At 47.5% G+C, this 115,343-nt stretch carries 92 protein-coding genes, 3 tRNA genes, 4 rRNA genes, 1 pseudogene and 1 other annotated feature (2 of these 101 running past the window's edge); of the genes and pseudogenes, 22 read left to right on the top strand and 78 right to left on the bottom strand.

The window, feature by feature from the left end; all coding sequences use genetic code 11:
• From AYR61_RS00445 to pth, 13 genes are all read right to left on the bottom strand, one after another.
• Nucleotides 1-571, bottom strand: a 16S ribosomal RNA gene (locus AYR61_RS00445); it reaches 993 nt to the left of the window's first position.
• A 488-nt stretch (nt 572-1,059) separates the two neighbouring features.
• Nucleotides 1,060-2,532, bottom strand: coding sequence for a lysine--tRNA ligase (gene lysS / locus AYR61_RS00450; RefSeq protein ID WP_054712847.1), 1,473 nt, complete (start codon nt 2,530-2,532; stop codon nt 1,060-1,062).
• A 109-nt stretch (nt 2,533-2,641) separates the two neighbouring features.
• The gene (gene dusB, locus AYR61_RS00455; RefSeq protein WP_065900876.1) at nt 2,642-3,637 is read right to left on the bottom strand and encodes a tRNA dihydrouridine synthase DusB; all 996 of its coding nucleotides are present in this window, start codon (nt 3,635-3,637) and stop codon (nt 2,642-2,644) included.
• 93 nt (nt 3,638-3,730) lie between these two features.
• Entirely contained in the window at nt 3,731-4,618 is an 888-nt protein-coding gene (hslO, locus tag AYR61_RS00460) for an Hsp33 family molecular chaperone HslO (RefSeq protein ID WP_054712844.1), read from the bottom strand.
• 633 nt (nt 4,619-5,251) lie between these two features.
• Nucleotides 5,252-7,405, bottom strand: coding sequence for an ATP-dependent zinc metalloprotease FtsH (ftsH, locus tag AYR61_RS00465; RefSeq protein WP_056987553.1), 2,154 nt, complete (start codon nt 7,403-7,405; stop codon nt 5,252-5,254).
• 102 nt (nt 7,406-7,507) lie between these two features.
• Nucleotides 7,508-8,050 (bottom strand): hypoxanthine phosphoribosyltransferase, encoded by a 543-nt coding sequence (gene hpt / locus AYR61_RS00470; RefSeq protein WP_056987554.1) that lies wholly within the window; start codon nt 8,048-8,050, stop codon nt 7,508-7,510.
• Nucleotides 8,051-8,061: 11 nt separating this feature from the next.
• Nucleotides 8,062-9,423 carry a tRNA lysidine(34) synthetase TilS gene (gene tilS, locus AYR61_RS00475; RefSeq protein WP_065900878.1) on the bottom strand — a complete coding sequence of 454 codons (1,362 nt, stop codon included), beginning with the start codon at nt 9,421-9,423 and terminating at the stop codon, nt 8,062-8,064.
• 138 nt (nt 9,424-9,561) lie between these two features.
• Nucleotides 9,562-10,095, bottom strand: coding sequence for a S1 domain-containing RNA-binding protein (locus AYR61_RS00480; RefSeq protein ID WP_054711203.1), 534 nt, complete (start codon nt 10,093-10,095; stop codon nt 9,562-9,564).
• 313 nt (nt 10,096-10,408) lie between these two features.
• On the bottom strand, nt 10,409-10,801 hold the full coding sequence (locus AYR61_RS14765) for an FtsB family cell division protein (protein ID WP_056987555.1): 393 nt from the start codon (nt 10,799-10,801) through the stop codon (nt 10,409-10,411).
• A gap of 225 nt (nt 10,802-11,026) precedes the next feature.
• The gene (locus AYR61_RS00490) at nt 11,027-11,296 is read right to left on the bottom strand and encodes an RNA-binding S4 domain-containing protein (RefSeq protein ID WP_054711199.1); all 270 of its coding nucleotides are present in this window, start codon (nt 11,294-11,296) and stop codon (nt 11,027-11,029) included.
• 12 nt (nt 11,297-11,308) lie between these two features.
• Nucleotides 11,309-12,895 carry a putative polysaccharide biosynthesis protein gene (locus AYR61_RS00495; protein ID WP_056987556.1) on the bottom strand — a complete coding sequence of 529 codons (1,587 nt, stop codon included), beginning with the start codon at nt 12,893-12,895 and terminating at the stop codon, nt 11,309-11,311.
• Nucleotides 12,896-12,902: 7 nt separating this feature from the next.
• Nucleotides 12,903-16,418 carry a transcription-repair coupling factor gene (mfd, locus tag AYR61_RS00500; protein ID WP_404814634.1) on the bottom strand — a complete coding sequence of 1,172 codons (3,516 nt, stop codon included), beginning with the start codon at nt 16,416-16,418 and terminating at the stop codon, nt 12,903-12,905.
• Between the two features lie 64 nt (nt 16,419-16,482).
• Nucleotides 16,483-17,040, bottom strand: coding sequence for an aminoacyl-tRNA hydrolase (gene pth / locus AYR61_RS00505; protein ID WP_065900880.1), 558 nt, complete (start codon nt 17,038-17,040; stop codon nt 16,483-16,485).
• Between the two features lie 1,155 nt (nt 17,041-18,195).
• Between pth and AYR61_RS00510 the strand changes: the two genes are divergently transcribed.
• The 3 genes from AYR61_RS00510 (at nt 18,196) to cbpA (ending at nt 21,622) form a co-directional block, all read left to right on the top strand.
• Entirely contained in the window at nt 18,196-19,149 is a 954-nt protein-coding gene (locus AYR61_RS00510; RefSeq protein ID WP_054711194.1) for an L-lactate dehydrogenase, read from the top strand.
• Between the two features lie 269 nt (nt 19,150-19,418).
• A complete protein-coding gene (locus AYR61_RS00515) occupies nt 19,419-20,801 on the top strand; it encodes a L,D-transpeptidase family protein (RefSeq protein WP_065900882.1) in 1,383 nt (460 codons plus the stop codon).
• A gap of 179 nt (nt 20,802-20,980) precedes the next feature.
• Nucleotides 20,981-21,622: a cyclic di-AMP binding protein CbpA gene (gene cbpA, locus AYR61_RS00520; RefSeq protein WP_054711188.1), complete on the top strand. Its 642-nt coding sequence runs from the start codon at nt 20,981-20,983 to the stop codon at nt 21,620-21,622.
• Nucleotides 21,623-22,148: 526 nt separating this feature from the next.
• Here the strand turns inward: cbpA and AYR61_RS00525 are convergent.
• The 7 genes from AYR61_RS00525 to AYR61_RS00555 all read right to left on the bottom strand — a co-directional run bounded on the left by AYR61_RS00525 (nt 22,149) and on the right by AYR61_RS00555 (nt 28,704).
• Complete coding sequence (locus tag AYR61_RS00525; RefSeq protein ID WP_054711186.1) at nt 22,149-22,538, bottom strand: type II toxin-antitoxin system PemK/MazF family toxin; 390 nt, start codon at nt 22,536-22,538, stop codon at nt 22,149-22,151.
• 24 nt (nt 22,539-22,562) lie between these two features.
• Nucleotides 22,563-22,832, bottom strand: coding sequence for a hypothetical protein (locus tag AYR61_RS00530; RefSeq protein WP_054711184.1), 270 nt, complete (start codon nt 22,830-22,832; stop codon nt 22,563-22,565).
• Nucleotides 22,833-22,927: 95 nt separating this feature from the next.
• Nucleotides 22,928-24,049: an alanine racemase gene (gene alr, locus AYR61_RS00535; RefSeq protein WP_065900885.1), complete on the bottom strand. Its 1,122-nt coding sequence runs from the start codon at nt 24,047-24,049 to the stop codon at nt 22,928-22,930.
• On the bottom strand, nt 24,046-24,408 hold the full coding sequence (gene acpS / locus AYR61_RS00540; protein WP_065900887.1) for a holo-ACP synthase: 363 nt from the start codon (nt 24,406-24,408) through the stop codon (nt 24,046-24,048). The genes alr and acpS overlap by 4 nt, the downstream gene beginning before the upstream one ends.
• A gap of 311 nt (nt 24,409-24,719) precedes the next feature.
• Nucleotides 24,720-26,267 (bottom strand): DEAD/DEAH box helicase, encoded by a 1,548-nt coding sequence (locus AYR61_RS00545; RefSeq protein ID WP_054711179.1) that lies wholly within the window; start codon nt 26,265-26,267, stop codon nt 24,720-24,722.
• 170 nt (nt 26,268-26,437) lie between these two features.
• The gene (locus tag AYR61_RS00550; protein WP_065900890.1) at nt 26,438-27,817 is read right to left on the bottom strand and encodes a UDP-N-acetylmuramoyl-tripeptide--D-alanyl-D-alanine ligase; all 1,380 of its coding nucleotides are present in this window, start codon (nt 27,815-27,817) and stop codon (nt 26,438-26,440) included.
• An 89-nt stretch (nt 27,818-27,906) separates the two neighbouring features.
• Nucleotides 27,907-28,704: a hypothetical protein gene (locus AYR61_RS00555; protein WP_065900892.1), complete on the bottom strand. Its 798-nt coding sequence runs from the start codon at nt 28,702-28,704 to the stop codon at nt 27,907-27,909.
• Between the two features lie 951 nt (nt 28,705-29,655).
• Between AYR61_RS00555 and AYR61_RS00560 the strand changes: the two genes are divergently transcribed.
• Nucleotides 29,656-30,126 (top strand): low molecular weight protein-tyrosine-phosphatase, encoded by a 471-nt coding sequence (locus tag AYR61_RS00560; protein WP_054711173.1) that lies wholly within the window; start codon nt 29,656-29,658, stop codon nt 30,124-30,126.
• 51 nt (nt 30,127-30,177) lie between these two features.
• Here AYR61_RS00560 and AYR61_RS00565 read toward each other — a convergent pair whose 3' ends face one another.
• The 6 genes from AYR61_RS00565 to AYR61_RS00590 all read right to left on the bottom strand — a co-directional run bounded on the left by AYR61_RS00565 (nt 30,178) and on the right by AYR61_RS00590 (nt 36,506).
• Nucleotides 30,178-30,909 (bottom strand): class A sortase, encoded by a 732-nt coding sequence (locus tag AYR61_RS00565; RefSeq protein ID WP_054711171.1) that lies wholly within the window; start codon nt 30,907-30,909, stop codon nt 30,178-30,180.
• 174 nt (nt 30,910-31,083) lie between these two features.
• Nucleotides 31,084-31,335 carry a type B 50S ribosomal protein L31 gene (locus AYR61_RS00570; protein ID WP_054711169.1) on the bottom strand — a complete coding sequence of 84 codons (252 nt, stop codon included), beginning with the start codon at nt 31,333-31,335 and terminating at the stop codon, nt 31,084-31,086.
• 110 nt (nt 31,336-31,445) lie between these two features.
• Nucleotides 31,446-32,723, bottom strand: a complete 1,278-nt coding sequence (locus tag AYR61_RS00575; RefSeq protein ID WP_065900894.1) for a UDP-N-acetylglucosamine 1-carboxyvinyltransferase — start codon at nt 32,721-32,723, stop codon at nt 31,446-31,448.
• Nucleotides 32,724-33,575: 852 nt separating this feature from the next.
• Nucleotides 33,576-35,186: a CTP synthase gene (locus tag AYR61_RS00580; protein WP_054711166.1), complete on the bottom strand. Its 1,611-nt coding sequence runs from the start codon at nt 35,184-35,186 to the stop codon at nt 33,576-33,578.
• Between the two features lie 184 nt (nt 35,187-35,370).
• Nucleotides 35,371-36,018: a DNA-directed RNA polymerase subunit delta gene (rpoE, locus tag AYR61_RS00585; protein WP_065900896.1), complete on the bottom strand. Its 648-nt coding sequence runs from the start codon at nt 36,016-36,018 to the stop codon at nt 35,371-35,373.
• A 44-nt stretch (nt 36,019-36,062) separates the two neighbouring features.
• Entirely contained in the window at nt 36,063-36,506 is a 444-nt protein-coding gene (locus AYR61_RS00590) for a DUF1934 domain-containing protein (protein WP_054711162.1), read from the bottom strand.
• A gap of 643 nt (nt 36,507-37,149) precedes the next feature.
• Here AYR61_RS00590 and AYR61_RS00595 point away from each other — a divergent pair.
• From AYR61_RS00595 to yidA, 3 genes are read left to right on the top strand one after another with little or no spacing between them, the layout of a single operon-like run.
• Nucleotides 37,150-37,971 (top strand): lipoate--protein ligase family protein, encoded by an 822-nt coding sequence (locus tag AYR61_RS00595; protein WP_054711159.1) that lies wholly within the window; start codon nt 37,150-37,152, stop codon nt 37,969-37,971.
• A gap of 21 nt (nt 37,972-37,992) precedes the next feature.
• Nucleotides 37,993-39,345 carry an HD domain-containing protein gene (locus AYR61_RS00600; RefSeq protein WP_065900897.1) on the top strand — a complete coding sequence of 451 codons (1,353 nt, stop codon included), beginning with the start codon at nt 37,993-37,995 and terminating at the stop codon, nt 39,343-39,345.
• Nucleotides 39,346-39,361: 16 nt separating this feature from the next.
• A complete protein-coding gene (yidA, locus tag AYR61_RS00605) occupies nt 39,362-40,168 on the top strand; it encodes a sugar-phosphatase (RefSeq protein WP_065900901.1) in 807 nt (268 codons plus the stop codon).
• A gap of 209 nt (nt 40,169-40,377) precedes the next feature.
• Here the strand turns inward: yidA and AYR61_RS00610 are convergent, their stop codons facing one another.
• The gene (locus AYR61_RS00610; RefSeq protein ID WP_054711153.1) at nt 40,378-40,728 is read right to left on the bottom strand and encodes a DUF3899 domain-containing protein; all 351 of its coding nucleotides are present in this window, start codon (nt 40,726-40,728) and stop codon (nt 40,378-40,380) included.
• Nucleotides 40,729-41,119: 391 nt separating this feature from the next.
• Here AYR61_RS00610 and AYR61_RS00615 point away from each other — a divergent pair, with 391 nt between their 5' ends.
• The 3 genes from AYR61_RS00615 to tnpC (AYR61_RS00625) all read left to right on the top strand — a co-directional run bounded on the left by AYR61_RS00615 (nt 41,120) and on the right by tnpC (AYR61_RS00625) (nt 43,319).
• A complete protein-coding gene (locus AYR61_RS00615) occupies nt 41,120-41,311 on the top strand; it encodes a hypothetical protein (protein ID WP_054712986.1) in 192 nt (63 codons plus the stop codon).
• A complete protein-coding gene (gene tnpB / locus AYR61_RS00620) occupies nt 41,292-41,645 on the top strand; it encodes an IS66 family insertion sequence element accessory protein TnpB (RefSeq protein ID WP_054712984.1) in 354 nt (117 codons plus the stop codon). The genes AYR61_RS00615 and tnpB overlap by 20 nt, the downstream gene beginning before the upstream one ends.
• 69 nt (nt 41,646-41,714) lie before the next feature.
• Nucleotides 41,715-43,319 carry an IS66 family transposase gene (gene tnpC, locus AYR61_RS00625; protein ID WP_225356493.1) on the top strand — a complete coding sequence of 535 codons (1,605 nt, stop codon included), beginning with the start codon at nt 41,715-41,717 and terminating at the stop codon, nt 43,317-43,319.
• A 320-nt stretch (nt 43,320-43,639) separates the two neighbouring features.
• Here the strand turns inward: tnpC (AYR61_RS00625) and AYR61_RS00630 are convergent, their stop codons facing one another.
• The 21 genes and pseudogenes from AYR61_RS00630 to AYR61_RS00730 form a co-directional block, all read right to left on the bottom strand.
• On the bottom strand, nt 43,640-44,617 hold the full coding sequence (locus AYR61_RS00630) for a ribose-phosphate diphosphokinase (protein ID WP_065900908.1): 978 nt from the start codon (nt 44,615-44,617) through the stop codon (nt 43,640-43,642).
• A gap of 72 nt (nt 44,618-44,689) precedes the next feature.
• Complete coding sequence (glmU, locus tag AYR61_RS00635; protein WP_065900910.1) at nt 44,690-46,072, bottom strand: bifunctional UDP-N-acetylglucosamine diphosphorylase/glucosamine-1-phosphate N-acetyltransferase GlmU; 1,383 nt, start codon at nt 46,070-46,072, stop codon at nt 44,690-44,692.
• 18 nt (nt 46,073-46,090) lie between these two features.
• Complete coding sequence (gene purR, locus AYR61_RS00640) at nt 46,091-46,936, bottom strand: pur operon repressor (RefSeq protein WP_054711624.1); 846 nt, start codon at nt 46,934-46,936, stop codon at nt 46,091-46,093.
• A gap of 672 nt (nt 46,937-47,608) precedes the next feature.
• Nucleotides 47,609-48,400: a metal ABC transporter permease gene (locus AYR61_RS00645; protein ID WP_065900913.1), complete on the bottom strand. Its 792-nt coding sequence runs from the start codon at nt 48,398-48,400 to the stop codon at nt 47,609-47,611.
• Nucleotides 48,393-49,088, bottom strand: coding sequence for a metal ABC transporter ATP-binding protein (locus tag AYR61_RS00650; RefSeq protein ID WP_065900915.1), 696 nt, complete (start codon nt 49,086-49,088; stop codon nt 48,393-48,395). Before AYR61_RS00650 ends, AYR61_RS00645 begins: the two co-directional genes overlap by 8 nt.
• Nucleotides 49,089-49,228: 140 nt before the next feature.
• Nucleotides 49,229-50,161 (bottom strand): alpha/beta hydrolase, encoded by a 933-nt coding sequence (locus tag AYR61_RS00655; RefSeq protein ID WP_065900918.1) that lies wholly within the window; start codon nt 50,159-50,161, stop codon nt 49,229-49,231.
• A gap of 11 nt (nt 50,162-50,172) precedes the next feature.
• Nucleotides 50,173-51,024, bottom strand: coding sequence for a 4-(cytidine 5'-diphospho)-2-C-methyl-D-erythritol kinase (gene ispE / locus AYR61_RS00660; protein WP_056987490.1), 852 nt, complete (start codon nt 51,022-51,024; stop codon nt 50,173-50,175).
• A gap of 643 nt (nt 51,025-51,667) precedes the next feature.
• The gene (locus tag AYR61_RS00665; RefSeq protein WP_054711634.1) at nt 51,668-51,916 is read right to left on the bottom strand and encodes a Veg family protein; all 249 of its coding nucleotides are present in this window, start codon (nt 51,914-51,916) and stop codon (nt 51,668-51,670) included.
• 93 nt (nt 51,917-52,009) lie between these two features.
• Complete coding sequence (gene rsmA, locus AYR61_RS00670; protein WP_056987489.1) at nt 52,010-52,894, bottom strand: 16S rRNA (adenine(1518)-N(6)/adenine(1519)-N(6))-dimethyltransferase RsmA; 885 nt, start codon at nt 52,892-52,894, stop codon at nt 52,010-52,012.
• A gap of 1 nt (nt 52,895) precedes the next feature.
• A pseudogene (gene rnmV, locus AYR61_RS00675) lies at nt 52,896-53,455 on the bottom strand (ribonuclease M5).
• The gene (locus tag AYR61_RS00680) at nt 53,455-54,231 is read right to left on the bottom strand and encodes a TatD family hydrolase (protein WP_054711638.1); all 777 of its coding nucleotides are present in this window, start codon (nt 54,229-54,231) and stop codon (nt 53,455-53,457) included. The pseudogene rnmV and the gene AYR61_RS00680 overlap by 1 nt, the downstream one beginning before the upstream one ends.
• A 99-nt stretch (nt 54,232-54,330) precedes the next feature.
• The gene (metG, locus tag AYR61_RS00685; RefSeq protein ID WP_065900924.1) at nt 54,331-56,391 is read right to left on the bottom strand and encodes a methionine--tRNA ligase; all 2,061 of its coding nucleotides are present in this window, start codon (nt 56,389-56,391) and stop codon (nt 54,331-54,333) included.
• A gap of 488 nt (nt 56,392-56,879) precedes the next feature.
• The gene (locus tag AYR61_RS00690) at nt 56,880-57,725 is read right to left on the bottom strand and encodes a DUF72 domain-containing protein (protein WP_065900926.1); all 846 of its coding nucleotides are present in this window, start codon (nt 57,723-57,725) and stop codon (nt 56,880-56,882) included.
• 9 nt (nt 57,726-57,734) lie between these two features.
• On the bottom strand, nt 57,735-58,064 hold the full coding sequence (locus AYR61_RS00695) for a hypothetical protein (RefSeq protein ID WP_054711643.1): 330 nt from the start codon (nt 58,062-58,064) through the stop codon (nt 57,735-57,737).
• 121 nt (nt 58,065-58,185) lie between these two features.
• Entirely contained in the window at nt 58,186-58,884 is a 699-nt protein-coding gene (locus AYR61_RS00700; RefSeq protein WP_065900930.1) for an NAD-dependent protein deacylase, read from the bottom strand.
• An 11-nt stretch (nt 58,885-58,895) separates the two neighbouring features.
• Nucleotides 58,896-59,852: an IpaB/EvcA family protein gene (locus tag AYR61_RS00705; RefSeq protein ID WP_191982266.1), complete on the bottom strand. Its 957-nt coding sequence runs from the start codon at nt 59,850-59,852 to the stop codon at nt 58,896-58,898.
• Nucleotides 59,839-61,164: a hydroxymethylglutaryl-CoA reductase, degradative gene (locus AYR61_RS00710; RefSeq protein WP_404814639.1), complete on the bottom strand. Its 1,326-nt coding sequence runs from the start codon at nt 61,162-61,164 to the stop codon at nt 59,839-59,841. Before AYR61_RS00710 ends, AYR61_RS00705 begins: the two co-directional genes overlap by 14 nt.
• A 299-nt stretch (nt 61,165-61,463) precedes the next feature.
• A complete protein-coding gene (locus tag AYR61_RS00715) occupies nt 61,464-62,381 on the bottom strand; it encodes a Ppx/GppA family phosphatase (protein ID WP_065900936.1) in 918 nt (305 codons plus the stop codon).
• 21 nt (nt 62,382-62,402) lie between these two features.
• A complete protein-coding gene (trpS, locus tag AYR61_RS00720; protein WP_065900940.1) occupies nt 62,403-63,419 on the bottom strand; it encodes a tryptophan--tRNA ligase in 1,017 nt (338 codons plus the stop codon).
• 289 nt (nt 63,420-63,708) lie between these two features.
• On the bottom strand, nt 63,709-66,015 hold the full coding sequence (gene helD, locus AYR61_RS00725) for an RNA polymerase recycling motor HelD (RefSeq protein WP_065900947.1): 2,307 nt from the start codon (nt 66,013-66,015) through the stop codon (nt 63,709-63,711).
• A 224-nt stretch (nt 66,016-66,239) separates the two neighbouring features.
• Nucleotides 66,240-67,424 carry a cation:proton antiporter gene (locus tag AYR61_RS00730; RefSeq protein ID WP_056987485.1) on the bottom strand — a complete coding sequence of 395 codons (1,185 nt, stop codon included), beginning with the start codon at nt 67,422-67,424 and terminating at the stop codon, nt 66,240-66,242.
• A gap of 153 nt (nt 67,425-67,577) precedes the next feature.
• Here AYR61_RS00730 and AYR61_RS00735 point away from each other — a divergent pair, with 153 nt between their 5' ends.
• Nucleotides 67,578-68,132 (top strand): NUDIX hydrolase, encoded by a 555-nt coding sequence (locus AYR61_RS00735; protein ID WP_056987484.1) that lies wholly within the window; start codon nt 67,578-67,580, stop codon nt 68,130-68,132.
• A 124-nt stretch (nt 68,133-68,256) separates the two neighbouring features.
• Here AYR61_RS00735 and ltrA (AYR61_RS00740) read toward each other — a convergent pair whose 3' ends face one another.
• The 8 genes from ltrA (AYR61_RS00740) to tyrS form a co-directional block, all read right to left on the bottom strand.
• Nucleotides 68,257-69,639, bottom strand: coding sequence for a group II intron reverse transcriptase/maturase (gene ltrA, locus AYR61_RS00740; RefSeq protein ID WP_065900954.1), 1,383 nt, complete (start codon nt 69,637-69,639; stop codon nt 68,257-68,259).
• A gap of 479 nt (nt 69,640-70,118) precedes the next feature.
• Nucleotides 70,119-70,203: transfer RNA gene (locus tag AYR61_RS00745), tRNA-Leu, on the bottom strand.
• Nucleotides 70,204-70,217: 14 nt separating this feature from the next.
• Nucleotides 70,218-70,291 (bottom strand) — tRNA-Pro (locus tag AYR61_RS00750).
• 138 nt (nt 70,292-70,429) lie between these two features.
• Nucleotides 70,430-70,502: transfer RNA gene (locus AYR61_RS00755), tRNA-Thr, on the bottom strand.
• Between the two features lie 103 nt (nt 70,503-70,605).
• Nucleotides 70,606-70,722: ribosomal RNA gene (gene rrf / locus AYR61_RS00760) — 5S ribosomal RNA — on the bottom strand.
• 68 nt (nt 70,723-70,790) lie between these two features.
• Nucleotides 70,791-73,710, bottom strand: a 23S ribosomal RNA gene (locus AYR61_RS00765).
• Between the two features lie 221 nt (nt 73,711-73,931).
• Nucleotides 73,932-75,495: ribosomal RNA gene (locus AYR61_RS00770) — 16S ribosomal RNA — on the bottom strand.
• The 16S, 23S and 5S rRNA genes sit together here with 3 tRNA genes alongside, the layout of an rRNA operon.
• Nucleotides 75,496-76,185: 690 nt before the next feature.
• Nucleotides 76,186-77,442, bottom strand: coding sequence for a tyrosine--tRNA ligase (gene tyrS, locus AYR61_RS00775; RefSeq protein WP_065900957.1), 1,257 nt, complete (start codon nt 77,440-77,442; stop codon nt 76,186-76,188).
• 47 nt (nt 77,443-77,489) lie between these two features.
• Nucleotides 77,490-77,707 (bottom strand) — a binding site (T-box leader).
• An 89-nt stretch (nt 77,708-77,796) separates the two neighbouring features.
• Here tyrS and AYR61_RS00780 point away from each other — a divergent pair.
• Both AYR61_RS00780 and gnd read left to right on the top strand, forming a co-directional pair.
• A complete protein-coding gene (locus AYR61_RS00780) occupies nt 77,797-78,744 on the top strand; it encodes a YdcF family protein (protein ID WP_054711112.1) in 948 nt (315 codons plus the stop codon).
• Between the two features lie 200 nt (nt 78,745-78,944).
• Entirely contained in the window at nt 78,945-79,844 is a 900-nt protein-coding gene (gnd, locus tag AYR61_RS00785) for a phosphogluconate dehydrogenase (NAD(+)-dependent, decarboxylating) (RefSeq protein ID WP_054711110.1), read from the top strand.
• Between the two features lie 114 nt (nt 79,845-79,958).
• Here gnd and AYR61_RS00790 read toward each other — a convergent pair whose 3' ends face one another.
• Nucleotides 79,959-80,981, bottom strand: coding sequence for an acyltransferase family protein (locus AYR61_RS00790; protein ID WP_065900970.1), 1,023 nt, complete (start codon nt 80,979-80,981; stop codon nt 79,959-79,961).
• 573 nt (nt 80,982-81,554) lie between these two features.
• Between AYR61_RS00790 and AYR61_RS00795 the strand changes: the two genes are divergently transcribed.
• On the top strand, nt 81,555-84,635 hold the full coding sequence (locus AYR61_RS00795) for a YfhO family protein (protein ID WP_056987787.1): 3,081 nt from the start codon (nt 81,555-81,557) through the stop codon (nt 84,633-84,635).
• 58 nt (nt 84,636-84,693) lie between these two features.
• The gene (locus AYR61_RS00800) at nt 84,694-85,359 is read left to right on the top strand and encodes a histidine phosphatase family protein (protein ID WP_054711099.1); all 666 of its coding nucleotides are present in this window, start codon (nt 84,694-84,696) and stop codon (nt 85,357-85,359) included.
• A 75-nt stretch (nt 85,360-85,434) separates the two neighbouring features.
• Here AYR61_RS00800 and AYR61_RS00805 read toward each other — a convergent pair whose 3' ends face one another.
• The gene (locus tag AYR61_RS00805) at nt 85,435-85,647 is read right to left on the bottom strand and encodes a hypothetical protein (protein WP_056987788.1); all 213 of its coding nucleotides are present in this window, start codon (nt 85,645-85,647) and stop codon (nt 85,435-85,437) included.
• Nucleotides 85,648-85,715: 68 nt separating this feature from the next.
• Between AYR61_RS00805 and AYR61_RS00810 the strand changes: the two genes are divergently transcribed.
• Nucleotides 85,716-85,907, top strand: coding sequence for a hypothetical protein (locus AYR61_RS00810; RefSeq protein WP_156319336.1), 192 nt, complete (start codon nt 85,716-85,718; stop codon nt 85,905-85,907).
• A 615-nt stretch (nt 85,908-86,522) separates the two neighbouring features.
• Here AYR61_RS00810 and AYR61_RS00815 read toward each other — a convergent pair.
• The 7 genes from AYR61_RS00815 to AYR61_RS00850 all read right to left on the bottom strand — a co-directional run bounded on the left by AYR61_RS00815 (nt 86,523) and on the right by AYR61_RS00850 (nt 94,726).
• The gene (locus AYR61_RS00815; RefSeq protein WP_054711093.1) at nt 86,523-87,524 is read right to left on the bottom strand and encodes an SGNH/GDSL hydrolase family protein; all 1,002 of its coding nucleotides are present in this window, start codon (nt 87,522-87,524) and stop codon (nt 86,523-86,525) included.
• Nucleotides 87,525-87,622: 98 nt separating this feature from the next.
• Nucleotides 87,623-88,468: a PfkB family carbohydrate kinase gene (locus AYR61_RS00820; RefSeq protein WP_065900973.1), complete on the bottom strand. Its 846-nt coding sequence runs from the start codon at nt 88,466-88,468 to the stop codon at nt 87,623-87,625.
• Entirely contained in the window at nt 88,468-88,977 is a 510-nt protein-coding gene (locus AYR61_RS00825) for an ECF transporter S component (protein WP_054711089.1), read from the bottom strand. The genes AYR61_RS00820 and AYR61_RS00825 overlap by 1 nt, the downstream gene beginning before the upstream one ends.
• 382 nt (nt 88,978-89,359) lie before the next feature.
• On the bottom strand, nt 89,360-90,802 hold the full coding sequence (locus AYR61_RS00830; RefSeq protein WP_065900980.1) for a glycoside-pentoside-hexuronide (GPH):cation symporter: 1,443 nt from the start codon (nt 90,800-90,802) through the stop codon (nt 89,360-89,362).
• Between the two features lie 34 nt (nt 90,803-90,836).
• The gene (locus AYR61_RS00835; protein ID WP_054711087.1) at nt 90,837-91,079 is read right to left on the bottom strand and encodes a hypothetical protein; all 243 of its coding nucleotides are present in this window, start codon (nt 91,077-91,079) and stop codon (nt 90,837-90,839) included.
• Nucleotides 91,080-91,919: 840 nt separating this feature from the next.
• Nucleotides 91,920-93,257, bottom strand: coding sequence for an aspartate aminotransferase family protein (locus AYR61_RS00845; RefSeq protein WP_056987791.1), 1,338 nt, complete (start codon nt 93,255-93,257; stop codon nt 91,920-91,922).
• A 41-nt stretch (nt 93,258-93,298) separates the two neighbouring features.
• Nucleotides 93,299-94,726: an APC family permease gene (locus AYR61_RS00850; protein ID WP_056987792.1), complete on the bottom strand. Its 1,428-nt coding sequence runs from the start codon at nt 94,724-94,726 to the stop codon at nt 93,299-93,301.
• A gap of 203 nt (nt 94,727-94,929) precedes the next feature.
• On the opposite strand from AYR61_RS00850, the gene AYR61_RS00855 reads away from it, so the two are divergent.
• Nucleotides 94,930-95,394: an NUDIX hydrolase gene (locus AYR61_RS00855; RefSeq protein WP_056987793.1), complete on the top strand. Its 465-nt coding sequence runs from the start codon at nt 94,930-94,932 to the stop codon at nt 95,392-95,394.
• 22 nt (nt 95,395-95,416) lie between these two features.
• Entirely contained in the window at nt 95,417-96,262 is an 846-nt protein-coding gene (locus AYR61_RS00860) for an aldo/keto reductase (protein WP_065900982.1), read from the top strand.
• Between the two features lie 428 nt (nt 96,263-96,690).
• On the opposite strand, the gene AYR61_RS00865 is transcribed toward AYR61_RS00860, so the two are convergent.
• Entirely contained in the window at nt 96,691-97,545 is an 855-nt protein-coding gene (locus AYR61_RS00865) for an SPFH domain-containing protein (RefSeq protein WP_065900985.1), read from the bottom strand.
• Nucleotides 97,546-98,598: 1,053 nt separating this feature from the next.
• Between AYR61_RS00865 and AYR61_RS00870 the strand changes: the two genes are divergently transcribed.
• Nucleotides 98,599-98,832, top strand: a complete 234-nt coding sequence (locus AYR61_RS00870; RefSeq protein ID WP_056987794.1) for a cytochrome b5 domain-containing protein — start codon at nt 98,599-98,601, stop codon at nt 98,830-98,832.
• Nucleotides 98,833-98,968: 136 nt separating this feature from the next.
• The gene (locus AYR61_RS00875; RefSeq protein WP_056987795.1) at nt 98,969-99,868 is read left to right on the top strand and encodes a 3-hydroxyacyl-CoA dehydrogenase; all 900 of its coding nucleotides are present in this window, start codon (nt 98,969-98,971) and stop codon (nt 99,866-99,868) included.
• Between the two features lie 68 nt (nt 99,869-99,936).
• Here the strand turns inward: AYR61_RS00875 and AYR61_RS00880 are convergent, their stop codons facing one another.
• The 3 genes from AYR61_RS00880 to fabI form a co-directional block, all read right to left on the bottom strand.
• Complete coding sequence (locus AYR61_RS00880) at nt 99,937-100,620, bottom strand: ABC transporter ATP-binding protein (RefSeq protein ID WP_065900986.1); 684 nt, start codon at nt 100,618-100,620, stop codon at nt 99,937-99,939.
• Nucleotides 100,620-101,675: an ABC transporter permease gene (locus AYR61_RS00885; RefSeq protein ID WP_065900989.1), complete on the bottom strand. Its 1,056-nt coding sequence runs from the start codon at nt 101,673-101,675 to the stop codon at nt 100,620-100,622. The genes AYR61_RS00880 and AYR61_RS00885 overlap by 1 nt, the downstream gene beginning before the upstream one ends.
• A 214-nt stretch (nt 101,676-101,889) precedes the next feature.
• Nucleotides 101,890-102,648 carry an enoyl-ACP reductase FabI gene (fabI, locus tag AYR61_RS00890; RefSeq protein ID WP_083215439.1) on the bottom strand — a complete coding sequence of 253 codons (759 nt, stop codon included), beginning with the start codon at nt 102,646-102,648 and terminating at the stop codon, nt 101,890-101,892.
• Nucleotides 102,649-102,828: 180 nt separating this feature from the next.
• Here fabI and dhaS point away from each other — a divergent pair, with 180 nt between their 5' ends.
• The gene (gene dhaS / locus AYR61_RS00895; RefSeq protein WP_225353242.1) at nt 102,829-103,428 is read left to right on the top strand and encodes a dihydroxyacetone kinase transcriptional activator DhaS; all 600 of its coding nucleotides are present in this window, start codon (nt 102,829-102,831) and stop codon (nt 103,426-103,428) included.
• A gap of 535 nt (nt 103,429-103,963) precedes the next feature.
• Here the strand turns inward: dhaS and ltrA (AYR61_RS00900) are convergent.
• The gene (gene ltrA / locus AYR61_RS00900) at nt 103,964-105,346 is read right to left on the bottom strand and encodes a group II intron reverse transcriptase/maturase (protein WP_065900954.1); all 1,383 of its coding nucleotides are present in this window, start codon (nt 105,344-105,346) and stop codon (nt 103,964-103,966) included.
• 556 nt (nt 105,347-105,902) lie between these two features.
• Here ltrA (AYR61_RS00900) and AYR61_RS00905 point away from each other — a divergent pair.
• Nucleotides 105,903-106,541 carry an SDR family oxidoreductase gene (locus tag AYR61_RS00905; RefSeq protein ID WP_056987798.1) on the top strand — a complete coding sequence of 213 codons (639 nt, stop codon included), beginning with the start codon at nt 105,903-105,905 and terminating at the stop codon, nt 106,539-106,541.
• 104 nt (nt 106,542-106,645) lie between these two features.
• On the opposite strand, the gene AYR61_RS00910 is transcribed toward AYR61_RS00905, so the two are convergent.
• The 8 genes from AYR61_RS00910 to tnpC (AYR61_RS00945) all read right to left on the bottom strand — a co-directional run.
• Nucleotides 106,646-107,770, bottom strand: coding sequence for a VanZ family protein (locus AYR61_RS00910; RefSeq protein WP_065900991.1), 1,125 nt, complete (start codon nt 107,768-107,770; stop codon nt 106,646-106,648).
• 216 nt (nt 107,771-107,986) lie between these two features.
• Nucleotides 107,987-108,928, bottom strand: a complete 942-nt coding sequence (locus tag AYR61_RS00915; protein ID WP_065900994.1) for a Dyp-type peroxidase — start codon at nt 108,926-108,928, stop codon at nt 107,987-107,989.
• A gap of 838 nt (nt 108,929-109,766) precedes the next feature.
• A complete protein-coding gene (locus AYR61_RS00920) occupies nt 109,767-111,065 on the bottom strand; it encodes a pyrimidine-nucleoside phosphorylase (protein ID WP_065900999.1) in 1,299 nt (432 codons plus the stop codon).
• A gap of 14 nt (nt 111,066-111,079) precedes the next feature.
• A complete protein-coding gene (locus tag AYR61_RS00925; RefSeq protein WP_263850098.1) occupies nt 111,080-112,036 on the bottom strand; it encodes a sugar-binding transcriptional regulator in 957 nt (318 codons plus the stop codon).
• A gap of 83 nt (nt 112,037-112,119) precedes the next feature.
• On the bottom strand, nt 112,120-112,836 hold the full coding sequence (gene deoD / locus AYR61_RS00930) for a purine-nucleoside phosphorylase (RefSeq protein ID WP_065901003.1): 717 nt from the start codon (nt 112,834-112,836) through the stop codon (nt 112,120-112,122).
• 36 nt (nt 112,837-112,872) lie between these two features.
• Nucleotides 112,873-114,063 carry a phosphopentomutase gene (locus AYR61_RS00935; RefSeq protein ID WP_056987802.1) on the bottom strand — a complete coding sequence of 397 codons (1,191 nt, stop codon included), beginning with the start codon at nt 114,061-114,063 and terminating at the stop codon, nt 112,873-112,875.
• Nucleotides 114,064-114,093: 30 nt separating this feature from the next.
• Entirely contained in the window at nt 114,094-114,735 is a 642-nt protein-coding gene (gene deoC, locus AYR61_RS00940; RefSeq protein ID WP_065901011.1) for a deoxyribose-phosphate aldolase, read from the bottom strand.
• Between the two features lie 263 nt (nt 114,736-114,998).
• A protein-coding gene (gene tnpC / locus AYR61_RS00945; protein WP_225356495.1) for an IS66 family transposase crosses the window boundary here: on the bottom strand, nt 114,999-115,343 show its 3' portion. It continues 1,260 nt past the right edge of the window; only the last 345 of its 1,605 coding nucleotides appear in the window; its start codon lies off the right edge, out of view; it ends in the stop codon at nt 114,999-115,001.

A 115,343-nucleotide genomic window follows, 5' to 3' on the forward strand; every position in this document is an offset into this window, starting at 1 on the left:
GCTTGCCACCTACGTATTACCGCGGCTGCTGGCACGTAGTTAGCCGTGGCTTTCTGGTTGAATACCGTCAACGTCTGAACAGTTACTCTCAAACGTGTTCTTCTTCAACAACAGAGTTTTACGATCCGAAAACCTTCTTCACTCACGCGGCGTTGCTCCATCAGACTTTCGTCCATTGTGGAAGATTCCCTACTGCTGCCTCCCGTAGGAGTTTGGGCCGTGTCTCAGTCCCAATGTGGCCGATTACCCTCTCAGGTCGGCTACGTATCATTGCCTTGGTGAACCGTTACTCCACCAACTAGCTAATACGCCGCGGGTCCATCCAGAAGTGATAGCCGAAACCACCTTTCAAACAAAAACCATGCGGTTTTTGTTGTTATACGGTATTAGCACCTGTTTCCAAGTGTTATCCCCTGCTTCTGGGCAGGTTACCCACGTGTTACTCACCAGTTCGCCACTCATCCGATGTTAAAATCCGTGCAAGCACTTCATTTAACGGGATGCGTTCGACTTGCATGTATTAGGCACGCCGCCAGCGTTCATCCTGAGCCAGGATCAAACTCTCATTTTATGATTGTTTGTGACTCATTTGTTGTTACATTGTTAATAAGCGAATTGACGTTCGCAAATTACATTTGATCTCAACTTACAGTTGAGATGCCCTGCACTTTGTGAAACAAAACTTTGTTCAGTTTTCAAAGGTCTACTTAGCTGATTCCCTTTGAATCAGCTATTTAATTGTATCTCGCTGTCTTTAACGTGTCAACAACAAGTTTGAAAAACTTTCTCAACTCGTTGTCGACCTGCCGAAGCAACTTTATAAGAATAACATGTTGACGTATCGCCGTCAATGTTTTTTTATAAATTGTTTGAATGCTTATTCATATAAATCGGAACAACACATTCCTCTGCCTCTTTGACAACGATAATAACTATACCAGCTTTAAACACACTGGTCAATACAGTTTAGCAATTTATTTTAAAAAAGAGAATAAAAATAAGAGCCAGGCTAAAAACTTAACCTGACTCTTACTAAAATTGCTTATTTACTCATTTATGCTAATCTTCTGGTCGCATTGTTGGGAATAGCAAGACGTCACGGATTGAATCTGCATCCGTCAACAGCATGACTAGGCGATCGATACCGATTCCAAGACCACCTGTGGGCGGCATCCCGTATTCCAAAGCTTCGATAAAGTCTTCGTCGATACCTTCTGCCTCATCGTTGCCGGCTTCACGTTCGGCCACTTGGGCTTCAAACCGTTGGCGCTGGTCAATTGGATCATTCAACTCAGTAAAGGCGTTTGCAAACTCGTTACCCGTAATATAGAGCTCAAAACGGTCTGTAAACCGAGGATCATCAGGATTCTTCTTAGCTAATGGCGAGATTTCCACTGGGTGTCCGTAAATAAAGGTCGGCTGTTCCAGCTTATCTTGGACCTTCTCTTCAAAGAATGCGTTGATGATATGACCGACCTTCCAATAAGATTCATAGTGAATCCCATTGTCATCAGCTAATTTCTTAGCTTCATCGTCAGTCATTGCCGGCCAGAAATCGACACCTGTATACTCTTTGATTGCATCTACCATATGAACACGGGCAAAGTCTTTATTCAAATCGATCGTATGGCCTTGGAATGAAATAACGCCATCGTCAGTCACGGCTTTAGCTGCAGCCTTGATAATCCCTTCAGTCTCATCCATCACGTCGTGGAAATCGAAGTAGGCCACATAAGTTTCAAGCATGGTGAATTCAGGGTTATGCCGAGTATCCATCCCTTCATTACGGAAGACACGGCCAATTTCGTAAACGCGTTCCATACCACCAACGATCAACCGCTTGAGATGAAGTTCCAGCGCGATCCGCAGGTAAAGGTCAATGTTCAATGCATTATGGTGAGTAATAAATGGCCGTGCATTGGCACCACCAGCCTGGTTATGCAATACAGGAGTTTCGACTTCAGTAAAGTCTTCCCCATCTAAGTATGCCCGAATGGCTGTAATGATCTTACTGCGCTTCTTAAACCGGTCAAAACTTTCTGGATTTGAAATCAGATCCAAGTAACGTTGACGATAGATTTGCTCCTTATCCTGCAAGCCATGGTACTTTTCTGGCAATGGCCGAAGTGCCTTAGATAGGAAGGTCAATTTAGTTGCCCGAATCGTCAGTTCACCCATGTCGGTCTTGATAATGTCCCCTTCAATACCCAAATGGTCGCCAATATCTGACCGTTTAAAAATGTGGTAAACCTCATCACCTAAAATATCTTTACGAACGTAGATCTGGATCCGGCCAGTCCGGTCTTGCAAATCAGCAAAGCCAACCTTACCCTTACCACGCTTTGACACCATCCGACCAGCAATCACTGCGGTCTTACCAAGGTCGTTTAATTCATCCTTATCCATATCGCTAAACTCATCTTGCAACTGCTGTGCCAAATAAGTTCGTTCAAATCGGTGACCAAACGGATCAATACCGTTATCACGCAATTCGTCCATCTTTTCGCGACGAACGTGCATTTGGTCGTTCATTTCTTTATCTTTTCCAGCCACACTAATACCTCCATATTTCGTTCTACCTGTTTAATCATGCCAACCCTCAATAAAAAAAGCAAGCTCTTTTGCCTGCTTTTTAAGGATTTTATCGCTGACGTGCCGGTAAAGCAGCCAGTTTATCTAAAAATTGATCAAACAGATCGATCATTTCTTGTTCCGTTTCGGCATTGTTCAGTGCCGCCTTTGTTCTGGCTGAGTGTGAGATGCCCTTGAGATAGTACGCCGCTTGGCCGCGAAATTCCCGTGGGCCAACGTAATCGCCCTTGAGTTCAACTAACCGGTGAAGGTGTTTCTTAGCCGTTTGGATCTTCGTTGCAGGACTTGGCTCTTCAATCAGCTCACCCGTTTCCAAGTAGTGTTCAGTCTGTTTGAGCATCCATGGATTCCCCATGGCCGCCCGACCGATCATCACTGCATCAGCACCAACGTAATCGAGCATCTGCTTAGCATCCTCCGGCGTCTTCACGTCGCCGTTGCCCATAAACGGAATCGTCAGTTCACTGGCAACGTCTTTTAAAACGTCCCAGTTAGCGTGGCCCTCATACATTTGTTTCCGTGTCCGCCCATGCATGGCCAGAGCAGACGCTCCAGCACGTTCTGCGGCCAATGCATTTTCAACCGCGTAAACGTGATCCAGGTCCCAGCCAATTCGCATTTTAACCGAAACAGGCTTCTTAACAGCATCCGTGACATAGGAAACCATTTCGTAGACCTTGTTGGGATCAAGCAACCACTTAGCACCAGCATCTGTTTTAACTACTTTATTGACCGGACACCCCATGTTGATATCAATGATATCTGCGGCAGTGTGTTGATCAACAAACTTAGCGGCCTCTACAAGGGTCTCTTTGCTGCCGCCAAAGATCTGAATACTCATCGGGTGCTCAACAGCATCTACAAACATCATGTCTAACGTTTTTTGGTTATGGTACATGATGCCGCGATCAGAAATCATTTCGCAAACAACTAACCCTGCACCAAATTTTTTACAAATGACCCGAAAGGCCGAGTTCGTCACCCCAGCCATGGGCGCAACAACAACCTGGTTAGGAATCTTGACGTCACCAATTTGCCATTCCATAGGCTCACCTCTTAAATTAAATTTACTATCTATTTGCCGTTTTTAAGCTGCGCTAGTTATAATAGCACACTCTTACCTAAAATTATACCCGACTTATGACGCCGTTTTGCTGGCTAAAATAGCCTTGAGTTCTGCTTCACTAAAGTCGTACTTGTTCCGACAAAAATGACAAACGGTCTCTGCGTGGTGATCTTCGTTAATAATTGTTTCCAACTGGCTTGTCGGCAAACTACCTAAGGCCTTCGCAAATTCTGGCTTAGAACAATCACATTTAAACGCTACTGGCATTTTATCTAAGACATTGACGTTCTCTTCACCAAACAACAAATTCAGCATATCCTCAGGCTTCTGTCCTGCTAACAAGAGTTCAGAAACCATCGGCACTTCTTTTAACCGTTTCTCAAGGTGCGCAATCGCATCATCTGATGCATCTGGCATGACCTGAATCAGAAACCCACCGCCAACCTTGATCGAGTTATCTTCATTAACAAAGACTGAAACACCCACTGCGGACGGAATCTGTTCTGATTGCGCAAGGTAGAACGTAAAATCATCCCCTATTTCGCCGGAAGCAAGTGGTACCTGACCGGTGTAAGGTTGATCTAGTCCCAGATCCTTGGTCACTGACAAAAAGCCATTCACACCAACCGCTTTTGAAACGTCAATTTTATGATGATCGTTCAGCGGCAGATTGACGTGGGGCTCTTGTAAGTACCCCTTAACCGTCCCTTTTGCATTGCCATCGATGACGATACCGCCAACGGGACCGCCACCATTGATCCGAACCGTCATGGTCTCGTCACCCTTCAGCACGGAAGAAGAAAGCAGCAAAGTGGTCACTAACGATCGCCCAAGTGCGGCTGAAGAAGCGGCCCAGGTGTCGTGCCGGCGCTGTGCTTCACGAACAAGCTCAGTGGCATCAACAGCGTATGCCCGAAACTGGTTGTCGTCGACAAGACTTTTAATTAAATAATCTGACATGTTTTTGTTTCCTCCCTTGAATGCGTCTTGGATAGTATAACACAGAGTGCGGAAGAAGGCGGTTAAAGGGTGGAGCCTAGCTAGCTTTGAGGGTAAAGGCCCGCCCCTGGCCTTTACCCTCAAAGCTAGCTAGGTGCAACCCTTTGCCTTCTGGAGCACGTTTCGGCTAGATAAAATTAGGACCTCATGTAAAACGATTCTCTGGAAAGAATAGAATAGAAAACAGAGTGCGGAAGAAGGACGCTCAAGGAGTGGAGCCTAGTGGACTTTGACCGTAAAAGCCCGGGCCTGGCTTTTACGGTCAAAGTCCACTAGGTGCAACTCCTTGTCCTTCTGGAGCACGTTTCGACGCCAAAATAGCAAAACCGCAATGCTGCTCGGTTCTTTAACAAGATCGCTATGACTGCCTGTCAGCGTGATCATCTATTCACCACCTAAAATGCCCAACCCACATACCTGTATCCTCATATCCAAAATACGAACGCTCAACCCTACAAAACGAGTTCCAAAATAAAGACCACACCTTCAGCAAACGGCTTAAAACAAACGACGCCCCAACATCATGCCACCATCCGCTTCACAAAAAAAAGCCCACAAAAAAACCGCCAACAATCGTTAGCGATTTCTATGCCGTTAAGCCTCGTGATCAGAATCATCATCGTGTGGCTTGTCGGAGGTTGATCCATCATCCGTTGCCTTTGGCGTTTGATCATCAGAAGACTTTGGCGTCTCTGTCTGGTCATCCGCTTGATCATCGGTTGACTGATCAGTTTCAGTGTTTGTTTCCTGTTCTTGATGGCGAGCTGCTTCACGACGTTCAAGTTCAGCCTTGGACTGTTCGAAAGTAGCAGCCTTCTCACTCGGAAATTCAGAGTCATTATCCTTAGAAGGCATTTCACCCGTGTTAAACAAGCTGAGGATCTGCTTTTCGTCAAGTGTTTCGTACTTGAGCAAGGCTTGTGCGATCAACTTATGTTGTTCACGGTGTTCAGAAATGATCTTCTTAGCAGTTTCGTGACCTTCATTCAAGAGACGACGAACTTCTTCGTCAATGGCCGCAGCCGTTTCTCCTGAATAACTTGGACCGCCGTAAGGATTATTGCCCATTGGTTGGCCGCTAGAGCTTTCCAAGGCAACTGTTCCGACCTTATCACTCATCCCATATTGGGTCACCATGGCGCGGGCAATTTGCGTTGCCTGCTCAAAGTCGTTTGAGGCCCCGGATGATTCGGAGTTGAAGATAATCTCTTCAGCTGAACGACCACCCATTAACCCAGCGATTTGTTCCATAGCATCCTTCTTACTCATGAGCATTTGGTCTTCACGCGGCAGCATAATCGCGTACCCGCCAGCACGGCCACGTGGCACAATGGTCACCTTGTGAACGACCCGTGCATCATTAAGCACTAACCCGACAATGGTATGCCCAGCTTCATGGTAGGCCACTGTTTCACGTTCAGTCTTACTGATGACTCGGTTACGTTTAGCTGGCCCAGCAATAACCCGATCTTCAGCTTCGTCAATATCACCGGCATCGATCTCAGTCTTGTTACGACGAGCAGCCAAGAGCGCCCCTTCGTTCAACAGGTTTTCCAAGTCGGCACCCACGAACCCAGGTGTCTGCTTGGCGATTTCTTTCAAATCAACATCGTTAGCTAATGGCTTGTTACGAGAATGAACTTTCAGGATGGCTTCACGACCGTTAACGTCAGGACGGCCAACCAGGATCTTCCGGTCAAAACGACCCGGACGAAGCAGGGCTGGATCCAAAACATCAGAACGGTTGGTAGCGGCCATCACAATGACGCCTTCATTCCCAGTAAACCCGTCCATTTCGACCAACAACTGGTTCAGGGTTTGTTCACGTTCATCGTGACCGCCGCCCATGCCGTTACCACGTTGACGACCAACGGCATCAATTTCATCAATGAAGATGATCGATGGCGCGCTCTTTTTAGCCTGGTCGAATAAATCACGCACACGGCTAGCACCGACACCAACGAACATTTCAACGAAGTCAGACCCAGAAATTGAGAAGAATGGTACACCGGCTTCACCGGCAACCGCTTTAGCCAGCAATGTTTTACCAGTACCAGGAGGTCCCTCGAGTAACACACCCGATGGGATCCGGGCACCCAAGGATATGAACTTCCTTGGATCCTTCAAAAATTCAACAACTTCGACAAGTTCTTGCTTTTCCTCTTCCTCACCGGCAACATCTGAGAAACGAACCTTGTTCTCCTTGCTGTCAGCAGGCTTCGCTTTGGATTTCCCAAAGTTCATCACCCGGCCATTGCCGCCGCCTTGGCCAGCCTGGCCCATCATCATGTAGAAGAAGAAGATAAAGGCAAGCAGTGGTACCACATACACCAGCAGATTGATCCAGAAGCCACTGGACTCCTCAGCCTTCGTGTTCATCTTGACGTTATGATCCCGGGCATAACGTGTCATTTCTTGAACCGACGAATTGTTTTCCAAAATCGCGGTCGAGAAACTTGTTACCTTTGAACTTGTGCTCCCACCAAGCGTAAAGCCAGTCGTGGATTCTTTAGACTTTTGAGCTGTCCGATACTCACCGGTAACTTTGTACACGCCGCCGGACGGTTGAACGGAGAACTTTTTAATCTTGTTTTGCTTTAACTGTTGAATAAACTCACTGGATTGAATATCTTGGGATTGCGAGTTTGAGTTGTTGCCTTGGAAAAAGTAAACAACCCCCATGATCAACAGGAAGATCACAATGTAAAACAGACTATTTCTAAAGAGTCCATTTCTCTTATTGTTCATTTAGTGCCTCCTTACTCACGGTTCCCGTAGTTAGGAACGAAACTAGGGATATTCCCTTGCTTGATAGTCAATATATTATCACATTTGACCTTGTTTGACTAATTATTTATTCGCATAAACTTCGGGTTTTAAAATGCCCACGTACGGCAGGTTTCGATAGAATTCTTGATAGTCCAGACCATAACCCACGAGAAACTCATTTGGGACATTGAAACCAACGTAATCTGCCCTGGCTTCGACCACGCGTCCCTCGGGTTTATCCAGCAAGGTGCAGACCTTAAATGAACGCGGTTGGCGTGCTTCAAGGAAGTCCTTCAAGTAGGCCAGCGTTCGCCCGCTATCCAGAATATCTTCCACAATAATCACATCACGGTCTTTAATATCAGTACTGATATCTTGTTCCAACGTCACTTCACCAGTGGACGCGGTGCCACCGTGGTAGCTTGAAACATCAATGAAATCAAGATCTGCCATGAGATCCATTTCCCGCAGCAGATCCGTCATAAAGAAGATCACACCCTTCAGGACGCCAATGACTAGCGGTCTTTTACCGGCGTAGTCCTCGGTCAGCTGTGCGCCCAATCGTTGGCAGGCAGCCTTAATGTCATCCTGACTATATAACACGCGTTCGATATCGTTATTCATCTTTTTCTCCTTTAATTTAGCGGTTTAAGTTGAAGTTCAAACGTCTTGCCATCCGACCGTGGCGCTCTGAAACTACGCTGGATGCCAATGACCCACAGGACTTCCCCCGCAGCCGAGACCACCACTTGTTGCTGGTCTCGCACCGCGTTAGGCACCTTGTGGTCGATCATGATCCGACGCACCAACTTATGACCGCCTTGTTTCAACTGAATGCGATCGCTGGGTTGCACGTTGCGGACAGACAGTGGCAGTTCCGAAGGCTGCAACACGACACGCATGCGATCAGACCCTGTCATGACCGCCTGAGGTGCTGCTACCAACCGGATTGCCCACTGTTTTGCAATATCAACCCACTGTCTAGATACTACCACATTTTTGTTTTGCACACGTGGTTTTTCAGGAAGTTCTGTTTCATTTATCACTGAAAAATAATCGTAACTCTTAACGAGTCGGACGTGGTTGCCAAGCGCAATTTCGCCCTGTGGCCGCTGACCCGTCAGCAGGCCCGTTGCAGCGGTCACGTGGGCTTCAGAAACGGGGCCAAGCGCTTGAAGAAACCGCCGCATCACAGGTTGTTGAACCCCATCTGGTAACCGTTGAAAGCCGCGCACATCACCCGTCAACGGTGAACGTCGAACTGTTATCCGTCGACAATCTGTGGAAAGTTGTGCATCGCTTAACGCCAGATGCGCCGTCAGCGTATCTGCATAGTGCTGCACGTGGGCAAGCAACTGAGGATTTTCCTGCTTTAACACCGGTACGACCTGATGGCGAATCCGGTTGCGCAACACGTCATCCGCCTGATTAGTGTCATCATCGTACCACGTAAGATGTTGCGCTCTAGCAAACGAGATAAGCTCAGCCTTGCCATAATCCAGTAGTGGTCGGACGAGCAGCCCGCCACCAAATGGCTGAGCACGCTTGATGCCGACCAATTGGTGAAGGTCACCCCCACGAATGAGTTTCATCAAAATGGTCTCTACCTGGTCATCCCCGTGGTGTGCTGTCACGAGCGCTGTCGCCTGATACCGGCGCATGAGCTGGCCGAAAAAGGCGTACCGAAAATCACGTGCTGCCGCCTCAATTCCCGTTTTTGGATGTGTTTCGATCGGCCACACGGTGCCTTCAAAAACAAGGTCATGGTCGTGACAATAAGTCCGCAAATACTCGGCTTCAGCCTCGCTCTGCTGTCGTAGCCGATGATTGACATGTGCCACGATCACCCTTGGGCGCACATCAACTGGCAACCGTTCAAGCAGCCTTAACAACGTCATCGAATCCACCCCAGTGGACACCGCCACGATCACTGTATCCTTTTTTGAAAACCAGGCGTTTGATTGAATCACATGGTCAAATCGTTGTTGAAATTTCACGTTGCGTTCCTTTCTAGGACACCTAAAAATAAAGGGCCGTCAAGCGAACCCTTGCTGGATTTGCTTGACGACCCACCCCATCATCAACTCACGATAATGGCGTCTTAAAATCATACGGTTATCAGCCTGCTGGCCAACTTAACTGCGACGCCCGCCACGGCCGCCGCGCTTACCCTCAGTATTACGTTTAAGAGTTGCTAGCCGATCTTCACTATCCTTGAGAAAACCGGACATCATATCGTCAAAACTCTCCTTATGGTTTGAGGAGTGGGCGTTGTGTGAACGACCACCATTGTTGTTACTGCGATAATGGGAATTACCACCATTGCCACCATTATGGTGACTGTTACTCTCATGATGAGTGTCATGATGAGGATTGTTATTATCGTGATGATCACGCGAATGGTGTTCATGATGTTCATGTTCGCCTTCCGGATGATCCGTTGCCTTACGAATTGATAATGCGATCTTACCGTCGTCACCAATGGATAATACCTTAACGGTCACGGTGTCGCCAATACTTAACACATCGTGGATATCCTTCACGAAGCCGTCAGATACCTCACTGATATGAACCAAGCCGGTTTTGTGCTCACCTAAGTCGATGAATGCACCAAAGTTTGTAATACCTGAAACCTTGCCAGCGACTTTTGCTCCAACCTCGATTGCCATAAAAAAGAATTTCCTCCTTAAAATATGTACTAATATTATAGCACAATTATCAAGAATCCAAATGGAACAATCCCATGAATTCTTAATCATATTTTCATTTTGCCGTTTTTTGAGGTTGTCAAAAACGGGTTGATCAACAGCGTGTTCAGCTTTCATAAACACGTTTTAAAATGAAACCACTTAACCATTATGTGCTGGTTCAAAGAATCTAAAAGTCCCGTTGCAGACAAGCCCAAATAGCTGAGGAAATTCATCTCGGTTATCCAGACTGACGCGACGGGAATTAACCACTATATTGACTGTCGAAACCCTGCTATTTTGCCGTGACGTCACTTGATTTTTCATACGGCAGACTGTAGATCGTTTCACCAGACTTTGAGTAGTAGTACTTAGATCTGATCAATTTTTCAAGATACGACTTGTCATTTAAGCGGTCAACGTGTCCTTGTAACCGTTGTGACGTTTGTTTTATCGTCGATAGCTTGGTCTTTCGTGCGGAGATCTGCTGAGTTGTCTGACCCATCGCGATCTTCGTGTGAATGATCTGGGCCCCTAAACCCAAAAAAACGACGATAAAAAACGCCACCATAATCATAGCCCGCTTTTTTCTGCGCTTCGTCAACAATTGTTTCGTTTCAGTATGCGCAGCTGTAACCTGTCTTGTGTAGTCATTATCAAGATGTGTAACATTTCCCTTTGCTGCCATCTTTACCCCTCCCAGGAAAGTAGCTTTATGTTGAGTATAACAACACATTAGCCCCTTGTCCATGGGGTTTAAAACGGATTCAGGAAAAGTTACAGAATTGTAATAGAGAGTGTGGAGAAAGGCGGTTAAGGGGCAGAATGTAACGGACTCTGGTCTAAAAGTCAGGCCCGGACTTTTAGACCAGAGTCCGTTACACACCGCCCCTAACCCGCCTTGCTCCACTCTCTACTCCCTAAAATCCTTCTCATATTCTTCACTAACAATCTTATACATATTGTCAGCATCCTGCTTCTTAGTCGTATCCAGCAACTGCATCACCTGCACTGTGAGTGTCTTATTTCCGAACTTAATCACCAGTTCATCCTCCGGCATCACATCCGTTGATGACTTTGCCACGCGGCCGTTGACCGTAATTCTGCCCTTGTCCGCGATTTCTTTTGCTACCGTCCGTCGTTTAATAATTCGTGACACCTTTAAAAATTTATCTAATCGCATATTGTTCCTCCGTTATTTTGAAAATAGTCGCAACCATTTATCCGCCATTGGTAACATTAACCACTCCCGCAATGTCAGTAACCGCCAGCGCAGCGCCATACCAATGAAAAACACAACGCCCACTACCACGCCAATGCCGCTCACGAGGAGTGCGCCCAACCGTGACATCATCAGTGCCGGGCCGAAGAAGGCGTGTAATAGGTCAATTAGGATTCTGAGGCCAATAATCATCGCCACGCACAACGTCACGAGTTTACTGATCAATCGATCCTGAAACACATTTAAGTGTAATGATTGCACCTGTCGCGTCAGCATGTAGGTCATGACTGCCAGGGCAATGACTGTCGCCCAACTGGCACCGGCAGCGCCCATAAACACCACGCTGCGTTCGGTGATGACCAGCTTGACCAGCAGTCCGATGGCAAGACCAATTAGTGTCACGCGAAATTCATTGAGACTTTGTAAAATACTATTATAAATCATGATCAGCGTCGCAAACACAATGCTGAGCACGTACACGGACAGCATCGTGTTGCCTTGCCGGTCACCAAACAGAAAAAAGTTGATTTCTGGCATCAGTGCAATGAGTCCGGCGGTGGCAGCCGATGCGATCACTAAACTGATTCGAATCATCCGCTTAGCCAATCGCCTAAACTGCTGTTGCCGATTGTGACTCAACGCTTCAGTTAAGGACGGCAGAAGCGACGACGCAAACGAGGTTGCAACCACCAGCCCAAGCTGAACTAGCGGCTGACCACGGTCGTAAATACCTTTAAGCGCTTTTGCCTGATCATCCATAAACCCATGCAGGACTAATCCACGTTTAACCGTGAACGAATCCACTAGCTGCATCAGCACCATCATCGACGCAAATAAACTGATCGTTCCGCCTTCAATCAACAGCCGTTTGGCCAATGTGCCATACCGATAAGCCGGGCGGTTAACCGGTCGCTGCCAAAAACTCACTTGATAGCGGGTCACAAACCAAGCCATGACTGCGGACGCAAAGACCGCTGCAATCGCGGCACTGCTCATTGCCCAGGTCCCCATTCGGTAAACATCCCAGTGGTGACGCATTGCCCAGTAGGCAACCGTTAAAATAACAGCCACGCGCACGGTTTGTTCAATAAGCTGAGAACTCGCTGACGGCCGCATATCGTACTCACCCTGAAAATAACCCCGGGAGACCGAAAGAAACGGTGAGAACAAGAACATCCAGCTCACCGCTTGAATGATCGGCCGCAGTCGACCGTCCCCCATCGCAACCGCAATGGGGCCGGCAAAGCCCTGCAGACCAAAGAAGACGATCAGGGAAAACCCGAGCATCAGCACAAATACCTGGTGCAGCACAGCTTGTTTTTCCGCCTGGTTCTTTGATTCAGCCACTAATTTAGAAATAAACATGGGCAGACCGCTCAGTGCAAACGTCATCCCGATGCCGTATATGGGATAAATTTGCTGATACACGTAAAATCCCGTGTTGCCCACCATGTTCTGGAACGGTACCCGGTAAACAGCACTTAGAATTTTCGCAATCAGCGATGCAACGGACAGTAAAATTGCCCCCTGCATAATCGTCCGCATATTTCGTTCTTTCATAACTCACCTATTCAGCGACACTGGACGCTGCCATTTCACTTAATGCTTTGACAAACAATGTCAGCTCATTCAGCCAATCGGGAGCGGCCATCTTAGGTTGGATGACTAAGCCCACGATCAGGTGATCATCTTGCAGGTTGACGGTTGCTTTCAATTTCGTTTTGGCGAGAGCCTTAAAGACGGACTCCCCGCTGAATTCATCCGTCCCCTTCAAGCTGAAGGTGACCGTGATAATATCTTTCTTCCGGTGCATCTTGTCGATCAAGGCAGCATCAGCTTGCACCTTTAACTGACTGACTGCCAGTAGGTTCGCCACCTCGGATGGATACTCACCGAACCGGTCGATCAGATCATCCTGAACCTCGGTCAGATCCTCCTTAGTTTCGATTTGACGAATCCGCTTATACATTTCAATTTTTTGCTGCTGATCTTCGATGTAGGTATCTGGCAGATAGGCTTCCAGCCCCAGCTCGACAGTCGCATCCGTCTTATTACGCTGCTGTTTCCCCTGTTTCTTAGCCACGGCATCGCCCAACATTTGCGAGTAAAGATCATACCCGACGGAATCGATGAACCCGTGCTGCTGTTTTCCTAACAGGTTCCCCGCGCCCCGAATCGAGAGGTCCCGCATGGCAATCTTAAACCCAGATCCCAGCTCAGTGAAATCTTTAATGGCCTCTAACCGCTTTTCGCTCACTTCAGTCAGCACCTTGTTTGGCTGGTACATAAAGTAGGCGTACGCAACCCGGTTCGACCGGCCGATCCGACCACGGAGCTGATACAGTTGCGACAACCCCATGTGATCAGCATTTTCGATGAACATCGTGTTCACGTTGGGAATATCGATCCCGGTTTCAATGATCGTTGTCGTGACCAGCACATCATAGTCGCCACGAATGAAGTCGTAGAGGATCCCCTCTAGTTGTGCTTCCGTCATTTGACCATGGATATAGGCCACTTCAGCCTCAGGTACCATCGCCTTGATCTGGCTCACAGTCTCTTCAATGTCACCCACGCGATTATGCAGGAAGAAGACTTGGCCGCCCCGCTGCATTTCCCGGCGAATACCATCCTGAATGGCGCCGGCATTTTGTTCCATCACGTACGTCTGAATTGGAAACCGGTTAGCTGGCGGTGTTTCAATAACGGACAGATCACGCACACCCAGCATTGACATGTGCAGTGTCCGTGGAATTGGCGTTGCGGTCAACGTCAGCACGTCGACCTGCGACTTCAACTGCTTGAGCCGTTCCTTATGCTTCACACCAAATCGTTGTTCCTCATCCACAAGAAGCAAGCCCAGGTCTTTAAACCCGATGTCTTTTGAAAGTAACCGATGGGTTCCGACAACGATGTCGATCGACCCGTCCTTTAACCCAGCGACCGTTTCGTGGACTTCCTTAGTCGTTTGGAACCGCGACAAAATTGCCACGGTGACCGGATATCCTTCAAACCGAGTCGTCATCGTGTCGTAGTGTTGTTGCGCCAAAATGGTGGTCGGGACCAGAAAGGCCACCTGTTTGCCAGCTTCAATTGCCTTGAAGGCTGCTCGCAGTGCCACTTCCGTTTTACCATACCCAACGTCACCGACTAGGAGTCTGTCCATTGGTTTTCGTTTTTCCATATCGTGCTTGATCTCATCGATACTGCGCAGCTGATCCGGCGTTTCTGAGTATGGAAAATCATCATCAAACTGTTGCTGATAGGAATCATCGTGTGGGAACGCATAGCCGGTTTCGGCTTCCCGCTTGGCGTAGAGCTCCACCAGATCATCAGCGATGTCTTCGATTTTAGCCGCAACTTTTTTCTTGGTTTTCGCCCAATCAGAACCACCAAGCTTGTTGATCCGTGGTGTTTTATCTTCTGACGAGACGTATTTTTGAATCAGGTTTAACTGGCTGACCGGAATAAATAATTTCGCGCCGTTCTGGTACGAAATCGTCATGTAATCCTGATGCACGCCATCGACTTCAAGCGTCTGCATACCCTCAAATCGCCCGATCCCATGGTTCACGTGAACCACGTAATCGCCTGGTTTCAGGTCCGTGTAACTCTTTAGTCGTTCAGCGTTCGCCAGCGTTTGCCGGCGACGGTGGTGTTTAGCCACCTGCTTAAACATTTCGGCCTCAGTGATCACAACCAGCTTGGCCTCGGGTAATTCAAACCCGTTTTGGAACTGTCCAGGTGCCAGCTGGACCTGGCCGGGTTGCAGATCACTGGCCTTCGTCATCACCGTTTTAATTTTGAAATCATCCAGTGTTTCGGACACCTTATTTAGCCGTTCTTCATCGTTGATCAGTAAAACGACTGTCTGGTTCAGCGACTGCCACCGTTCAATTTCTTGCTTCAGCAACGGCATCTGACCGAAGAACTGCTGCATACTGCGCGTCTGAATCTCAATCAACTGACTAAACCGCATGTTCCCCATGCCTTTTTGGAACAGCGCAAAGAAGATCTCGGCATGCTGGTCTTTCTTAAGCACGTTCGCAAACGGCAGCCCAAACTGCTGGTCGGTGAAGATCTGGTGGTCCTTAAGCTTATCGACCGCCCAGTTGGCTTCATCCAGCTCAAGCTGCTTATTGGCTTCGCGAACCCGCGGATAGTCATCCAGTAAGACCAACCCGTCATCTGCCAAATAGTCCAACAACGATACATCACCAAACAGATAATCACCAAATAACCGCAGTTCAGCCGATACGCCGCCTTTTTTAAGGTCATCAACCAGCGGGGTCACAAAATTACTGAGCTGTTCCGCTCCGTCATCATCAAGCTGTTTCATCTGGGTCTTTAGTGCATCTGTAAGGCGCTTTGCAGCAGCGTTTCGCTGTTCGGGATTTAATAACAGATCGGTAACGGCTAGAATCGTCACCTCATCAATATTTTCAACACTGCGTTGCGTGCTGGCGTCAAAGTAACGCAAGGAATCAATTTCGGTATCAAACAAGTCGACCCGAACTGGATATTCAGTATCTAACGGATAGATATCAATGATCGACCCGCGGACTGCAAAGTCACCTGGCGCATCCACAAGTTTTTGTCGGTGGTATCCCATCCGTTGCAGATGCGCAATCACGTCTTCAGAATCAATGTCGTCACCCGTTTTAAGCGTAAAGCGTGCTGTATCAAAGGATTGCGGCAGCGGTAACTGCCGGCGCAATCCAGCGACAGAAGTTACGACAACAACTGGCTTGTCTGCCCGAAGTGCACTCATCGCAAGGATGCGTTGCGCCAAAAAGTCGGGAGAACTGGTCGCGATTTCGGCTGCTAACAGTTCCTCGACTGGAAATTCAAACAATTCATCATCGGTTAAACTACTACTTAATTCAGCAACCAGTTGGTCTGCATGATACATGGTATCGGTCACGAAGATCATTGGTTTGCCCTGGGCATGCAATAGGGTCTGAATCAAAAGTGCCCTTGCCGAGCCGGTAATCCCGGTCACAAGTTGCCGCGTTTTTGGTGCTAATTGCGTTGCAAGTTGTTGGTATTCAGGCATCTTTTCGATAAATTCAGTTAATTGCACGGTTATTCCCCCTTTCTTATCACGGCCGCAGCAACTAGCCGCGGTTGGGTTATCCTTAGTTCATTTAATTGTAACGATTCATCAGTTCGGTCATTGGCACTTCGTCAAGCCAGTCAAACAGGGCTTCGACGGCGTGGTCAGCGGCGTTATCAAAATCGATCTGCTGGTCCGGTGTAAACTTCCCTAAAACGTAATTCACAACGTTGGCCTTAGACGGATGGGCGATGCCGACCTTAATTCGGTCAAACTCGCTGGTCCCCAGACTGGCAATGATACTCTTGATCCCATTGTGGCCGCCAGCTGAGCCCTTTGCACGCAGTCTGATGCGGCCAACGGTCATGTCCATATCATCTTGAACAATGATAATGTCTGATGTTTCCAATTTATAAAAATGGGCCAGTGCACCCACCGCACGGCCAGATTCATTCATAAACGTTTCCGGTTCGACCAGCAGCACCTTTTCGCCGTTTACCTGGCCGCTTGCTAGCTTTGCTTCCATCTTCCGGGTAGAAAAGCTGAGGCCTGCCTTGTCAGCAAACCGCTCAACGACCATAAACCCGGTATTATGCCGGGTCCCCTGATACTGTGGTCCAATGTTTCCAAGTCCAACGATCATCTTCATGTTGCGCTTCGCTCCTCATTACTCATCTAATTTGATTAAAACATGCAAAATAGCTGGACGGTAGTCTTGACCGTTCAGCATAACGTTTTCTTACACTTTATTATTCATCTTTTAACCCTAAAAGTATAGCATACGTCACCCTAAATTGCATAGTTGGCGCCTACAATGACGGTGGTTAGTGTTGGTATTGATAGTTCTGAATAGGACTGGCGCCTCGTTAAGCCATACAACATGACGAAGAAGCTTGAAATAGCGCTAGGCATGTCGCTCCGTAGCGCCGTTCGGCCCTGCAGGCTGAAGCCAGAGTGTGGAGCACTCCGGGAGTTGGCCTGCGGAACACGTTTCCACAATATAAACTAGAAATTCAAGGATCTCCTACGTCTCCCGTGTTCGTAAGCGAGGAAAATACCCTCGCCAACGAACACCGACACCACAGCCAGCAATGCCGAACAGCTCCACTACGCTACGATACTTGTGTGAGTCATCATAGGTGATAAGTCTTCATAAGCGGGGCCATGAAACCTGCTAATTGAACGTTACAAGTGATTAGCTCATGGCGAGAAGCATTGCTGTCAATGGCTTTACTAGCAGTCGAGGGCGGATTCTCTTCTAACTTGGTTTAACGCCATCGTGATGCTTAACCAGTGGTAGAAAGTAATCTCAACGTCAGTGGAATGCAGCAATTTGGCACGGAGCAGTGGTGTCGACATCAGTTAGCGACCGTACTTTGGTCGGTTACTGATGTGCGAGATGATGAAGATCCATTCGAGAGCTGCGCAGCAGGAATCGAATTAGCTTCATCGCGAGCCACTATGGCGGCCTGCCAAATTGCGGAATGCAACGGACTGTCACCCAGTCCTCCCCAACAGAATAAGAAATTACTGAATGAAAGGAATAAACGTACACAAAGAAAAGTTTACCCCAATTTCGGTAAAACAATTACTAGTCAAAATCAAGCAATAGGTCAATAAAGACCGGTATACCGTTGTTTCAACCACCACACAATTCAGATTGCAACTATTTCACAAGGTTTAGACGCTCCGTGGAAGTTAAAAACCCTTTAAAGTTAAGTGTTTTTAGTAGATAAAGCGCTTTCATTTGTGATAGTATAATGCCAATTGCTAATGCAATAAATCTAGAATTGAGGTGGATGATATGTCCAAACATCATCAAAAAGTTGTTTTAGTCGGTGACGGTGCCGTGGGTTCTGCTTATGCGTTTGCTATGATGCAACAAGGATTAGCAGAAGAGCTCGTAATCGTTGATGTCATCAAGGAACGGACCGTTGGGGATGCCCTTGACTTAGAGGATGCCCAAGTTTTCACCGCGCCAAAACAAATTTATTCTGGTGACTATAGTGATGCAAAGGATGCTGACCTAGTTGTGATCACAGCCGGTGCACCGCAAAAGCCTGGCGAAACGCGCTTAGATTTAGTGAATAAAAACCTTAAAATTCTGTCTTCAATCGTTCAACCTATCGTTGACTCCGGCTTTAACGGCATCTTCTTAGTTGCTGCTAACCCAGTTGACATTTTGACTTACGCTACTTGGAAGTTCTCTGGCTTCCCTAAGAACAAGGTGATCGGCTCAGGAACCTCTCTTGACTCGTCACGACTGCGCGTTGCACTGGGTAATAAGTTAGACCTTGATCCACGCAGTATTGAAGCTTACATCTTAGGTGAACACGGTGATACTGAATTTGCTGCGTACGACGAGGCAACTGTTGGTGGTGTGCCGCTAAAGGACTACGCCCACAATAAGGGTGTTACCGACAGTGACTTAGCAGATATTGAAGATAAGGTACGTAATAAAGCCTACGAGATTATTAACCGGAAAGGTGCCACCTACTATGGTGTTGCAACTTCTCTGATGCGGATAACCCGTGCTATCTTCCGGGATGAGAACGCGATTTTACCAGTTGGTGCCTCCCTCGAAGGCCAATACGGATTGGATGACATTTTCATTGGGACACCGGCCATCATCAATGCTTCCGGCTTAGCTGGCGTTGTCGAGATTCCATTAAGCGACGACGAAAAGGCGAAGATGGCAAACTCTGCAAAGACCTTAAAGCAAGTCACCAAGGATGGTTTAGCTGCCCTTGAAGGCTAATTAAATTTTACCGCTCAAACGACGCTGTGACTGCATCTGTAATGCAATGACAGCGTCGTTTTACATATTAGTATTTACTTATCTCTTTCTGTGGCTGATCACGGATCAATACCAACATATATGGCCGCAGATTACTGGGATAACGTTAAAAATAGCCGATTTTGTCGACTAATCCATGTTCGTTGATAACCTAAAGATTATATTTCCAAAAAATTGTATTTTACGAACGAATGCTGTACCCTTTTAATATGATTAAAGGAGGGGAACTCATGAAACACACAAAGCGATGGCTCTTAACTGGGGTAGCAGTGATCGCAATTGTGGGTCTCGGCTATGTCGCCCGCGCAAGCCATTATAAAACACATTTTTTAAATGATACTCAGATCGATGGCATCAATGTGGGTGGCCAAACAGCGGCAGAAGCGGCTCAGTCAGTCAATACCAAGTTGCGTCATCAACGGTACACTGTCGTCGATAAGACTCAAACTCTGACGCAATTTTCCGCGCATCAATTGGGGATCAAGCCTTATACCACGGCTCAGGTTCGTCGACTGATCGATAAGCAAAACGCCTACACTTGGCCAGCACACATGACGACAGCGGCAGCCAGTACCCACCAGTTAGGACAAAAGGCGATCGACCGCACGGATTTAAACAAGGTGTCAACTCAGATCGTCAGTCTAGCTGATAATGCCAACCGCACACCAACCAGGAATGCAAAATTGGTCTACAAAAATCAGGCTTTCGTGATTCAAAAGGAAGTTTATGGCTCTCAAGTCTCTCGAACCAGTGTCAATCAAGCAATTACCAGTGCCGTGTCCCATCATCAATCTCAGATCGATCTGAAGGCTGCCTACGTGAAGCCGACCGTTTTGGCATCAAGTAGGTCGTTAAAAAATGCAAAGAAAACAGCAATCAAGCTAAGCAAAAATAAGATCACCTACACCCTTGCAAACAAAAAAAACACCCTTCCTGAAGCGCGAATTGCCAGTTTCTTGACAACTGCCAACGGTCACGTTTCCGTCAATCAAAAATCCGTTGAAGCCTACTTAATTAAATTAAGTTACACCTATGGAACCGTGCATCAGACACGGCATTTCAAAACGCACAGCGGCACTTACGTGAATGTGCCTGCCGGCCTCTATGGCTGGAGCATCAAAGTCACCGCTGAAACGCCAAAGTTAAGCAAGCTCATTTTGGCTGGCAAACCGGTTACCCGAACACCGATCATTCAAGGCACCGGTTACCACAAGAATGGTCAGGATTTCGGGTCTACCTATGTCGAAGTCTCAAAGGCCAGTCAGCACATGTGGGTGCATAAAAATGGCCGCGTGATTATTTCCACGGACGTTGTGACTGGCAAGCCGCCAAAGGGCACCACCCCATCTGGCGTGTACGTTGTTTGGAGTAAACAGCGTCACGCAACGTTACGTGGGTTAAATGACGATGGCAGTAAATATGCCTCCCCTGTGAGTTACTGGATGCCAGTCGACGATACCGGTGTTGGCATTCATGATTCGCCTTGGCAACCCCGATATGGTGGGTCATGGTACGTGAGTCACGGCTCTCACGGTTGCGTCAACACCCCGCCTTCCGTCATGGCTCAGGTCTACGCAAACGTGCCCTTAAAGACACCCGTTGTCATTTACTAACACTAATCAAAATCTCGTTATCCATTTTAGGATGCGAGATTTTTTGTATCGTCGACTAGCAGTATCTGTCAAAATAAAAATTAGTCTTAAAAAACACACTTCACCTACGAGCCAGCCGGTTTTGTGTTATGATATTGTTAGTTTATTAGAGAGTTCTAATTTTTAGGAGGTTACACCCTATGCTGTTGAAATCCTTGGTCAAACCAAAAGAACGTCTTGTGACCGTACAAGAAAACGTGACTTTGGAAGAAGCACTAAAGGTTTTAGAAGATTCAGGCTACCGTTGTGTGCCCATCTTAGACGAGACGGGGACCATTTTCCGCGGTAACATTTACAAAATGCACATTTATCGGCATAAATCACGTGGCGGCGACATGCAGTTACCAGTGACGACCCTTTTGAAAAATGCGACGAAGTTCATCACTGTGAACGCAGCCTTTTTTAACGTGTTCTTCTCAATTAAGGATTTGCCTTACATTGCGGTTCTAGACGCCAACAATAAGTTTTATGGTATCTTGACACATACCCGGTTAATGGACATGCTTTCTCAATCTTGGAACGTTAATATCGGCTCCTATGTGCTCACCGTCGTGTCTCCTGGCGACCGCGGCGATCTCGCAAGCATTGCTAAGATCATCACCAAGTACACCAGCATCGCAAGTGTCATCAGTCTTGACGCCCAGGAAGGTGAGCTTGTTCACCGAATCATGTTCACGTTGCCTGAGGACGTGGATAAAGATAAACTTGACCGGATCGTTAAGGCCTTGGAACGTAAAGAATTCCGGGTACCTGAGATTGAAGATTTGAAGAAAGAAATGTAATGTAATTCAGTTGAGGATTAGAACAGCCAGTTTGGAAATGAATTTCCAAACTGGCTGTTCTTTGTGTTAAAAATACTTATGACGCCTGGTTTTCTTTCTTGCATTGTCGAAACGTGTTTTGAAAAGCAATGGATGCTCTCTGTCAACATCTTAATTGCTTTATCATTAGTGCTGAAAAGACCCAAGCATTTTAGAGCCTTTATGTCACATCGCCGAAACGAGTTCCACAAACCAAAGACTTGCACAGAAGTGGACTATGTTACAAAATCAAAACCCAGGATTTTATAACATAGTCCACTTCTGCTCCAGTCTTTAACCGGTTTGTTCCACTCTCTATGATATCGTCTCAATCATGGTGAAGTTTGAAATCATTGGCGCCCTTTTGCCACATTGCCGAAACAAGTTCCGAAAAGCAAGGAGCTGCGCGTAAGTTAACTCTGACAGAAATACCAAGTTCGGGCATTTCTGTCAGAGTTAACTTACACTCCGCTCCTTAACCGCTTTTCTCCACTCTCTATGATATGTACTAAGCCCGCTTACGTTTCTTAGGTTCCGCCTTTTTATTCAACCCGATGCTAACTTCTAATGCCTTATCTACCTGCACCATTGTAGCATCGTCCAAATGTGCGACGTGATCCTTTAAGCGTTGCTTATCAATCGTTCTGATCTGTTCTAATAAGATTACTGAATCTTTTTCAATACCCGTATGGTGCGCCTTGATTCCGATATGCGTTGGCATCTTCGGTTTTGAAATTCGCGCAGTTATCGCCGCTACGATCACCGTTGGACTGTAGTGGTTCCCGATATTGTTTTGCACAATTAACACGGGCCGAATCCCACCCTGTTCTGAACCAACCACCGGTGATAAATCCGCATAGAAAATATCTCCACGCTTAATATCGCTGTTTGTTGCCATCTTCTACCATCCCCTCATAACCGCCTAACGCGTTGATAGTCGGCCGGCTGGGTAAAGCTGAGCGACTTCGTTTTCACAGGGTAAGTATTCCCGAACGATCTCCTCATTAAGCGTGCTCATTTCCTGGTAGCCAGCAATCAATGCCGCAATCGTTGCAATATGGTGCGGCCATACTTGAACGCTAATGACTGCCGACAATGACGCAATGAGCTGTTGATGTTGATCCTGATTGATTGACCGAACCACCTGATGGCCGGTCATCGTTGCTGCTGGATGTACAATGTACTGCTTCATGATTAGACCTCTATTAGACTGTTACTATTTCAAATATTTTACCATGAAATACGATAACATTACAGCAATACTAAGCTAAATTCTCACTAATTGACTTAATTCTTGTAAACGCGCGGGATTCTTTCAGTAAACCCACAGGCAATTTCATAGTGGATCGTGTCGCAATAGTCGGCAACATCTTGCAGGGTGATTTCAGCATCGCCATCAGTCCCGACCATCGTTACCGAGGTGCCTTCAGGATACTCGTGTGGTAGCCGTACCATGAGCTGGTCCATGCAAACACGACCAATGATCTCACAAAAATGACCATCAACGAGCACATGAAACCCTTGTAACCGGCGTTCATAACCATCTGCATATCCAATTGGCAACGTGCCGACCCACTCATCCTGTTGCGCAGTATAGGTGGCACCATAACTCACAGAGCGCCCCGCCTTTAGCTGTTTAACAAAGACCAGCTCACTTTCTAACCGCATGGCCGGTTTCAGCGCAAACGGTTCTTGCAGTTCCTTGCCAGACGGGTTCAACCCATAAGCGGCGACCCCCAATCGAATCATGTTGCCGTTGCAAGCATCATGCCACAAGCTAGTAGCTGAATTCGACACGTGGACGTAACGAGGACGGTCTTCCAAAACAGCCATAAAGGCCTGCCAGCGCGCTACTTGTTGCTTGAAATAGGCCGTGTCCGCAGCATCCGCTGTTGAAAAGTGGGTAAAGATCCCGTCAAAGCTGATCTGGGCTTCTTGGTTCAGCCAGGTAACTGCACCCTTTAAATCAGCAGGTTCCTGAAAACCAATGCGCCCCATCCCAGTATCGAGACCAAGGTGAACTGAAAGCGGTTGTTTTACGCCGCTAGTCTCTAAAACAGCAGCTGCGGTCTGCAACCAGTCTAATGTGCCGACGGTCGCTGAAACACCATATTCAGCCATCAGAGCGGCATGTTTTGGTGCAGTGATCCCCAACACAAGAATCGGTTGATTAAATCCAGCGTGGCGCAACTGAAGTGCTTCATCTAAAATGGCGACACAAAAACCGGTAGCACCCGCTGCAACGGCCGTTTGTGCCACTTGGAGGATGCCGTGACCATATCCATTGGCCTTCACGACCATAAACAGATCAGTGTTTGGCTTCAACCGGGCCTTTTCAGTTGCGATGTTGTCGTAAAGCGCTTGCCGGTCGATCACTAAGCGGGTCGGACGATGGCTGCCAATTGTCATTTTTCAAGATCTCCTTCTAATAGTACTTCAGTCATGACGAGGTCACTGGTGTGCGAGATAGAGACAAACGCCTTCCCGGGAAACGGCTGGCGATGAAACGCTGGCTTGCCAGTCTCGTCATCCAGGATCTCGAGGTCTTGAAACGAGACCGACTTGCCAATACCTGTGCCAAAAGCCTTACTAAAGGCCTCCTTAGCCGACCAGCGACCAGCTAGGAATTCGGCTGCACGTTTATCAGAAAGTGTTCGGTAGACGGCCGTTTCAGCCGGTGTCAGGACTTTATGGACAAACGACTCCTGATTTGCTACTGCGCGTAGCCGGTCAATTTTTTCAATATCCACACCAATTCCGTAAACCACAGTATAATCTCCTCACTTCGCACCAAGTTGTTGCCTTTTCAATAATGTTCTCATTTTACCATAGTTTAATTTCGTTAACTTCTTCGATATGGCAGATTAGCGTGAATCTTTTTCAGCCTACCATGACGAACTTTTACCCAACATGATGAACAATCTTCGGTATTTTAGATAGCGTTCTTTTGTAAGACAACATTCTGTTAGTTTATATTTTAGTCGAAAGCCAGTTAATCTTCGACTGATGGCAAGCATAAATCCGCACACAAAAAAAGCCCAGACCGTAAAGTCTGAGCCGTGCAGTAAAGAACAAGCTGTTAGTCCTTGTTCTTACGGATGGTAAAGCCATGCTTGCTGCTACCATTTGATTTGTTATTGTTACGACGATCATTATGGTGATCGCTGTGACGATCTTTGTTACTTGAGTAACGGTGGTGACCGTCATTCTTACCGTTGTAACGACGGTTGCCTGAACGACCGTGGTTGTTACCGCCACGACCGCCGCCGCGATGGTAGTTACCACCGTTGCCGCCATGCTTATGACGAGGCAATGGCCGTTCTGGTGTGATCTTAACGGGAACCTGACTGGAATCATCCTTGGTCAAGTCGTTCAGTAAAGCAGCAACCAGGTCAACAGCTTCGTACTGGTCCAACAACTGAGAAGCAATCTTTTCATACTTTTCAGTGTCGGTCTTATCAACCAGATCCTTAACCGTTTCCTGTGCATTGCTCAACTGGCCAACGAAGGCTTCTTCTTCCGAAGGTGGCTTCAATGGCAGCATCCGCACCTTGGTCAACTTTTCAATTTCACGCAGGTAATCCATTTCGTTAGGCGTTACGAAGGTCAATGAGACACCATGGTGCCCGGCACGACCGGTACGGCCCACACGGTGAACATAACTGTCCGGATCCTGTGGAATATCGTAGTTATAAACGTGGGTAACATCGGCAACGTCGATCCCACGAGCGGCAACGTCAGTGGCAACCAGAATATCTAATTGACCATGCTTGAACTGGTTCAAGATCTGCATCCGGCGCTTTTGCGTCAGGTCACCGTGAATCCCAGCGGCATTGTAGCCACGGGCTTCCAGGCCACGTGAAATTTCATCCACGCGACGCTTCGTCCGAGTGAAGACAATGGTCAGATCAGGTGATTGCACATCAAACAACCGGGTCATGACGTCGAACTTTTCGTAATCCTTAGCCCGAACATAGTACTGATCGATTAAATCAGTGGTCAATTCCTTGGCCTTGATCTTAACGTGCTGCGGGTCGTGCATGAACTGCACACCGACCCGCTTGATTTCAGGTGGCATCGTTGCTGAGAACAACAGGGTTTGTCGTTCGTCAGGCAACGCCTTAATAATGGATTCAATATCGTCTAAGAAACCCATGTTTAACATTTCGTCGGCTTCATCCAACACAAGGGTCTGAACGTGATCCAACTTGATCGTGTGTCGGTTCATGTGGTCTAATAACCGACCAGGTGTCCCAACGATGATTTGGGGATGGTTCTTCAGGCTGTTGATCTGACGCCGGATATCGGCCCCACCATAAACAACTTGAACCTTTGCGTGCTCTTCTTTACCGAGTTGGTAAATTTGTTCCTGAGTTTGGATAGCTAATTCACGGGTTGGTGAAACAACTAAGGCTTGGACATTGGGGTTGTCCCGGTCAATGTGTTGTAGGATCGGCAATGCAAAGGCGGCTGTTTTACCAGTACCAGTTTGTGCCTGACCAATAACGTCCTTACCGTCAAGAACCATGGGGATGGTTTCTGCTTGAATTGGGGTTGCTTCTTCATAGCCGTTTCGTTCAACAGCCTTCAACAAACTTTTTGATAACCCAAGTTCTGAAAACTTCAAATAATTTCCTCCTAATAGGTGTAACAAGGTCCGGTACTATAAGAAATCCGTCTTCTGATGCGTACCGTCCTTGCTGTTGCAACGTCTCTTGCAAAAAAACATAACTAGAATATGATACATCACCCGATTAAAATAAGCAACTAATCTTTTTCAATTAGTTGCCTATACGCTTAATCAGTAGTTCTCAGGGTTGCCAGAACGGACTCTAAATGAATCCCGTGACTCCCCTTGATCAAAATGGCATCCTTAGCCGTCAACGTGGCTAAGAGATCTGCCGACAAGGTGCCGAGTTCATCCACCTGGTAAAAGTGTAACTTATCAGCATCAAAGGTGGTTGCTAATCTATCATACAGGGCGTGCATGTGCGGCCCAACAAGGTACACACTGTCAATAACGTCGGGATCAAACGCAGGACTTAAGCCTGCATGCAACGCATCGGACTGCTCACCAAGTTCCAGCATATCGCCTAGAACGACCAACCGCCGCCCGTCAACTGGTGTCTTTGAAAAGGCCGCCATGACTTCCTTAACTGCAGTCGGGTTCGAGTTGTAAACGTCACTCAGGATCTGTTCACCCTGACTGCCCTGTAACCACTCAGCCCGGTTACGCGTCAGATCAAGATTTAACAACGCAGCCGCACTCTTTTCGGGTGCCACTCGGTAAGTGCGCGCCACACAGAGGGCAGCCAGCGCATTATTCACGTTATAGTCCCCAATCATTGGGACTTCAAACGTGGTGTCTGGCCAGACATTCGTGGTAAACGTCGTGTTAACAGACGTTGGCGTCATTGCAGTCACGTTGAGATCATCCTCTTTCGAATGACCGAACGTCAATTGCCGTTGTGAAACAGTTTTAGCGCGTTCCTGCAATAGCGGCTCATCGCCATCAAAGATAAATAACCCGTCGTCCTTCAGTCCGTTAACGATCTCCATCTTCGCATCCGCGATCTTATCACGCGTGCCAAAGAATTCAATGTGTGCTTCCCCAATCATTGTAATAATGGCCACATCCGGGGCAACCAGGCGACTCAAGAAATCAAGCTGACCTGGCCGATCCATCCCCATTTCAACGACCAGCATTTCAGTGTTCGGTTCCATGGATAAAATGGTGATCGGCACACCGATCTCGTTATTAAAATTGTCCTGTGTCTTGGTGACATTAAACTGGGTCGCCAAGATCGAAGCCACCATATCCTTAGTGGTTGTCTTGCCGTTTGACCCCGTAATGGCCACGACCCGCGGGTTAATTTTTAAAAGGTAGTGCTTACTTAATGCCTGTAAGGCCTTAAGCGCATCATCGACCACGATAACGGGCACGTTGGTTGGTGCCTCGCCATGGTCTGCTTGCCAAAATATGGCCGCCGCACCATTTTCAATTGCCTTATCGATAAACTTGTGACCGTCGCGTTCGCCAACCAGCGGCACAAATAACGCCCCTGGCTTGAGTTCACGGCTGTCAAAGGCCACGCTTGAGATCTCAACCGTTTGCCAATCCGTAATATCGTTTTGCGCTGAAACAGCTCCAGCAATCTCAGAAAGTTGCATTTTCATTATGTTAAACTCCTAAATTTTCATTTCATCGATCTCGTTTAAGTCACACTGCGTCAACTATTATACCACGAGTGAGCAGGTTGAATTTGTCATAGATCAGCTTCGTTTTCAATAAACGGCTGTTTGTCGATAATATCCAGCTCCCAGTGTTTTTGGTCAACGTCGTAAATCAGGGTCGCGACACGACGGGCCGTCGCGTACACGTCCTCTTGTTCATGCCACCAATTTTGCCGTTCAGGATGCTCCTGAATCAGTAGCGGAATCAGGTAGTGTCGTTTGCGTTCAATCGTTTGGTCAAACGCAAAGATCACCCCTTCACTAAAAACCGCCGTCAGTTGGTCAAACACGTCACTTGGCACATCACTTACGGAAAATGGGCGGTTAAAGACCACCCACCGGTTACTGTGGAGTAATCGCAAGTGACGTTTTAACGAGATATCTAAAATATGGTTGAACGTCCGCAGGTTTCGGTAATAAACTTTAACAAAGTCCTCGGGCGTCGTCAAAAAAGCATAGTCATTACGCAGTTTTGAATACAACGGCAAATGAAAATGCGTCATCATATGGGCCATGTAGAGCAGTTCTGCAATCTCACTTGGCATCAGCAGATCCAAGTCATCAGCTTCATGATAGTCCAGCCACATCTTTGGTCCGTTCGTTGGTCCGTTCGTTTTCCCAATTAAAAATTCACGAACACTATTTTGGCCTGTGACCGTCTGAAAACGGGTATGCCCGTTAACCTGTGTCCCTTCGTTAACGCCATCGATCAGGACGATTCGCTGTGGCACGTTGGGAATCCCGTTAATAAAATCAGCAGCTGTGATGCCATACGAAATCACCAGATTGTTGACCTGTTCCCAATTAATGTAAATAAAATTACCTCGCATCACTTTTACTCACACTCTCTAAGGTATTAAACAACTTAATTGTACTACGAAATGTAAGAGAGTGGAACAAAGCGTTTAAAGACTGGAGCATAGGGTGACTCTGATATAAAATCCCGGGTTTGGATTTTGTATCAGAGTCGCGCTATGTGCAAGTCTTTACTTTGTGGAACTCGTTTCCGCAATATGGCCTAGAGCATCAATTGACACCTTTAATCTTTATAAGGCGAAATGTAAGAGAGTGGAACAAAGCGTTTAAGACTGAAGTGCGCTCCATTGTCAATTGATTCAATGGTGCAAACATGTCGCTCCGTTGCACCGTTCGGCCCTGCAGGCTGAGGTGGGGGTCGCTCCGGAGCTATTGAATTTCCTTTCAGAAATTCAAGGATCTCCTACGTCTCCCGTGTTCGTAAGCGAGGAAAGTACCCTCGCCAACGACCACCGACACCACAGCCTGCAATGCCGAACGGCTCCACTACGCTACGATACTGGTCACAGTTAATATTGATGGTAAGACTTCGTAAGTGGCTCCATGAAGCCACTTAATCAAGTGTTCCTGTCAATAGCACATTTTGAGAAGCATTGCTGTTAATAACATTACTAGCAGTTGAGGGCGGATTCTCTGCGAACTAGTTTTAATGCCATTGTGATGCTTAATTAATGGTGAAATGTAAACTCAACGTTAGTGAAATGCAGCAATTTGGCACGGAGCTGTGGTGTCGACATCAGTTAGCGACCGTATTGTGGTCGGTTACTGATGTGCAAGTCGACTGAGATCCACTCGAGAGCTGCGTAGCAGAAATCGAGTTAGCTCAGTCGCGAGCCACTACACGGCCTGCCAAATTGCGGAATGCAACGGCCTTCCCCCCAACTCCAAAAGAACACCCTACTTGACGAACGCCGTCACATTCCCTACTATGTGAGTCATATCAGTACCGCGAAAGGAAAATTACAATGACTAACGTTTTATTTGTCTGTCTTGGCAATATTTGCCGTTCTCCTATGGCTGAAGCACTGTTTAAGAAATTAGTTGCCGACCGGGGACTTGCCGATCACTATACCATTGAATCCCGTGCTACTAGTACTGAAGAGCGCGGCAATCCACCGCATCCGGGTGCTCAAAAGACAATGACGGCTCATGGATTATCATTTGCCGGCATGCACTCTGAACCAATTTCAGCTGCTGATTTTGACTGGGCAGACTATATCATCACCATGGATTCACAAAATGTGTTCAATCTGCGTCGAATGGCACCTTCCGAAGCGGATCAAAGAAAGATCCATCTTTGCATGGATATCCTGCCTGACCATGTTGGCCAAGAAATTCCCGACCCGTGGTACACGCATCGGTTTGAGGCAACTTACGACGCACTGGCCAGTACATTACCAAAATGGCTGTCCGCGATGCAGACTAAATCGGTATAACAAAAAAGCGTCCCAACCTTCACCAAAATCGGTGTGGGGTTGGAACGTTTTTTAATACCCGGCAAAGACATTATGATTGTTAAACTTTGCAGCGAAGCCCTTTTTTATTGCAGTTGGCGCTTTCGCATACGCCATTGTTTTTGTCAGTTTTCCGCGAATCATCAGTCGACCGGCGCCCGTTGCATCACAGGTAACCAGCGTCACGATATTCGCCTTGGTTTGATTAACAACATCGACCCGCGTGGCAGCAATGAACTGACGCTTATAGACCTTATAACGATAAATCTTGGTCATATTGGTCAAATAAATATTGTCACCAACCTTAGTCTTATAGTAAAGCGGGCTGAATAACACGTTCTTTTTGATCATGTGATGGCCAGCTAACGGATAGTTGCCATGACCCATTTTTTGATTGTCACGCAGCGTTCCGGCAGCTAAAGCTAACGTTGTGTTCGACACACCCTTGCCAATCGTTAAATGAATACCCGACTTTGGTACCAGGATCTCACCAACAGCGTGGATCTTATTTGTATTCATTCGGGCCTTCGCGACCGTCTGAAAATTCAGTGATTTTGCGTTTCGAAAATCAAAGTTGGCCTTTTTCTTTTCGTTTTTCTTGACTGATTTAGCAGTGATCTTCGGTTGATACGAGGTCACCATCCAGTTCTTGATCTGCTCGTTAAAAATCAGTCCCAATGAAATCGCGATCAGGACCGCAAAGACGATCCGGTAAGCCCACCGGCGTCCATTTCTTCTTGGTTGTTTCTTTGGTTCTTGATCCATGATTGCACCCCATCGCTTTCCCATTCTTAAAATCGATTTTCTTGATAGGTATAGTCTACCCGATTTCAAGCCGTTTTAAAAGTGGGTTGCACTAATGTTTAACTCTGGAAATAATTGGCTTATAGCAAAATAAAAAACCATGCTCCGAAGAACATGGTCTTTCTAATCGCACGTTTAGTTGTTTGATAAACCGTACTTCTTGTTGAAACGATCCACAGCACCGTCGGCTTTGTTGAACTTTTGCTTACCGGTGTAGAATGGGTGAGAATCAGAAGAAATTTCAACACGAATCAATGGATAAGTGTTGCCATCTTCCCATTCAACAGTTTCTTCTGAAGTTGCAGTTGAACCTGATAAGAACTTGTAACCAGTACTTGAGTCTTGGAAGACTACTTCGTGGTAATCTGGATGAATGCCTTGTTTCATTATAATAATCTCCTTTGCCCTGAATCATTCACTGAAACAGAGATTGATTTATGTCGTCAACCCTAACACTATATCATGAACGTTGCCCGTTTTCAATGGGCGATCGCAAATTACTCCGCAATCTCAGCTGTGTCCTCAATGGTCACATCCGCATTTAAGGCTGTTAATTTAGCCACGATACTGCCATAACCACGCAAAATATTGTCGGCATTAAGAATCTGGGTCTCCCCGTCAGCCATCAGTGCCGCAATCATGAGTGAGGCCCCGGCACGAATTTCGCCAGCTCCTACCGTTGCGCCATTGAGCGTGTTCGTATGTTCCACAATGATCATATCGTTTTCACTACGAACCTTAGCACCCATTTTCTGCAGTTGAGAAATGTGTTTCACGCGTTGCGGGTAAATTGTGTCAACGATGACACTGCTCCCCTTTGCGCGTAACAGTAAAGGGGTAATGGGTTGCTGCAGATCCGTCGCAAATCCTGGGAACGGCATTGTCTTGACCTGAATAGCGTTCAAATCATCCGACTTTGCCACGTAAGCCTCGTCTTCATTAATTTGAAGCTGAACGCCCATTTCAATGAACTTAGCCGTAAACGACTCCAAATGTTCTGGAATAATATTTTTAATTCGAATACCATCACCCATAGCGGCAGCAAGCGACAGAAACGTCCCCGCTTCGATCCGGTCTGGAATGATCGTATGCACATTTGTCGCCTTGAGCGTCGAGACACCTTCGATTCGGATAACATCGGTGCCGGCACCACGAATATGCGCCCCCATATTGTTTAAGAAGGTTGCGATATCAATGATTTCAGGCTCCTTAGCGGCATTTTCAATCACCGTGGCACCCTGTGCTTTAACGGCGGCCAAAATCGTGTTGATGGTTGCGCCAACAGACACCAGGTCTAAAAAGATCCGGGCACCATGTAGACCATCACCGCTGGTCGTAATATGAACCGTCCCGTTATTTTCAACGACTTCGGCACCCAGCGCTTTAAACGCTTTGATGTGTTGGTCGATTGGTCGGGGACCAATGTTGTCACCACCAGGAAAAGTGACCGTTGCACGGCCAAAACGACCCAGTAAGGCCCCCATAAAGTAGTATGACGCCCGTAAACTCTTAATCGCCTGACTTGGCATGGGCGCTTCAATAATTTCAGTTGGATCAATTTTTAAGACGCCATCCGCAAAACCCGAATGCACGTTCATTGATTTTAAAATGAGCATTAAATTGTGAACATCTAAAATGTCGGGAACCATGTCAAACTTTACTGGCGTATCAGCCAGAATGGCCGCTGGAATTAACGCGACCGTGCTGTTTTTAGCACCACCGATGGTCACACTGCCGGACAGGCGTTTGCCACCGTGGATTATCATTTTTTTCATTACGTAAGTTTCCTTCACTATTCAAAATCATAATTCGAGTAATCATTATTTAATGATAAATAATGCCCGGCAAAATTACAATAGTTTCACGCTATCTCGTTAATTTGTAATATTAAAAAGACACAAATACTTAGAAATTAGTCTATTTTCTAATCGAACTCTTTTAATCAACGCTTGGAAATGATTGATTTCTGGCATTGAAGCTAGCAGATTGTGCTGATAGTCCGTTGCATTTCGCAATTTGGCACTCCGTGTGGTGGCTCGCGACTGAGCTAACTCGATTTCTGCTGCGCAGCTCTCGAGTGGATCTCAGTCGTCTCGCACATCAGTAACCGACCCAAGAACGGTCGCTAACTGATGTCGACACCACAGTTCCGTGCCAAATTGCTGCGTTCCACTCACATTGAATACGCTTTAACTTCAGTTTACACAACAGGATAGCATTCAACCGATTTATAAAAAATCGTACTTAACGGCTATCAAAGAAAATGTTAGTAATGTGCCTATGGTATTAAAACTGATTGTACCTATGAAGTCAAGAGACCGCTTCGGACATGTACGGATTGTTATTTTTTGCACGAAAGTAGCGTAGTGGAGTCGGTCGGCATTGCAGGTAGTAGTGAAAACATGAGTTGATGACCGTTTTTTGGTCCTTTACTCATGTGGGCGTGAGGGAGATCCACTTTTGGCACCGCCAAAAGTTAGCTTCCTCACGACCCCACTACAAACTGCAGAGCCGACCGACGGAACGAAGCGACAGTTTAATTGAGTTCAATGCTAGAAATCAGTCATTTCCAACCATAGAAAAAGAGCTAAGGAGAATTGTCCTCAGCTCTTAGATATACCATTTAATTATTTGGCATCATGAACGTCATTGGCCGCTGCAACGAAGGCTTTGAAGAGACCTTCTGGGCGGTTTGGCCGTGACAGGAATTCTGGGTGATATTGCGCTGCGACGAAGAATTTCTTGTTAGGAATTTCAATAACTTCTACCAAGTGGTTGTCAGGTGAAGTCCCAGCAAATACCAGGCCCTTAGCTTCCATTTCTTCACGGTAAGCGTTGTTGAATTCGTAACGGTGACGGTGACGTTCTTGAATCATGTCCTGGTTGTTGTAAGCTGCAGCTGCAACGCTGCCCGCCTTCAACTTGCAAGGATATGCGCCTAGACGCTGTGTCCCACCCATATCAGAAATATCGGCTTGGTCAGCCATCAGATCAATAATGTTGTGGGTCGTGTTAGGATTCATTTCCGTTGAGTTGGCGTCCTTGTACCCAAGAACATCGCGGGCAAATTCAACACTGGCCATTTGCATCCCCAGGCAGATGCCCAAGAATGGAACATCGTTTTCACGGGCGTATTTAATGGCGGTGATCATTCCTTCGATACCACGATCGCCAAAGCCGCCAGGAACTAGAATACCATCAGCATCCTTCAAAATTTCAGCAACGTTGTCATCGTTGACCTTTTCAGAATCGATCATACTGAGGTTAATATCAGCATCCACTGGGTAACCGGCATGCTTCAATGCTTCAGCAACTGAGATGTAAGCATCTTGAAGACTGACGTACTTGCCGACCAAAGAAATGTTGATCGTCTTCTTCAGACTATTAACCTTTGTGACCAATTGTGACCATTCAGTCATATCAGCTTCTGGTGCTGTCACGTGCAGGTGGTCAAGCACCAATGAATCCATGCCCTGAGCCTTTAACCGCAGAGGAATTTCATAAATCGTGTCCACGTCACGCGATTCAACAACGGCTTCAGGTTTCACGTCACAGAACAGTGCGATTTTCTTACGCATCGCATCCGTAATTGGCGCTTCAGTCCGAACCACCAGAATGTTTGGTTGAATACCCAAGCCACGCAGCTCACGAACAGAGTGTTGCGTTGGCTTTGTCTTCATTTCACCAGCGGCATGCAGGTATGGTACCAGCGTGGTGTGAATGTAGACAACGTTCTCGTCGCCAACCTCCGCCTTCATTTGACGAATGGCTTCCAAAAACGGTTGTGATTCAATATCCCCAACGGTCCCACCAATTTCAGTGATCACAAAATCAGCGTTTAAGGTCTTGCCGGCCCGCATGATCTTTTCCTTGATCATTCCTGTGATGTGAGGAATCACTTGGACAGTCGCGCCAAGGTAGTCCCCGTGGCGTTCTTTTTCCAATACTTCCGAATAAATCTTACCGGTCGTGACATTAGAATATTTGTTCAAATCATTGTCAATAAACCGTTCATAATGGCCGAGATCCAAATCCGTTTCGGTCCCATCGTTGGTAACGAAGACTTCCCCGTGTTGGTATGGAGACATGGTGCCGGGGTCAACGTTGATATACGGATCGAATTTTTGGATTGTCACGTTTAACCCACGGTTCTTTAGCAAACGTCCAAGTGAAGCTGCTACGATTCCCTTACCAAGTGAAGAAACCACGCCGCCGGTTACAAAAATATATTTGGTCATTGTATAACTCCTCGTAAGATTAATTTGGGGTACTGGGTGTATTCAATAACGAAAAAACTCCCTATTCGTCGTTGGTTGAATAGGGAGCTTCTATTATTCCGAACAATGGCTTCACAATTCCTTGTGAAGCGCCCAAGCGATATATTACCTGTTTCCCAGATATTCGTCAAGGCATAAGTTCGAATTACTTTTTTTCTTCTTCGTCATCGTCTTCGTCGAAGTCATCGTCGTCTTCGTCAAATTCAGATAATTGACCTTCGATACCATCAGGCATGCTGTCGTCGGCATCATCACCGTCGTCGCTACCATCATCGATATCAGCTAAATCAGACTTGTACTTCCCAAGTTCCTTGGTGTCCTCGTCGTCTTCGCTTTCGTCTTCATCATCATCGTATTCAGAGTCGAGATCTTCATCATCAACGTCAACATCATCCTGATCTTCAGGATCATCGTCGTCGTAATCGATCACGTCATCATCGTCTGAAGTATCTGCCAAGAAGGCGTTAACCTTCCGACGTTTCTTTGCCTTCGGGTGATCCTCGTCATCCTCAGCACCGATCGTTGCTTCATCGATCGATTCGAATGGATACCAGGTCCGTAAACCCCAGAGGTTATCACCTAACGAAATGAAACTACCATCAATGTTTAAGTCAGTGTAAAATTGAGAAAGTCGTTCCCGAATTTCTTTATCAGTTTCGCCGAGGTATTGTTGAACCTCGTTAGCTAAATCAGCAAACGGCATAACATCCCCGCGTTGTGCGAGAATCGCGTGAGCGACTTCTATCATCGATAATTCGCTTTTGTTTTGGCCTTCTAAGACTTTTAATTCCAAACTGGCGCACGTCCCTTCCACAGTCTACGAACAACTATACGCGATTAAACTGTAAATTGCAATCGAATCTCGTAATTTCCTAATAATTCCTGGCCAGCATACAGTTGATAGTCGATTGCCGCGTTGCCACCAAAGGGGCGTTGCGTGAACCCGACCTTCAACTGAGGGGTGACCGTTTCGATTGGAATGATGCCATACGGTGTGCGGTACTGGGCAGAAACGCGTTTGCCGGCACTAAAATGCAACCGAACACGATTTTCGCCCCGGCGTGTCAACGACACATCACCGTCACCCATAAACTTGATCGTGACTGGCACATCCGCACCCTCACCACTTTCCTGAGGCTCCGCGTAGCGCAAATAAATCGTGTCACCGATCTGCACGATTTGTCCTGCAACGTCAATCACATAGTCAGAAGACTCACCGTTTTGAACCGTGTGGGTCTCTAAGTGAATGCCAACTGGAATACTGGTTGACAGATCATCCATACTAACCCTTCCCTTCATTCACAACATTACTTTATTATAACGTTAATTTGGGGTTTTGGCACGGATAGCGTATGAAGCAAGGCGAGAGAAAAATCCTGTGTAAGCAACTTTGGTTAAAAAAGTCAGGCCCGGACTTTTCTCTTTTTCCAACCGAGTGCTTCTTGCTACTGGCTTGCTTTCCCACCGTGCCGAAACGTGTTCAGTAAGGCAGAGGGCTCCTGTGTAAGCAACTCTGGTCAAAAAAGTTAGACCCGGACTTTTGGTTTTTTTGGCAACTGACTGGTGCTGGCCACTGTGCGCCCTTCTTACATAGACTAAACGTGTTCAGCAAGGCACGGGGCTAATGTGTAACGGAGGCTGGTCTAAAAGTCAGGCCCGGACTTTTCTGGTTTTGGCAACTAAATGGTGCCGCTACGGCGCTCCCTTGTTACATAGACTAAACGTGTTCAGCAGGGCACGGGGCTAACGTGTAACGGAGGCTGGCAAAAAAGTCAGACCCAGGCTTTTCTGCCAGCCTCCGTTACACACCGCCCCTAACCCGCCTTGCTTCACACTCTACTTTGGTCCAGTCCACTAGTGACGTATTTCTCCGATTCCGCTATAATAGGAGTAGTTTGGTATTTATCGAGACGAGGTAACCAACATGAAGACACAATTACCCTTTTCAACGATTCAACTATTAGATACACCCCTGACTACCGATCAGAAATTGGCGTCGTTTGGCCTGACCAATACGTTATTAAACGTTACGGCTGAGGTCAATACACCGCTGATTCATTTCTGGACGCTGCCGCCGACCCTCATCCTTGGATTAAAGGATCGTCACTTATACGATCTGCCCGCCGGACTCGCAACTGTGACTGAAAATGGTTACGATCATTTTTTGCGAAATTCAGGTGGACTTGCCGTAGTTAGTGATGGTGGGATTCTTAACGTGTCATTGTTTGTGCCGCAAACGGTGACCCACTATAGCGTCGACGCCGGCTATGAACTGATGAAATCACTGGTGCACCTTACCTTTCCGACGCTAACCATTGAAAGCTATGAAATCACCCGATCGTACTGTCCTGGTGACTACGACCTGAGCGTGGACGGCAAAAAAATTGCTGGTATTTCACAACGACGCACTGCCAACGCCTTAGTGGTCATGGCCTACATCAGTGTGACCGGCGACCAGCAATTCCGTGGGCGAATGGTGCGTGATTTTTACGAAACGGGACTGGCTGGCCAAGCCAATGACTGGGATTTTCCCGATGTCGACCCGTCATCCATGATCAACGTTGCCGATGCCATGCACCAGCCACTGACAGTCGCCGAGGTAAAGAGCGGCATGGTTAACGCGTTACAGGAAGATCAATTTAAAATCGACACAACATCCCTGCCAGAACGACTGGCCACCCCCGCATTTCAAACCCAGTACACTAAGGAATTAGCTCGGATCAGTAAACGTCAGGCTGGAATCTAACTACACAAAGGAGGCCTTCACTTGGCCTATCGAGACGAACGCTTACCCCGAGAAAAAGTTTTTCGGGATCCAGTTCATAACTATATTTACATCCAGCACCAGGTCATTTTAGACCTGATCAATACAAAAGAATTTCAACGGTTACGCCGCATCAAACAACTTGGGACGGCTTCACTTGTCTTTCACGGTGCAGAACACACCCGTTTTACCCATTCTCTTGGGGTCTACGAGATCACTCGGCGCATTTGTGACAATTTCAAACGCAATTATCCCACTAAAACGGCAGGTGATGGTCTTTGGGACGACGACAAAGAGCGCCTCGTCGCACTGTGCGCCGCCCTGCTGCACGACATTGGTCACGGGCCTTACAGCCACACGTTTGAACACATCTTCAACACCGATCACGAGGTAATCACAGCCGAGATCTTGACCTCACCGGAAACGGAAGTCAACCAGGTGTTACGGGCTGTCAGTCCCGAATTTCCTGAACAGGTCGCATCCGTCATTCAAAAGACCTACCCTAACCCGCAAGTCGTTCAAATGATTTCCAGTCAGATCGATGCCGACCGGATGGACTACCTGCTGCGGGATGCTTACCACACCGGCACGAAATACGGTACCTTTGACCTAACCCGTATCTTGCGGGTCATGCGGCCCTATCGTGATGGCATTGCCTTTCAGATCAGCGGCATGCACGCCGTGGAAGACTACATCATGAGTCGTTTTCAAATGTATCAGCAGATCTACTTTCACCCAACATCCCGTTCCATGGAAGTCATTTTAAGTCACCTACTTTTACGGGCCAGAGAATACTACAGCAACGCGGATAACGCCAACGAAATGGGCGCACCCTACCTGCTGTTTCCGTTTTTTAAACACGAATTTGACCTCGACGACTACTTGTTACTGGATGACGGGACGCTAACGACCTATTTTGCGCATTGGCGCCAATCAGGTGACCCAATTTTAAGCGATCTGTCGCACCGATTCCTAGATCGCAAGCCACTCAAATCGGTGATCTACACGTCGGAAACAGAACACGAATTACCGGGGCTGCGTGACCTCATCGAAAAAGCCGGCTTCAACGCAAAATATTACACGGCAACCAACAATAGCTATGACCTGCCGTACGATGCTTACGATCCGAAAATGAAGAAACCGTTGACGCAGATCGAACTGATGGAAGAAGATGGTGACCTGATCGAGTTGTCTTCAGTCAGTGCGCTGGTTAACGCCATTACCGGGAAGTTCTCCGGTGACCAACGCTTCTTCTTCCCCCGTGAAATGTTACAAAATAACGCGGCGGATACCGATTTATTCGATCCGATTTATCAAGCCTTTCAACAACACATTCACAACGACACCCTGATTTAATCAAAAGGAGAACTTCATGACTATTAAACTGATTGCAATCGACATTGACGGTACCCTGGTCGACTCACAAAAGGCATTACATCAGGCCACCATCGACACCATCGAAAAAGCCAAGGCAAAGGGCATCAAGGTTGTGCTCTGTACCGGCCGACCACTGACTGGTGTTCACCAGTATCTTGAACCGCTGAACATTGCGGGCGACAATCAATACGTGGTGACCTTTAACGGTAGTCTTGCGCAATCCGTTTCCGGCAACGTTATTGTGAACCACAATATCAGCACAGAAGACTACATCGACCTTGAAAGTCTTGCCCGTAAAATGCACGTCCATTTTCACATGGAAACTAAAAACTTTATTTACACGGCAAACCGCGACATCAGCGGCTACACCATTGCTGAAAGTTTTCTGGTGCGGATGCCGATTCGGTACCGGACACCAGAGGAAATCACAGACGACCTGACGATTGCGAAGGGCATGTTCGTGGATGACCCTGAAATTCTGTCCAAGTTCGTGGCAAACTTCCCTGAAGAATACAAGGAAAGATTCTACGTCGTTCAAAGCGAACCCTACTTCTTTGAAGCCATGAACAAGAAGGCAAGTAAGGGCAACGCCATCAAGGAACTCGCTGAGAGCCTCGGTATTGCACAAAACGAGGTCATGGCGATTGGCGACCAAGGAAATGACCTGACTATGGTGACCTACGCCGGCACAGGTGTGGCAATGGGCAACGCCATCGACGAATTGAAGGCAACGGCTCAGTATGTGACGAAAGCGAATGATGAAGATGGCGTGGCGTTTGCGATTGAGAAGTTCGCATTGTAGATAGAGAGTGGAACAAACCGGTTAAAGACTGGAGCAGAAGCGGACTATTTTATAAAATCCGGTTTGGATTTTGTAAAATAGTCCGCTTCTGTGCAAGTCTTTGGTTTGCGGAACTCGTTTCCGCTACGTTGCCAAGAAAGCCAGTTCAAAAAAAAACAAAAAGACCTCTTACTACCACCCCACACAGGGTGATACCAAGAGGTCTTTTTTCACAACGTCACAACGATCCCCAACACAATCAACGTCAGACTCACAATCAGACAAAATCGCGCATACTTGTTCACAACGATCGGTCCATTTTTAACGGACGCAACGTTACGAACTGAAATTTTTTCTTCGGGCAGCGGATCTTCATTCTTACGGTGCCGGCGTCGCCATCCCGCAAATAGGTGCCCTTTTTCAATAATGAAAAAGGCTGCCCCAATTAGGAAAACGAGCCCTATCATGAACCAGAAATTTGCTACCTTGATCAGTGACGTGAATGGCATCGCAATGAGGCCAATGAGGACGATAATGGCTAGTGTGGTTAAGGACCATTTATTTTGTTTGAGTTTTACCAATTATTGTTCATCCGTTCTGTTTGTACTTGATATGCAATGAATTGAGTATAGCACAGGGATTGTTGTGGGGACAAGGTTGTGGATGTTGGATTAAGCCTTGCGGCTGGGGAGTAGGTCAAGAACTTAAAAAGCGAGATGCTTGCGCATCTCGCTTTTCTTTATTTTCTGGTTCTCTTTTATCTAGCCGAAACGTGTTCCGGAAGTGGCAGGGTGCGGAGCATAGCCAACTCTGTTCCAAAAATCCAAAACCGGGATTTTCGGAACAGAGTTGGCTATGCTCCGCACCCTAAACGCCCTTCCTACGTAAGCAGTAGATAACCGACCGTATTCAAATCAACTCTAAAATGATTTACGATTACCTCATCAAATAAAATTGGTGAGGTAATTTTTTATGACTGAAAAACCTGATATTGTTCAAATTCGCATGGGTCAAACGCCACAGTCGCAACCAACGGTTACGACGAAAGCAATGCACATCAAAGTCGGCACCAACAAATCTGTCATTATCTACAATCACATTAATGGTTATATTTTAGATGCATTCCTAAAGGCGGTGTTTAGCGATGATAATCGACCAAAATAAGCTTCATCAGATCTTTCTGGTCTGCGGAAAAACAGATTTAAGAAAAGGAATTGATGGTCTAGCTGGGGTGGTTCAAGATCAATTTGATTTGGACCCATATAACAGCGCGTTATATTTGTTCTGCGGGAGTCGTAAAGACCGATTCAAAGCACTGTACTGGGATGGTGACGGATTCCTGTTATTATACAAACGAATTGAGAATGGTCGACTCCAATGGCCAGTTGATCAAGCTGCAATTCGTAAGCTAAATCCCAAACAGTTACTTCGTCTCCTGAGCGGGTGGTCGCTGGAGTCGACCATTCATCAAGTGACCCCACCGGGTCACAAAAAATAGCTTTTAAACCCGTTTAGCGAGTGGTAAACTCATTTCAACAACTCTTATATACGGAAAGGAGTGAATGCGATGGCTAAGCACGTAAAAAATATTGAAGCCGAACTAATTCGACAGAACACTGAGCTAAAACAAGAAGTGCACGAACTAAAACAGACGATTCTACTTCTGGAAGAACAGGTGGCATTTTTAACCAAAAAGATCTATGGCCAAAGCTCTGAAAGAATTAATTCTGATCAATTGTCATTATTCGGACAAAGTGGTGTTTTTACCGAACCAGAGCAAACTGGGAACCAAAGCGAAGAGACCTACCAAGTAATAACCAAGATCAGGTCGAAAAAGAAGACACGCAAACAAACAATCAGTCCTGACCTGCCGGTTCAGGACGTTTTAATTCCATTCGATGCCAGTCAGTGTCCTCACGGACACTCTGACTGGCTCATCGTCGGCAAAAAATTTGTCCGCCAAGAAGTCTGTTACGAACCGGGACGCCTGTACGTTAAAAGAATCTACATAGAAACTGGCACCTGCAGTGAATGTGAAAGACAAACTGGCCTTACTTATATGTTTCAGAGCCAGGCGCCGCATGGTTTATTAGCCCATAGTCCATTGTCAGCATCGCTGGCAGCGCATGTGATCAGTGACAAGTTTCTGTTAGATCTGCCCTTGTATCGACAACAAAGAGCCCTTAAACAGGGCGGCTTTAATGTTTCAGAGGGGACCTTAGCTAATTGGATCATCAAAACTAGCCAACTGATAGAACCATTGTATGGTCTGATCCACCGAGAATTAATTGCCCGTCATCACCTTCAAGGTGATGAAACACCAATCCAAGTTATTAACGAGCCTGGTCGGGCAGCAAAGTCAAGATCTTACATGTGGGTCGCGACCATCCCTTTGAAGCTAACCAATCGGATTGTGTACTATGCTTATAGCCAGACCAGAGCTGGTTCATTCGCGCAGAAACAACTCTATAGCACGTATCAAGGCGTGTTACAATGCGACGGATATGCGGGCTATAATCTGCTTGGTGATCAGGCAATCAAGCGCGTCGGCTGTTGGGCGCACGTCCGGCGAAAGTTCAAAGATGCGTTTGATGCCGATAAACAGTACGTTGAAACACCCTTGCGATTGATCAACAGCATGTTTCGACTCGAAAAGACCTGGCAACACTTTTCTCCACGAGTACGCCAGCGACGTCGGCGTAGTAAAATAAGACCGCTTTTAAAACAGTTCTGGCAGTGGGTCGATCACTATGACGGGCTAGCTAAGTCCCGACTAGGTAAAGCCGTGACTTACGCGGCTGATCAACGCATGTATCTGAGCCGAATCGTGAACGATGGAACCATGGACTGGAGCAACAACACCGCTGAACGAACGATGAAGAGTTTAGTGATTGGTCGAAAGAACTGGCTGTTCAGTACTAGCCCAGAAGGTGCTAGATCAACAGCAATTTGGATGACAATTGTCGAGAGTGCCAAGGCCAATCACATTGATCCGACGAAATATATCGAATATATTCTACTCGGAGTTGCGCAACTACCAACTTTCCCAAAAAAGGAACAGTTAGCAGCTTATTTACCATGGAATTTCAAAGAATCCGATCTTGAGGCAGTCAAAAGAGCGCAAGCTGGAGTACTAATTCCTGATAAGAACGAAGACAAGAACGCATCATAGTAAGAAGCCTGGTATGTCTCAAAGAACGAGACATACCAGGCTTTTTTTTATATTTGTGATGAAATCGCAGTATTCAATACGGTCAGTTATCTACTGCTTACCTTCCTACACACTCCAGGTCAAGAACTTAAAAAGCGAGATGCTTGCGCATCCCGCTTTTCTTTATTTTCTGGTTCTCTTTTATCTAGCCGAAACGTGTTTCGGAAGTGGCAGGGTGCTACTGCATAAGTCACTTCCGGCACAAAATCCAAGACCGGGATTTTATGCCGAAAGTAACTTATGCTCCGCACCCTAAACGCCCTTCCTACACACTCTACACGCTATTCCGCCCCATGAAACCGATTATGGAACAATGGGCTTACTGGCTTATTCTCATAGATTCGCTTGATGGCATCGCCAATCAGGGGACCCACTGAGATCTGCTTTAACTTGTCGATCTGTTTTTCTTCTGGTAACTGGATCGAATCCGTCACCACCAACTGCTTAATTGGTGAGTTGGCGATTCGTTCGATAGCTGGTCCCGATAATACTGGGTGGGTACAGCTTGCATAGACTTCCTTGGCACCGGCATCGATCAATGCCTGGGCACCCAAGGTAATGGTGCCGGCCGTATCGATCATGTCATCGATCATAATGCACCGCTTACCCTTCACATCACCAATGATGTTCATGATTTCAGCCACATTAGCCCGCGGACGCCGCTTATCGATAATCGCAATTGGCGCCTTTAAGAATTCTGCCAAGGCTCTTGCCCGTGTCACACCACCGTGGTCAGGGGAAACCACAACAGCGTCTTCGTCTAACCCGTGGTTGATGAAGTAGTCCGCCAGTAAAGGCGCACCCATCAAATGGTCCACAGGGACGTCGAAAAATCCTTGAATCTGAGCCGCATGCAAATCTAATGCAACGACTCGCGTGATACCAGCTGTTTCCAACATGTTAGCGACCAATTTTGCAGTAATTGGTTCGCGAGAACGTGCCTTACGGTCTTGACGCGCATAGCCGTAATATGGAATCACCACGTTAATGGTTTCCGCACTGGCCCGACGTAAGGCATCGACCATGATCAGCAGTTCCATCAAATTATCATTCACGGGTGCTGACGTTGATTGAATGACGTACACATGACAACCACGAATACTTTCCTCAATGTTAATCCGAATTTCACCATCGCTAAACCGGTCAACTGATGTTTTTCCTAAGTCCACGCCAACCTCATCGGCAATGCGTTGGGCGAGCGGCTTATTGGAATTTAACGCAAAGATTTTCAACTTTGGGTCATTATATTTTTCTGACATGGGATCCTCCAAATGGCTTATTTCTAACTTTATTCTATGCTATTTACAATCGTCATGGCAAGTTTTTATTCCTTATTCGTTTTCTGGATCATAAGGTAACTTTTTAAAATACCCAGTTTTGTTGGTCTGACGGGCACGGGCGATGGCCATGTCATACTGACCGACTTCGTCTGTAATGGTGGAACCAGCTGCGATGAATGAATGGTCAGCAACGGTCAACGGTGCGACTAGATTTGAGTTACTGCCAATAAAGGCGTCGTCGCCAACAGTTGTGTCATGTTTATGAGCACCGTCGTAGTTCACGAAAACAACCCCGCAGCCAACGTTGATCCGTTTGCCGAGGTGGGCGTTCCCGACGTACGTCAAATGACCGACCTTGGTGCCCTCTTCAATGGTGGCTTTCTTAACTTCCACAAAGTTACCAAGGTGCACTTTTTGCCCAATTTTAGACTCTGGTCGTAAATGACTCATGGGGCCAATGTTGCTGCCCTCGTCCATTTCAGAATCCTCAATGTAGGAAGACGTGACGGTGACATTGTTATGAATGGTTGAATCGTGAATTTCTGAATGGGCGCCAATGAGACAGTCGTCGCCGATCACCGTCTTGCCCTTCAGCAACACGCCGGGTTCAACGATGGTGTCAGAACCGATCTTAACGTCGACGTCAATGTAGGTGTCTTCAGGATTGATCAGGGTCACGCCATTGCGCATGTGGGTTTCGTTGATCCGGCGCTGCATGACCTTGGTTGCCTTTGACAAGGCCACCCGGTCGTTGACCCCCATTGATTCTTCAAAGGAGTTCATCCGGTAAGCGGCCACAATGTCACCCTGGTTCTTCAAAATTTCGATTACATCGGTCAGGTAATATTCTCCCTGGGCGTTATCATTTTTGATTTCATGCAGCGCAGCAAACAGGGCCTTGTTATCAAACACATAGACACCTGTGTTAATTTCATCGATTTCTTGTTCTTTTTCACTGGCGTCCTTTTGTTCGACAATCTTTTCAACAATGCCGACATCATTCCGTACGATCCGACCATAACCGGTTGGGTCTGGTGCCTTGGAGGTTAGAACGGTAGCCATGGCCTTCTTAGCTTCGTGATATTTAAAGAGGTTCTCAAAAGTTTGGGCTTGAAAAAGCGGGGTATCGCCACTCACAACGAGTGTGGTGCCATCCTGGTCCTTCAGCAACGGTTCCGTCTGTAAAACGGCATGGCCGGTACCGAGCTGTTCTTTTTGTAACACGTACTCAGTGCGGTCATGCAACGTTTCTTCGACTTTTTCGGCACCATAACCGACAACGGTCACAATTCGGTTCATGTTGGTTTTTTCAACCTGGGTCAACACGTGATCCACCATGGACCGGCCACAAACTTTGTGGAGGACCTTGTACAGTTTGGACTTCATCCGGGTACCCTTACCAGCAGCTAAAATAATCGTATTTCTCGTGCTCATTTTACCAATCAAGTCTCCTTATTTTTTTAATTCACTCATGCGATCTGGTGTGTAGATCTGATCCGCAAAGTTCCCAGGGGTGACTTCAACATGGTCAGTCGTCGCATCAATTTTCAATAATGAGGTGTAGTCCGGTACTTTTGAGGTGCCTTCAAAGGCGCCCTCAGCGAAGACAGCAACGCCAACAACCGTGGAATTAAATTCCTTAACAAGGGATTGCATCCCGCCGATAGTGCCGCCGCCCTTCATAAAGTCGTCCACTATCAACACCCGTGACCCCGGCTTTAGACTTCGCGTTGATAAGGCCATCTTTTCGATTCGTTGGCTCGACCCGGAAACGTAGTTCACGCTCACGGTCGACCCCTCAGTAATTTGAGAATCGTGGCGCACAATGACAAATGGCACGTTCAAGGATTCAGCAACGCCCTGAGCAATTGGAATCCCCTTTGTGGCAACGGTCATCACAGCGTCCACCGTTTCGTGGAGGTACTGGGTAGCAACGATGCGACCGACCTGTCTTAAAACGTTAGGCCGGCCCAGCAGATCAGACATGTAGACGTACCCGCCTGGCAGGAACCGTGATTCCTCCGACAAGGCAGTAATCATATCATCGACGAACTGGCTAGCTTCATTCTTGGTGATGTACGGAATAAACCGTGCCCCACCCGCTGCACCAGGAACGGTTTCTAACAGACCCGTGCCCCGCGTGCGGAATGTCCGTTTTAAAATGGTTAAATCTTCACTGATTGAAGACTTAGCTGACTCATAGCGTTCCGAAAAAAAGGTCAACGAAACTAATTGATGTGGCCGCTCCAATAGGTACCGGGTCATATCAATTAGCCGGTCGCTTCTTCTAACTTTCACTTTGTTTCCTCCCATAATGCAATACGTTGGATTTAAACTCTTACCCATTTTAGCATAAACGTTCGTGTTTTACGCTACTAATCCGCTAATCTCATGATTTTATCACTGGATTATTTTCAAAATCCGGCTTTTGGTGCCATCTCTGTGTCACTACTACCCTTTACATTGGGAGAGTAGTCCGTTACATTCCGCAATTTGGCACGGGGCTGTAGTGGCTCGCGATGAAGCTAATTCGATTTCTGCTGCGCAGCTCTCGAATGGATCTCCATCGTCTCGCACATCAGTAACCGACCACAATACGGTCGCTAACTGATGTCGACACCACAGCCCCGTGCCAAATTACTGCATTCCACTTACCTTGAGCTTCTTGTCATCTTCAGCTAAGCATCAAGATGCAGTCAACACCAGTTTGCGGAGAAATCCGCCCTCGACTGCATCTCGCTCCCTAAGAGTGATGCTTCTCACGTTTGATCTTAAGCGGCATGATTTTTAATCGCCAATAGCGTTTCATCGCCTTGCTAAGACTGAGTTGAAAAATTATTCCCAAAATCTTCCTCGGAAATGCAACGTCATAAAACTGAGTTGTATGCCGGTCTAGTATTCGCGCTTTTTTAATCAAAAAAGGGACCAAGCGCAATCAAGCGTTCAGTCCCTATCTAATTGTTCAATTCATTAGCTTCGAACCCGATTATACATCAGGGCACTAAAGTAGCAGATAACTTCGATCACGCTGATAAAGAAACTGACTGGCCAGTTGGTCACGTAGCTTAGGTACAGGCCCAGCCAAACGCCTAACAGTGCGAAGCACACAGCCAGGCCTGCCATGGCCCCGACCGAGTGCACGAAGTACTTTGCAGTTGCAGCTGGCAGCGTCAGTAAGATAAAAATCAGCAGTGAACCGACGATTTGAGTCGCAACGCTAACGGAAAAGGCCAGCAGCACCAAGAAAATCACAGACAGGGTTCTTGTCCAAAGGCCTTCCACCCTGGCACCAATTGGGTCAAATGAGTCAAATTTCAAAAAACGATAGATAACGAGTAAGCAGATCAGCACACCAGCAGAAAGCAGTGACATCTGAATCACATTTTGCCGGCTGATGCCAATGACACTCCCAAATAGAATGCCTGTCGCGTAACTGGCATTGCTATTGGCAAGCGATAAGAACAGGATGCCCAGACCAATCGCCAACGCCGAGATTGCCGTAATCGAATTTTCTCGCCGGGACGACTTCGCCCCTAACTCACCAACGCCAATCGAGCTAATGGTCGTAAACAGCAACATGCCGTTCAGTGCCTGCCAGCCCATGAAGATACCAAAGGCCGCACCGGCAAACCCAATTTCCGATAGTATATGGGTCAGAAAGGACATGTTTCGTGCGATGACAAACACGCCCATGATGCCTGAAATAATGGCAATCAGCGTCCCAGCCATGTATGCGTTTTGCATAAACGGGTAACTAAACATTGTTCATTCTCCCCACTTTTTCATCCGTCAAATCAGCAATTAGTCCTGACTCATAATGGTCAGGCTTCAAGAATAAATAGCTATCCGCATATTGGCGTGCCAGCGGAATATCATGGGTGATAAAGATCACCGTCAAATTCTGGTCCTGGTTGATCTGCTTAACAAGTGTCAGCAGCTCGTTTTTAGCGATTGGATCCAAACTCGCAGTCGATTCATCGAGGATCAAAAGGTTCGGTTCATCCAGGAGTGCTTGTGCCAGGTAGGCCTTTTGTTTTTCGCCACCAGAGGCCTCCCCGAGCGGGCGCTTGCACACCCCCGCTAATCCCGTTTCATCAAGAATTTGGCGAACCCGCCGTTTTTCCTCACGAGAGCGCCATGGCAGTTTAAACCCGGCTTGATTCAAACTCACAAAGTCTTCAATGGACAGCGGATACTCCATATCAATATTACGAAACTGCGGGACATACCCCACATTGACAGCCTGGCGACTCGGTAAAAAGTCGACCGATCCGCTTGATGGTTTCAGTTCTTGTAGGACCATTCGCATCAGGGTGGTCTTCCCCACCCCGTTTTCACCGACAATACTCAAGAAGATGCCGGCTGTCAGGTCATAGTTCAAGTGTGAGAACACTGGCTTATCAGGAAATGAAAACGATAAGTCGTTGAGTTTCAGAATGGTATCAGCCATTTGCCGATAGCCCCCTTTAATCAAAAATAGCACCGAAATGCTATTTAATTGTTTAATCGTAATGATTACTATTTTATTTTAAAGCAATCCTGTCAATTGTCAATTGTTTTTCGCAAGGATTACTGAATGTAACGCTTTCTTTAGGCTTTAACATGTTCCTCTAAGAAATCGCTCACCGTCTGCCAATACCGTTCTGAGTCATTGCTGTAAGCTTGCACGTGATTTGCTGTTGGGTCGACATACCGTTGCTTTGGTCCTTGTAAGGCGCGATATAACACGTCCACATCCTTGACCGGCACGACTTCATCTTGTTCACCGTGAATCAACAGCACTGGGATATCGGACTTCTGCAGCTGCTCACCAATGTTTTCTTCAACCCAGCGGGTCCCAGTCTTAAGCTGCGAAATACGATCCGCAATTTGAACCAGCGGGAACGTCGGCAAGTGATACTGTGTGCGAACAATGTGCTTTGCCATTTTATAGACCGACTGAAATCCAGAGTCTGCCACAACGGCCTTGACGTTATCCGGCAATCCTTCGCCGGTAGCCGCCATAACGGTCGCAGCACCCATACTGATACCCATCAAAACGATCTCAACGTCGTCGCCAAGGGTTGTGATGACCTGGTTGACCCAGGCTTGATAATCAAGACGGTCAGCCCAGCCGAAACCAATTGTGTGACCGCCCGACTCACCCTGCGCCCGAGCGTCCGGCATCAAGACGTGGTAATCATGCTCGTGGAACCAGCGCGCGTAAGGAATCATTTGCTCACGAGCGTGGTTGATTCCGTGCGCCAGAATAACCACTTTCCGGTGATCCGACTTTGCGGGAATAAAACTGGCCCGCAACAGAAGCCCATCGGCCGAGTTCAGTCGCCACTCAACCAGTGGTTGTTTCACGTACCATACGTTATCGTCTGGCGTGTTTTCTGAAATGGCTAATTCTTTACACTTTTCCTTTTGCCGGTTCGTCACGTGCGTGGCTTGTTCGTACGCTAACCAACTGGCACCAATCATGCTGACTGCACTACCGGCAACCGCTGCTGCCGTTATTTTTACCCATTTTGCTGTCATCTTGCACTTCCTTATAGTGAGCGGACCAGATATGCTTCGGAACAAAAGCCCCGAATACTATTAAATACGCGGTTTGCTCGTGATTGTTTGTTAAAAATTGAAAACACTGTCGGCCCAGTCCCACTCATGAGCGCACACGGCGCCCCATAGGCCTTCATACGGGATTTAATTTGTCTGATCTCCGGGTAACGCCCAGCCGAAATCGGTTCAAGAGCGTTGCCCACAGTCGCCACCAGTTGGTCATAACTACCTGCGTCAATTGCCTCGAGCACCCCCGAAATATTTGGATGTTCGAGGGACTCGTACTCGATCTGTCGCAGGATACTGGGGGTCGAAACGCTGACGTTTGGCTTTGCCAACACCAACCACATTGGGTCGAGGGTTGGCTCTAACACTCGGATTTCTTCACCAACACCGGTAACGTGTGCCGTTCTACTGTACACACAGTATGGCACATCTGAATCGACTTTTAAGCCAATCGTCGCCAGTTCTTTCAAGGACAAGTCCAGATGCCACAGCTGGTTCAGTGCCCGCAGCACCGCAGCTGCATCGGATGAACCGCCCCCAAGCCCCGCCGCAACGGGGATGTTCTTCTTGATTCTGATTGCCGCGCCACGCTTAACGTGACACGTCCGTTGCAACAACGTCGCTGCCTGATAAGCCAGGTTACGCTGGTCACTTGGTAGAAACCCAGAGTCAGACGTGACTTTCACGTTCTGACTGCCGGTATCGCGAACCTCCACGTAGTCCGCCAGGTCGATCGACGTCATCACCATATTCCATTCTGGCATGCCATCATCGTGACGGTACGTGGTGTCCAGCCCAAGGTTGACCTTAGCCGCTGCTTTCTCCACTATTTTCATGAGTGCTCTCACCTAAATTCTCGAAAAGGTCGCCCCTTATTGTCATGTCTCATTCCGGGACACCTTCAAAGTAATTACTGATATTATACTCGAAACAGGTATCAAATGACAAAACTTGCGGTAACTTCAGCGATAATTTAGGAATGGACGGCGTTAATTATGTAAGTAGATGTCTATTTTTGTCTTTTCCAAGTGATAGTCCGTTGCATTCCGCAATTTGGCACTCCGCGTAGTGGCTCGCGATGAAGCTAATTCAGCTGTCGCTGTGCGCCATCTGAATGGATCTCCATCGTCTCGCACATCAGTAACCGACCACAGTACGGTCGCTAACTGATGTCGACACCACGACTCCGTGCCAAATTGCTCCATTCCACTAACATTGAGCTTAATTTTTACCATTGGTTAAACATCACAATGGCGTTAAACCAAGTTCATAGAGAATCCGCCCTTGACTGCGGGTAAGATCACTGACAGCAATGCTTCTCAAAATGTGCTAGTCACTGCTAACGATTGATTAACAGTTTCATGACACCACAGCCTGCAGGGCAGAACGGCGCAACGAAGCGACCTGCCAGCTCAATCCAAAAATAAGGCAAAATAAAAAGGTGATCCACCATCTGGTAGAATCACCTTTTTATTTGCCTTATTCGTTGGCAGCCTCGTCGAAATCGACTTGGATGTTCTTAGTCAGAATATCCGTGTAGCTGTACGAAACACGTTCGAAGGAGTTTTCGTCCTGATCCAGATCAACGACAAAGACTGCTGGATAGGTTTCCTTCAAAATGCCATGACGTTCCGTTGTCTTCTTACGGCCCGCCTGGGAAATAACCATAAGTTCCTCCCCGATACGATGATCGAGTCGGTCCTTAATGTCTGCTAAACTTGTTGGCATGATCTCACCCCTCGTGAAACATTTTACGCCCGTTTCACAAAAAAGTCAATATTATACCACAATCATTTATTTTCAACAAGTTTTTTTGCTGACTTATAGTAACCCCTCGTCGTGTAAGGTGTTAGTCAATAAAATGAAGGTCTCGATGGTTAATTTTTCCGATCGAATTTGAGGTGACACGTGCACTTTTTCTAACACATCCGTGAGTTGGGCTTTAACGTCGGCGTCCTTCCCGAAAATGGCCAACAAATTGTTCCAAAAACTCTTTCGACGGTGCATGAAGCACCCCTTCACGAACTTAAAGAACACGGATTCGTCAAACGGCGCCGGATCAAAGGCCGCTCTGTCCGTCATCGTAATGATGGCGGAATCAACGTTAGGTTGTGGAATAAACGCTGTTCGCGGCACCGTAAAGGCGACTTCGGGTGTCGACCGATACTGCACCGCAATCGACAGCGAGCCGTATGCCTTAGTCCCTGGCACGGCAACTAACCGGTCAGCGACCTCCTTTTGCATCATGACGGTGATGTTATCAAAATGCATGCTAGACTGCAGCACAGACAGCAAAATCGGTGTCGTAATGTAATATGGCAGGTTGGCCACTAATTTTAACGGCCGATCGGCATCAAAATTATCCTTGATCAGTTGCGGCAGGTTCGCCTTTAAAATATCTTCATTCACGATCGTCACGTTATCGTAGAGCGCTAACGTATCATCTAAGACTGGAATCAGTTGGTCATCAATTTCAAACGCCATGACTTGGTGGGCACTCTGGGCTAAAAATTCTGTTAACGCGCCAATGCCTGGACCAATTTCAATCACGTTGTCTTTCTCAGTGAGGTCAGCAGCCTGAACAATGTGCTCAAGAATGTTGATATCCGTCAAAAAGTTTTGACCCAGACTCTTTTTAATGGGCAGTCGGTAACGGTTAATGATGGCCTGTGTCCGTGCCGGACTGGCAATAAGTGGTGTTTTCATACTAGTTTTCCCCCTGATCAAGTTGCGCAACGGCTTGCCAAAATACCGTGTCGGAAATTTGGAACATCTGAAGTCGTTTTAGGAGTTGTTTCCCGTTTACATAGCCAATTCGCAGTGCCTCACCAAGCGCTTCACGCCGGGCCTTAGACTCGGGAACGCCAATCAATCTGGCTTTAACGAGGTCCGCCCGCGTAATGGTTTGCGGTGCGGCGTCCGTTTCAGTATAAACATTCGCCAGCGCCTCCCGAATTGCTTCCGGTGACGCATGTTCAACGCCCAGCGAACCACCCGCCTTCTCTGGAACACCTTCACTTCTGGGCAAAAACGCGTGTTTCGCGTTCGGGACGACCTCCGACACGATCTTACGAATTTTTTCACCTGAAAAATCAGGGTCAGTAAAAATGATGATGCCGCGCTGTTGTGAAATGGTCTCGATCAGGTCCAAAATATCTTCCGGAACTGCTGATCCGCGCGTTTCTATCGTGTCCGCGTTCACCGCGCGGGCAATGGCTTTGGATCGTCCTTGCCTTCAACGACAATGACTTCCTCTATTTTTTTCACTAGCTCTCCTTAATCCCAAAAAAGCGGTGGGCATTCGTCCATGTTGCGGCCGCAATCGCCTCGGGCGTCGTCTCTCGTTCCTTAGCAATGGCTTCCACCGTGTAGCGTGTAAACCCGGGCTGGTTTTGTTCGCCACGGTGCGGTTCGGGCGTCAAATACGGGGCATCCGTTTCAACCATCATCCGGTCAAGCGGGGTCGCGCGAACAGCGTCATGCACCTCATGGGCGTTTTTAAAACTTGCGACACCACTGTACGAAATGGTCATGCCGAGGTCCAAAAATTTTTTGAGCCATTCTGGGTCACCGTTAAAGCTATGCATTTCACCACCAATATCCTGAATGCCGACGGACTTAATAATCCGGTAGGTATCTTCAAATGCGTCCCGGTTATGCACCACAATTGGCTTGCCATACGCTTTAGCAATTTCAATTTGGCGCTTAAAGACCCGTTGCTGCACATCCTTAGGGCTGCTGTCCCAGTGGTAGTCGAGGCCGATTTCACCTAATGCCACGACCCGATCATCAGTTAATTGTTTTTCCAACACCTTTTCCGCGTCCTGATCATAGAACTTGGAATCTTCAGGATGCCACCCCACAGCCGCATACATCTGTGGATACTGATGGGCAAGTTCGATTGCCTGCTGATTCATCTCAGTGTTGGACCCATCATTCACTAGTTTAACAACGTCCAAATCGGCGGCCTGCTTCAGGAATTTTGGCACGTCGTTAATGAATTCAGGACTATTCAGATGAGTGTGAGAATCAAAGATTTTCATAAACGCCTACTCCAATCTAGTATGAAGAAAAAAGGGCCGTCCGCGGTCATCAAGTGGCCTTGCACGTCCCTCCCTTCAGTAGTTATTTCATTTAATTGCTTATTCGACAGTTGACCCGTTTTGAATACTGTCAGGAACGGTCACTAGTTGAACGTGACCCTGCGCATCCTCAGAAGAAAGCAGCATTCCTTGACTCACTTGACCACGCATTTTGCGGGGTTTCAAGTTGGCCACGATGATGACTTTCTTGCCGAGAAGATCCTTAGGTTCTGGGTAAAATTCAGCAATACCGGACAAGATCTGACGGTCATCACTGTCACCAGCATCCAAACGGAATTGCAAGAGCTTATCAGCACCGGCCACCCGTTGGACATCGATGATCTCAGCCACTTTCAGTTCGATCTTTTCAAACGCGTCAAATCGAACTTCCTTCTTAGCCAAGTTCAACTCAGTTTCTTCGGGATTCCAAACACCACTACCTGTGACGTTGGCCTGCTTCTTAGCCTCTTCCATGGCGGCCCGACCCTTCTTCTTGTCGGACTTGGTCATTTGGTTGGCGATAAATTCAATTTCTTCATCCGCATCCCGCCGTGGGAAGATTGGCGTGCCCTTAGCAACGACCTTATTGCCAGCTGGCAAATCAGCTAACTTCAGATCGTTCAGGTTTGTTTCAGCATCGTATTCGATGCCCAACTGTGCCAATATTTCCTTTGGAGCGTGTGTCATCACCGGACTCAACAGGTAGGCAATCATCCGCAAACTTGCTGCTAAGTGGGCCATGACAGCTGCTAACTTCGCCTTATCGCCGGCTTCCTCACTCTTGGCGAGAACCCATGGTGCCGTTTCGTCAATGTACTTATTGGTCCGTGCAATCAGCTTCCAAACTTCAGCAAGGGCATCTGCAAAGTGGAGTTTGCCCATCAGATCGTGGTAGTTGGCCAGCGTGGTCTCTGAAACAGCTTCCAGATCAGCATCAAAATCGGTCACACCAGCTTCAAACACTGGTAAGACACCATCTTCATACTTGTTGATCATGGCAACAGTCCGGTTCAATAAATTCCCCAGATCGTTGGCCAGATCGTAGTTCAACCGGTCCACAAAGTCCTCAGGCGTGAACGTCCCATCGTTACCGTATGGCATTGCGCGCATCAGGTAGTAACGGACAGAATCCAAGCCGTAGCGGTCAGCTAACGTTTCAGGGTAAATGACATTCCCCTTTGACTTAGACATTTTGCCGTCCTTCATCAAGAGCCAGCCGTGACCAAAGACCTGTTTTGGCAGTTCAAGACCCAGCGCATGCAGGATAATTGGCCAGTAGATCGTGTGGAACCGCACGATTTCCTTACCCACCATCTGCACGTCAGCAGGCCAGTACTTCTTAAACAGACTATCGTCGTCCGTCCCGTAGCCCAAAGCCGTAATATAGTTGGTCAACGCATCGATCCACACGTAAACCACGTGCTTCGGATCAGATTTGACCGGCACACCCCAGGTAAATGTTGTCCGGGAAACGGCCAAATCTTCCAAACCAGGCTTGATGAAGTTGTTGATCATTTCGTTCATCCGCGCTTCTGGTTGGATAAAGTCAGGATGTGCCTTGTAGTAGGCCAACAACCAGTCAGCGTACTTACTCATCTTGAAGAAGTACGACTGTTCCTTCACGAGCTCAACTTCGTGGCCGCTAGGGGCCTTCCCGCCGATCACCTTACCATTATCGTCACGGTAAACTTCGGCCAGTTGCGTCTCCGTAAAGTACTCTTCGTCGTCAACTGAATACCAGCCTTCGTATTCACCAAGGTAAATGTCGCCCTGGTCTTGAAGTTGTTGGAAGATTTTTTGAACAGCGGCTTCATGATAATCGTCCGTTGTTCGGATAAACTTCGTGTTGGAAATTTCCAGCGTCTTCCAAAGTTCCTTGATGCCAGCGGCCATCTCATCAACGTAGCTCTTAGGATCAGTGCCTAATTGCTCCGCCTTCTCTTCAATTTTTAAACCATGCTCGTCAGTCCCAGTTAGGAAGAAAACATCGTACCCCGTTGAACGCTTGTAACGCGCTAAGGTGTCACACGCAATGGTGGTGTACGAGTTTCCAATGTGCAACTTGCCAGACGGATAGTAAATCGGCGTGGTTATGTAATACGTAGGTTTAGTTTCTGCCATGTTTTAATTTGGCCCCTTTCAGTAAATGGTTCCATTTTTATTTAATGTTTAAGGAACAAAGTCTCCAATAGTATAGCATAATTTCCCGGTTATCACCCGAGACTCTGGGAAAAAGAGCGTGATTGTGGGCGATTTTTTATTATGTGCTGCTCATTGTCCCTACAAGGACTTATTGGTTAATGTCTCTGCTCGCTTACTTGCTCCGATTGACCTGGATTGGGCCACACTAAGTTACACCATTATGGGAAGGAGAGCGTCCACCACAACTCATACTGGGCCTTCTTAATGTTAGGTGACTAAGTTCGTTGCATTCCGTAATTCGGCAGGCCGTCGTAGTGGCTCGCGACTGAGCTAACTCGATTTCTGCTGCGCAGCTCTCGAGTGGATCTCCTGCAAAGACATTTCACTAGCTCCCCAGAGCGACCCCACTTCAGCCTGAAGGGCCGAGCGGCGCAACGGAGCGGCATTAAAACGCTATTTTGAATCACTCAAAACAAGCTCAACTGCTGTAGTCCCAAGCCATCCCAAGAAATGCCCATCATCCGTTGAAGTTCCAATGCATTGGGTGCTGCATCGCGGTTCGAATTATTGTTGAAGATAATGCAGACCTCTTTGACCTTTGGCGTAAGCTGGTTGATGACGGCCGCAAACTGCTTGAGTTCGGCTTCCGAATACCGGTACAGTGTTCGCTTACCGCGCCAGTCTTTCCCCTGATCAAACCAGCCCTTCTCGTTACGGCCATGAAGCCGCAACAGCGCAAGTTCGGGGGTCGTGGCGTCGGCAACTAACGGCACCCCGTCGTTTAACCGGTGGGGTTCATCCACAATAACGTGGGTCATGTGAAGCCGCGTCAGGTAGTCCATGAGATCTGGGATCAACGTTTCCTCGTACCAGCTTGGATTTCGGAACTCCACCGCAATCGGCAGATTCCCCATCATGTCACGAATCTCAAACAGCCACTGTAAATTTTCCGCTGACCGTCTGAAAAATGGCGGGAATTGAAACAGGATGGTCTTGAGCTGGCGCTTACGAACAAGCGGCTTGATCATCTCTTTGTAATCAACGAAAGCTTGTTTGCGCGCATCCTCATCGACCTCATCAGAACCATAATCATGTTTTGTCATGACCTTATTGGCCTTTAAAATAAACTGGAAGTTGGCCGGCACCATCTGCTGCCACTTCGTCACCGTTGTGGCCCGCGGTATGCCATAAAACGGCGTATCCACTTCCACAGTCGGCAACACAGCCGCATATTCAGTTAGGGTGACGTCCCGTTGCTCATCATTAATGAGCGCAGGATGTTCCTTCCATGTCGTTAACCCAATCGTTATCATTACGTTACCTCACTTGTATCGTTTAAACTGGGCGACAATGGCAGCAGCCTCATCAGAAAGCTTGTCACCAAGCGCCTCGATCAATTCAGCACCAGTTCTGCGGTCATTGTAACGCACGCCTGTAAAACACAGGTCGATCAGCCCCAGTAAGATCACAACAGCAATTGCGTGCCCCTGCGTCAAATATGCGCCAAGGAAGGCCACCATCCCTGATTTTGCTAACAGCGTGACAATCAAACCGTACAACATCAGTGTATCCGCAGTTACCTGACCGATCGACATCAGTCGCATGTGCCGCAACAGGCGTTTCAATTCAGTAAGAATGGTCTCTTCAGACATCTTGAACACCTCCATCACGCGATTTGCGTCATAACCCAAAGCTGACCCAGCACAAGCGTACCGGGTCAACGTTCTGTTATGTCTGCTGTGTATTCCCGGTCACTGGATCATTATCCAAAAATCAAACACGCAGTTGCTGATAAAAATCAGCGGCGTCCATCTGCACCATTTCATAGGGAAACGCAAATGACAGTCTCTCGTTGTTCACGACGATAACCGGTGCCTTAGGATTGCGATAATCAAGCAAGCCGGCAAACGGATAGACCCGCATGGACGTCCCCGTAATGACCACCAAATCTGCTTGTTGCGAGGCATCAACGGCGTTTTGAATATTGGCTTCATTCAACTCTTCTTCGTATAAAACGATATCGGGTCGCAGTGTACCGCCGCAGTCAGCATGAATCGGGCTCTTGAGGTAGTCGTGCCAGTCAACAGACTGTCCACATTTTTGGCAGTACACGTTGTACAGATTCCCGTGAAATTCAACAAGGTGTTCCGTATCGGCTACTCGGTACAAATTATCAATATTTTGTGTCACCACCGTTGCGCGATCCTGTTGCGTCAGTGTAGCTTGCTTAGTATGAATCACGTTAGGCTTGGCGTCCGGTTTGTACAGATTTTCGGTGACATACTTGTAAAAGACATCAGGTTCCTTGGTCAAACAAGTGTGGCTAAGATAGTACTCCGCATTCTTGTGCGCGGTGTAGAGGCCGTTGGTTGACCGGTAATCTGGGATGCCAGAAGGTGTTGACACCCCAGCTCCCGTGAGGAAAACGATATGGTGGGCATGATCAAACTGTGCTTGAACATCAACATCCATTGTGCGACCTCCTAGCGAATAATGTAAGGCATTTCCATCTTTTTAAACAGGTCAGCGACTGTCATGTCGTAGATATCCTTGTAGTAATCTGGCGTGTCATCATCCGGTTTAGGTGCCGAAATCACAAAGGAATTCTGTCTATCTGCTCGGTTAATGCCAACATACGCGCGACGCTTAGTCTTAATATCGACCATGTCAGAGTGGAACAGTTCAAATAACTGCCGTACTTCCAACCGCAACTGGCGCTCAGACAACACACTCGTCAACGTTGTAAATTCCTGATTATTTAGTGCTGGGAAGCCCCATTTTTGAAGCTGATCATCAAAGGCCTTGAAGAGCTTGACCACGTTACGACGAAGTGTAAATGGTGAATCCACTGGTTTTTCCGTAATCACGTCGTACAATTTCTGCGCTGCTGGTAACGTGACGGGATAGTCCTTGGCAAATTGCGCCTTGACCTGTTCATTATCGCCAAAGAAGACCAGGGCGTCCAAGACCGTCATTAACCGTAATGTCATTTGATCATCCACGGGATCCGGTTCCGGTTTGATCGTTGCCTGAACCCCTTTTAGATATTCAGCCTCAACGGTGTCGTCGATCAAGTCGTGTTTGCGTTGTTCTGAAACAACAACCTGGTGTGCCACGATATCGTAAAGTTCCGTCGCCAGCATCATCATTTGTTCATCCAGCGTATCGTTGCCCATTGAGACCGCAAAGTAGACCTGTGGGAATCCCCGCAATGTCATCAACAGGTGCAGCAGCTCGTGAGACGCCGTGTAGTTTGGTGCTGTGAGATCACTGACTTGCACCATGATATGGTCTTTGTCCTGAACCGTTTGCGCCTGGTCGTGACGCACGTAACCGGCCTGCAATTGGCCAATAAATTGAAGTTCAACCTTGCCTGGGAAAATGGCGTTGGTCGCATCTAACAGGGATTGCACCTGGTCATTAATTTCAATGTTTTGCATCGTTGTCATCCTTTATTTGAGTTCTAAGTTCTTTTAATTTTGTCTCGGCAGCTGCCGCTGTTGGGTCGCTCAGGGTCTTGAGATAAGCCACCATCGGTTTTAGCTCATTGACCGTTGCACCGGCGCTCAAGGCTAGGGACCGCAGTTGCATTTTCATATGGCCTTTTTGAATGCCATCTGTCACGAGCGCTTTGAGTGCAGCAAAATTTTGCGCCAACCCGACTGAAACGATAATCATCATTAAGTCTTCCGGGGTCTTAACGGTGGCAATTTGCTGGTTGATTTTCACCACAGGCAACACCTTAGTAGCCCCGCCAACTGTGCCAACGGGTAACGGTAACGTTAATTGCCCCAACAGCTGATCATTCTGCACGGTCCAGGTACTGAGGCCGCGATATTGGCCATCAACCACCGCAAACGCGTGGGCGGCTGCTTCAATAGCACGCCAGTCATTGCCCATGGCAATCACCACCGCATCAACACCGTTCATGATGCCCTTATTGTGTGTCACCGCGCGGTAGGGATCCAACTGGGCAACACGACTCGCCGAAGCGATGCGCACCGCCACATCAGCACCGGACTGCGTTGCATTTTTAAGTGCCGTCACCGGAATACTGCAGGTGGCTGTCGCCAAACTCTGATCGGCCGTATTGGATAAGATGCTAAATAACGTGGTGTGATGCAACTTGGTTTGAATGACCTCAGCCATCGCTTCCAGCATTGTGTTTAGCATGTTCGCCCCCATCGCGGCCTTTACATCTGCGTAAAGGTCAATGGACACATAGCCTTCGCCAAGGTCACGCGTCCGGATCGAGCGTGGACCGCCACCCCGGGACACGATGGTTGGGTGGGCTTTTCGCGCCACCTCAAGCAGTTCATCCGTGTGCAGCGCCACCCAGTCATCAATGGAAGCAAACACCTTCACATCACTGAGGACGATCTGCCCCATGAGTAACCGCGACTTCACTTCAGCCTGAATCCCGCCAGCGTCCGCAATGGTTTTAGCGCCATTGCTGGCAGCGGCAATGACAGACGGTTCTTCTGTCACCATTGGCACCACGTAATCGTGATCGTTAATTTGAAAGTTAACCGCCACCCCTTCAGGCAGTTGAAAAGCTGTTAGGTAGTTTTCAATCAATGCCTTCGCGTCACCCTGCGCTGCACGTGAAACTAACTGCGCGCTTTGGGCGTCGCTTAAGCCGGAATGGTCAGCAATGATCTGAAGCCGTTCCTGTGCGTCACGTTTATAGAAATGTGAAAATGAGCTTGCCATGATCTTTAATCCTTCTTGTGAGTTTGAGGCATTTGGAATGATCCTCAAGAGTTGTTGTCGAAAATTAATTTAGTTGTTGTAAATCCGCTTCGTTGCGGTGACTTTCTTGGTTACTGCGCCGAAATGCGTTACACAGGGCAAGGGTGGCCATGTAAGGGACTCTGGCAAAGTGCCAAGTTCAGGCACTTCTGTCAATGCTGGCTTTCTCGGCTACCGTGTCGAAACGCGTTCCACAAGGCACGGGGCTAACGTGTAAGGGACGATGGGCAAAAAGTCAGGACCGGACTTTTCGCCCATCGTCCCTTACACACCGCCCCTAAACCGCCTTGTTCCACGCTCTAGCCCTCCAAATACGCATGAATAATCCCCTCATGCACACCGCTCTCCGAAAAGATAACGCGGTCGGAGTCCAGCATTTGTAGCAATAACACTAGTGGCATGATACCGCCCACGATAATATCTGCGCGGTCTGGTTCCAGGCCTGAAATTTGTCTTCGTTGGGCCAGGTTTTTGCGCAACAGGTTGGTATAGAGCTGGAAAACCTCGTTTGTACTGAGCTGATACCCGTGAATCGCTTCCACGTGCAGGATCTGCTGCTGGCGTCGACTCATCCGTGCGAGGGAGCGGTTCGCCCCGCCCAGGAGAATGAACGGTTTGGTTCTCGCTTCCGACAGCCACCAGATATCCTTTAACCGCCGGCGTAAAAACACGTTTGCGTCAAAAAAGTCCGCAGCCTTGATCTGGTTATTTAGGTGAAATTGTTCCGAAAGATTGACTGCACCAAAAGGAATGCTGATCAAATTGCTTTCCTTACCATCACGAATGTTAACCATTTCCATGCTGGCACCGCCAATATCGATCATCAGCGCATCCTCAACACGTAACCGGTTCATCACGCCCAGGTAATCGTAAAAGGCCTCGTCGTCACCGGACAACACATCAAAAGTGAGTCCGACCTCGCGCTTAACGCGGTCCAAGAATTCTTGTTGGTTACTAGCCTGCCGAACCGCCGCCGTTGTGATTGCTTTAACGGTCAGGTTCGGGAGTTTCTCATAGCGCGTCTTAAAAGATTTAAGCGCCTCGATTGTGCGACTAACAGCGGTCTCCTGCAGCCGTTTTTCCGGCCCCATACCCTCTGATAATCGTGAGTCTTCCTTATAGCGCACCAATTCATGAAACGTTTTGTCCGGGTGAACCTCATTAATCGTCATCCGAACCGAATTTGATCCTAAATCGACAATCACTAAGTTATCCATACGCGGACTTCCCTTCCGATACTAGTCGAAGTAGTTAACACCGATGGCATTGCGGACTTCCGTTAACGTCTGGTTGGCCACAACGTTAGCTTGAGCACTGCCGTCTTTCAAAATTTGGTAAACGCCGGCAGGGTCTTGTTCAAACTGTTCGCGACGTTCGCGAATTGGCTTCAACGTTGCCTGCAGCACGTCATTGAGGTATCGCTTAATTTTAACATCCCCAAGACCGCCATGTTGATATTGTGCCTTCAAATCAGCAATTTTATCGGTATCATCGCCAAAAATATCCAGGTAAGTGAACACAGTGTTGCCTTCGATGTGACCAGGATCTTCCACGTGAATGTGGGTCGGGTCAGTGTACATCGACATGACCTTCTTTTGAATTGTATCGACATCGTCTGACAGATAGATGGCGTTGTCCAATGACTTACTCATCTTAGCGTTGCCATCCAAGCCAGGAATACGACCCTGTCCCTCTTCTGGGAAGTAGCCCTCAGGTTCGACCAAAATATCGCCATAAATGTTATTGAAACTCCGCACGATCTCACGGGTTTGTTCCAACATTGGCTCCTGGTCCTCGCCAACGGGAACCGTGGTGGCCTTGAAGGCAGTGATATCAGCAGCTTGACTGACAGGATACGTAAAGAAGCCAGCGGGCACACTTTGACCAAACTTCTTTTGTTTGATTTCAGTCTTCACGGTTGGGTTCCGTTCCAAACGCGACACAGTCACCAGGTTCAAATAAAATTCAGTCAGTTCCGTTAACGCTGGAATTTGCGACTGCACTAAAATGTTGGATTTGGCTGGATCGATACCGACAGCTAAGTAATCCAATGCCACCTGTAAGAGGCTGTGGCGAATTTTTTCTGGATCACGCGCATTGTCAGTCAACGCTTGCATATCGGCAATCATGATGAACGTTTCAAATTCCCCAGAGTTTTGCAGCTTGACCCGGTTCTTTAACGACCCTACGTAATGCCCAATGTGCAACTTTCCTGTTGGTCGGTCACCCGTTAAAATAATTTTCTTGTCACTCATTTTTATCATCCTTTCAAAAAACGCCCTATTGCTTCTGCAATAGGACGTTAACCGCGGTACCACCTAAATTGTGACAATCAGTCACCACTCATTGCCGATAAGGAGGCACCCCAAATTCCGTTTTAAACTGGCTCCAATTAACCCGTTGTCATTGCTTTCAGACAAGGCAATGTCTCTGTTAGTAACGGCTTTGATGCACCAGTGAATTTTAGGTTTATTAATAGGTCTTATTTTACTGGTTTCCCGAGACGATGTCAAAACCGCTCTGGAAACCATGGCATGTCACACACTAAGTTAATTCGTGCTCGATGGCCATCACATTTTTGGGCATTCTCTCCGTCGCGATCAGTGGCGAAACAGGCCCAATACTGATCAGTACAAGCTGGTGCATTGCCCGTGTGATAATGGTATACAGCGTCCCCGTCATGCGTTCATCCGCAAAGTTGGTTGCTGAAACGTCCCAGGCCACAACGGCATCAAATTCAAGCCCCTTACCAAGGTAGATTGGCAACACCAGGATGCCTTTAGGCAGTGACCGGTCGGCATCCGTCATCAGACTCACATCCACGTGGTTGTGGTGAAGCTTTTGATAAACGTCGTGCGCCTGAGCCAAGTTTTTTGTCAAAATGGCAACCACCCCATTGTCGACCTGAAGACCTTTTAGCTGATGCTCCAGCGCTTCAATACCGCTATCAAAATCATACCGCATGATGACGCGTGGCAGATCACCGGGCCGGTTAAAGGCCTCGATCTCATCACCATCAGGCAGTAATGCCTTCGCGAAGGTCGTAATCGGCAGTGTCGACCGGTACGAGCGATTGAGTTTTAATAATCGTGGCCGGTGAACATTGAACGCTACCCGTAATTTTTTCAGCAGCGTCTCTGGCGATTCAACATCACGAAACAGGGCTTGTTCACTATCGCCTAAGAAGGTCATGTTGGCCTTTGGGAACGCGTGGCGCAAATACTGCAACTGGGCAATCGTATAGTCCTGCATTTCATCCACAAACAGATGCTTCATGGCGTGATTCTGACCGCCACCGGTTAAAATATCACGTAAATAAAGCAACGGTGCCGTATCCACTAACGGACATTTGTGGAATTCAATGGCTTGCAAAAAGGTGTCACGGCTGCTCTGAAACGCTGTTGCGTCCACGTTATCCGGTAGGTCAATTTGATCCATAAAGTCCGCGTACTGGCTGTACGTATCAAGAAAATAGTTGTTGTAAATGGCATCGTAGACAACACGTAATCGCTTAGTCACGATTTTCCGGGCAATATAGGCCACTTCAGCATCCAGTTCTTGGAACTCGTGTAGCCGTTTTGACCCGAGTAAATCGTGGTACTGTTCGTCAGACATCTGGTCGATTTCTTCATTGACCCATTTCGACTTAGCTTCCTCACCGATCCGGTACTTCAGCCGCTTGATCAGTGCGTTTTTGGTCCGCAAGAACCGGTCAGCAGGCTGCAGCGATGGTAAGCTGTTATATATGCCCTCGATTTCAGACTTATTAAAGAAGATCTGACCGTCAAAATAAATATGATTAAACTTAAAGTGGTCCGGTGTCAGGTGTTGACAATAGTCGGCAACTTGATGCATGTAGTCTGCGGACTCCTTAAAGTTCCGCGTCTCACGGTCAACATCAGTCACTTTGTCTTCATCCTCATAGCGGTCAAACAAGGTCTCAACATCTAAGCCTTGCAACCGCTGGGTAAGAAACTCAGCAAGCGTGACCTGTCGCATATTGCGTTCACCTAGACTGGGCAACACATCTGAGATGTAGTGGCTAAATAACCGATTAGGTGAGAATAGCACGATCTGGTCAGCTTCAAGTTCCTTTCGACTGTGGTAGAGCAAAAACGCGATCCGTTGCAGAATCGCAGACGTTTTTCCAGAGCCCGCGACGCCTTGAACCACTAACAGATCACTGCGCGTATCGCGAATAATGTCGTTTTGTTCACGCTGGATAGTGGCCACAATGTTCTGCATCGTTTCGTCATTTTGTTCACCAAAAACATGCTGCAACATCTCGTCACCAACCGTTTCGTTGGTATCAAACATGCTTTCGATCTGACCCTTAGCAATCAGAAACTGCCGCTTTTTCTTAAGTGTCGTCAACTGCTGACCACCGGGCGTATCGTAGGCCACATCACCCAGTGTCCCGTTATAGTAAACTGATGAGATTGGTGCGCGCCAATCGTAGACTAAAAAGTCCTGATCTTCATTTGTAAATGATGCTGTGCCAATATATAATCGGTCAGCCCCCGATTCACCAGGATCTTGAATATCGATCCTGCCAAAGTAAGGTGAGCCCCCCAGATCCTTATAGGTGTCCAACTGGCCCTTAATGATCTGTTCGTTTTCAATCAATCGTGATGCTAAGGCACGTTGTTGTTGCAGATCAGCCGAGGTATCAATTCGGTCATCCAATTCAACGTAGTTCACAGAAGTGTTGGCAGAGTGATTTTCCTGGACCAACTTCATTTCTGCGCGAGCCTTCGCATAGTCCGTTGTCACGTCTTTAATTCTGGCAGTAATTTGATGAACCACCGAATCAACGCGTCGCTGTTCTTTTGCCTGTTCCTGCGATGTCAAAAAACCGCCTCTTTCTTTTTTAATGCTTGGACAATTTTAGTGGCATTTTGGTCTGCTGTCAATAAAGACGTGTGAGAATCCGATGAATTTTACGCATACCGGCTGATACCGGGGATTTGTTGGTCCTGTGAACCGCGGCAACCACCCCAAAATGACACACAGCGGCCTATTTCATATCGTCTGAGATATGAAATAGGCCGCTGTTACGCCAGTTATAATCAAAATTATGCCACACGTTGCTGCCGTTTTTTAGGTAACAATCGTAACGCCTGTTTTAACGCAAACGGTGCCACCATCGTGGCCAGAATAATCACAACGACAAACGCCGAGTAACTGGGTCGTGATAGCACCCCCGCTTGGTACCCAATTTGAGCAGTGATCATGCCCATTTCCCCTCGCGAGATCATACCGGCCCCGATCACAAAGCTGCTTTGTCGGTTGAACCCAGTCAGCGCAGCACCGATGCCGCACCCAATGAATTTACTGATACAGGCAAGTACTGTCATCACCACGACTAGGGCAATTGCCTGAGTTAAATAAGTAAATGACATACTTAGCCCGATGCTGACAAAGAAAAACGGAATAAAGACGGCATAACCGATTGGTTCAGTATGTGCTTCGACCACTTCACGATACGGGGTATGGGCCACCGCAATGCCGGCAAAAAAAGCGCCAACTGCGCCGCTTAAGCCAACAACGTCAGCCAGATAAGCCATGCCAAGACAAATCACCATCGACATAATCGTGACACTGGCATTCATCACCAATTTTTCGCTTAGCGCCATCAGGTATGGTGCGATCCAGCGAACGACCAGGTATGTGCCACCGAAGAACGCAAGCTGTTCAAGAAGGATCCAGCCGATGCCAAGTGACTGCGTATGAGCACCGTTTCCCCGCACGCCTAAAAGACTGATCATCAAGGATAACAGAATGACCCCAATAATGTCGTCAGCAACCGCGGAACCGAGAATGGTCGCGCCCTCCGCAGTATCGAGTGCATGATAGTCTCTAAGCACAGCAACTGAAATTGAAACGGATGTCGCACTAAAAACAACCCCAATATAACAAGCAGTAAAGGTGTCATAATGAAATGCGACTGCCGCAGTCGCACCCATCAAAATGACGGGCATAATGACACCGCAAACGGCCACGATAATGGCAGGTTTCAAAAAGCGACGCAGCAACGTCAGATTACTCTCAAGCCCACCGATAAACATCAATAGGATCACACCAATGTTGGCAAATACTTGCACAATGGTCGTATTATGTATAAGCCCTAGCATCGCAGGCCCGATGACGATACCAACCAAAATCTGACCAATGACCGCTGGAACGCCCACTCGATTACAAAAATGGCCGGCAAGCGTCGTGACTATTAGAATCAGGCATAACGCCCCAATAAATTGCATCTGTTGTCCCTTCTTCCTTTGAAGACGCTGAGTTCGTCTTAAACCATTCTCATTATATTTTAATCTCAGTACCACCAAGTTTACCGCCCACCGCTGTTTTTTGTCAACGCGTGGTACAATGCCCTTATACACTAATCGCAAAGAAGGCATTCTATGTTTAAAACATGGCACCAACAGGGACAAATCATTGATCATAACAAAGCCTACCAGGGACCCGTTTTTAGTGTGCACCAACTCCACATTAAAACACCGGACGCGCTGACGGTTGAACGTGATCTTATTCATACTGACCCAACAGTCACTATTCTCGCGCTGACGCCTGACGAGCAGGTCGTACTCACTAGTGAATATCGTGTCGGCATTAATGCGGATTCTGTCTCCTTGCCGGCTGGAATCGTTAACGAAGGCGAAACCGTTGAGCAAGCTGCCACCCGTGAGTTTCAAGAAGAGACAGGCTACGTTGCTGAATCAGTGTCACAGATGACAACGGTAACCTCCTCTGAAGGCTTTATGGATCAAACGGCAGCCTTAATGTTGATCCGATTTGATCCTGCTACCCAAACTGCGCGCCATTTTGATGCTGATGAATTTGTGACAGCAGAGCTCGTCCCATTTGATCAATTGTTAACGTGGTTACATGAAGGTAAGATCAATACTGCCCAAGGCCTAGCAGCCGCAGCTTATTATCAGCTGTATATTAGAAAATGACGACCCGTTTTTGGTCACAATAATGGCGCAATTCAAAACAATCGAGTAGGAGGTAATTGATTAATTCAATTACCGACCTCTCACACCACCGTACGTACGGTTCCGTATACGGCGGTTCAATAATTTAAGCACTTTGTATTGACTGGAGTGTCTTGCTCATATTGATGAGTCCAAGGCGTTCCAGTCTTTTGTTTGTCAGAGTATAGGTCAATGTCTTGCTATGCGCAGTTCGCCAATAACCCTTACGGGTATTGGCCATTGTATAAGCACTGGTGCCAGAAAGCCCCAGTTTTACAAGATGATTGACCTTTGTTTTGAGCTTCTTCCACTGTTTCCAAATATACTGGCGAATCCTTGCTCGCAACCATTCGTCTAAGTGACGGATAAAATTGGTCATTTTCCCGACCGAATAGTACTGTAACCACCCACGCATCTTTTGATGAATCTCGTTAAACACCAGGTTTAACGAAACGCCCCGATTGCGCTTGGTCATTTTCCTGAGTGCAGACTTGATGCGTTGCTTGGCCTGCCAAGCAGGTCGCGCATACGCACCTCCTCGACCAACCCCCAAGGAAAATCCCAGGAACTTGGCCCGCAGAGGCGAACTTACTGATGTCTTGTCCTCATTGACGGTGACCTTTAGGTCGCCTTCAAGAAAGCGAGTAACATTAGTCAGAACCCGTTCTCCAGCACGTTTGCTTCGGACATAAATATTACAATCGTCCGCATAGCGGACAAACTTATGACCTCTGGAAGTTAACAGCTTATCCAGTTCGTTGAGATAAATGTTAGCCAAAAGTGGCGATAAGGGGCCACCTTGAGGGGTGCCTTTATCACTTCGTTCAAATAGACCACCATTCATGACACCGCTGGTTAGGAAGCGACGAATGAGATGCAGTATCCATGGATCCGTAATATACTGCTCAATAAATTTAATAAGCAGATCGTGGTTGACCGTATCGAAGTATGCTTTTAAATCGAGATCCACGACATAGTGATAGCCCTGATTGTAGAACTGAACCACTCTATCAATGGCATCTTTAGCACTTCGATTCGGTCGGAACCCAAAACTATTATCTGAGAAGACACGCTCAAATGTTGGCACCATGACTTGCGCCATGGCTTGTTGAACAAGTCGGTCAATCACAGTTGGTATTCCGAGCTTGCGTTTACCACCATTAGGTTTTGGAATTTCAACCCGCTTAACGGGACGAGGCCGATAGGTCTCGTTTTGTAAAGCTTGCAGTAATTCCTGTTTATGTTTCCTCAAGTAGGGCAACAGTTCGTCAACGGTCATTCCGTCTAGTCCTGCTGCACCTTTGTTTCTGCAGACGCGAAGATAAGCCTCGTTCAGGTTATTTCGGTCTAAGACTAACTCTTGAAACTTAGTGCCGTTCATCATCGTATTTTCACCAGAGTCAGTGCTACGCACCCCGACTTGTTCTTGGGCTTCCAGTCCTACTGTCCGCCGGCGGTCAGCTTTTTCTGTATTCTGCGGTTGTTGCACTGTCTCCACCTCCAATATCAATGATGACCTATTATTGTTCAGCCCTTCGTGGCAGATACCACTACTATGGCCTCGGCTGACTCCTGTATCGTTCTGCACCACATCACTGCGATGTTTGTTCCTGTGGCGCTTAGCGCGCCTCTTGTCGGGAACGTACGATACAGGCCTCCCCGGGTAAGAACGCCCACTTTCGTACCATGTCATTGCCAGCTTTACTGCGATGGTCTCGAGTAGTATTGGACTTTGGTTTGTTTGGCAACCTCGTCCGACCAACACAGCCTTATAGCTGATTCTTGTACATCAATGCGGTACTTTGTCGCCGACTTCCTTCAGATTCCACCTCACGATGGACACCCTTGTCATTGACTTGCGGTTCCGACTACTACGGCCCGCAACGGACTTTCACCGTCTAGTTGGCGCCCATGCCGGGCGCACCAAAAAACGACGAGACCCTTTCTGGGTTCGTCGTTTTTTTATGATACCGGAGGTGGGGTTCGAACCCACACGTCCTCAACGGACACTGGATTTTGAGTCCAGCGCGTCTGCCAGTTCCGCCACTCCGGCAAAATGTTATTCAATCGGGAAGACAGGATTCGAACCTGCGACCCCCTGGTCCCAAACCAGGTGCTCTACCAAGCTGAGCTACTTCCCGAAAACGATGTGCTGTAATAGACAACTTAATTAGTATACTACGGCGCGTAGGGTTTGACTAGCCTTTTTTGCATAATCACCGTAAAAAAATATATCCTCTTATTGTCTATTTCTCTCTAGCAAACAAGTATCCCTGACAAGCCGTTTATCGGATTTGAACCGATGACCTCTTCCTTACCATGGAAGTGCTCTACCTGCTGAGCTAAAACGGCAACTCCCATTATATCAAGGATACTGTTCTAGCGAAAGGTGTTTACCATGTTCGTTCATTTGGCGTAAACAAAAAACCGCCGACCTTAGTCAGCGGTTCTGGTTGCGTGGCAACGTCCTACCCTCGCAGGGGGCGATCCCCCAACTACTCTTGGCGTGCTGAAGCTTAACTTCTGTGTTCGGCATGGGAACAGGTGTATCCTTCAGGCTATCGCCACCACACTATTGAGAACTGATGCTCTCAAAACTAGATAATATCGTTTTCCTACCGGAAATCACCGTTTTCTTACTTGGTTAAGTCCTCGACCGATTAGTACTAGTCCGCTCCATCCATCACTGGACTTCCACTTCTAGCCTATCTACCTGATCATCTCTCAGGGGTCTTACTTCCATAAAGGAATGGGAAATCTCATCTTGAGGCGAGTTTCACACTTAGATGCTTTCAGCGTTTATCTCATCCACACATAGCTACTCAGCAATGCGCCTGGCGGCACAACTGATACACCAGCGGTGTGTCCATTCCGGTCCTCTCGTACTAGGAACAGCTCCTCTCAAATTTCCTATGCCCGCGACGGATAGGGACCGAACTGTCTCACGACGTTCTGAACCCAGCTCGCGTACCGCTTTAATGGGCGAACAGCCCAACCCTTGGGACCGACTACAGCCCCAGGATGCGATGAGCCGACATCGAGGTGCCAAACCTCCCCGTCGATGTGGACTCTTGGGGGAGATAAGCCTGTTATCCCCAGGGTAGCTTTTATCCGTTGAGCGATGGCCCTTCCATACGGTACCACCGGATCACTAAGCCCGACTTTCGTCCCTGCTCGACCTGTCTGTCTCGCAGTCAAGCTCCCTTCTGCCTTTACACTCTACGAATGATTTCCAACCATTCTGAGGGAACCTTTGGGCGCCTCCGTTACTTTTTAGGAGGCGACCGCCCCAGTCAAACTGCCCACCTGACACTGTCTCCCACCACGCTAAGTGGTGCGGGTTAGAGTGTTCACACAACAAGGGTCGTATCCCACCAGCGCCTCTGCCGAAACTAGCGTTCCGGCCTCTACGGCTCCGACCTATCCTGTACAAGTTGTGTCAACACCCAATATCAAGCTACAGTAAAGCTCCATGGGGTCTTTCCGTCCTGTCGCGGGTAACCTGCATCTTCACAGGTACTATAATTTCACCGAGTCTCTTGTTGAGACAGTGCTCAGATCGTTACGCCTTTCGTGCGGGTCGGAACTTACCCGACAAGGAATTTCGCTACCTTAGGACCGTTATAGTTACGGCCGCCGTTTACTGGGGCTTCATTTCTGGGCTTCGCCGAAGCTAACTCATCCACTTAACCTTCCAGCACCGGGCAGGCGTCAGCCCCTATACGTCATCTTACGATTTTGCAGAAACCTGTGTTTTTGATAAACAGTCGCCTGAGCCTTTTCACTGCGGCTGCACTTGCGTGCAGCACCCCTTCTCCCGAAGTTACGGGGTCATTTTGCCGAGTTCCTTAACAAGAGTTCACTCGCACACCTTAGGATACTCTCCTCGACTACCTGTGTCGGTTTGCGGTACGGGTAATAAAGTATTCGCTAGAAGCTTTTCTCGGCAGTGTGACGTCGGCCACTTCCCTACTTAAATTCGGTCCTCATCACAGCTTGTCAACCCGGCTGCCAGCATTTAACTGGTAACCTGACTTACTGCTTGAACGCACATTTCCAATCGTGCGCACGGCTTAGCCTCCTGCGTCCCTCCATCGTTCAAACACACTTTACTAGTACAGGAATCTCAACCTGTTAGCCATCGCTTACGCCTCTCGGCCTCAGCTTAGGTCCCGACTAACCCTGGGAGGACGAGCCTTCCCCAGGAAACCTTAGTCATTCGGTGGATCAGATTCTCACTGATCTTTCGCTACTCATACCGGCATTCTCACTTCTAAGCGCTCCACTAGTCCTTACGATCTAGCTTCACCGCCCTTAGAACGCTCTCCTATCACGTGGCCTAATGGTCACATCCACAATTTCGGTGGTATCCTTAGCCCCGGTACATTTTCGGCGCAAAATCACTCGGCTAGTGAGCTATTACGCACTCTTTAAATGGTGGCTGCTTCTGAGCCAACATCCTAGCTGTCTATGCAACTTCACCGCCTTTTCCACTTAGGATACACTTAGGGACCTTAATTGGTGGTCTGGGCTGTTCCCCTTTCGACGATGGATCTTATCACTCACCGTCTGACTCCCGGATATAAATCTGTGGCATTCGGAGTTTATCTGAATTCAGTAACCCATGACGGGCCCCTAGTCCAAACAGTGGCTCTACCTCCACGATTCTCAATTCCGAGGCTAGCCCTAAAGCTATTTCGGAGAGAACCAGCTATCTCCAAGTTCGTTTGGAATTTCACCGCTACCCACACCTCATCCCAGCACTTTTCAACGTACACGGGTTCGGGCCTCCAGTGCGTTTTACCGCACCTTCACCCTGGACATGGGTAGGTCACCTGGTTTCGGGTCTACACCAACATACTGAAACGCCCGTTTCAGACTCGCTTTCGCTACGGCTCCGTCTTTTCAACTTAACCTTGCATGTTAGCGTAACTCGCCGGTTCATTCTACAAAAGGCACGCTGTCACCCATTAACGGGCTCCAACTAATTGTAGGCACATGGTTTCAGGAACTATTTCACTCCCCTTCCGGGGTGCTTTTCACCTTTCCCTCACGGTACTGGTTCACTATCGGTCACTAGGGAGTATTTAGCCTTGGGAGATGGTCCTCCCGGATTCCGACCAGGTTTCACGTGTCTGGCCGTACTCAGGATCCTGAACTGAGGGTTATTGGTTTCGTTTACGGGGCTATCACCCTCTTTGGTCAGGCTTCCCAACCTGTTCAACTACCAACAACTTTGGTAACTCAAATGTTCAGTCCTACAACCCCAGGAAGCAAGCTTCCTGGTTTGGGCTGTTCCCACTTCGCTCGCCGCTACTATGGGAATCGCAATTGCTTTCTCTTCCTGTGGGTACTTAGATGTTTCAGTTCCCCACGTCTGCCTTTACTTAGCTATGTATTCACTAAGCAATAACCATCGGTTAAGATGGCTGGGTTTCCCCATTCGGAAATCTCCGGATCAAAGCTTACGTACAGTTCCCCGAAGCATATCGGTGTTAGTCCCGTCCTTCATCGGCTCCTAGTGCCAAGGCATTCACCATGCGCCCTTGTTAACTTAACCTAAATCACTAACGTGATTTCAGTTAATTGAGTATATGCGAAGTAGTTTAACTACTAATAAAAAGCTCAAAATAACGCGGTGTTCTCGGCTTAATTAATGAAATTATTAATTAATAAAAGAAAATTGATATTATCTAGTTTTCAAAGAACCAGTTTGAGAGTAGACCTCTCAAAACTAAACAAAGTTTTGTCTCAGTGCAGGGCTTCCGTATTATTCCTTAGAAAGGAGGTGATCCAGCCGCAGGTTCTCCTACGGCTACCTTGTTACGACTTCACCCTAATCATCTGCCCCACCTTAGGCGGCTGGCTCCCGAAGGTTACCGAACCGACTTTGGGTGTTGCAAACTCTCATGGTGTGACGGGCGGTGTGTACAAGGCCCGGGAACGTATTCACCGCGGCATGCTGATCCGCGATTACTAGCGATTCCGACTTCGTGTAGGCGAGTTGCAGCCTACAGTCCGAACTGAGAATGGCTTTAAGAGATTAGCTTGCTCTCGCGAGTTCGCAACTCGTTGTACCATCCATTGTAGCACGTGTGTAGCCCAGGTCATAAGGGGCATGATGACTTGACGTCATCCCCACCTTCCTCCGGTTTGTCACCGGCAGTCTCGCCAGAGTGCCCAACTAAATGCTGGCAACTGACAATAAGGGTTGCGCTCGTTGCGGGACTTAACCCAACATCTCACGACACGAGCTGACGACAGCCATGCACCACCTGTATCTGCGTCCCCGAAGGGAACGCCTAATCTCTTAGGTTAGCACAGTATGTCAAGACCTGGTAAGGTTCTTCGCGTAGCTTCGAATTAAACCACATGCTCCACCGCTTGTGCGGGCCCCCGTCAATTCCTTTGAGTTTCAACCTTGCGGTCGTACTCCCCAGGCGGAATGCTTAATGCGTTAGCTGCGGCACTGAAGGGCGGAAACCCTCCAACACCTAGCATTCATCGTTTACGGCATGGACTACCAGGGTATCTAATCCTGTTCGCTACCCATGCTTTCGAGCCTCAGCGTCAGTTACAGACCAGACAGCCGCCTTCGCCACTGGTGTTCTTCCATATATCTACGCATTTCACCGCTACACATGGAGTTCCACTGTCCTCTTCTGCACTCAAGTTACCCAGTTTCCGATGCACTTCTCCGGTTAAGCCGTAGGCTTTCACATCAGACTTAAGTAACCGCCTGCGCTCGCTTTACGCCCAATAAATCCGGATAACGCTTGCCACCTACGTATTACCGCGGCTGCTGGCACGTAGTTAGCCGTGGCTTTCTGGTTGAATACCGTCAACGTCTGAACAGTTACTCTCAAACGTGTTCTTCTTCAACAACAGAGTTTTACGATCCGAAAACCTTCTTCACTCACGCGGCGTTGCTCCATCAGACTTTCGTCCATTGTGGAAGATTCCCTACTGCTGCCTCCCGTAGGAGTTTGGGCCGTGTCTCAGTCCCAATGTGGCCGATTACCCTCTCAGGTCGGCTACGTATCATTGCCTTGGTGAACCGTTACTCCACCAACTAGCTAATACGCCGCGGGTCCATCCAGAAGTGATAGCCGAAACCACCTTTCAAACAAAAACCATGCGGTTTTTGTTGTTATACGGTATTAGCACCTGTTTCCAAGTGTTATCCCCTGCTTCTGGGCAGGTTACCCACGTGTTACTCACCAGTTCGCCACTCATCCGATGTTAAAATCCGTGCAAGCACTTCATTTAACGGGATGCGTTCGACTTGCATGTATTAGGCACGCCGCCAGCGTTCATCCTGAGCCAGGATCAAACTCTCATTTTATGATTGTTTGTGACTCATTTGTTGTTACATTGTTAATAAGCGAATTGACGTTCGCAAATTACATTTGATCTCAACTTACAGTTGAGATGCCCTGTACTTTGTGAAACAAAACTTTGTTCAGTTTTCAAAGGTCTACTTAGCATTTTTTTACGAATCAGCTATTTAATTGTATCTTATCGTCATTTCAGTGTCAAGGAAAAGTTTTAAAATCAACGTTTCAAAGCTTTTCAATATCTCCCGAAGCAACTTATTAAGAATATCATCTCGAACGATTTCTGTCAACTACCAAATTCATTTATTTAAAATTGGTACAGGTCAGCGTTACCGTTCGCGACAACAGATTTAACTATACCAGAATTCTGAAAATGGTCAAGCTGTTTTTCAAAATAATTATAATTCTGACCACCACCCCCTCTTTTTTCAGATAAGCACCCTATTGCTACGGACATCTGCCAACTTGGACCACCGACCTCCAGTAAAATAATTGAATCCCATCTTAGTTGACGTGACAAAAAAGAGACCCCGTCTCTGGTTCCTGTTGGGAACCCTAGATGAAGTCTCTTAAATGATCACAACTAATGGTCTTCGCCACCCTATCAAGGGTCAGCCACTACGTAAACCTCAAGCAGTCCCACTAGTTGCCTAAATTCATTAACATGACCGAACAAGTCACCAATTTGTTCCTCGTGCTTACTTAACGCGTGCCAAGAAGTAGCGCTTCTTCCCACGACGAACAATAACGAACTTCCCATCAAAGTGACTTGCAGGATCGATAACGGCATCCACATCCGTCACTTTGTCACCGTTGATGCGAATAGCGCCGTTATTGATATCCTCACGAACCTGACGCCGCGAAGATTCGATGTTGGTCACATCTACCAGCCATTCAACAATATTACGTGGTTCGGTCGTGACATCAACCGAAGGCATGTTCTTGAAGCCCTGTTCGATCTCACTGGCCGATAATGCTGAAACGTCCCCAGAGAATAATGCCTTAGAGATATTCTCTGCTTCTGTCACCGCCGCATCCCCGTGAACAAAACTAGTCACTTCTTGTGCGAGCCGACGTTGGGCTTCGCGTTTTTCTGGCTGAGTGCCCACTTTCTGCTCAAGGTCATCAATTTCTTCCTTATTAAGGAAGGTAAAGTACTTGAGATACTTCACAACATCGCGATCATCTTGGTTAAGCCAAAATTGGTAGAATTCATAAGGAGACGTTTTTTCTGGATCTAGCCAAACTGCGCCGCCAGCCGTTTTTCCGAACTTGGTTCCATCAGCCTTAAGCATCAATGGAATGGTAAGCCCGTATGCTTTAGCCTCGCTGCCCTCGATCTTATGAATCAAATCGATACCAGCTGTAATGTTTCCCCACTGGTCGGCACCACCGATTTGAACCTGCACATCTTCGTGTTGATATAGGTGCAGAAAATCAACAGATTGTAGGATCTGGTAAGTAAATTCCGTAAATGAAATTCCAACTTCCAACCGTGAAGCAACGACTTCTTTAGCCAGCATGTTGTTCACATTGAACAGCTTCCCGTAGTCGCGGAGGAAATCTAGCAGTGACATCTTCGACAACCATTCATAGTTATTAACGATTTTGAAGCTGCCATCTTGACCGAAAAGGTGTTCCATTTGGGCAGTGATCGCATCTTCATTGTGGTGCACCTGGTCCATCGTTTGAAGGACCCGTTCAGACTTCTTACCACTTGGATCCCCAATCGACCCTGTCCCACCACCAATAACGATGACAGGTTTATGACCTGCTAACTGGAACCGTTTTAAGATCATGAATGGGATCAAATGCCCGATGTGCATGGAATCCCCAGTTGGATCAATGCCGACGTACAAGCCGACTGCCTTTTCCTTAACTAAATCGCTAAGCCCCGCCTCATCCGTTTGTTGGTTAATGGCGCCACGCCATTTTAATTCATCTAAAATTGTCACAAGTAGCCCTCCTTAAGACTAAAAAAAGTCCCCATTAGCACATTGCTAATAGGGACGAAATTAAATTCCGCGTTACCACCCAAGTTATTGTGTCTATTATATAGTAGAAACAATCTCTCGACATGAATAACGGCATGACCCGCTAGGTTGACCTAGTCTCGCTCCACAGTGTACTTCGGTCGTTGCGACGCTTGGCTCGCAGCTCCCGCCAAGTCTCTCACTTACCCGTTCATCAACGTCCTACTTGCTGTTTCATTGCTGATATTAATCATACAAATGAAACACTAAAAAGTCAATGCACCATTATACCCACTAGATATGCTACATTATGGGTAAGGAAATGGAGGTGTGCCCTTGATCTGGGTATTTTTGACGCTCCTGTTATTGTCAGGAGGACTAACCTTATTTAACCCGACGCAGTTAATCTACTGGCTAGCAGACGGCACCTGGATGATCTGCTGTGTCATTGCGCGTATTGTGCCGCAAAAATTGGCCGTCTATATGGCAATCCTGGCCCTGATTGCAAGTCTCACTACTGTCTGGCAAGCGCGCGCCCTGACACATGGCCCGACCTATCATAAACGGTTTTGGTTGTCCTTGGTCATTCTTATTGGACTCATCAATCTTTTAATTGTCCCAAGCTACATGGCGAGTCGCACTCTATGGGGCAGCATCTTATTCTGGTTTGGCATTGTGTGGTTGACCTTCCTATTACTAATGGCAACCTATTTTTCTCTCACCAGCTACCATCTGAGACATCAGGCAACCAAGAGCCGGCTGATTATTGTTTTAGGTGCACAGGTCACGGTACGTGGTCTATCACGCACATTAAAACGGCGCTTGGATCGCGTTCTAGCAGTTTATAATACCGAAACAGTCCCGCCACGCATTATCGTCAGTGGTGGTCAAGGCATAGATGAACCACAATCTGAAGCACATGCGATGGCGGCCTACCTGATTCAGCATGGCGTCCTAGCTGACCATATTCAATTAGAAGATCACGCCACTTCAACCCAGGAAAACTTTAAATTCAGTCGTCACTTGCTGCCCAGCACAGTTCCGTCTCGAACGGCATTCGCAACAAGCAACTATCATGTCACACGCAGTAAACTACTGGCGCACAATAGCGGGTTTAAAACTATCGGTGTTTTAGCTGCGCCAACCAGTGCTATCAGTCTGTTTTCTGCAACTCTACGTGAACTCGTTGCCCTCACCTATTACTACCGCTACTACCTGGCTGCAATTTGGGGCGTAGCTGGGGCGCTAATCGCTTTAAATCTGGTCTATCCCATTAGTTTTTGATTGCTTAAACTGTAAAAATAATCCTATGTTCCCCGTGTCGTTAGCATTTTCATAGTCGTTTAAATTCACAATCCTTTTTTACACAACTGTAAATAAAAATGAAAATCTTTTACATTCCGGCTTGTTTTTCGGTTCGGTTTCTAATATAATAATGTCGTTGACAAGAAGAACACACAAAAACGAAACGAGGAGTTTTTCTAATGAAATTAGGTTTAATCGGATTAGGAAAAATGGGTATCCATTTAGCCCAAAACATGCTTCGTCACGATAACGAAGTCGTTGGTTTTGATCTTGATTCAAAGTTAGTTGAAGAAGCAGCCACTTACGGTGCCGCTACTGCAACCAGTTTGGAAGACATGGTTAGCCAATTACCATCACCAAAGATTGTTTGGATCATGGTACCAGCTGGCAAACCAACTGATGCTACTGTTGATCAATTAGCTGATGCTTTAAACGAAGGCGACATTGTTATCGATGGTGGGAACACATTCTGGAAAGACTCTCTACGTCACAACCGTCTTTTGACGGAAAAGGGCGTTCACTACTTTGACTGTGGGTCATCAGGCGGTTGGAGCGGTGCCCTGAACGGTGGGAACTTCATGATCGGTGGCGACGACGCTGCTGAATTCGAAGTTATCCGTCCCCTGTTCGAAGACATTTCACAAAAAGACGGTTACCTTTACACCGGTAAAGCCGGTTCAGGTCACTACTTGAAGATGGTCCACAACGGTATTGAATACGGAATGATGGAAGCCATCGGTGAAGGGTTCGAAGTGTTACAAGCTTCTGACTTTGACTACGACAACGAAGCCGTTGCGAAGGTTTGGAACCACGGCTCAGTTATCCGTAGCTGGCTGATCGAATTGGCTGAAGAAGCCTTTGCTAAGGATGCCAACTTGGACAAGATCAAAGGTCGCATGCACTCAAACGGTGAAGGTCAATGGACTGTCGAAGACGCCATGGCTCATGGTGTTCCAACGCCAGTTATCTCTGACGCCGTTCAAGTTCGTTTCCGTTCAATGCAAGATGACACCTTTAACGGTAAAGTTGTTTCAGCTTTACGTAACGGTTTTGGTGGCCACGCAATGGATAAGAACTAATCCCTTAAATATAGCAATTAAGAGACGTCGCATCCGCGACGTCTTTTTTGTGCCACGACGGCATAAAAAAGGACCCGATCAGCTTTTCTGATGCGCGTCCTTTTTTTATTATATTTAAGATTGGGACATATGGGTTTCCTTGCGTAACGTCCAAGCCAGCCTCAGTCGATGATAGCTCATGGCAATCTGTACTGGGATGATCAAGCCCGCTACCCACTGGATTTCCCAGTGATTTAAAATGGGAACCATTGCGACGGCATCCAGCACCATTTTATGCATGTACATAATCGCACTCGAGTACCAGCCAAACGGCAGCAACCATTTGAAGAGTCCCCCTACCCGCATCATCCAATCACTGATCATAAAGATCATGAAACAGACGATCAACGGGATAAACAACCCCAAGAATGAATTTGCAATGTTGTGTGATTTTAAATAAAGACTAAACCGTAAAATACCGCGGTATTTATAGATGATCAAAATGGCATAGATGGCCATTGTTGCCGCAATAAAGTAGTTCTTATGCGGAATCTTATTATAGTACTTAAACCCGTAGTACCCGCAGAGCATATATAGCGTCGTCAGCAAGACAATATCAGCGTCCCACGGCACGTACTTATACTGGAAAAATTCCATGTGCTTATACGTCATCCCGGTCATATAGAGCGTCATTGCGATGAAGAACTGAGCGGGCACCGAATCGACCCACGTGATGATCAATTCCACCACAATGACTGTCAAAATGTAAACCGTCATAAACCAAAAAATGGACAGGTCATGATTCAACGTCCGGCCACCATACACCAACCGGACAAAGTAGAATAACGTGTATTTCCAACTGTGTCCTCTAATAAAGTGACTAATTAGTATCAGAATACTTCCTGCAAGAAAGTAAGATTTTAGGTTGGGCACGATCCGCTTTTTAAAGAAAGCCCGGAAGCCAGCCCACGTTTTTGTCAGCGGCTTTAAGAAAAAGCCCCCAATTATAAAGAATAGCGGCATATGCCACCAATAAATCACTGAAAATAGCGTACTCATCTTGGGGTCCGCTACCAAGGGATGAATGGCATGACCAAGTACAACGGCAATCATCCCGATTGCCTTGGCCATGTCGACCCATTCAGCGCGTTTTGCCATCAATTCTCATTCTTTCACCACAGGTTCTCTTGCTCTATTTTACCTAAAATTCTGAAAAAAGGAGCCATGTTACACAAACGTAATTAAAAGTGAGTGGAAAAGTAATCAGAGCGTGAGGGAAAGCGCTTAGTTGGCTTATGCAGGAGCCCTCTGCCTTCCCGAACGCGTTTCCACTATGTAAGGGAAAAATCTCGTCGCAAGCAACTCGCTGAAAACTAAATTCCGGTAAATGGTCCTGGAATTTGTGGCTGAAGTCGTTTAGGTGCAACCTCTTGCCTTCCCGAACGCGTTTCAACTTTGTAAGGGGAAAATTTCGTCGCAAGCAGCTCGCTGAAAACAGGTCCAACAACGGAATCTGGAATTTTTGTCAGAGCTGGCCTATGCAGGAGTCCTCGTCCCTCCTAAGCACATCCCAATTCGAACTCCCACCAAAATTCCGCATCAATGCCCAAATCAAACGCCTGCCCCACCACAAGTCAAAACGCAACGACCGTCTCGAAGGCCGCGTTTGGACTATTCCTGATGGGGCAATGTATGCAATAATAGAGACACTATTGCAGACTTGGAGAGATCATGGTGAAAAAGCTTTATGAAAAAACGCCGGTGTGGGTGGCGTACACAATTTTATTTGCAGCAATCGTTACCGTTACTTTCGGTACCTTGCATCAGTCGGGAGCCACAACGATTTGGAATTTAGACGGAATTGCCCAGCACTATCCAATTCTCAGGGAATTCTATCGGATCTTGCATGGCACGACACATCAGTCACTCTTTAGCTGGTCGTGGAATTTAGGATTGGGTGCCAATCAGATGACCACCTTTGCCTACTATGTTGTGGGTGATCCGTTCAGCTATCTCATTGCGCTGTTTTCCGCGGATAAAATTGAATTTGGTTACTGGATGCTAACGCTGCTGCGCTTGTATGTCGTCGGCCTGTCCTTTATGGCATTAGCTAAGCAACTACGATTAAAGCGTGCCGGCACGCTCTTTGGCAGTCTCATTTATACGTTTAACGGGTTCACATTTTACGTCAGTTTTCACCACCCATTCTTCTTACTACCACTGATCTTCTTTCCACTTCTTTGTCTGTTCATCGACCGGATCTATCATGGCCACTCATCTCTCGGGCTGACCATTGTCACCGCACTGGCACTGGTCAGCAACCTGTACTTTGCGTACGTTTTAGCCATTGGCGCCTTTATCTTCGCCATTGTGCGCTATTTTGAACTGCGCCAAAAACACGTTCTGAACCGTTCCATCATCCGCACCATCGGAACTTTTCTTCTGGCACTCATCGGTGCGCTGCTGCTTGCCAGTGTCATCCTGATTCCTGTGATTATCTCAATGCTGCATTCCTCTCGTTCTGGCGCCGCAATCTTTGCGAACGGCCTGACGACTTACCCCGCACTCTACTATTTGCGGTTACCAGCCGCCCTGATCAATGCAAACGGGACAGTCTATTACTGGACGATCCTAGGTCTTAGCGGCATCACGCTGATGGCCATTATCTGGACGATGCGCCGATTTAAACGTTATTGGGCACTCAACACGCTCATTATCCTCACCGCGGTAGGCCTTCTTTTGCCACAGATTGCGGCAATTATGAACGTCATGAGTACCCCATCAAATAGGTGGCTCCTACTGGCACAACTGTTATTTGCCATTGTCTCCGCCGTCTTCATCGACCGCCTGTCCGAATTGACTGTCCGTGATTTTTATTGGTTTATGGGCAGTGCCATCGCGCTTGCCCTCGGATTCTGGTGTGCTAACGGATTTATCTTTAAAACGGGCTCCCACTTTTTCATGAGTTTCGGTCTGTTTCTGACCGTGCTACTGATTATCGCAGTCGCACTGCTAAAGCCGTTGCCGGCCACCCAATTAAAGTCGCTGTTACTCCTAGTAATCACCATCAATCTGATGAACACAGGTCTCGGTTTTTACAGCAGCAACTACAGTGATGCGCCGAAAAACGAGGTGCAAACGGGCACAGCTGCCCAATGGACGACGGATTTCTTTGACAAGGCCGACCAATATCTCAAAAAAATGGATCACACATTTTATCGTACTGCAACTTCAAGCGATTACTATACGACACCAACGGTTGGCAACAATATCAGCATGCTGCTTGGAACGCATAGTATTAGTTCGTATTACTCCGTTCAAAGCGGTTATGTGGATGCCTTTAATCGTGAACTCGGCAACGCGCAAACAGCGATGAATAACCCAACGGGGAACGCCGATAATCGCACGACGATGCTGAATCTCTTAGGCGTTAAGTACCTATTTACTCGGCAAGATGATTGGACATCTCACGCGCCGCATCCGTACGGGTTCAACGCTATTAAAACAAAGAACGGTCAGCCAAAACTATTCGCTGACCACCCCGTGTATCAACTCGGTAATGGGACCGGCACCATTTTGCTCAAAAACAAGAATGCGTTGCCACTCGCCTATCTGCAATCAAAACAGCTCAACAAGAAGGCGTTTAACCGGCTCTCTCAGCCTGATAAAGAACAAGCGCTTTTGACTGGCGCCCAAACTGATAACCCAGTATCAGGCATCGGCCAAGTCACACCAAAAAAAATCAGCAAAACTGTTCCCTACTCTGTCACCACAACGAGTCTGCCCGTGACGACCCTGCAACAGGCCATCGGCTACCGACTGGATAATAACGTGAATCAATCGCTCTCTGCAAAACATGTTAAAAATGCGGATCAGCTGACGCCCAAGGAAGCTGCCCAATACGCTGCTGCAACTAATCTGACGCACCCATCGAAAACAGTAACCAATTTACTGAAACAAAATCAGCAACTGATCACCAAAAATCAAAAGGCGAATCAAAGCGGACTGACCACCATGACAAGTGACCTGCTGGGCCAGCGTCAAACGTACCAGCTCACCCTGAAACAGCCTCAAAGATATAAAAATTGTGAATTATACGTCGAGCTCTCTGGAATCAAGGCCTCATTTGCATCAACGAGCGACCGGCAGACACTCGCTAGCAACCGTTACAAAATGGCTGGGACGCCCTTTACAAAGAGCCAACGTTTAAATTCATGGCGAACGATCGTCAAGTCCCCCTTCTTTGACAGTTATGATCTGACAGTATCTGCCAACCATACGAAAACTGACTTTACCCAGCTTGGCATCAACAATATGTCTGACTATGAGCCAAAGCATCAACTGCTACTTAATATGGGCTACTCAACCCGCTTGCGCAAAACAATTTCCCTGTCGTTTACCAATGCCAAGCAGCTGCATTTTAAACGGGTTCGGATCATTGCGGTGCCATTTGGTCGGCAGTACCGTCAGGAAACGACCCACTTGCAAAGACAGGCACTGAACCATCTAACAGTCACAAATAACCATGTGTCTGGCACCAGTTCAACTGATAAACCAACGATCCTAACCACTTCCATTCCCTATTCTAGCGGTTGGCACCTCACTGTTGACGGGCGGGCAACAACAACCCAGCAAGTCAATAGTGGGTTCGTTGGCGCGAGAATTCCGGCTGGTCGCCACCGGATCAAGTTGACCTACACGACCCCCGGATTAAAGATTGGTTTCATTGCGACACTCATTGGCGTTTTCTTTCTTGCCGGCCTCATCATCTGGGTCATTTTCAGACGACGAACCCTGTCGAAAGCCGCTTAATTTGGTACAATGAACAGGAAAGCATTGATGAGACACACTAGATGAGGAGCGCTTGATCATGAAAACAATTACTGCCTACTTTGTCCGTCACGGACAGACCATGTTAAACCATTACAATAAAGTTCAGGGTTGGATCGACTCACCCTTAACGGAACAGGGAATCGCGGATGCTGACCGTGCTGGCCAGCAATTGAAGGCCTTAAATTTTAACGCAGCCTATAGCTCAGATTCAGGCCGTGCCATTGAAACGGCAAGTCACATTTTGAAGGCTAATCCAGAAAACATTAACATCATCAGCTACCAGTACCCTGAATTCCGGGAACAGTGCCACGGTTACTTTGAAGGCAACGATCTGAACCAGATGTGGCAGTTCGTTGGTGAACAGGTCAACCTAACCTCGGAATCCGCAGTCCTCGGTACTTACGGATTGGAAAAAGCCCGCGATTTAATTCATAAAGCCGACCTTTACGGTGAAGCTGAATCCAACGATATGTTTTGGACCCGATTAGACCGCGGCTTTGATAAACTGCGCGATAACAGCCAGGATGGCGACGTTGCGCTGGTGGTTTCTCACGGGATGACGATTCGGTCAATCGTTGACCGCTACGCACCCGAACTTGACACCGGAATCGCCACGATCAACGGCAGTATTACCAAACTGACGATCACGGATGACGACATCCACGTGGACTTCTTTAACAAGATCGACTACGTTGCTCAATAGAAACGCAAAAAATACCCAGTTGATTGCACACGAGCTACCTTGCTCGTTCTGCAATCAACTGGGTATTTTCTATCGTTATACTTCAATCGCATTTGGAATAACTGTCACACTCTGCATTCGCACCACGACGCGCCCTGTGAGCTCAATGACTTTCCAGCGGTCTTCAATGTGGTGATCGATAATTTTAACCATCACGGAACGTTCATAAATTTTTTCGATTTGGCCGACAAAGGACTGTTTGAGATTACCGTTTGGTTGACAATTGACAAGATCGTTAACTTTAAGCATGACAAGGACCTCCTTTAGGTCAGTGAATTTAATTAATGCTGATTTCGATGACGCGACGGTGTGTCGTCTTGGCACTGAAGAATATGCATGATCCGAGCATCGCATTTTGCGACGATGAGACAGTACTGGTGAGCCTCAACGACACGGCGATCTTTAAAATGGAAATTCATGACCTCCACGACAAGCCGGTCAGAAAAAACGCGTTGCACCCTGCCAATAAAGCTGGCATGCATCTCATGATTTTGTTGGCATTTTACTAAACTGCCGCGTTTAAATGTCTGCTCAGAATGACTCATGTTATCACCCGTCCTTTCGATATTTATATATTATCCTAACTATAAGAATTGTTTGAGAATAATGTATGAAGTTTGTGTGAAAATTATTAAAGTGTTGTTTAATTAAAATTATTAGCATTAGAGAATCAGTCCGTTGCATTACGTAATTTGACACGGGTTAAGCATCACAATTGCGTTAAAACTAGTTCTCAGAGAATCCGCCCTCGACAGCTAGTAAGCTATTAACAGCAATGCTTCTCATAACGTGTTAGTCACTAGTAACGATTAATATAGAAGTTTCGTGATGCCACTTTTGAAGACTTATTAATTTTGATGGCAACTACCAGAATCATAGCGTAGTGGAACCGTTCGGCATTGCAAACTGCGACCCGACCTCAGCCTGCAGGGCCGAACCGTGGAACAAAGCGACATTAAAACGCTACTTTGAATCACCCAACAATATAAAGACCCATTAAATTTGCCCTCTGTACTATCTAAATTGTTAATTCACTGTAATTTAAGTCTCAGTGCACACACAAAAAAGACCATTAAGTTCATATTGTAGAACTTAATGGTCTTTTTATGATTGTGGCTGTTCGATTACTTTAAATTAGCTTCCAAATAGGTTGCCAAGACTTTCCCCATCTTTTCGTAACTGGCTGCAGTTGGGTGCAAGCGGTTATCGCCGAAGAAGGTTAGGCGTGAATCATCCGTTGGCAAGAACTCACTTTCGTAGTCAGCCCAGTTGAACACTTTAACATTGTGCTTTTCGTAGACTGCCTTTTCAGTATCACGGACGTCGCCTAACGTGTAAGCGTGGTCCTTATACAAGGTGCTGCCAGCATTCACGTAGGTGTTGGTGTCTGGATCTAATACGTAACAGTCCATTGGCAGGATGCCGACAATCTGTGCATCCGGATACTTCGTTTGTGATTCGGTCAGATCAGCATCCAAAACGGACTGGATCTTCGCTAACGACAACACGTGGAAGTAATCGTTGACACCGTATGCAATGGTGATAACGTCGGTATTCTTAAAACTATGTTTTTCGATATTGTACGTCAGATCCAGGTTAGTATCCCCTGTCACTTCACCGTTGTTTTCACCGTAGTTGGTAACGCTCATGCCCATGTCGGTCCCGGTCACTTCAGGGTATGGATTAGCAGCGTAGTCGCTTCCAGTCCAGCCCTTAGTAATTGAATCGCCCAAACTTGCCATGGTCATTTGACGAATCCACTTTGAGTAGACCCAGCCCTTGACCGTTGGCTTGTTAGCAACCTGCACATAATCGTACTTCATACCATTCTTTAACGTTTCCTGCTTGGTGACCAGCAACGTTTTGTTGGTATAATTCTTGAGCCAATGCGTCTTCTTCGCATTTTTGTTCGACAGATATGGGTAGTTCCAAATTGCCGTTGTCATCGTTGTTGGGTCCTTAACGGAAACAACACGTGCGCGTTCACTAAGCTTGGTCGTGGTCTTTACAGCGTAATTCTTATCGACCTTGGCCGCACTTGCCTGACTACTGATGGTGAAGAGCAGCAACCCAGCCATTGCACCGCCGAGAACTGCTTTAATAAAATGATGTCTTGAGTTTACCAACTCACGTACCCCCTATAATTCCATTCAATAGTAACAATTATAGCCCACCAATACCGCAAATAATGGGTTCGTAATCATTTTGTCGTTGGAATTTAATATTAAACGGGGCGTGGTGTGTTTAAAAAGCGTAATAAGTGGCTCAACCGCATTCCAAAGCGCCGATCGGTCACTTCTTTTGCAGTCTGGTCTAATGCAATGGCCGTGCCGGTAACCGCCCGTCTCACAGACTGGTCAAACGATAAGCCGGTTGCCAGGCTGCCGCTCAGCACCGCCGTAAAGACATCCCCGCTGCCATAAAAGTGGCCGGGACGTTTACGCGTATCGATCACATGGTCGGTGCCATGGGCGAACCACATTGTCCGCACTTGATCACCAACAGTGATACCCGTCACGACCACTTTCAGATCAGGATTGCCCCCCTGCCAAAGTTGGTCAACGGCAGTCCGCACTTGTTGGCGCGTGGCGCTTGCCACCGGTGTTTGGCCAATAAGGAGTTGTAATTCCGTCCAGTTAGGCGTGATGATACTGGCCTCCGTCACTAACGTCTGCATCTGTACCACGTAATCGGCTGGCAACCCCGGGTACAAAACCCCATCGTCTGCCATCACGGGATCGAGGACCAACCACGATAGCTTCCGAGTGCGCAAATAGCGTTTAAGCGTCGTCACTAGGGTTGCATCCCCCAAGTATCCGATTAGCCCAGCCTGGGGCCGAATACCAACCTGGGTCCAATGCGCAAGAACAGCCTCCAGCCAGTTAGCCGAAGACTGTTTTGCGGGCGTATCAAAGCCCTCTGTTTGCGTCGATAATAACTGTGTCGGTACTAATGCCGTCGCAACGTCACAGGCCGCTAAAATTGGCCCGGCAACACCAAGCGACATACTGCCGACTGCGGAAAGATCCTCCGCTACAAGGAATGGCCGGTCACCTGTCATCTCTGCCATTATGAATCCAATAAGTGCGGCAGCCGGTTCTCCAACGGGATCGAAACGAAGTAGGCGACGACCCCATCCAGAATTCCCTGAATAAAGTTCGTTGGCACGCCGATCAGTCCGACTGAAACGTGGTACAACAATGAATCAGCGACAAAGTACCCGGCAACCATCACAACGGTACCAACGACCATCGCAACGATCTTCATGCCGCGAGACTTGCCGGCGCCGATCCAGCCGGCCACAAAGCCTTCCAACCCATGAACGATCAGTGAAAAGAACATGTATTGCGAATAGCCGGAGATCAGGTCCAGTAAGAAGCCGCTTAAGCCCCCAACGATAGCCCCCTGTTTTCGGCCTAACAAGAGTGCCGCAATAAAGATACCTGCATCGCACAGGTTAACGTTTCCGTGGGTCATCGGCACCGGAATTAAGAAGAACCGGGAAATAACAACGGTGACAGCCACAAGCATTGCGAGATAAACAACCTCGCGGGTAGATGTTCCTTTATGATTACTCAAGCGAAACCCCTCTTTACACAATAAATTTTAATCATTTTAACATATTTAGTGAAGCAACTGATAATAGCATAACGACTGATTTCATTGCAATTGATGAACATCTGTCAACAATTTAAAAAAACGAATTCTCATAAAAATGTCAAAATAATCCACTAAGAGTAACTTAGCATGCCCATTATCAGTTCGACAACAACCAATTGGCTTGAAATCATCCCAACCAATTTAAATCCACAGTCATCATAAAACTACGAGTGTCATCACACAACACTGCCGACGCCCAATTCCGCTCAAAACTCGTGCTGCGCACAAAAAAACGTCCCTCATGGATAACCATTATCCATAAGGAACGTTAAAGGACGCACAATAATATCAAAAAGAATGACTAATTTTCAGCAGTCTTCTCTTCTTCATCCTTCTTAGCACGCAGTTTCTTTTCCAATTCAGCAACGATCTTCTTGTGGCGGTCTTCAGTCAGACTAACCTTGAAGAAGTAGATCAACGCCGCAATCACGATCAGAATGACAGGTGCGTAGAACATAAATGATTTAAAGACCATCAGCTGGTGAGCTGAAACGCCACCGGCTTTGGCAGCCCCAACCATCCCTGAGTGGACGGCTGCTAGGGCAACAATGCCGTTAGCGAAGGCACCAGCCAATTTATCGATCAACGGACGGACGGCCAAGGTAACTGATTCGTTACGTGTACCGTTCTTCCATTGCCCATATTCAACGGCATCCGTAATGGTCATCAAAGCGGCCAAGAAGATCATTGGGTATGGGAAGAAGAAGATGGCAATGGCGATCATAACAGCAACACTGTTTGTACCGGCAAATAAGAAGACGGCGTAACCAATGATCATCATGACGATCCCACCAACGTAAATGGCCTTCCGATGAACCTTGGCAACGATGGTTGGGAACAGTGAAACGGAGATAACCCCGAGAATCGCCATTAACCAACCAGCATAGGTAAATTGTTTTGCGGCGCCCATGACGTAGGTGAAGTAGTACAGCAACAGTGAGTTGGTAACAACGTAGCCTAGGGCAAAGAAGAAGTATGATACGGCTAACCACATCAATTGATCGTTCTTACCTAAGGCTTTGAAGATCCCAATAACACTAGTTTTTTCAGTATCTTCACGAATCAACGTCTTAGATTCTTTAGTCCCTAACGTAGTGGCCAAGGCCCCTAAGAAGGAAACAGCAGCGATGACAACCGCGAAACCGACCCACCCAGCGTGAGTTTCAGTTCCGTTCTTGGCACCTGAGAAGATGCTTGAGAACCAAACGACCAATGGCACGATCGCAATCGGCACTGCTTGGGCACCAATCGTTGAGCCTAAACGACCGATCGTCCCGAACTTAGCCCGGACATCTTCTTCAGTACTCAAAGCAGGTAACATTGACCAGAAGGAAATATCTTTAAAGGAATAGAAGATATCCAAAACAACGTAGGTCAGACCGAACAAAACGAGGTATAACGTTGGGTTCGACGTGGTCAGCCCGCCAAAGTCAGTGAAGATGATGATCAGCATGATCGAACTGATGGTGGCACCAGTCATCAACCATGGTTTGAACTGGCCCCAGCGGGTATCCGTGTTATCAACCGCCCCACCGATCATTGGGTCAAAGGCAATTTCGATGATCCGAATGACCATCATCATCGTGGAAACCATGTAGATCATATGCGAGTTAAACGCCTTGTTAGACGTATCAAAAATCTGACTCGTAATGAAAATCATTAAATAAGTGCTCAATGTGGCGTAGAACGCGTCATGACCGAAGGCCCCTAACGCGTAGGACGTATACTGTTTAACGTGTTTCATAAATGCGACAGCCCCTTAGTATAAATACAATGAATTAATAACGCCGTTCGATGATCTTGTTCAAGATTGCGTTACGTTCCTCAGCCTTAGCAACGTCAAAGCGAGTCTCTTCAAGATCGTTAAAATCTTGAGCCAGTAAAACAGCTTCAAGGTATAACGTGAGTTGGCGTTTGATGTAAACTTTATCTTCTTCGTCGTCCTTCTTGGGATTCCCACCCAAAACGGCTTCGGCGAACGCTTTAACGTCTAACGTGATCTTATCGTTTTTGTCTGCCATAAGAATTACCTCCCACTCTCAAATTTTTGAAGCAATCAACCAACTTGCCAAGTTCGGCAACCAGCAATTCACAAACATCACTATTTCTTTTGTGAAGTACATCAAAAATGTAAGTCCTTACATTTTTGATGTAACCAAGAAAGCCATTTTGTGAAATTCTGTTGCCTTAAAACTCTTCCTTATTTTAGCACAAACTTTTCTGATTGAAAGCGCTTACTAAAAATTTCAATAAAATTTTACTAAGAAATTTAGTTAAAGTTTTCCTTGGATCGGTTCAACCACGGGGATTGGGCTTTCTTTAGGGAAGAATTGAAGAAAAGGAAAAATTTAAGTGCGTGAAGCAGGACGTTTAGGGGAAAGAGGACGCAACTTGCCTTGCAGAACACGTTTCCACTATGGGGTCTAAAATAGCGTACCAAGCCCGTTTTGTCGTTAACACGACATCAACCTCCCCTCTCGATTAAACAGGCTTACACTGTAAAAAAAATTCTGCCTTCTACCTCGGATCTTGAATCATTTTCAGTTTGGTCGCCCAGTATGAAACTGCCTGACTAATTCGCAAGAAAGTGATTGATTCTGACATTTTTTGTTGTGCTGTTACTTATTTTTTTATCTAAAAAGGCACCGCCTTTAGTGGCTGTGCCTTTTTTTTGGTGTTTAACAATTGTTCCAGGATCATTCTCATTCAGGGATATGCGACGTGGGTCTTGGCCTCGTAGCGTAACGTGTTCCGCAAGGCAAGGGGCGGCCATGTAACGGACTCTGGCAAAAAAGTCAGACCCGGACTTTTCTGCCAGAGTCCGTTACATTCTGCCCCTTAACCGCCTTGCTCCACACTCTCTACCACCCAATCTCTCCCGCATTCTCCGGCAAACTCAACTTGCCGGCAGCGAAATCTTTAAAGGCCTGATTCAAAATGGTAAACGCCTTTTCCAGTTGCTCATCCGTGATGACCAATGGTGGCTGGAACCGCAGCACGTTTGTTTTTAGACTGATAATAATGGCGCCCAACTCAAAGACACGGTAGATGATCTTAGTTGTAGCATCCGCATCTGGTTCACCCGTTTCTGGGTCAATGATATCAATCCCACCATTTAACCCATACATCCGAATATCGCCAATAAACGGAAACTTCTCGCGATCATCGTGGAAGAATTTATCCGCCCGCTGACCTAGTTTGGCACTGCGGTCGATCAAGTGTTCATCCTCGATGACGTCAATCGTTGCCATTGCTGCGGCGGTTGTGACCGGGTTACCCGCTGTCGTAAAGAGGTGACCAGGGGCACCGAGTGAATCCATGATCTCCTGACGGCCGATCACAGCACTAAGCGGCAATCCTGAGGCCAAGGATTTTCCAACTGACATTAGGTCTGGTTCCAAGCCAAAATTTTCGATGGACCACCACTTACCGGTTCGGCCCATGCCTTGATTGACCTCATCAACAGCAAATAGGATACCGTTATCGTGGGCAAATTGGTAAATTTTTTCCATAAACTTCTGCGGTGCCTTAACGATCCCCCCGTCACCCTGAATGGGTTCGATGAGAATTGCCGCCGTTTCTTCAGCAGGCAGATACGTTTCAAACGGTAATTTAAATGCAGCAAACATCCGGTCAACAAATGCGTCGTCGGTTTCGTCGGTCAATCGCTTCCAGGGGTCAGGAAACGGCACCTTAACCACGCCTGGCAACATTGGGCCAATCTTTCGACTCATGTTTAAACTGACCGCAGAGAGCGTCTGTGAGCCGTATGTGGACCCATGGTAGGCCCCGGTAAAGCTCACAATGTTTGGTCGTCCGGTATACGCGCGGGCGAACTTAATAATGGCATCATTTGCGTCAGAACCCGAATTGCCCCACGCAAGGGCTTTGGGGCCGCTGATCGGCGCTAAGGCTGCCAATCTTGGCGCAAGTTTAGCTTCATTTTCAGTCGCAAAGTAAGCGGCAGTGTATTGGATCAAGCGCGCTGCCTGATCTTGAATTGCTTTAACAACGTGAGGATGGGCGTGGCCCGTGTTGGTGGACGATGCACTGGCAAGCAAGTCAATGTAGTCGTTGCCATCAACGTCCGTGACCACGGCGCCCTTCCCCGATCGAATGACAATATTGTAGTACTTCACCCGAGCAGCCCGGGAAAAGGCTGGGGCTTCATTGGCTAACAGACGTTCATTATCACCCATTATTGTTCCTCCTCTAGACATCCTCTAATCAAGGCACACCCCTATTTCTTATTCAGATAGGAGTGCCGCATCCCGTAAGCCATGTAAACGAACAGGCCAACGATAAACCAGATCAGCGCGTAAAGTTTGGCATCGATATCAAGGCCCCAGAACACAAGCAAGGCACCCAAGAAGGCCAGTGCAGGCATGACGGGATACCACGGCATCTTGAAGGCAGGATCTGGAATGTCCTTACCTTCACGCGGCCGCAGCCGGTAAATGCCAAGGGAAACGAACATAAACGCAATCAGCGTCCCTGCAGAGATCAGTTGTGACAGGAAGGCAAATGGGAACAGTGACCCAACGATCACAGCAACGACCGTCAACACGATCAACGCATGGTTTGGCAGATTATTCTTATCCAATTGACCGAGCCATTTTGGCAACATGCCATCACGCCCGAAGGAATAGATCAGCCGTGAACCGGCCAGCATCATCCCGATAAGGGCGGTAAACATCCCAACAACCGCAATCCCTTGAACGACGGTAGCGACGATTTCGTGACCGGATTGACGCAGTGCCCAGCCAACGGGTTCCGCGTTGTTGGCATAATCCGAATATTTAAACATCCCAACCAGCACAAGCGCAACGCCGACAAAGAGCACAACGGCAATCAGGAGTGAACCCAAGATACCTCGTGGCATGGTCTTTTGCGGATCCTTCGCTTCAGCCGAGTTCGCGGCAACGGAATCAAAACCAATATAGGAAAGGAAAATCATTGAGACGCCGGCGTAGATTCCTTGCCAGCCCCCGAATTGATTACCGTCAGCGCTCACGTGGTGTGCCGGAATAAATGGCACGTAGTTTGAGGCGTGGATGGTAGTTGCACCCACAACGATAAAGGTCAAAACGGCGAGGACTTTCAAGGTCACCAGGATGTTTTGCACCCGGGCAGCAGTTGAGACCCCGCGGGATAGCAATAGACCAACCAGGACGATAACGACGACGGCGGTAATATCGATCACCCCGCCGTCCGTCCCAAACGGATTTGCCAAGGCTTTGGGATAGGTAATTCCCAGCGGCTCGATCAAGCCCCTAAAGTTAGCGGATAACCCGGACCCAACAAAGGCAACGGCAATAAAGTATTCAGCAAGCAGTGCCCAGCCGGCGATCCAACCAAACCCTTCACCAAACACAACGTTGATCCACGAATAAGCAGATCCGGCAAACGGCATTGCGGCTGACATTTCAGCGTAAGCAAAGGCCACCAGCCCAGCAACCACCGCAGCTGCCAAGAAAGACAGCGCAACCGCTGGACCGGCATGTTGCGCGGCAACAACACCAGGTAGCGTAAAGATCGAGGTGGACACGATGGTGCCGACCCCTAAAGCAAGGATGTCTTTGACACCCAGCACACGTGCCATATGAGAATCCTTGTCCTGATAGACGTTTGGATCCTCTTTACGCACAAAATTACTAATAAAGCTCATTCAAATTCCTCCCGAGGAGAGCTTGACGCTATGTATAACTAATCAAAACAACCAACAACATTAGAAATAAATGAGTATATTTTAACAAGAATTTTAAATTCATGCAATACCTGACCAAATATGCAAACGGAAAAATGAGCATTCAACACCGTTTCCTGCTAGGATAAAGATAGTTCTGAATTTTTTAATGATTGAGGTGAATTATGGGATATTTATTACAGTTACGTCAATTTGTCGGTCATCGGCCACTTATTTCAACCGGCGCGGCAACATTGGTGTATAATTCAAAAAACCAACTCCTTCTGGTATACCGGACGGACACCCACCTCTGGGGACTGCCCTCCGGTTCCAAGGAATTAAATGAAGCATTGGAAACGACCGCGATTCGTGAAGTTGCTGAAGAAACCGGTATTCGTATTTCGGCACCCACGTTTAAAACACTACTCAGCGGTCCCCAAATGCAATTTAAGTATCCCAACGGCGACCAAATCGATGCCGTTATCGTCGTTTATCAGGCGACGGCCACTGACCAGCCCCTGCTACCACAGGCCGGTGAAACGGAACGCGTTCGTTATTTTTCATTGAACGCCTTACCAGCACCTGACCAGCTCACAGGGTTTTCGGCAGCCATCCTAAAGGCCGCCGCCCTCATCGAACCATCGTCATGATCTAACAAAGGAAGGGTTTAATTTGAAAACTGTAACCATTAATAACCAAGTCGTACCAGCCATCGGGATCGGCACGTGGCACATGGGCGATGACCCCGCTATCGAAAAACAGGAAATTAATGCCATCCGTGCCGGCCTTAATGCCGGTGCCAAAGTTATCGACACCGCAGAAATGTACGGGTCGGGCGCAGTGGAAACACTAGTTGGCAAAGCGATCCAGGGTTATGACCGCGACCACCTGTACCTGATTTCAAAAGTGCTGCCAAATAATATCGCAAAAACAATTGAAGACCACCTGGATGACAGTCTCAAGCGTCTTGGTACCGACTACGTTGACCTCTACCTCTATCACTGGCGTGGTGGGGCGCCGTTGATTGAAACGGTCACTGAGCTTGAGCGGATGCAGATCAAGGGCAAAATTAAAGCTTGGGGCGTTTCGAACTTCGATATCGACGACATGACTGAACTATGGGACCTGCCGATCGGTAACAAAGTCGCCGCTAACGAAGACCTGTATAACCTCGGCAGCCGGGGAATCGAATATAGTCTTCTGGGTTGGCAGACTGATCACAACGTGCCCATGATTGCTTACAGCCCGGTTGGCAATGCCGATTCACTAGGAGCCAATATGACTGGCAACGCAAACGTCCTGAAGGTCGCCGCTGCGCACAATGCGACAGCTTACCAGATCATTCTTGCCTGGGCCATTCACCGGCCACAAGTGCTCGCCATTCCAAAAACGGCTCAGCCGGAGCACATGACAGACAACGTTGCTGCAATGGATATCACACTGAGTAAGGCAGAATTGGCGTTGTTGGATGTGGCATTTCCGGCGCCGACTCGGAAACTGCCATTGGATATTTTATGATGAATTCAAAAAAGTACCTACTATTGACCGCTCATTGGTCATTAGTGGGTACTTTTTCATGATTGAAATGGTCTTTTTTTATCGTCTCTTGAATTCCAGAAAGTAGAAGATTGTATATAAGAGGACTATGGCAACTTATGTCGTCGCTTTCTTGGCAACCGTGCCGAAACGAGTTGAACACAAGCGGACTATGTTACAACATTATTGCCCTGCTTTCTTGGCAACCGTGCCGAAACGAGTTACACCAAAAAGACTTGCACACAAACGGACCATCTCACCTAATGTCGTCACTTTCTTGACAACCGTGCCGAAACGAGTTACACAAACCAAAGACTTGCACAGAAGCGGACTATGTTACAAAATCCAAACCCGGGATTTTATAACATAGTCCGCTTCTGCTCCAGTCTTTAACCGATTTGTTCCACTCTCTACTTCGTCTCCGTAGTATTAATCACCGGCTGGGTTCCACGTTCGGAAATAATCGTCACCATCACATTATTGATCAGCTGCAATTTTCGGTCATCTGACAATTCTAAGTCTGTATCTTCTTGCAGCTTGCGGATGGCGTCCTCCGTTATGGACACCGCACCGTCGACAATGATCTTTCGAGCTGACAGAATTGCTGCCGACTGTTGTCGCTGCAACATCGCACTGGCAATTTCAGTTGCGTAGGCCAAGTGCGTCAATCTCGTTTCAATGACCTTAACACCAGCGATATCCAACCGTGACTGCAATTCCTCAGTCAGCTGATTAGAGACCTCAGTCGGATTGCTCCGCAAGGTGACGGTTTCACTTTCATCAAACGCATCGTACGGAAATTCTGATGCCATGTGACGAATGGCCGATTCGCTTTGAATCTCCACAAACTGCTCATAATCGTCCACGTCAAACAGCGCTTTGCTAGTGTCCACGACCTTAAATACGATTACAGCCGCAATTTCCACCGGGTTCCCGCGCAGATCGTTCACCTTCAGCAAACTACTATTAAAGTTTCTGACCCGCAATGATACCGGTGTCTTATTGGTCAGCGGAATCGTCATAAACAATCCCGCTTGTCGAATGGTGCCGACATACTGACCAAAAAACGTCAGTGCCTTCGCTTCATTCGGTGCAATAATGGTCAGTGAACTGCCAGCAATCAGCGCAACAATGATCAAAAGGACACCAATAACGACCAACGCAATTGTTTGCAGCCAAATGCACCAACCGCCCAAAAGCAGCAGTGCGATGGCGATAATCAACCCTAAATACCCATTTACGTGAAAGACTGTTTTTTCAGTCATTTGAAACCCCTCACTTTCCCACAATTCGTTAAACTAATGCTTAGTATTAGAACTGTTTAACGATCATGATGAAACGGCTTATAGAAAAGGGCTGATGCTGAAACGTCCCCTTCTGTCTTCCTTCATGCTCTATTATAAGGCAGTCAAGATAACGTTTCATTGAAATCGATTCCAACTTTTATTAAAAAATTGAGTGTTTTTACTTTGACTTTGTCAAAAATTAGTTATAATTATGTATGAGCCGGGACTATGGAGTACTGCTCCCCTTACCCGTTCGGTTATTAATGACCCTGGTGGTAACACCATCGGTCCGCAGCAACTCCCCCTCCATAACAACCGGTTCTACCTTGCCGCCTGACCCTACTATCAGGCGGTTTTTTTGTAGAGTGTGGAAGCAGGCGGTTAGAGGGCGGAGCATAAGCTAACTCTGGCATAAATGCCTGAACTTGGCATTTGTGCCAGAGTTGGCTTATGCAGTAGCCCTCTGCCTGCTGGAACACGTTTCGGCTATATAAAATAGACGCACTAGGTACCGCAAACCTTTATTACATATTAGCTCAAAGAGTGCGAAACCAGGGGCGGTTAAAGGGTGGAGCATAAGGGACTTTGACCAGAAATTCCTGGTCTTGGAATTTGTGGTCGAAGTCCCTTAGGTGCAACCCTTTGCCTCGTGTAGCACGTTTCGGCTATATAGGGGAAATGCACTATAATATGGTTAATTATCGAAGGATAAAAAAGTGCGGAAAAAAGCGTTTAGGGGGCGGAGCACGTTACCGCTATATAAAATAGATACACTATGTACTAAACCTTCATTAAACATAACAGCAAAAACTGCGAAACCAGAAGCGGATAAAGGGTGGCGCCTAAAAAATCACGCTCCGCTCCATCCCATAAACCCATCAACCACCACACCAAGCCCACCTCATTCCAAACAATCGCCCCCAACACCCAAAAAAATACATAACAAAAAAAGTACAAAACAGTCGTTCAATAAGTTTTCATCCGATAAATGAGTTATACTAGACCTATCAAATGATAAATGAGGTGGGCCATATGGCAGAAAAAACTTTCACAGTAGAAGAACTCAAACAATTTGATGGTCAAGACGGCCACAAGGCATACGTTGCCGTTGAAGGCGTTGTTTATGACGTCACCGGTGTGGAAGCCTGGCAAGCAGGCAAACATCATGGCAACTTAGCGGGCCAAGACCTCACTGATGCCATTTCCCAAGCACCACATGGTAAAGCTGTCTTAGGATCACTCCCGGTTGTCGGAAAATTAGCTTAGATGACGTTAAAGCCACTGACCATTTGCGCCAGTGGCTTTTTTATTGTCTTAATAGACGGCTGTTCACGAAAGCCTTATCAATAGCGTTTTGTCAACTATCATGCTACACTCGTCCCAAACAAAGGGAGGGTTCATTATGAACATCAACAAACTGGTCGTCCTGGGTGGCGGCGTATTAGGGTCTCAAATTGCTTATCAGTCAGCTTATTCCGGCATTCCAACTGTAATTTACGATATTTCGGACGATGCCGTGGACGCCGCAAAACTTCGGGTGGCCACCTACCCTGCTCAGTTTCAACGCGATCTCAACGCGACTGATACCGCATTGGAAGAAGCCGCTTCACGGTTAACCTACACTAGTGATATCGCAAAGGCTGGCCTCAACGCCGATGTCATCATTGAAGCTGTGCCGGAACAGCCGGCCATCAAGGAAAGCGTTTATGATCAGCTTAAGCCACTGATTACCGCGGACACACTGCTGCTCACCAATTCTTCAACTCTGTTGCCTAGCGAACTGATCAAATACGCGCCTAATCCAGCGCGCTTTTTAGCCATGCATTTTGCCAATCAAATTTGGATCCACAACGTTGCTGAAATTATGTGGGCTGAAGGCACGCCAACTCAGGCAATTGACGATGCGGTTGATGTTGCTAAACAACTGCAAATGATTCCGATCAAGATACAAAAAGAAGTGTCAGGTTACGTCATGAATTCGATTTTTCTGCCAATGATCTACGCTGCCCTATTTCTTTGGGCCGATGGCAATTCAGACCCGCACTCGATCGACAAAGACTGGATGGTCAGCATGGGCGTTGACCGTGGGCCGTTTGGCTTTCTAGACCTCATGGGGTTGCGAACAGCTGTCAACATTGCCAAAGGCTTCTACCAGCAGACAAATGATGAGCGTTATCAGCTCGTCGCCGACAAACTACAATCGGAATATGTTAACCATAATAAGCTCGGAGCAGAAACCGGTGAGGGCTTCTATACCTACCCCGATCCAGCCTATACTAACCCAGCATTTATAACAGCATAGTCCAATACCAAAAGGCTCACACCCGAATTCAATCTGAATTCCAGCGTGAGCCTTTTGACGTCAATTTTTCAATGAAACATTGCTTTATCAGCTGCAGTCAACACCCCATCCGTCATCACCATGACCCGGTCCGTGTACGTCAAAAGCCGGTCGTCATGCGTGATCATCACAATGGCCTGTTGATTATCATGCGCCATTTGAGCCATTGTTTGGACGACTTGAACCGCGCGGGCAGCGTCCAAACTCGCGGTGGGTTCATCCGCAAATATCATTTTGGGTTGGTGATAAAACGCCCTGGCAATCGCTACCCGTTGCCGCTGACCACCCGATAATTCATTGGGATAATGCCCACGCTGATCCCAGATCCCAAGGTCAGTGAGCAATCGTTGCTGACGGTCTGGCTGCTTATTTTTGGTGATGCGATCCACTAACGACAGCTGTTCCTGGACGGTCAAATATGGAACAAGGTTTGACGCCTGCAGGATAAACCCAAAGTCGGCAAACCGTAACTGTGACCGGTCATGTTCTGAGAGCTGCGCAATGTCACGATCACCTAACAGAATCTGCCCACTCGTTGGCGTCTGCAAACCGCCCATCATCGTCAGCAAAGTCGTTTTCCCAGAACCGGACGGCCCAGTTAGCGCCAGAAATTCTCCTGCATCAACACTGAGATCCGTTGGGGTGACAGCGTTAACGACCGTGTCCCCCTGACCAAATTGTTTCACAACCTTCTTTAACGTCATCAATGCCATTATGCGTCCCCTCCAATCGCATCCAGCGGGTCAATTCGGTTGATCCGCCAAATGGAAACCATCGCACCCAATACGACCATCGCAAGTAAAATCACTGCCGCTGCGATCACCAGCAGCCAACTGCTGTAATATGGCATAGCCGCTGGAATCACGAGAACTGTCAGCTGATTGAGGATCAGACCGATGCCGACGCCGATGAGGCCGATCAGCCACGACTGACTCAGTAAGGCGCGAACCATACGTCCACTCGAAATACCTTGCGCCCGCATCACCCCGTACATCTGCGTTTTTTCAATCGTCATGATGTACATGAAGATGCCAATGATGAACGCAATGATCACAAATAATGAGCCGATCATTAATTCAAACGTGCTGACCTCAGCGCTGTACCCTGGTAGTTTATTGATCAGTTTGCTGATTGAAAGGCGCTGATACCCCTTGCCTAGTGCGCTATTTTCGGCAGTTTTAAAGACCACGCCGCTAATTTGACCTGGGGTACCGGTAAAGGCTTGGTAGTTACCAATACTCATAAAAATAACGGGTAAGGTACTAAACCGGTTATTCTTGGTCACCCCAACGATCTTGTAGCGCTGGTCGCCACCATTCAGAGTAACGGTGCTGCCCTGTTTTAACCCGTTTGTCAGCAGACTGTCATCAACGACGATTTCGTGCGTACGTTTGGGCTGATGACCGCTGACCAGTGTCGGGGCCAAGAACCCGTTAGCGTTGATGCCCAAGACAGTCACGTTCGTGTTATGCCCACTATTTGCCGCTACGGACATGCTTTCAGCAACTGGCTGCCGGTTGGTGGTTGTTTTTAAATTGCTCGGCAACGTTTCCTGTGACAATTTTGAAGACGCCAAACTATTGTTGGCGTACTTACTGATGACCACGCTATTGGCATCCCAGCGGTCAATTGCCGACCGGTTGTTATTGGCGAGACCAAAAGCTAACCCACTCAAGAAATAGATCAGGTAAGACACTAGGATGATGACTAGGATCATCAGCAGGTAGCGCGCTTTTGAATGCAACATTTCCTTATAAGCCAAATACATGCTTGTCACTCCATTTCGTTTATCACTTGATAACTGAATTGAGTATAGCATGCATTTTTGGAAGATTCAATCTCTCATTGTGTGTGCCCGGAGTCTGAAAACGTGTAATCGTCGTCTGAGAAAGCCGTTAAAGGGCCAACTTAAGCGATAAAAAAGAGACCTGGAAATAACAACCATTTCCAAGCCTCTTTTTTATGATTTAAGTGACAAAATGCTACATCAAATGCGTTCCCTTATCAACATAGATCGTATCCCCAACAAGGCCAGTGGCCAGTGGGCTCAACAGGAAGGCCGCCGTGTTGCCGACTTCTTGAATCGTGACCCCTTCGCCATCGACCGTCCGCGAGTTAGACAACTCGATCAACTTGCTGTAATCCTTCACACCCGTTACGGCTAACGTCTTAACAGCGCCGGCTGAAATGGCGTTTACCCGAATGTTTTGGTTGGCAAGGTCGCGGGCAAGGTAACGCACAGTTGCTTCCAAGCCAGCTTTGGCAATCCCCATGATGTTGTAGTTTGGAATGGCGCGTTCTGACCCCATGTACGTCAAGGTCACAATACTGCCGCCATCATTCATGATTTCGCGACCATACTTGGCCACAGAAATGAGGGAGTACACGCTGATGACCTCAGCCTTTTCGAAGGCATCCAAGTCTGCATCCGTCGTTTCACCAGATAAGGCTTCTGGGTCTGCATAAGCAATTGCATGAATAATACCGTCAATGCTGCCGACTTGTGCTTTAATTGTCGCAAAGGCCGTTTTAACGTTTTCTGGGTCCGCCACATCACATTCAACTAACTGGACGTCCTCGTCGATAAACTGGCTGAGACTCTTCTTAAACCGTTCATTTTGATACGTTAAGATTAACTGGGCCCCCTGCGCCTGTAACGCCTGATAGCAGCCGTATGCTAGGCTTCGCTTGTTGGCAACCCCCATAATCACAATCTTTTTTCCATCTAAAATACCGCTCACTGGAATTCACTCCTCTAAATTAATGGTCACATAAATAATGACGTTCACGCCGTTAACTATCGCACGTAGCATTATTTTACAATTTTTGCGAGGTGCTGACAAATCATCCTCTTCAACGGTCGAAACTGGCACCCACCGGAAAACGCGGTATAATAGCGGTAACACCTCGGAGGGATGCAAATGACCACCAAAAATAAAATTGCACAGGCGACCAAATCACTTGTGGTAAGCGACCCGTTCGATCACATTTCCGTAACCAGTATCATGAAAACAGCCAATTTGCGCCGCCAATCCTTTTATGATTACTTCCACGATAAGTACGATGTGCTTGCGTGGATCTACCAGACGGAAACGGATACCGCAATCAAACACTGCGGCAACTACCGGTTTTGGCCGCAAACGCTGCGGCGGATGCTCACTTACTTTGTGGAAAATCATGACTTTTATCGCCAACTGTTACCGTTAGACGTACAAAATGCCCCTGAAACGATCATTAAAACGCACTTACAAACCATGATCGGTAGTATTTTTGTCAGCATGGGTGAGGCCGAACACATCGCCATTGATACCGACTACTGCCGGTTTCTGCAACGCACGCTGGGCGACTCCCTCTACGCCAGTGTTGATCAGTGGCTAACTGATCCTGATCCGCAACCCATGACAACTCAGTATCAGTTTTTGCGTCACTACCTCGAAGATGGCATGAACGGGTTGCTCATGCGGTCAAAACAAATTAAAACCTATCATCGCGCTGATGACCGTAATACGGAAGTCGGCTGATTCTGACAATTGCCGAGGTCTGGAGCGTCTTTTCAATACCCTGATAGCCCGTTGCATTCTGCAATTTGGCACAGCGCCGTAGTGGCTCGCAACAGCGCTGTGCCAAAATGCGCCATTCCACTAAAATTGAGCTATCTTTATAGCACCTATTAAGCAACACAATAGCGTTAACCCTAGTTTGCGGAGAATCCGCCCTCGACTGCTCATTATGATATTGACAGCAATGCTTCCCATAATGCGCTACTACCAGTAGCAATTAATTAGCGCGTTTAATGACACCACTTATGAATATCCACCAGCAATTGTGACTACTGCCAGAATCCTTGCGTAGTTGAACCGACCGACATGATGGCACTATGTGATAAACAAAGATAACAGGAACACCATATTCAACCATTCGTGAATGACCACAAACGGAACAAACAATGGGTTTAAGTCAAAAACTCGTCTAATCGAGTAGGAGGTAATTGATTAATTCAATTACCGACCTCTCACACCACCGTACGTACGGTTCCGTATACGGCGGTTCAATAATTTAAGCACTTTGTATTGACTGGAGTGTCTTGCTCATATTGATGAGTCCAAGGCGTTCCAGTCTTTTGTTTGTCAGAGTATAGGTCAATGTCTTGCTATGCGCAGTTCGCCAATAACCCTTACGGGTATTGGCCATTGTATAAGCACTGGTGCCAGAAAGCCCCAGTTTTACAAGATGATTGACCTTTGTTTTGAGCTTCTTCCACTGTTTCCAAATATACTGGCGAATCCTTGCTCGCAACCATTCGTCTAAGTGACGGATAAAATTGGTCATTTTCCCGACCGAATAGTACTGTAACCACCCACGCATCTTTTGATGAATCTCGTTAAACACCAGGTTTAACGAAACGCCCCGATTGCGCTTGGTCATTTTCCTGAGTGCAGACTTGATGCGTTGCTTGGCCTGCCAAGCAGGTCGCGCATACGCACCTCCTCGACCAACCCCCAAGGAAAATCCCAGGAACTTGGCCCGCAGAGGCGAACTTACTGATGTCTTGTCCTCATTGACGGTGACCTTTAGGTCGCCTTCAAGAAAGCGAGTAACATTAGTCAGAACCCGTTCTCCAGCACGTTTGCTTCGGACATAAATATTACAATCGTCCGCATAGCGGACAAACTTATGACCTCTGGAAGTTAACAGCTTATCCAGTTCGTTGAGATAAATGTTAGCCAAAAGTGGCGATAAGGGGCCACCTTGAGGGGTGCCTTTATCACTTCGTTCAAATAGACCACCATTCATGACACCGCTGGTTAGGAAGCGACGAATGAGATGCAGTATCCATGGATCCGTAATATACTGCTCAATAAATTTAATAAGCAGATCGTGGTTGACCGTATCGAAGTATGCTTTTAAATCGAGATCCACGACATAGTGATAGCCCTGATTGTAGAACTGAACCACTCTATCAATGGCATCTTTAGCACTTCGATTCGGTCGGAACCCAAAACTATTATCTGAGAAGACACGCTCAAATGTTGGCACCATGACTTGCGCCATGGCTTGTTGAACAAGTCGGTCAATCACAGTTGGTATTCCGAGCTTGCGTTTACCACCATTAGGTTTTGGAATTTCAACCCGCTTAACGGGACGAGGCCGATAGGTCTCGTTTTGTAAAGCTTGCAGTAATTCCTGTTTATGTTTCCTCAAGTAGGGCAACAGTTCGTCAACGGTCATTCCGTCTAGTCCTGCTGCACCTTTGTTTCTGCAGACGCGAAGATAAGCCTCGTTCAGGTTATTTCGGTCTAAGACTAACTCTTGAAACTTAGTGCCGTTCATCATCGTATTTTCACCAGAGTCAGTGCTACGCACCCCGACTTGTTCTTGGGCTTCCAGTCCTACTGTCCGCCGGCGGTCAGCTTTTTCTGTATTCTGCGGTTGTTGCACTGTCTCCACCTCCAATATCAATGATGACCTATTATTGTTCAGCCCTTCGTGGCAGATACCACTACTATGGCCTCGGCTGACTCCTGTATCGTTCTGCACCACATCACTGCGATGTTTGTTCCTGTGGCGCTTAGCGCGCCTCTTGTCGGGAACGTACGATACAGGCCTCCCCGGGTAAGAACGCCCACTTTCGTACCATGTCATTGCCAGCTTTACTGCGATGGCCTCGAGTAGTATTGGACTTTGGTTTGTTTGGCAACCTCGTCCGACCAACACAGCCTTATAGCTGATTCTTGTACATCAATGCGGTACTTTGTCGCCGACTTCCTTCAGATTCCACCTCACGATGGACACCCTTGTCATTGACTTGCGGTTCCGACTACTACGGCCCGCAACGGACTTTCACCGTCTAGTTGGCGCCCATGCCGGGCGCACCAAAGATGTAAACTTCAGTTTCAATCTGATCCGGACAACTCCCCTGCAGTTGTCCGTTTTTATTGACCGCCATGCCTTTTATAATAAAGTCGAATCATAAATGAAAAGGATGTGTCGATACATGAGTAATATCTTGATTTTAGGTGCAAACGGTCAGATTGCTCGGCTGGCTGAAAAACAATTGTTGGCGGAAACACCTCACCACCTGACACTGTTTCTTCGTAACGCTAGTCGAATCAGTGCGAGTGACGCAAACCGTGAAACCATCGTGGATGGCAGTGCAGATGATGTTGATCAATTAAAGAAAGCCGCCCTCGGCCAGGATATCGTTTACGCGAACCTGGCTGGGAACAATATCGAGGACCAGGCCAAGGCCGTCGTCACAGCCCTGGACGCCACTGGGATCAAACGCCTGATCTGGATCTCCACGCTGGGCATCTACGATGAAGTCCCCGGCAAATTTGGCGAGTGGAACAATGCAACGTTACAGGGTTATCTGCAACGCTACGCCGCGGCTGCCAAGGTTTTAGAGGATTCTGACTTAGACTACACCCTTATCCGGCCAGCTTGGCTTACGAATAACGATGTCATCGATTACGAAACCACCCAAAAAGGCGAGCCATTTAAGGGTACCGAGGTCTCGCGTAAGAGCATTGCGGCCTTCGTGGTCAAGCTCATTAACGACCCAACGCAGGAAATTAAACATTCCGTTGGCGTCAACCAACCGAATACGGATGGTGACAAGCCGGCATTTTACTAACGCCTGTAAAAAATCGCTTGATACCATTTTCCAAAAGTTTAACCACAGTCTCTGTTCAATAAAAAACACACTGCTGAATGCATTCAGCAGTGTGTTTTTTTCAGCTATTTACCGTAAGTAGATGTTAATTTCGTTCGACTGAATTTTTCAAACAACAATTCGTGACTTGGCCGAAAGACATCGATCAGCAGATCCACACCAATGACCAAAAAGAACAGCAAGGAAAAGCCAAACAAGCCAATGCCGATCCACTGTGATGTTAGGGACCCCGACTTGAAAAATTGATTCATAAACGCCATCACGTTCCAAACGATGATCAGGCTGTAGCCGCCCAGAAACCGGCCGATAACCTGTTGTTTAGACGCTGCATCGCCACTGCGGTCAGCAAGTTGCAAATGGACGACCCGCAGGCCAAGCGTTTTGCGCGTTACCAATTCTGGCAATAACACAACCAATGCCATGACAGCAAGTAGCACCAGTTCATCCGCGGCCTTTGGAACACCCAGAATACCCAAGACAAGTGAAACGACACCACTCACAACGGATATCTCCAGCCAATCAACAACAAACGCAGTCGCGTGACGGAAAGTGGACACTTTCTCAGCCCGCGGTTTAAGGCGTTCCATCACATGCTCAGAGGTCGGCAGGAACGGTATCGCGACCCTCGCCAGCCCGAATCCAAGAAAACCGCCAATCGTATTCATCAACAGATCATCCACATCAAACAACCGATACGGCCGCGGGTAGATGCCGTACAGACCCGACAACTGTGTCAATTCGAAGAACAAGGATAAGCAAAACGACATGAGAATCGTCTGCCACCACGACCGTTTAAAATGGGTCCGCAGGTAGAAGCCAAACGGCACAGTCAAGAAGATGTTAAAGACCGGTTGAATGACCGTTGGCGCCTTTATCGCCGGCAACCAAGTGTGGATATTTGTCAGCTGAAATGGATTATATTGCAGAAACTCGCGAATAAATAATAGCGGGTGCAAATTATACCGCGGTGTCGTCAACTTAGCGACTGACGCGATCGATGGCAACGGGAGAATAATCAAAAAATAGGCACACATCAAATAAAACACAAAACTATACAGCATCAGGATCGACCACCGAGAAATCGCGCCAAATCGGTGATAGTGCCAGAGCAGTACTGGAAACGTGATAAGCAGCGCCACAAACGGAAACGCAATGACGGCCATCTTAATATCGTAGGTGTATACAAACATAACAGTCCGTTCCTTTCAACGTCAGTACCCCCATTAAACTGAATTAATGAACGGGTGTCAATGAAAGGGCATTTCTGCAGTCACCCATTACCGTGAATTTGTGATGCCGCTTCATGCCATCGTTCAGGATAACGCTCAGCTGAAACTTGACCAACTTAAAAACGACTTAGACTGACCATTAACATGATCGAGCCGAAGTCGTTTTGAACTTACAGTTTAAAGTGCGTCATCCGCAATGTCGTCAACAAGTGATAGTGATGGAATAAAGTACATGTTCCCGTTGATCGGCGTACTGTAATCCAGCAACCGGTCGCTGTTGGTGAACATGCCCTCAAGCATCCGCCGAATAATCGCATACTCGCGCGCATACCCGATAAAGTAGGTCCCCGTCACGTTCTTCGCCGGGTCTGAAAACGGCACGTTCATCCGCACGATCTTATGCTCGATACCGTCCTTATTATCCTGAGCAACGATATTGTGGGCATTCGGCGACTTCTCCTCATCCGCTAATTCACGGTCAGAGAACTTCTTTCGGCCAATCGTTTTTTCCTGCTCCTCAGTTGGCAGTGCCTTCCACGCATCCATGTCATGGGTGTATTTCTGGGCAAAGGCGTATGAGCCGTCAATAAACTTCGGGTCCTCATCGCCGATCACCGCGTATTCTGGCGCTTGCTGAGTGCTTGGATTCTCAGTCCCATCAATGAAGCCAACAATTGCTCGGCCCTCAAAGTAGCGGAACCCATGTGTTTCATCTACAACGGACGTGACATCACGGAAGAATTCACTGAACTGATCCATGATTTCGTAAACAACGGCTTCGTTAACAGCCCGCACATGAAAGAAGAGATCCCCCGGCGTTGCTGGTGCGGTATACTTTGGTCCCTTAACTGGTTCAAAATCGACAAGTTGTTTTGGCTTGTCCGCATTTGGAAACAAATAGGTCCACGCTGCGTTACTAAAGCCAAAGGCAACGGCTAACTTTGCATCCGGATAGCGGATGTTCATGCTGTTTAAAATAGATTGGTAGTTGCCCGCAAAATCCTGTACTGCTGCCAACTCGGCATCCCGATCCTTACGATTCAATAAAAGCGTCGTAAATTCAATGTATTGGCCAGCATCCTTATAAACGGCCTGAGTATCTGTTAAATCAATTGTCATATGCGTCTCCTCCACCTTTTGTCTAGACTGATTCTAATTTGAGTATAGCATAGCCGCGTGTTGAGGTTGTGGTTGACGCTCACTTGTTCATTGGGCAACTTTTTGAAATGGTGTTTTCTGTTGCTGACTGGTTTAAATCGTGTTCCATGCCGCTTCGTTGCGCCGTTCGGCCCTGCAGGCTGAGGTGGGGTCGCTCCGGAGCTATTGAATTCTTACCAGAAATTCAAGGATCTCCTACGTCTCCCGTGTTCGTAAGCGAGGAAAGTACCCTCGCCAACGAACACCGACACCACAGCCAGCAATGCCGACCAGCTCCACTACGCTACGATACCTGTGTTAGTCATCGTAGACGTTAAGTCTTCATAAGCGATGTCATGAAACCTGTTAACCAATCGTTACCGGGTCCAAGCACCTTGCGAGAAGCATTGCTGTCAATGGACTTACCGCAGTCGAGGGCGGATTCTCTTCGAATTCGATTTAACGCTTTTGTGATGCTTAACCGATAATAAAAAGTAGGCTCAACGTCAGTGGAATGCAGCAATTTGGCAGGTTGTCGTGGTGTCGACATCAGTTAGCGACCGTTCTTGGGTCGGTTACTGATGTGCGAGACGACTGAGATCCACTCGAGAGCTGCGCAGCAGAAATCGAGTTAGCTCAGTCGCGAGCCACTTCGACGACCTGCCAAATTGCGGAATGCAACGGACTCTCACTGGACAGTGAAAAGATCATCCACTTCCTACCGTTTTCCTTCACGCTCAACAAAAAAGACCAACACTGCCAAACCCGCCTCAGGTTTACCATTATCAGTCTTTTGCCCGCATACGCCGCGGTGATGGTGCTATTTGATGATTTCGTGGATCAGTTTAATGGGTTCTGCATGATCTGCAATCTCAATGTTGTCGTACAGTAACGTCTTAATGTCGTCAACGGACTCACGATTACTGTAAATGGTCAGCAGCGACTCGCCAGCCTTGACTGGATCGCCCACCTTTTTGTGGAGTTCGAGACCAACCGCGTAATCCAGATCGTCATCCTTTGTTTGACGACCGCCGCCAAGCAACATGCTGGCGATACCCAATTCATCAGCAGTCATCTTAGCGACAACCCCGTCCGCCTTGGCTGGCAGGTCAATCTTAAACTGTGCTTGCGGCATCAACATCGGGTCATCGACCACGTCACCGTTGCCACCCTGCGCCACGATCATCTGTCGGAAGGACTCGAGTGCCTTGCCGTTATCGATGACGGCCTGCAGCATTGCGCGGGCTTCAGCTAAGGTCTTAGCCTTCTTAGCTAAAGCAACCATCTGACTGCCAAGCGTCAACACAAGATCCGTGATATCAGCCGGACCCTCACCCTTTAAAATGCTGATAGACTCTTGAATCTCCAACGCGTTGCCGATCATGTTCCCCAGTGGCTGGTTCATATCTGAAATGACCGCCATGCAATCCATTCCTGTGTTTTGACCGATTGAAACCAGTGCCTTTGCCAGATCACGCGCCTGGTCTCCACTCTTCATGAAGGCGCCAGAACCCGTCTTCACGTCAAGGACAAGGGCATCGGTACCGGACGCAATCTTTTTACTCATGATCGAGCCCGCAATCAATGGGATAGAATCAACAGTATCCGTCACATCGCGCAGTGCATAAATTTTCTTATCAGCGGGCGCAATATTGCCCGTCGCACCGACGATGGCGAGCTTAATATCCTTGACCTGTTGTTTGAACTGGTCTTCAGTCAGCTCAACGTTAAAACCAGGGATGGCCTCGAGCTTATCCAACGTGCCGCCAGTATGACCGAGGCCGCGCCCGGAAATCATTGGAATTGGAATCCCTAAGGCAGCAATCATTGGTGCCAATGGAATGCTGGTCTTGTCGCCGACCCCACCGGTTGAGTGCTTGTCCACTTTATTTCCTGGGATGTCGGACAGATCCAACTGGTCACCAGACTTCAACATCTGCATCGCCAACTCAGCCTGTTCGCCATCTGCCATGCCGTTAAAGTAGATGGCCATTAATAATGCGCTTGTCTGGTAGTCCGGAATCGATCCATCAACCACCCCATCCACGAAGAATTTGATCTCTTCGTTTGTTAAAGCGCTTCCATTTCTCTTGTGGTCAATCACGTCGACCATTCTCATAACCGTTTCCTCCGTTAGGCTTCCTCCAGTAGCTGGTGAGCGGTATCAATGTCGGTGATCAGACAATTGGTATAGCCGCCTGTTAGGGCACCTAAAATGGCATCAAATTTACGCTTACCGCCAGCTACCAGGATCGATTTTTCTTTGTTTTTAAGGTCTTCTAATTGGACACCGACCGTTCGCCGATTAATTTCAGGTACAGCCACTCGCCCCTGTTTGTCATAGAAACGTGAGCAGATGTCGCCAATAGCACGCGACTGAATCTCCGCTTGTTCGTCGTGGGTAAAGTACCCCGTCTGAAATAACAGCGCATCATCGCGCACGGTACCGACCGTGAACAACGCCACGTTACAATCACGTCCCATATCGATCAGACGCTTGATGTGCCGGTCTTCCATCACGATGTCGTGGGTCGTTTGGTTACCAAAAATCACTGGCAGCGGCAAAACGTTCGGTGCCGTATGGAATGCCTGACTGAATTTCATTAAGATTTCTTCCCCATAAACGGGCGTTGGTGTGTACGTCACACTCCCCTTGAGCTCCACGATGCGCACGTTTTGAGCCGTCTGGTTCGTGAGATGGGCTGCCACCTGATACATTGTTTTTCCCCAGCTGACCCCGATGAGGTCGCCATCTTTAACCGTTTTAGTCAGGTAATCCGCAGTAAACTTGCCAAGTTCACTTGTCAATTCATGGTAGTCGGATGCTTTGGTGTACACCACGTGAGCTTCTTTCAGACCAAATTTTTCTTCCAGTGTTTTTTCAAGGTTCTGCACGCTTGAAAATGGGTCAACGATGGTGATCTGAACGTATCCTTCATCCAATGCAAACTGGAGGAGTCGTGACACAGTTGGCCGCGAGATTGACAGTTTTTGGGCAATCTCGGCCTGACCGAGGCCTGACTCATAGTACAGTCTCGCAACCCGGATACTTTCAGCAATGCGTTTTTCACTGGCAGTCTTCTTCATCATTTGTCCTGACCTCACTTGGTTTTCTCAAAATTAGTGCATTCATTCTCCCTATCTTACCATGGTTTGACCAGTTGTCCGGACAATTATTGATCCGTGCACTTAATGGCCGTTTCTAATGAAATCTTGGCCATTTCTTCAAAGGATGTTTCCCGGTCCTCAGCAGACAAGGCTTCCCCCGTTGTCAAATTATCGCTGACTGTGTTGATCGACAGCGCCTGAACGTGGTACTTCGCAGCTAACATGTACAGGGCGGCCGTTTCCATTTCAGTGCCCAAAATCCCGTAGTCGGTCAATTGCTGATAATCGATCTCATCATTGTAGAATCGGTCAGCGCTAAAGATGTTGCCGACCTTAACGGCAACGTGGGCGTCTTGAGCGGATTGGTAAGCTTTCAACAACATATCAAAGTCAGCCGTTGGGGCATAAATGACGCCCGCTTTAAACGTGTTTTGGATGATGGCTGAATCGGTGCTGGCTGACTGGGCGATTAAAATGTCACGAATCTTGATATTTTCGCCAAATCCGCCAATACTGCCGACCCGCATCAGGTGCTTGACCCCAAAGAATTTGATCAGTTCATTAGTGTAGATGGAGATCGATGGAATCCCCATCCCAGTGCCCTGAACAGAAACTTTATGGCCCTTATAGGTTCCGGTGTAGCCGAACGCATTTCGTACCTTATTATACTGAACCACGTTTTCCATAAAGTTCTCAGCAATGTACTTTGCGCGTAACGGATCTCCAGGCATTAAAACAGTATCTGCGATATCGCCCATTTCGGCGCCAATGTGTGTACTCATGGTTATTTCCTCCGTTCGTTTGTTAGCGGTTTCAAATTATTGTAAGTCAGCTAGGAATGATGTCCCGTACTCACCCTTCTGGACGTTGAAATTATCTAGGACAGTCGCCCCAAAATCTCCGTAAGTCTGACGAATGCCTAGGGCCTTGCCACCCTTAAAGCTTGGTGACCAAACTAATAATGGCACGTATTCACGCGTGTGGTCGGTGCCCTTAAAGCCAGGGTCGTTCCCGTGGTCAGCGGTAATGATCAGCAGGTCGTCATCCTTGAGTTTGCTCATCAGTTCGCCCAAGCGAACATCGAAGGCCATTAAGGCTTTACCGTAGCCTTCAGGATTACGACGGTGGCCGTACATGGCGTCAAAGTCCACCAGGTTCGTAAAGCTGAAGCCGTGAAAGTCTTTTTCGGCGTTTTCAATCGTCTTGTCCATCCCGTCATCGTTTGATTCAGTATGAACGCCATCCGTAATGCCATGGCCAGAGAAGATATCGTTGATCTTTCCAACGGCAAGCACGTCCAGGCCAGCTGCCTTCAGCCGATCCATATCCGTTTCGTCGGTAGGTTCCAATGCAAAGTCATGACGGTTGGCAGTCCGGGTAAAGTGATCCTTATCAGGGCCAACGTATGGTCGTGCAATAATTCGGCCAATGCGGTATGGTTTGTCGATGGTAATTGACCGCGCATACTCACAGATCTTATAGAGTTCTTCGAGCGGAATCACGTCTTCATGGGCAGCAATCTGCAGCACTGAATCCCCTGATGTATAAACGATCAGGTCGCCTGTTTCCATTTGGTGCTCACCATAGTCGTGAATGACATCGGTACCGGAATATGGCTTGTTAACGATGATGTGCCGACCACTGAATTTTTCGAGCTTGTCGATCAATTCTTGTGGGAACCCTTGTGGGAAGAAGCCCAGTGGTTCTAGTACCGGCAGACCCATCATTTCCCAATGGCCGTCCATACTATCTTTACCAACGGAAATTTCATGCATCTTGCCAAAGTAGCCAGTTGGTGCCTCCGCTACCGGAACCCCCTCAATCGGGTTTTCTGGGCGAATGTTTGAGAGTCCCATTTTCTGCAGGTTCGGCACCTTAAAGTTGCCCTTGTAAAAGTCACCAATGTGGCCTAACGTATCGGCACCAACATCGCCAAAGTCCTTAGCATCGCTAGCTTCACCAATACCAACTGAGTCCGTCACAATTCCAAATACACGTTTAAACGTCATCCTGATGCGCCTCCAATTCGTCTCGTTTAATTATTCAGTCACGATCTTGGCACTGGCGCCGATTCGAGTGGCACCCGCAGCAATCATTGCTTCGGCTTCAGCCTTTGAGTGCACCCCACCAGAAGCCTTAACACCTAATCGGTCGCCGACTGTTTCACGCATTAATTTGACATCTTCAACCTTGGCACCCGCAGTTGAGAACCCAGTAGAGGTCTTCACAAAATCAGCACCGGCACTCTCAGATAATTCGCATGCGCGAACCTTTTCATCATGATCCAACAAACTCGTTTCGATGATGACCTTCAGCAACTTGCCTTCAGCATGAACAGCGTCAGCTAATGCTTTGATGTCAGCTTTAACAGCATCGTTGTGGTTAGCCTTTAATTCACCAATGTTGATAACCATGTCCAGTTCATCAGCACCATCTTTGATAGCTTGTTGGGCTTCAAAGACCTTTGATTCAGTTGACGTTGCCCCCAAAGGGAACCCGATAACCGTACAAGTGTTGACGTCTGAATCCTTCAAGCCAGCAGCCGTATGCTTGACCCAATAAGGATTGATACAAACGGAAGCAAAGTCATATTGGATGGCTTCGGCAATCGTCTTGTCTACTCGGTCTTCAGTGGCGTCTGCTGCTAATAAGGTGTGGTCGATGTATTTTGCTAATTTCATGGTGGATTCTCCTTTTTATTAAACCGTTTTACTTTTGTAACCGTTTACATAATAGCATGTGGTTGCACATTTGTAAATACGTGGTATGAAATTATGTAACATGATTGATGGGGTGAACTAGAGATAATGCTGGGGTTGTTTGGGGTGGATGGCGGTGAGAAAGTAAGCAGTAGATAACTGACCGTATTGAATACTGCGATTTCATCACAAATATAAAAAGAAGCCTGGTATGTCTCGTTCTTTGAGACATACCAGGCTTCTTACTATGATGCGTTCTTGTCTTCGTTCTTATCAGGAATTAGTACTCCAGCTTGCGCTCTTTTGACTGCCTCAAGATCGGATTCTTTGAAATTCCATGGTAAATAAGCTGCTAACTGTTCCTTTTTTGGGAAAGTTGGTAGTTGCGCAACTCCGAGTAGAATATATTCGATATATTTCGTCGGATCAATGTGATTGGCCTTGGCACTCTCGACAATTGTCATCCAAATTGCTGTTGATCTAGCACCTTCTGGGCTAGTACTGAACAGCCAGTTCTTTCGACCAATCACTAAACTCTTCATCGTTCGTTCAGCGGTGTTGTTGCTCCAGTCCATGGTTCCATCGTTCAC

It is taken from the genome of Secundilactobacillus paracollinoides, from assembly GCF_001702155.1.
In the GTDB taxonomy this organism is placed as follows: Bacteria; Bacillota; Bacilli; order Lactobacillales; family Lactobacillaceae; genus Secundilactobacillus; species Secundilactobacillus paracollinoides.

Coding starts and splice junctions, on each gene's coding strand:
- AYR61_RS00515 (WP_065900882.1), top strand. CDS start 19,419: ATGAAACACACAAAGCGATGGCTCTTAACTGGGGTAGCAGTGATCGCA.
- AYR61_RS00850 (WP_056987792.1), bottom strand. CDS start 94,726: ATGAGCTTTATTAGTAATTTTGTGCGTAAAGAGGATCCAAACGTCTAT.
- AYR61_RS00510 (WP_054711194.1), top strand. CDS start 18,196: ATGTCCAAACATCATCAAAAAGTTGTTTTAGTCGGTGACGGTGCCGTG.
- dhaS (WP_225353242.1), top strand. CDS start 102,829: ATGACCACCAAAAATAAAATTGCACAGGCGACCAAATCACTTGTGGTA.
- AYR61_RS14765 (WP_056987555.1), bottom strand. CDS start 10,801: ATGGCAGCAAAGGGAAATGTTACACATCTTGATAATGACTACACAAGA.
- AYR61_RS00665 (WP_054711634.1), bottom strand. CDS start 51,916: ATGCCAACAAGTTTAGCAGACATTAAGGACCGACTCGATCATCGTATC.
- AYR61_RS00795 (WP_056987787.1), top strand. CDS start 81,555: ATGGTGAAAAAGCTTTATGAAAAAACGCCGGTGTGGGTGGCGTACACA.
- AYR61_RS00590 (WP_054711162.1), bottom strand. CDS start 36,506: ATGGATGATCTGTCAACCAGTATTCCAGTTGGCATTCACTTAGAGACC.
- gnd (WP_054711110.1), top strand. CDS start 78,945: ATGAAATTAGGTTTAATCGGATTAGGAAAAATGGGTATCCATTTAGCC.
- AYR61_RS00565 (WP_054711171.1), bottom strand. CDS start 30,909: ATGGATCAAGAACCAAAGAAACAACCAAGAAGAAATGGACGCCGGTGG.
- AYR61_RS00595 (WP_054711159.1), top strand. CDS start 37,150: ATGAAGACACAATTACCCTTTTCAACGATTCAACTATTAGATACACCC.
- AYR61_RS00805 (WP_056987788.1), bottom strand. CDS start 85,647: ATGCTTAAAGTTAACGATCTTGTCAATTGTCAACCAAACGGTAATCTC.
- hpt (WP_056987554.1), bottom strand. CDS start 8,050: ATGAATAACGATATCGAACGCGTGTTATATAGTCAGGATGACATTAAG.
- AYR61_RS00920 (WP_065900999.1), bottom strand. CDS start 111,065: ATGAGAATGGTCGACGTGATTGACCACAAGAGAAATGGAAGCGCTTTA.
- AYR61_RS00905 (WP_056987798.1), top strand. CDS start 105,903: ATGAGTAATATCTTGATTTTAGGTGCAAACGGTCAGATTGCTCGGCTG.
- AYR61_RS00915 (WP_065900994.1), bottom strand. CDS start 108,928: ATGACAATTGATTTAACAGATACTCAGGCCGTTTATAAGGATGCTGGC.
- AYR61_RS00835 (WP_054711087.1), bottom strand. CDS start 91,079: ATGGCAGACAAAAACGATAAGATCACGTTAGACGTTAAAGCGTTCGCC.
- pth (WP_065900880.1), bottom strand. CDS start 17,040: ATGAAGATGATCGTTGGACTTGGAAACATTGGACCACAGTATCAGGGG.
- AYR61_RS00705 (WP_191982266.1), bottom strand. CDS start 59,852: ATGCAAAACATTGAAATTAATGACCAGGTGCAATCCCTGTTAGATGCG.
- glmU (WP_065900910.1), bottom strand. CDS start 46,072: ATGAGCACGAGAAATACGATTATTTTAGCTGCTGGTAAGGGTACCCGG.
- AYR61_RS00925 (WP_263850098.1), bottom strand. CDS start 112,036: ATGATGAAGAAGACTGCCAGTGAAAAACGCATTGCTGAAAGTATCCGG.
- deoC (WP_065901011.1), bottom strand. CDS start 114,735: ATGAAATTAGCAAAATACATCGACCACACCTTATTAGCAGCAGACGCC.
- ispE (WP_056987490.1), bottom strand. CDS start 51,024: ATGAAAATAGTGGAGAAAGCAGCGGCTAAGGTCAACCTTGGGCTGGAC.
- AYR61_RS00680 (WP_054711638.1), bottom strand. CDS start 54,231: ATGAAAATCTTTGATTCTCACACTCATCTGAATAGTCCTGAATTCATT.
- AYR61_RS00695 (WP_054711643.1), bottom strand. CDS start 58,064: ATGTCTGAAGAGACCATTCTTACTGAATTGAAACGCCTGTTGCGGCAC.
- lysS (WP_054712847.1), bottom strand. CDS start 2,532: ATGAACGACCAAATGCACGTTCGTCGCGAAAAGATGGACGAATTGCGT.
- trpS (WP_065900940.1), bottom strand. CDS start 63,419: ATGAGTGACAAGAAAATTATTTTAACGGGTGACCGACCAACAGGAAAG.
- AYR61_RS00700 (WP_065900930.1), bottom strand. CDS start 58,884: ATGGATGTTGATGTTCAAGCACAGTTTGATCATGCCCACCATATCGTT.
- rsmA (WP_056987489.1), bottom strand. CDS start 52,894: ATGAAAACACCACTTATTGCCAGTCCGGCACGGACACAGGCCATCATT.
- AYR61_RS00880 (WP_065900986.1), bottom strand. CDS start 100,620: ATGGCATTGATGACGTTAAAGAAGGTTGTGAAACAATTTGGTCAGGGG.
- AYR61_RS00730 (WP_056987485.1), bottom strand. CDS start 67,424: ATGCAATTTATTGGGGCGTTATGCCTGATTCTAATAGTCACGACGCTT.
- AYR61_RS00910 (WP_065900991.1), bottom strand. CDS start 107,770: ATGTTTGTATACACCTACGATATTAAGATGGCCGTCATTGCGTTTCCG.
- AYR61_RS00630 (WP_065900908.1), bottom strand. CDS start 44,617: ATGTCAGAAAAATATAATGACCCAAAGTTGAAAATCTTTGCGTTAAAT.
- dusB (WP_065900876.1), bottom strand. CDS start 3,637: ATGGAATGGCAAATTGGTGACGTCAAGATTCCTAACCAGGTTGTTGTT.
- AYR61_RS00570 (WP_054711169.1), bottom strand. CDS start 31,335: ATGAAACAAGGCATTCATCCAGATTACCACGAAGTAGTCTTCCAAGAC.
- AYR61_RS00645 (WP_065900913.1), bottom strand. CDS start 48,400: ATGTTTAGTTACCCGTTTATGCAAAACGCATACATGGCTGGGACGCTG.
- AYR61_RS00690 (WP_065900926.1), bottom strand. CDS start 57,725: ATGATAACGATTGGGTTAACGACATGGAAGGAACATCCTGCGCTCATT.
- tnpB (WP_054712984.1), top strand. CDS start 41,292: ATGATAATCGACCAAAATAAGCTTCATCAGATCTTTCTGGTCTGCGGA.
- AYR61_RS00870 (WP_056987794.1), top strand. CDS start 98,599: ATGGCAGAAAAAACTTTCACAGTAGAAGAACTCAAACAATTTGATGGT.
- AYR61_RS00800 (WP_054711099.1), top strand. CDS start 84,694: ATGAAAACAATTACTGCCTACTTTGTCCGTCACGGACAGACCATGTTA.
- hslO (WP_054712844.1), bottom strand. CDS start 4,618: ATGTCAGATTATTTAATTAAAAGTCTTGTCGACGACAACCAGTTTCGG.
- ftsH (WP_056987553.1), bottom strand. CDS start 7,405: ATGAACAATAAGAGAAATGGACTCTTTAGAAATAGTCTGTTTTACATT.
- AYR61_RS00830 (WP_065900980.1), bottom strand. CDS start 90,802: ATGAAACACGTTAAACAGTATACGTCCTACGCGTTAGGGGCCTTCGGT.
- tnpC (WP_225356493.1), top strand. CDS start 41,715: ATGGCTAAGCACGTAAAAAATATTGAAGCCGAACTAATTCGACAGAAC.
- AYR61_RS00560 (WP_054711173.1), top strand. CDS start 29,656: ATGACTAACGTTTTATTTGTCTGTCTTGGCAATATTTGCCGTTCTCCT.
- deoD (WP_065901003.1), bottom strand. CDS start 112,836: ATGAGTACACACATTGGCGCCGAAATGGGCGATATCGCAGATACTGTT.
- AYR61_RS00715 (WP_065900936.1), bottom strand. CDS start 62,381: ATGGATAACTTAGTGATTGTCGATTTAGGATCAAATTCGGTTCGGATG.
- AYR61_RS00580 (WP_054711166.1), bottom strand. CDS start 35,186: ATGACCAAATATATTTTTGTAACCGGCGGCGTGGTTTCTTCACTTGGT.
- AYR61_RS00530 (WP_054711184.1), bottom strand. CDS start 22,832: ATGAAGCAGTACATTGTACATCCAGCAGCAACGATGACCGGCCATCAG.
- yidA (WP_065900901.1), top strand. CDS start 39,362: ATGACTATTAAACTGATTGCAATCGACATTGACGGTACCCTGGTCGAC.
- AYR61_RS00845 (WP_056987791.1), bottom strand. CDS start 93,257: ATGGGTGATAATGAACGTCTGTTAGCCAATGAAGCCCCAGCCTTTTCC.
- AYR61_RS00790 (WP_065900970.1), bottom strand. CDS start 80,981: ATGGCAAAACGCGCTGAATGGGTCGACATGGCCAAGGCAATCGGGATG.
- AYR61_RS00885 (WP_065900989.1), bottom strand. CDS start 101,675: ATGTATTTGGCTTATAAGGAAATGTTGCATTCAAAAGCGCGCTACCTG.
- AYR61_RS00855 (WP_056987793.1), top strand. CDS start 94,930: ATGGGATATTTATTACAGTTACGTCAATTTGTCGGTCATCGGCCACTT.
- cbpA (WP_054711188.1), top strand. CDS start 20,981: ATGCTGTTGAAATCCTTGGTCAAACCAAAAGAACGTCTTGTGACCGTA.
- AYR61_RS00820 (WP_065900973.1), bottom strand. CDS start 88,468: ATGGCAGAGATGACAGGTGACCGGCCATTCCTTGTAGCGGAGGATCTT.
- AYR61_RS00935 (WP_056987802.1), bottom strand. CDS start 114,063: ATGACGTTTAAACGTGTATTTGGAATTGTGACGGACTCAGTTGGTATT.
- AYR61_RS00550 (WP_065900890.1), bottom strand. CDS start 27,817: ATGAAAATGCAACTTTCTGAGATTGCTGGAGCTGTTTCAGCGCAAAAC.
- AYR61_RS00865 (WP_065900985.1), bottom strand. CDS start 97,545: ATGACTGAAAAAACAGTCTTTCACGTAAATGGGTATTTAGGGTTGATT.
- AYR61_RS00735 (WP_056987484.1), top strand. CDS start 67,578: ATGTTTAAAACATGGCACCAACAGGGACAAATCATTGATCATAACAAA.
- alr (WP_065900885.1), bottom strand. CDS start 24,049: ATGACAATTGGCAGCCATCGTCCGACCCGCTTAGTGATCGACCGGCAA.
- AYR61_RS00615 (WP_054712986.1), top strand. CDS start 41,120: ATGACTGAAAAACCTGATATTGTTCAAATTCGCATGGGTCAAACGCCA.
- AYR61_RS00555 (WP_065900892.1), bottom strand. CDS start 28,704: ATGCGAGGTAATTTTATTTACATTAATTGGGAACAGGTCAACAATCTG.
- AYR61_RS00490 (WP_054711199.1), bottom strand. CDS start 11,296: ATGCGATTAGATAAATTTTTAAAGGTGTCACGAATTATTAAACGACGG.
- AYR61_RS00525 (WP_054711186.1), bottom strand. CDS start 22,538: ATGGCAACAAACAGCGATATTAAGCGTGGAGATATTTTCTATGCGGAT.
- AYR61_RS00480 (WP_054711203.1), bottom strand. CDS start 10,095: ATGGCAATCGAGGTTGGAGCAAAAGTCGCTGGCAAGGTTTCAGGTATT.
- AYR61_RS00650 (WP_065900915.1), bottom strand. CDS start 49,088: ATGGCTGATACCATTCTGAAACTCAACGACTTATCGTTTTCATTTCCT.
- metG (WP_065900924.1), bottom strand. CDS start 56,391: ATGGCAGAAACTAAACCTACGTATTACATAACCACGCCGATTTACTAT.
- AYR61_RS00655 (WP_065900918.1), bottom strand. CDS start 50,161: ATGACAGCAAAATGGGTAAAAATAACGGCAGCAGCGGTTGCCGGTAGT.
- AYR61_RS00495 (WP_056987556.1), bottom strand. CDS start 12,895: ATGAAAGAACGAAATATGCGGACGATTATGCAGGGGGCAATTTTACTG.
- AYR61_RS00575 (WP_065900894.1), bottom strand. CDS start 32,723: ATGAAAAAAATGATAATCCACGGTGGCAAACGCCTGTCCGGCAGTGTG.
- AYR61_RS00875 (WP_056987795.1), top strand. CDS start 98,969: ATGAACATCAACAAACTGGTCGTCCTGGGTGGCGGCGTATTAGGGTCT.